The 108,114-nt window shown below is 63.7% G+C and carries 123 protein-coding genes and 1 tRNA gene (2 of these 124 cut by a window edge); 66 read left to right on the forward strand and 58 right to left on the reverse strand.

Going from position 1 to position 108,114, the window contains the following annotated elements:
- Positions 1-357 carry the 5' portion of a 30S ribosomal protein S4 gene (gene rpsD, locus DSM104635_RS12250; protein WP_158766473.1) on the reverse strand. It extends 261 nt beyond the left edge of the window, so 357 of the gene's 618 nt are visible here — the first part of the coding sequence; it begins with the start codon at positions 355-357; its stop codon lies off the left edge, out of view.
- A gap of 154 nt (positions 358-511) precedes the next feature.
- Entirely contained in the window at positions 512-1,354 is an 843-nt protein-coding gene (locus DSM104635_RS12255) for a Cif family virulence factor (RefSeq protein ID WP_158766474.1), read from the reverse strand.
- Positions 1,355-1,489: 135 nt separating this feature from the next.
- On the opposite strand from DSM104635_RS12255, the gene DSM104635_RS12260 reads away from it, so the two are divergent.
- Together DSM104635_RS12260 and DSM104635_RS12265 are read left to right on the forward strand one after the other, a co-directional pair.
- The gene (locus DSM104635_RS12260) at positions 1,490-1,963 is read left to right on the forward strand and encodes a hypothetical protein (RefSeq protein ID WP_158766475.1); all 474 of its coding nucleotides are present in this window, start codon (positions 1,490-1,492) and stop codon (positions 1,961-1,963) included.
- Between the two features lie 13 nt (positions 1,964-1,976).
- Positions 1,977-2,459, forward strand: a complete 483-nt coding sequence (locus DSM104635_RS12265; protein WP_158766476.1) for a hypothetical protein — start codon at positions 1,977-1,979, stop codon at positions 2,457-2,459.
- Here the strand turns inward: DSM104635_RS12265 and bfr are convergent.
- Genes bfr through DSM104635_RS12280 form a run of 3 tightly spaced genes read right to left on the reverse strand, consistent with a single transcriptional unit; the run spans position 2,456 to position 3,655 of the window.
- Positions 2,456-2,944 (reverse strand): bacterioferritin, encoded by a 489-nt coding sequence (gene bfr, locus DSM104635_RS12270; RefSeq protein WP_158766477.1) that lies wholly within the window; start codon positions 2,942-2,944, stop codon positions 2,456-2,458. The genes DSM104635_RS12265 and bfr overlap by 4 nt on opposite strands.
- A gap of 6 nt (positions 2,945-2,950) precedes the next feature.
- Positions 2,951-3,238 (reverse strand): (2Fe-2S)-binding protein, encoded by a 288-nt coding sequence (locus DSM104635_RS12275; RefSeq protein ID WP_323368310.1) that lies wholly within the window; start codon positions 3,236-3,238, stop codon positions 2,951-2,953.
- A 30-nt stretch (positions 3,239-3,268) separates the two neighbouring features.
- Positions 3,269-3,655, reverse strand: a complete 387-nt coding sequence (locus DSM104635_RS12280) for an SRPBCC family protein (RefSeq protein WP_158766479.1) — start codon at positions 3,653-3,655, stop codon at positions 3,269-3,271.
- Positions 3,656-3,782: 127 nt separating this feature from the next.
- Here DSM104635_RS12280 and rimO point away from each other — a divergent pair, with 127 nt between their 5' ends.
- The gene (rimO, locus tag DSM104635_RS12285) at positions 3,783-5,105 is read left to right on the forward strand and encodes a 30S ribosomal protein S12 methylthiotransferase RimO (RefSeq protein WP_158766480.1); all 1,323 of its coding nucleotides are present in this window, start codon (positions 3,783-3,785) and stop codon (positions 5,103-5,105) included.
- A 170-nt stretch (positions 5,106-5,275) separates the two neighbouring features.
- Positions 5,276-6,265 carry an alpha/beta hydrolase gene (locus DSM104635_RS12290; RefSeq protein WP_158766481.1) on the forward strand — a complete coding sequence of 330 codons (990 nt, stop codon included), beginning with the start codon at positions 5,276-5,278 and terminating at the stop codon, positions 6,263-6,265.
- Here the strand turns inward: DSM104635_RS12290 and DSM104635_RS12295 are convergent.
- Both DSM104635_RS12295 and DSM104635_RS12300 read right to left on the reverse strand, forming a co-directional pair.
- On the reverse strand, positions 6,262-7,236 hold the full coding sequence (locus DSM104635_RS12295; RefSeq protein ID WP_158766482.1) for a sensor histidine kinase: 975 nt from the start codon (positions 7,234-7,236) through the stop codon (positions 6,262-6,264). The two genes, DSM104635_RS12290 and DSM104635_RS12295, sit on opposite strands and share 4 nt — an antisense overlap.
- 69 nt (positions 7,237-7,305) lie before the next feature.
- Positions 7,306-7,671 carry a VOC family protein gene (locus tag DSM104635_RS12300; RefSeq protein ID WP_158766483.1) on the reverse strand — a complete coding sequence of 122 codons (366 nt, stop codon included), beginning with the start codon at positions 7,669-7,671 and terminating at the stop codon, positions 7,306-7,308.
- 71 nt (positions 7,672-7,742) lie between these two features.
- Here DSM104635_RS12300 and DSM104635_RS12305 point away from each other — a divergent pair, with 71 nt between their 5' ends.
- Entirely contained in the window at positions 7,743-8,048 is a 306-nt protein-coding gene (locus DSM104635_RS12305; protein WP_158766484.1) for a helix-turn-helix domain-containing protein, read from the forward strand.
- On the opposite strand, the gene DSM104635_RS12310 is transcribed toward DSM104635_RS12305, so the two are convergent.
- Complete coding sequence (locus DSM104635_RS12310; RefSeq protein WP_158766485.1) at positions 8,045-8,587, reverse strand: DUF6882 domain-containing protein; 543 nt, start codon at positions 8,585-8,587, stop codon at positions 8,045-8,047. The genes DSM104635_RS12305 and DSM104635_RS12310 overlap by 4 nt on opposite strands.
- A 46-nt stretch (positions 8,588-8,633) precedes the next feature.
- Complete coding sequence (locus DSM104635_RS12315; protein WP_228445675.1) at positions 8,634-9,419, reverse strand: RNA methyltransferase; 786 nt, start codon at positions 9,417-9,419, stop codon at positions 8,634-8,636.
- A 138-nt stretch (positions 9,420-9,557) separates the two neighbouring features.
- On the opposite strand from DSM104635_RS12315, the gene DSM104635_RS12320 reads away from it, so the two are divergent.
- Genes DSM104635_RS12320 through DSM104635_RS12330 form a run of 3 tightly spaced genes read left to right on the forward strand, consistent with a single transcriptional unit; the run spans position 9,558 to position 11,622 of the window.
- Positions 9,558-10,775 carry an NADP-dependent isocitrate dehydrogenase gene (locus DSM104635_RS12320; RefSeq protein ID WP_158766486.1) on the forward strand — a complete coding sequence of 406 codons (1,218 nt, stop codon included), beginning with the start codon at positions 9,558-9,560 and terminating at the stop codon, positions 10,773-10,775.
- Positions 10,772-11,185 (forward strand): hypothetical protein, encoded by a 414-nt coding sequence (locus DSM104635_RS12325; protein ID WP_158766487.1) that lies wholly within the window; start codon positions 10,772-10,774, stop codon positions 11,183-11,185. Before DSM104635_RS12320 ends, DSM104635_RS12325 begins: the two co-directional genes overlap by 4 nt.
- Positions 11,182-11,622, forward strand: a complete 441-nt coding sequence (locus tag DSM104635_RS12330; protein WP_158766488.1) for a GNAT family N-acetyltransferase — start codon at positions 11,182-11,184, stop codon at positions 11,620-11,622. The genes DSM104635_RS12325 and DSM104635_RS12330 overlap by 4 nt, the downstream gene beginning before the upstream one ends.
- 151 nt (positions 11,623-11,773) lie before the next feature.
- Here the strand turns inward: DSM104635_RS12330 and DSM104635_RS12335 are convergent, their stop codons facing one another.
- From DSM104635_RS12335 to recA, 5 genes are all read right to left on the reverse strand, one after another.
- The gene (locus DSM104635_RS12335; protein ID WP_158766489.1) at positions 11,774-12,655 is read right to left on the reverse strand and encodes a crotonase/enoyl-CoA hydratase family protein; all 882 of its coding nucleotides are present in this window, start codon (positions 12,653-12,655) and stop codon (positions 11,774-11,776) included.
- Between the two features lie 34 nt (positions 12,656-12,689).
- Positions 12,690-13,031, reverse strand: coding sequence for a hypothetical protein (locus DSM104635_RS12340; protein WP_158766490.1), 342 nt, complete (start codon positions 13,029-13,031; stop codon positions 12,690-12,692).
- A gap of 81 nt (positions 13,032-13,112) precedes the next feature.
- The gene (locus DSM104635_RS12345; protein ID WP_158766491.1) at positions 13,113-13,616 is read right to left on the reverse strand and encodes a GNAT family N-acetyltransferase; all 504 of its coding nucleotides are present in this window, start codon (positions 13,614-13,616) and stop codon (positions 13,113-13,115) included.
- Between the two features lie 2 nt (positions 13,617-13,618).
- Positions 13,619-16,291 (reverse strand): alanine--tRNA ligase, encoded by a 2,673-nt coding sequence (gene alaS, locus DSM104635_RS12350; protein WP_158766492.1) that lies wholly within the window; start codon positions 16,289-16,291, stop codon positions 13,619-13,621.
- A 208-nt stretch (positions 16,292-16,499) separates the two neighbouring features.
- Positions 16,500-17,579 (reverse strand): recombinase RecA, encoded by a 1,080-nt coding sequence (recA, locus tag DSM104635_RS12355; RefSeq protein WP_158766493.1) that lies wholly within the window; start codon positions 17,577-17,579, stop codon positions 16,500-16,502.
- A gap of 251 nt (positions 17,580-17,830) precedes the next feature.
- On the opposite strand from recA, the gene DSM104635_RS12360 reads away from it, so the two are divergent.
- A complete protein-coding gene (locus DSM104635_RS12360; protein ID WP_158766494.1) occupies positions 17,831-18,064 on the forward strand; it encodes a hypothetical protein in 234 nt (77 codons plus the stop codon).
- An 11-nt stretch (positions 18,065-18,075) separates the two neighbouring features.
- Entirely contained in the window at positions 18,076-18,363 is a 288-nt protein-coding gene (locus DSM104635_RS12365) for a hypothetical protein (RefSeq protein ID WP_158766495.1), read from the forward strand.
- Here DSM104635_RS12365 and DSM104635_RS12370 read toward each other — a convergent pair.
- Positions 18,360-19,226, reverse strand: coding sequence for a pirin family protein (locus tag DSM104635_RS12370; RefSeq protein ID WP_158766496.1), 867 nt, complete (start codon positions 19,224-19,226; stop codon positions 18,360-18,362). The genes DSM104635_RS12365 and DSM104635_RS12370 overlap by 4 nt on opposite strands.
- A 116-nt stretch (positions 19,227-19,342) precedes the next feature.
- Between DSM104635_RS12370 and DSM104635_RS12375 the strand changes: the two genes are divergently transcribed.
- The 3 genes from DSM104635_RS12375 to DSM104635_RS12385 all read left to right on the forward strand — a co-directional run bounded on the left by DSM104635_RS12375 (position 19,343) and on the right by DSM104635_RS12385 (position 21,280).
- Positions 19,343-20,212 carry an aldo/keto reductase gene (locus tag DSM104635_RS12375; RefSeq protein ID WP_158766497.1) on the forward strand — a complete coding sequence of 290 codons (870 nt, stop codon included), beginning with the start codon at positions 19,343-19,345 and terminating at the stop codon, positions 20,210-20,212.
- Positions 20,213-20,279: 67 nt separating this feature from the next.
- Entirely contained in the window at positions 20,280-20,873 is a 594-nt protein-coding gene (locus DSM104635_RS12380; RefSeq protein ID WP_158766498.1) for a hypothetical protein, read from the forward strand.
- Between the two features lie 41 nt (positions 20,874-20,914).
- Positions 20,915-21,280: an endonuclease domain-containing protein gene (locus tag DSM104635_RS12385; RefSeq protein ID WP_228445676.1), complete on the forward strand. Its 366-nt coding sequence runs from the start codon at positions 20,915-20,917 to the stop codon at positions 21,278-21,280.
- Positions 21,281-21,430: 150 nt separating this feature from the next.
- Here DSM104635_RS12385 and DSM104635_RS12390 read toward each other — a convergent pair whose 3' ends face one another.
- From DSM104635_RS12390 to DSM104635_RS12415, 6 genes are all read right to left on the reverse strand, one after another.
- Positions 21,431-23,962: a hybrid sensor histidine kinase/response regulator gene (locus tag DSM104635_RS12390; protein WP_158766499.1), complete on the reverse strand. Its 2,532-nt coding sequence runs from the start codon at positions 23,960-23,962 to the stop codon at positions 21,431-21,433.
- A gap of 94 nt (positions 23,963-24,056) precedes the next feature.
- Positions 24,057-25,139: a flagellar biosynthesis protein FlhB gene (gene flhB, locus DSM104635_RS12395; RefSeq protein WP_158766500.1), complete on the reverse strand. Its 1,083-nt coding sequence runs from the start codon at positions 25,137-25,139 to the stop codon at positions 24,057-24,059.
- A 3-nt stretch (positions 25,140-25,142) separates the two neighbouring features.
- Positions 25,143-25,898: a flagellar biosynthetic protein FliR gene (gene fliR, locus DSM104635_RS12400; protein ID WP_158766501.1), complete on the reverse strand. Its 756-nt coding sequence runs from the start codon at positions 25,896-25,898 to the stop codon at positions 25,143-25,145.
- A complete protein-coding gene (gene fliQ / locus DSM104635_RS12405) occupies positions 25,898-26,161 on the reverse strand; it encodes a flagellar biosynthesis protein FliQ (protein WP_158766502.1) in 264 nt (87 codons plus the stop codon). The genes fliR and fliQ overlap by 1 nt, the downstream gene beginning before the upstream one ends.
- 403 nt (positions 26,162-26,564) lie before the next feature.
- Positions 26,565-27,332, reverse strand: coding sequence for a flagellar type III secretion system pore protein FliP (gene fliP, locus DSM104635_RS12410; protein ID WP_158766503.1), 768 nt, complete (start codon positions 27,330-27,332; stop codon positions 26,565-26,567).
- Positions 27,329-27,616 (reverse strand): FliO/MopB family protein, encoded by a 288-nt coding sequence (locus DSM104635_RS12415; RefSeq protein ID WP_158766504.1) that lies wholly within the window; start codon positions 27,614-27,616, stop codon positions 27,329-27,331. Before DSM104635_RS12415 ends, fliP begins: the two co-directional genes overlap by 4 nt.
- A gap of 140 nt (positions 27,617-27,756) precedes the next feature.
- Between DSM104635_RS12415 and flgB the strand changes: the two genes are divergently transcribed.
- The 6 genes from flgB (at position 27,757) to DSM104635_RS12445 (ending at position 30,246) form a co-directional block, all read left to right on the forward strand.
- Positions 27,757-28,173: a flagellar basal body rod protein FlgB gene (flgB, locus tag DSM104635_RS12420; protein ID WP_228445677.1), complete on the forward strand. Its 417-nt coding sequence runs from the start codon at positions 27,757-27,759 to the stop codon at positions 28,171-28,173.
- A 5-nt stretch (positions 28,174-28,178) separates the two neighbouring features.
- Positions 28,179-28,589, forward strand: a complete 411-nt coding sequence (gene flgC / locus DSM104635_RS12425) for a flagellar basal body rod protein FlgC (protein WP_158766505.1) — start codon at positions 28,179-28,181, stop codon at positions 28,587-28,589.
- A 4-nt stretch (positions 28,590-28,593) separates the two neighbouring features.
- Positions 28,594-28,896, forward strand: a complete 303-nt coding sequence (fliE, locus tag DSM104635_RS12430) for a flagellar hook-basal body complex protein FliE (protein ID WP_158766506.1) — start codon at positions 28,594-28,596, stop codon at positions 28,894-28,896.
- A 75-nt stretch (positions 28,897-28,971) separates the two neighbouring features.
- Positions 28,972-29,169, forward strand: a complete 198-nt coding sequence (locus tag DSM104635_RS12435; RefSeq protein WP_158766507.1) for a hypothetical protein — start codon at positions 28,972-28,974, stop codon at positions 29,167-29,169.
- Positions 29,170-29,234: 65 nt separating this feature from the next.
- Positions 29,235-29,684, forward strand: a complete 450-nt coding sequence (locus DSM104635_RS20180; RefSeq protein WP_158766508.1) for a DUF1328 domain-containing protein — start codon at positions 29,235-29,237, stop codon at positions 29,682-29,684.
- Between the two features lie 100 nt (positions 29,685-29,784).
- Complete coding sequence (locus tag DSM104635_RS12445) at positions 29,785-30,246, forward strand: DUF2383 domain-containing protein (protein WP_158766509.1); 462 nt, start codon at positions 29,785-29,787, stop codon at positions 30,244-30,246.
- A gap of 64 nt (positions 30,247-30,310) precedes the next feature.
- Here DSM104635_RS12445 and DSM104635_RS12450 read toward each other — a convergent pair whose 3' ends face one another.
- Entirely contained in the window at positions 30,311-30,805 is a 495-nt protein-coding gene (locus DSM104635_RS12450) for a hypothetical protein (RefSeq protein WP_158766510.1), read from the reverse strand.
- A gap of 369 nt (positions 30,806-31,174) precedes the next feature.
- Between DSM104635_RS12450 and DSM104635_RS12455 the strand changes: the two genes are divergently transcribed.
- Both DSM104635_RS12455 and DSM104635_RS12460 read left to right on the forward strand, forming a co-directional pair.
- A complete protein-coding gene (locus tag DSM104635_RS12455; RefSeq protein WP_158766511.1) occupies positions 31,175-32,014 on the forward strand; it encodes a DNA-methyltransferase in 840 nt (279 codons plus the stop codon).
- Positions 32,014-32,370, forward strand: coding sequence for a hypothetical protein (locus tag DSM104635_RS12460; protein WP_158766512.1), 357 nt, complete (start codon positions 32,014-32,016; stop codon positions 32,368-32,370). The genes DSM104635_RS12455 and DSM104635_RS12460 overlap by 1 nt, the downstream gene beginning before the upstream one ends.
- Positions 32,371-32,741: 371 nt before the next feature.
- Here DSM104635_RS12460 and DSM104635_RS12465 read toward each other — a convergent pair whose 3' ends face one another.
- The 6 genes from DSM104635_RS12465 to DSM104635_RS12490 all read right to left on the reverse strand — a co-directional run bounded on the left by DSM104635_RS12465 (position 32,742) and on the right by DSM104635_RS12490 (position 38,247).
- Positions 32,742-33,437 (reverse strand): oxygen-binding di-iron domain-containing protein, encoded by a 696-nt coding sequence (locus DSM104635_RS12465; protein ID WP_158766513.1) that lies wholly within the window; start codon positions 33,435-33,437, stop codon positions 32,742-32,744.
- Entirely contained in the window at positions 33,437-33,715 is a 279-nt protein-coding gene (locus DSM104635_RS12470) for a hypothetical protein (protein ID WP_158766514.1), read from the reverse strand. Before DSM104635_RS12470 ends, DSM104635_RS12465 begins: the two co-directional genes overlap by 1 nt.
- 229 nt (positions 33,716-33,944) lie before the next feature.
- Positions 33,945-34,130 (reverse strand): hypothetical protein, encoded by a 186-nt coding sequence (locus DSM104635_RS12475; RefSeq protein ID WP_158766515.1) that lies wholly within the window; start codon positions 34,128-34,130, stop codon positions 33,945-33,947.
- 78 nt (positions 34,131-34,208) lie between these two features.
- Entirely contained in the window at positions 34,209-36,125 is a 1,917-nt protein-coding gene (gene dxs / locus DSM104635_RS12480; RefSeq protein WP_158766516.1) for a 1-deoxy-D-xylulose-5-phosphate synthase, read from the reverse strand.
- Between the two features lie 148 nt (positions 36,126-36,273).
- Entirely contained in the window at positions 36,274-37,338 is a 1,065-nt protein-coding gene (locus DSM104635_RS12485; RefSeq protein ID WP_158766517.1) for a DUF2855 family protein, read from the reverse strand.
- A 21-nt stretch (positions 37,339-37,359) separates the two neighbouring features.
- Complete coding sequence (locus DSM104635_RS12490) at positions 37,360-38,247, reverse strand: polyprenyl synthetase family protein (RefSeq protein WP_158766518.1); 888 nt, start codon at positions 38,245-38,247, stop codon at positions 37,360-37,362.
- Between the two features lie 203 nt (positions 38,248-38,450).
- Between DSM104635_RS12490 and DSM104635_RS12495 the strand changes: the two genes are divergently transcribed.
- Positions 38,451-39,581, forward strand: coding sequence for a toll/interleukin-1 receptor domain-containing protein (locus tag DSM104635_RS12495; RefSeq protein ID WP_158766519.1), 1,131 nt, complete (start codon positions 38,451-38,453; stop codon positions 39,579-39,581).
- Positions 39,582-39,633: 52 nt separating this feature from the next.
- Here DSM104635_RS12495 and mgtE read toward each other — a convergent pair whose 3' ends face one another.
- Entirely contained in the window at positions 39,634-41,022 is a 1,389-nt protein-coding gene (gene mgtE, locus DSM104635_RS12500) for a magnesium transporter (protein WP_158766520.1), read from the reverse strand.
- A 128-nt stretch (positions 41,023-41,150) separates the two neighbouring features.
- Here mgtE and DSM104635_RS12505 point away from each other — a divergent pair, with 128 nt between their 5' ends.
- From DSM104635_RS12505 to DSM104635_RS12525, 5 genes are all read left to right on the forward strand, one after another.
- The gene (locus DSM104635_RS12505; RefSeq protein ID WP_158766521.1) at positions 41,151-41,420 is read left to right on the forward strand and encodes a metal-sensitive transcriptional regulator; all 270 of its coding nucleotides are present in this window, start codon (positions 41,151-41,153) and stop codon (positions 41,418-41,420) included.
- A complete protein-coding gene (locus DSM104635_RS12510) occupies positions 41,417-42,775 on the forward strand; it encodes a hypothetical protein (protein WP_158766522.1) in 1,359 nt (452 codons plus the stop codon). Before DSM104635_RS12505 ends, DSM104635_RS12510 begins: the two co-directional genes overlap by 4 nt.
- 88 nt (positions 42,776-42,863) lie before the next feature.
- Entirely contained in the window at positions 42,864-43,265 is a 402-nt protein-coding gene (locus tag DSM104635_RS12515; RefSeq protein ID WP_158766523.1) for a DoxX family protein, read from the forward strand.
- 70 nt (positions 43,266-43,335) lie between these two features.
- Positions 43,336-43,420 (forward strand) — tRNA-Leu (locus DSM104635_RS12520).
- 107 nt (positions 43,421-43,527) lie between these two features.
- Entirely contained in the window at positions 43,528-43,770 is a 243-nt protein-coding gene (locus DSM104635_RS12525; RefSeq protein ID WP_158766524.1) for a GIY-YIG nuclease family protein, read from the forward strand.
- Positions 43,771-43,867: 97 nt separating this feature from the next.
- Here DSM104635_RS12525 and DSM104635_RS12530 read toward each other — a convergent pair whose 3' ends face one another.
- Together DSM104635_RS12530 and DSM104635_RS12535 are read right to left on the reverse strand one after the other, a co-directional pair.
- Positions 43,868-44,347, reverse strand: a complete 480-nt coding sequence (locus DSM104635_RS12530) for a peptidase S1 (protein WP_158766525.1) — start codon at positions 44,345-44,347, stop codon at positions 43,868-43,870.
- Positions 44,348-44,466: 119 nt separating this feature from the next.
- Positions 44,467-44,721 carry a FliM/FliN family flagellar motor switch protein gene (locus tag DSM104635_RS12535; protein WP_158766526.1) on the reverse strand — a complete coding sequence of 85 codons (255 nt, stop codon included), beginning with the start codon at positions 44,719-44,721 and terminating at the stop codon, positions 44,467-44,469.
- 53 nt (positions 44,722-44,774) lie between these two features.
- Between DSM104635_RS12535 and lipB the strand changes: the two genes are divergently transcribed.
- The 5 genes from lipB (at position 44,775) to DSM104635_RS12560 (ending at position 48,064) form a co-directional block, all read left to right on the forward strand.
- Positions 44,775-45,458, forward strand: coding sequence for a lipoyl(octanoyl) transferase LipB (lipB, locus tag DSM104635_RS12540; RefSeq protein ID WP_158766527.1), 684 nt, complete (start codon positions 44,775-44,777; stop codon positions 45,456-45,458).
- 65 nt (positions 45,459-45,523) lie between these two features.
- The gene (locus tag DSM104635_RS12545) at positions 45,524-45,682 is read left to right on the forward strand and encodes a hypothetical protein (RefSeq protein WP_158766528.1); all 159 of its coding nucleotides are present in this window, start codon (positions 45,524-45,526) and stop codon (positions 45,680-45,682) included.
- Between the two features lie 256 nt (positions 45,683-45,938).
- A complete protein-coding gene (locus DSM104635_RS12550) occupies positions 45,939-46,331 on the forward strand; it encodes a DUF6249 domain-containing protein (RefSeq protein ID WP_158766529.1) in 393 nt (130 codons plus the stop codon).
- Positions 46,332-46,449: 118 nt separating this feature from the next.
- Positions 46,450-47,610 carry a pectin acetylesterase-family hydrolase gene (locus DSM104635_RS12555; RefSeq protein ID WP_158766530.1) on the forward strand — a complete coding sequence of 387 codons (1,161 nt, stop codon included), beginning with the start codon at positions 46,450-46,452 and terminating at the stop codon, positions 47,608-47,610.
- Position 47,611: 1 nt separating this feature from the next.
- Positions 47,612-48,064: a YaiI/YqxD family protein gene (locus DSM104635_RS12560; protein ID WP_158766531.1), complete on the forward strand. Its 453-nt coding sequence runs from the start codon at positions 47,612-47,614 to the stop codon at positions 48,062-48,064.
- A 43-nt stretch (positions 48,065-48,107) separates the two neighbouring features.
- Here DSM104635_RS12560 and DSM104635_RS12565 read toward each other — a convergent pair whose 3' ends face one another.
- Both DSM104635_RS12565 and arr read right to left on the reverse strand, forming a co-directional pair.
- Entirely contained in the window at positions 48,108-48,530 is a 423-nt protein-coding gene (locus DSM104635_RS12565) for a hypothetical protein (protein WP_158766532.1), read from the reverse strand.
- A gap of 90 nt (positions 48,531-48,620) precedes the next feature.
- Positions 48,621-49,031: an NAD(+)--rifampin ADP-ribosyltransferase gene (gene arr / locus DSM104635_RS12570; RefSeq protein WP_158766533.1), complete on the reverse strand. Its 411-nt coding sequence runs from the start codon at positions 49,029-49,031 to the stop codon at positions 48,621-48,623.
- Between the two features lie 217 nt (positions 49,032-49,248).
- Between arr and DSM104635_RS12575 the strand changes: the two genes are divergently transcribed.
- Complete coding sequence (locus tag DSM104635_RS12575) at positions 49,249-51,093, forward strand: MBL fold metallo-hydrolase (RefSeq protein WP_158766534.1); 1,845 nt, start codon at positions 49,249-49,251, stop codon at positions 51,091-51,093.
- 67 nt (positions 51,094-51,160) lie between these two features.
- On the opposite strand, the gene DSM104635_RS12580 is transcribed toward DSM104635_RS12575, so the two are convergent.
- Positions 51,161-53,164: an acetyl-CoA carboxylase biotin carboxylase subunit gene (locus DSM104635_RS12580; protein WP_158766535.1), complete on the reverse strand. Its 2,004-nt coding sequence runs from the start codon at positions 53,162-53,164 to the stop codon at positions 51,161-51,163.
- A gap of 40 nt (positions 53,165-53,204) precedes the next feature.
- On the opposite strand from DSM104635_RS12580, the gene DSM104635_RS12585 reads away from it, so the two are divergent.
- Positions 53,205-54,224, forward strand: a complete 1,020-nt coding sequence (locus DSM104635_RS12585; protein ID WP_158766536.1) for a glycoside hydrolase family 5 protein — start codon at positions 53,205-53,207, stop codon at positions 54,222-54,224.
- Here the strand turns inward: DSM104635_RS12585 and DSM104635_RS12590 are convergent.
- Positions 54,221-54,718 carry a hypothetical protein gene (locus DSM104635_RS12590; protein ID WP_158766537.1) on the reverse strand — a complete coding sequence of 166 codons (498 nt, stop codon included), beginning with the start codon at positions 54,716-54,718 and terminating at the stop codon, positions 54,221-54,223. The genes DSM104635_RS12585 and DSM104635_RS12590 overlap by 4 nt on opposite strands.
- Positions 54,715-55,587 carry a ParA family protein gene (locus tag DSM104635_RS12595; RefSeq protein WP_158766538.1) on the reverse strand — a complete coding sequence of 291 codons (873 nt, stop codon included), beginning with the start codon at positions 55,585-55,587 and terminating at the stop codon, positions 54,715-54,717. Before DSM104635_RS12595 ends, DSM104635_RS12590 begins: the two co-directional genes overlap by 4 nt.
- Positions 55,588-55,789: 202 nt before the next feature.
- On the opposite strand from DSM104635_RS12595, the gene DSM104635_RS12600 reads away from it, so the two are divergent.
- Positions 55,790-56,377 (forward strand): hypothetical protein, encoded by a 588-nt coding sequence (locus DSM104635_RS12600; protein WP_158766539.1) that lies wholly within the window; start codon positions 55,790-55,792, stop codon positions 56,375-56,377.
- Between the two features lie 163 nt (positions 56,378-56,540).
- Here DSM104635_RS12600 and gor read toward each other — a convergent pair whose 3' ends face one another.
- Positions 56,541-57,926, reverse strand: a complete 1,386-nt coding sequence (gene gor, locus DSM104635_RS12605) for a glutathione-disulfide reductase (RefSeq protein WP_158766540.1) — start codon at positions 57,924-57,926, stop codon at positions 56,541-56,543.
- A gap of 49 nt (positions 57,927-57,975) precedes the next feature.
- Positions 57,976-60,207 (reverse strand): phosphoribosylformylglycinamidine synthase subunit PurL, encoded by a 2,232-nt coding sequence (gene purL, locus DSM104635_RS12610; RefSeq protein WP_158766541.1) that lies wholly within the window; start codon positions 60,205-60,207, stop codon positions 57,976-57,978.
- Positions 60,208-60,326: 119 nt separating this feature from the next.
- Here purL and DSM104635_RS12615 point away from each other — a divergent pair, with 119 nt between their 5' ends.
- From DSM104635_RS12615 to DSM104635_RS12640, 6 genes are all read left to right on the forward strand, one after another.
- On the forward strand, positions 60,327-60,533 hold the full coding sequence (locus DSM104635_RS12615; RefSeq protein ID WP_267129026.1) for a DUF433 domain-containing protein: 207 nt from the start codon (positions 60,327-60,329) through the stop codon (positions 60,531-60,533).
- A gap of 3 nt (positions 60,534-60,536) precedes the next feature.
- Positions 60,537-60,869, forward strand: a complete 333-nt coding sequence (locus DSM104635_RS12620; RefSeq protein WP_158766543.1) for a DUF5615 family PIN-like protein — start codon at positions 60,537-60,539, stop codon at positions 60,867-60,869.
- 85 nt (positions 60,870-60,954) lie between these two features.
- Positions 60,955-61,410, forward strand: coding sequence for a MaoC family dehydratase (locus tag DSM104635_RS12625; protein ID WP_228445678.1), 456 nt, complete (start codon positions 60,955-60,957; stop codon positions 61,408-61,410).
- Positions 61,410-62,261: a protein phosphatase 2C domain-containing protein gene (locus DSM104635_RS12630; RefSeq protein ID WP_158766544.1), complete on the forward strand. Its 852-nt coding sequence runs from the start codon at positions 61,410-61,412 to the stop codon at positions 62,259-62,261. Before DSM104635_RS12625 ends, DSM104635_RS12630 begins: the two co-directional genes overlap by 1 nt.
- Before the next feature lie 39 nt (positions 62,262-62,300).
- Positions 62,301-64,490 carry a prolyl oligopeptidase family serine peptidase gene (locus DSM104635_RS12635; protein WP_158766545.1) on the forward strand — a complete coding sequence of 730 codons (2,190 nt, stop codon included), beginning with the start codon at positions 62,301-62,303 and terminating at the stop codon, positions 64,488-64,490.
- 16 nt (positions 64,491-64,506) lie between these two features.
- A complete protein-coding gene (locus DSM104635_RS12640) occupies positions 64,507-64,680 on the forward strand; it encodes a hypothetical protein (protein ID WP_158766546.1) in 174 nt (57 codons plus the stop codon).
- Here DSM104635_RS12640 and DSM104635_RS12645 read toward each other — a convergent pair.
- The 3 genes from DSM104635_RS12645 to DSM104635_RS12655 are packed head-to-tail and all read right to left on the reverse strand — an operon-like array spanning position 64,677 to position 68,160.
- Positions 64,677-66,305 carry a peptide ABC transporter substrate-binding protein gene (locus DSM104635_RS12645; RefSeq protein ID WP_158766547.1) on the reverse strand — a complete coding sequence of 543 codons (1,629 nt, stop codon included), beginning with the start codon at positions 66,303-66,305 and terminating at the stop codon, positions 64,677-64,679. The two genes, DSM104635_RS12640 and DSM104635_RS12645, sit on opposite strands and share 4 nt — an antisense overlap.
- Entirely contained in the window at positions 66,305-67,216 is a 912-nt protein-coding gene (locus DSM104635_RS12650; protein ID WP_158766548.1) for an ABC transporter permease, read from the reverse strand. Before DSM104635_RS12650 ends, DSM104635_RS12645 begins: the two co-directional genes overlap by 1 nt.
- A complete protein-coding gene (locus tag DSM104635_RS12655; protein WP_158766549.1) occupies positions 67,213-68,160 on the reverse strand; it encodes an ABC transporter permease in 948 nt (315 codons plus the stop codon). The genes DSM104635_RS12650 and DSM104635_RS12655 overlap by 4 nt, the downstream gene beginning before the upstream one ends.
- Before the next feature lie 81 nt (positions 68,161-68,241).
- Here DSM104635_RS12655 and DSM104635_RS12660 point away from each other — a divergent pair, with 81 nt between their 5' ends.
- Positions 68,242-68,676: a protein tyrosine phosphatase family protein gene (locus DSM104635_RS12660; RefSeq protein ID WP_158766550.1), complete on the forward strand. Its 435-nt coding sequence runs from the start codon at positions 68,242-68,244 to the stop codon at positions 68,674-68,676.
- Here DSM104635_RS12660 and DSM104635_RS20025 read toward each other — a convergent pair.
- Positions 68,673-68,795 carry a hypothetical protein gene (locus DSM104635_RS20025; RefSeq protein WP_267129027.1) on the reverse strand — a complete coding sequence of 41 codons (123 nt, stop codon included), beginning with the start codon at positions 68,793-68,795 and terminating at the stop codon, positions 68,673-68,675. The genes DSM104635_RS12660 and DSM104635_RS20025 overlap by 4 nt on opposite strands.
- A gap of 37 nt (positions 68,796-68,832) precedes the next feature.
- Here DSM104635_RS20025 and DSM104635_RS12665 point away from each other — a divergent pair, with 37 nt between their 5' ends.
- Both DSM104635_RS12665 and DSM104635_RS12670 read left to right on the forward strand, forming a co-directional pair.
- Positions 68,833-69,792 (forward strand): hypothetical protein, encoded by a 960-nt coding sequence (locus DSM104635_RS12665; protein WP_228445679.1) that lies wholly within the window; start codon positions 68,833-68,835, stop codon positions 69,790-69,792.
- A 9-nt stretch (positions 69,793-69,801) separates the two neighbouring features.
- On the forward strand, positions 69,802-70,713 hold the full coding sequence (locus tag DSM104635_RS12670) for an MBL fold metallo-hydrolase (protein WP_158766551.1): 912 nt from the start codon (positions 69,802-69,804) through the stop codon (positions 70,711-70,713).
- On the opposite strand, the gene DSM104635_RS12675 is transcribed toward DSM104635_RS12670, so the two are convergent.
- The 3 genes from DSM104635_RS12675 to pdxH form a co-directional block, all read right to left on the reverse strand.
- Positions 70,710-70,940 (reverse strand): hypothetical protein, encoded by a 231-nt coding sequence (locus DSM104635_RS12675; RefSeq protein ID WP_158766552.1) that lies wholly within the window; start codon positions 70,938-70,940, stop codon positions 70,710-70,712. The genes DSM104635_RS12670 and DSM104635_RS12675 overlap by 4 nt on opposite strands.
- Before the next feature lie 844 nt (positions 70,941-71,784).
- Positions 71,785-73,440, reverse strand: a complete 1,656-nt coding sequence (locus DSM104635_RS12680; protein ID WP_158766553.1) for a long-chain-fatty-acid--CoA ligase — start codon at positions 73,438-73,440, stop codon at positions 71,785-71,787.
- A 111-nt stretch (positions 73,441-73,551) separates the two neighbouring features.
- Positions 73,552-74,217, reverse strand: a complete 666-nt coding sequence (gene pdxH / locus DSM104635_RS12685) for a pyridoxamine 5'-phosphate oxidase (protein WP_158766554.1) — start codon at positions 74,215-74,217, stop codon at positions 73,552-73,554.
- 50 nt (positions 74,218-74,267) lie between these two features.
- Here pdxH and aroC point away from each other — a divergent pair, with 50 nt between their 5' ends.
- The 6 genes from aroC (at position 74,268) to DSM104635_RS12715 (ending at position 80,550) form a co-directional block, all read left to right on the forward strand.
- A complete protein-coding gene (gene aroC, locus DSM104635_RS12690) occupies positions 74,268-75,362 on the forward strand; it encodes a chorismate synthase (protein WP_158766555.1) in 1,095 nt (364 codons plus the stop codon).
- 22 nt (positions 75,363-75,384) lie between these two features.
- Complete coding sequence (locus DSM104635_RS12695; protein WP_158766556.1) at positions 75,385-76,011, forward strand: hypothetical protein; 627 nt, start codon at positions 75,385-75,387, stop codon at positions 76,009-76,011.
- A 21-nt stretch (positions 76,012-76,032) separates the two neighbouring features.
- Positions 76,033-77,640, forward strand: a complete 1,608-nt coding sequence (locus DSM104635_RS12700; protein ID WP_228445680.1) for an amidase — start codon at positions 76,033-76,035, stop codon at positions 77,638-77,640.
- Positions 77,641-77,693: 53 nt separating this feature from the next.
- Positions 77,694-79,280, forward strand: coding sequence for an AbgT family transporter (locus DSM104635_RS12705; RefSeq protein ID WP_158766557.1), 1,587 nt, complete (start codon positions 77,694-77,696; stop codon positions 79,278-79,280).
- Positions 79,281-79,370: 90 nt separating this feature from the next.
- Positions 79,371-79,958, forward strand: coding sequence for a hypothetical protein (locus DSM104635_RS12710; protein ID WP_158766558.1), 588 nt, complete (start codon positions 79,371-79,373; stop codon positions 79,956-79,958).
- Positions 79,959-80,046: 88 nt separating this feature from the next.
- Positions 80,047-80,550 carry a hypothetical protein gene (locus tag DSM104635_RS12715; RefSeq protein WP_158766559.1) on the forward strand — a complete coding sequence of 168 codons (504 nt, stop codon included), beginning with the start codon at positions 80,047-80,049 and terminating at the stop codon, positions 80,548-80,550.
- On the opposite strand, the gene DSM104635_RS12720 is transcribed toward DSM104635_RS12715, so the two are convergent.
- The gene (locus DSM104635_RS12720) at positions 80,516-81,574 is read right to left on the reverse strand and encodes a class I SAM-dependent methyltransferase (RefSeq protein ID WP_158766560.1); all 1,059 of its coding nucleotides are present in this window, start codon (positions 81,572-81,574) and stop codon (positions 80,516-80,518) included. The two genes, DSM104635_RS12715 and DSM104635_RS12720, sit on opposite strands and share 35 nt — an antisense overlap.
- Before the next feature lie 561 nt (positions 81,575-82,135).
- On the opposite strand from DSM104635_RS12720, the gene DSM104635_RS12725 reads away from it, so the two are divergent.
- The 3 genes from DSM104635_RS12725 to DSM104635_RS12735 all read left to right on the forward strand — a co-directional run bounded on the left by DSM104635_RS12725 (position 82,136) and on the right by DSM104635_RS12735 (position 84,034).
- On the forward strand, positions 82,136-82,555 hold the full coding sequence (locus tag DSM104635_RS12725; protein WP_158766561.1) for a hypothetical protein: 420 nt from the start codon (positions 82,136-82,138) through the stop codon (positions 82,553-82,555).
- A gap of 105 nt (positions 82,556-82,660) precedes the next feature.
- A complete protein-coding gene (locus DSM104635_RS12730) occupies positions 82,661-83,452 on the forward strand; it encodes an enoyl-CoA hydratase/isomerase family protein (RefSeq protein ID WP_228445681.1) in 792 nt (263 codons plus the stop codon).
- A 204-nt stretch (positions 83,453-83,656) separates the two neighbouring features.
- Positions 83,657-84,034 carry a hypothetical protein gene (locus tag DSM104635_RS12735; RefSeq protein WP_158766562.1) on the forward strand — a complete coding sequence of 126 codons (378 nt, stop codon included), beginning with the start codon at positions 83,657-83,659 and terminating at the stop codon, positions 84,032-84,034.
- Between the two features lie 23 nt (positions 84,035-84,057).
- Here DSM104635_RS12735 and DSM104635_RS12740 read toward each other — a convergent pair whose 3' ends face one another.
- Entirely contained in the window at positions 84,058-84,618 is a 561-nt protein-coding gene (locus tag DSM104635_RS12740) for a YcgN family cysteine cluster protein (protein ID WP_158766563.1), read from the reverse strand.
- Complete coding sequence (locus DSM104635_RS12745) at positions 84,615-85,937, reverse strand: class I SAM-dependent RNA methyltransferase (RefSeq protein ID WP_228445682.1); 1,323 nt, start codon at positions 85,935-85,937, stop codon at positions 84,615-84,617. Before DSM104635_RS12745 ends, DSM104635_RS12740 begins: the two co-directional genes overlap by 4 nt.
- A gap of 53 nt (positions 85,938-85,990) precedes the next feature.
- Between DSM104635_RS12745 and DSM104635_RS12750 the strand changes: the two genes are divergently transcribed.
- Positions 85,991-86,542, forward strand: a complete 552-nt coding sequence (locus DSM104635_RS12750; protein WP_158766564.1) for a glycine zipper 2TM domain-containing protein — start codon at positions 85,991-85,993, stop codon at positions 86,540-86,542.
- A 68-nt stretch (positions 86,543-86,610) separates the two neighbouring features.
- Here DSM104635_RS12750 and DSM104635_RS12755 read toward each other — a convergent pair whose 3' ends face one another.
- Positions 86,611-87,336, reverse strand: a complete 726-nt coding sequence (locus tag DSM104635_RS12755) for a TlyA family RNA methyltransferase (RefSeq protein ID WP_158766565.1) — start codon at positions 87,334-87,336, stop codon at positions 86,611-86,613.
- A 124-nt stretch (positions 87,337-87,460) separates the two neighbouring features.
- Here DSM104635_RS12755 and DSM104635_RS12760 point away from each other — a divergent pair, with 124 nt between their 5' ends.
- The 3 genes from DSM104635_RS12760 to DSM104635_RS12770 are packed head-to-tail and all read left to right on the forward strand — an operon-like array spanning position 87,461 to position 89,643.
- Entirely contained in the window at positions 87,461-88,954 is a 1,494-nt protein-coding gene (locus tag DSM104635_RS12760) for an amidase (RefSeq protein ID WP_158766566.1), read from the forward strand.
- Between the two features lie 46 nt (positions 88,955-89,000).
- Positions 89,001-89,426, forward strand: a complete 426-nt coding sequence (locus DSM104635_RS12765) for a TIGR02301 family protein (protein ID WP_158766567.1) — start codon at positions 89,001-89,003, stop codon at positions 89,424-89,426.
- A complete protein-coding gene (locus DSM104635_RS12770; protein ID WP_158766568.1) occupies positions 89,413-89,643 on the forward strand; it encodes a hypothetical protein in 231 nt (76 codons plus the stop codon). The genes DSM104635_RS12765 and DSM104635_RS12770 overlap by 14 nt, the downstream gene beginning before the upstream one ends.
- Here the strand turns inward: DSM104635_RS12770 and DSM104635_RS12775 are convergent.
- The gene (locus DSM104635_RS12775; protein WP_158766569.1) at positions 89,640-90,101 is read right to left on the reverse strand and encodes a hypothetical protein; all 462 of its coding nucleotides are present in this window, start codon (positions 90,099-90,101) and stop codon (positions 89,640-89,642) included. The genes DSM104635_RS12770 and DSM104635_RS12775 overlap by 4 nt on opposite strands.
- Positions 90,102-90,175: 74 nt before the next feature.
- Here DSM104635_RS12775 and DSM104635_RS12780 point away from each other — a divergent pair, with 74 nt between their 5' ends.
- The gene (locus DSM104635_RS12780; protein WP_158766570.1) at positions 90,176-90,694 is read left to right on the forward strand and encodes a macro domain-containing protein; all 519 of its coding nucleotides are present in this window, start codon (positions 90,176-90,178) and stop codon (positions 90,692-90,694) included.
- Between the two features lie 16 nt (positions 90,695-90,710).
- On the opposite strand, the gene pyrC is transcribed toward DSM104635_RS12780, so the two are convergent.
- Complete coding sequence (gene pyrC / locus DSM104635_RS12785; protein WP_158766571.1) at positions 90,711-91,757, reverse strand: dihydroorotase; 1,047 nt, start codon at positions 91,755-91,757, stop codon at positions 90,711-90,713.
- Positions 91,754-92,683: a glycosyltransferase family 9 protein gene (locus DSM104635_RS12790; RefSeq protein ID WP_158766572.1), complete on the reverse strand. Its 930-nt coding sequence runs from the start codon at positions 92,681-92,683 to the stop codon at positions 91,754-91,756. The genes pyrC and DSM104635_RS12790 overlap by 4 nt, the downstream gene beginning before the upstream one ends.
- Before the next feature lie 95 nt (positions 92,684-92,778).
- Here DSM104635_RS12790 and ygfZ point away from each other — a divergent pair, with 95 nt between their 5' ends.
- Complete coding sequence (gene ygfZ / locus DSM104635_RS12795; RefSeq protein ID WP_158766573.1) at positions 92,779-93,600, forward strand: CAF17-like 4Fe-4S cluster assembly/insertion protein YgfZ; 822 nt, start codon at positions 92,779-92,781, stop codon at positions 93,598-93,600.
- 96 nt (positions 93,601-93,696) lie between these two features.
- The gene (locus DSM104635_RS12800) at positions 93,697-94,812 is read left to right on the forward strand and encodes a beta-ketoacyl-ACP synthase III (RefSeq protein WP_158766574.1); all 1,116 of its coding nucleotides are present in this window, start codon (positions 93,697-93,699) and stop codon (positions 94,810-94,812) included.
- Here the strand turns inward: DSM104635_RS12800 and DSM104635_RS12805 are convergent.
- Positions 94,809-97,007, reverse strand: a complete 2,199-nt coding sequence (locus tag DSM104635_RS12805; RefSeq protein WP_158766575.1) for an amylo-alpha-1,6-glucosidase — start codon at positions 97,005-97,007, stop codon at positions 94,809-94,811. The two genes, DSM104635_RS12800 and DSM104635_RS12805, sit on opposite strands and share 4 nt — an antisense overlap.
- Before the next feature lie 15 nt (positions 97,008-97,022).
- Complete coding sequence (locus tag DSM104635_RS12810) at positions 97,023-98,111, reverse strand: glycosyltransferase family 4 protein (protein WP_158766576.1); 1,089 nt, start codon at positions 98,109-98,111, stop codon at positions 97,023-97,025.
- Positions 98,112-98,302: 191 nt separating this feature from the next.
- On the opposite strand from DSM104635_RS12810, the gene DSM104635_RS12815 reads away from it, so the two are divergent.
- The gene (locus tag DSM104635_RS12815; RefSeq protein WP_158766577.1) at positions 98,303-100,996 is read left to right on the forward strand and encodes a M10 family metallopeptidase C-terminal domain-containing protein; all 2,694 of its coding nucleotides are present in this window, start codon (positions 98,303-98,305) and stop codon (positions 100,994-100,996) included.
- A 75-nt stretch (positions 100,997-101,071) separates the two neighbouring features.
- On the opposite strand, the gene DSM104635_RS12820 is transcribed toward DSM104635_RS12815, so the two are convergent.
- From DSM104635_RS12820 to DSM104635_RS12830, 4 genes are all read right to left on the reverse strand, one after another.
- Complete coding sequence (locus DSM104635_RS12820) at positions 101,072-102,916, reverse strand: M2 family metallopeptidase (RefSeq protein WP_158766578.1); 1,845 nt, start codon at positions 102,914-102,916, stop codon at positions 101,072-101,074.
- Between the two features lie 51 nt (positions 102,917-102,967).
- The gene (locus DSM104635_RS12825; RefSeq protein ID WP_158766579.1) at positions 102,968-103,444 is read right to left on the reverse strand and encodes a GNAT family N-acetyltransferase; all 477 of its coding nucleotides are present in this window, start codon (positions 103,442-103,444) and stop codon (positions 102,968-102,970) included.
- 78 nt (positions 103,445-103,522) lie between these two features.
- Entirely contained in the window at positions 103,523-103,648 is a 126-nt protein-coding gene (locus tag DSM104635_RS20030) for a hypothetical protein (RefSeq protein ID WP_267129028.1), read from the reverse strand.
- A gap of 40 nt (positions 103,649-103,688) precedes the next feature.
- Positions 103,689-104,897, reverse strand: coding sequence for an acyltransferase family protein (locus DSM104635_RS12830; RefSeq protein WP_158766580.1), 1,209 nt, complete (start codon positions 104,895-104,897; stop codon positions 103,689-103,691).
- 104 nt (positions 104,898-105,001) lie between these two features.
- On the opposite strand from DSM104635_RS12830, the gene DSM104635_RS12835 reads away from it, so the two are divergent.
- The 5 genes from DSM104635_RS12835 to DSM104635_RS12855 form a co-directional block, all read left to right on the forward strand.
- A complete protein-coding gene (locus DSM104635_RS12835) occupies positions 105,002-105,853 on the forward strand; it encodes a LytTR family DNA-binding domain-containing protein (RefSeq protein ID WP_158766581.1) in 852 nt (283 codons plus the stop codon).
- 76 nt (positions 105,854-105,929) lie between these two features.
- Entirely contained in the window at positions 105,930-106,277 is a 348-nt protein-coding gene (locus DSM104635_RS12840; RefSeq protein WP_158766582.1) for a hypothetical protein, read from the forward strand.
- Positions 106,278-106,368: 91 nt separating this feature from the next.
- Positions 106,369-107,388 (forward strand): SRPBCC family protein, encoded by a 1,020-nt coding sequence (locus tag DSM104635_RS12845; RefSeq protein ID WP_158766583.1) that lies wholly within the window; start codon positions 106,369-106,371, stop codon positions 107,386-107,388.
- 70 nt (positions 107,389-107,458) lie between these two features.
- Positions 107,459-108,076, forward strand: a complete 618-nt coding sequence (locus DSM104635_RS12850) for a YfbR-like 5'-deoxynucleotidase (RefSeq protein WP_158766584.1) — start codon at positions 107,459-107,461, stop codon at positions 108,074-108,076.
- 12 nt (positions 108,077-108,088) lie between these two features.
- Positions 108,089-108,114, forward strand: the 5' portion of a protein-coding gene (locus tag DSM104635_RS12855) for a tyrosine phosphatase family protein (RefSeq protein ID WP_187448151.1). 502 nt of this gene lie beyond the right edge of the window; 26 of the gene's 528 nt are visible here — the first part of the coding sequence; it begins with the start codon at positions 108,089-108,091; its stop codon lies beyond the right edge, outside the window.

Below are 108,114 nucleotides of genomic sequence, written 5' to 3' on the forward strand. Positions count from 1 at the left end.
GCCGTGGTTCACGAACTGACGCGCCGAGAAAACCGTCGGCACGAACTTGCAGCGATAGACCACCGCATCGAGGCGGCTCTCGAGCAGGCCGATGAGGTTTTCAGCCGTGTTGCCCTTCCGGCGCGCGGCTTCTTCGTAGGTCTTGCGGAACTGCTTTTCGGTGATGTTGCCGTAGTACATGCGCAGCTTCTGCTTCGCGACCAATTGCAGGCCGAAGTCAGAGGTCTTGCCTTTGCGGCGCTGGCCGTGTTGGCCCGGGCCGTATTGGCGCTTGTTCACTGGAGATTTCGGACGGCCCCAGAGGTTTTGGCCGAAACGGCGGTCCGATTTGTATTTGGCTTGAATACGCTTCGTCATGCGCTTGAGGCGCCTTCTTCTTCTGACGGGGACCGGCGACCTCACAAACGAGATCGCGACTGCCCTGGCGGTTGCCCGTCACCCAGTATGGACCCACCGCCGAAACGAGGTTCGGCGCGGGAAGCGGGGCTTCTAGAGGGGGCTTAGCCCGAGGTCAACCGCCGCGCCGGGGCACGATCTCGTCAAACACGATCCGCCAGCCTTCCGGCCGCCATTGCCAGATCCGGGCATAATAGCGAAGCCGCTCAACGCCTTCATTGCTGTCCCGAACCTCGCCCAACGAGAACACCATGTCTCCGCCGGAGGCCGCCTCACGGCGCAATGAGGTAAAGGTCGCCCCTCCCTCCGCCGCCATCAGCCGAAACGCAGCCTGGCCACCGACCGCTGCAGGCTCGTATGGCCGGTTCACCCGCGCGTCGTCGGCAAGCAAGCCGGCGAGCGACACTGACCGGGCGTTGGCCTCTTCAAGCGCGGCAATCGCCGCGATCGCCGTCTCTTCCCCTGACGCGCCGCCCGTTGCGACGACGATACTTGGGATTGCAGCGTCGGGTTCAACCGCTGGCCCCGGATCGCGCACGTCCGTCCCCGCGTCGAATATCCACTTCCAGTCGCCATCCGATTGGCGCCGCCAAACCGTGAAGTAGTGGCCGATGATCCCATCGCGCCCGCGCATCTGGAACGGACCAGTCGTGAAACCGAAGTCGCCGGACCGCGAAATCCCTGCATAAGCCGGTCGCCAATCCAACGCCGTGCTGCCGTCGCCCTCGATCTCGGCCAACTGCGCCTGCGCGTTTACGGGATCGGGGCTGAGCATGATGGCGTCCGCCGCCGCGTAGGTCCGAAACGCGGCCACCCACCCGCGCCGCGCCGCGTCCGCCGCAAACGCGCGCTCGGCCGCGATGACGGGTGCTGGCGACGCTTCGAGGCGATCCTCGCTGACAGGCGCGCTCGCGCACGCGCCCAAAGCCAAAACCAACGCCAACAGAAGATATTTCATGACCCGAACGAGCGCTCGCACCGTCGCGCAGTCAACACACGCTGCGACGGCCAGCGTTTCCGGTGCGACCCGCGGCATCGTGCTTAACCTTTCCTAAAGGTGGCCCGCGCAAACGCTGATACCGGGAGCAAAATTGTGACTGTCGTTCTTCGCCACAATGCGGCGCTTGAACTTAACCTGGTCGAGTACGGCGGCGTGATCACGCTGGCCGAGCTGACCGCGCTTGCCCAATTCGCCGCCGCCAATCCCGAACACATGGTCCGCGATGGCCTCGCCGTGGTCATGCCCGGCGCCCATTTTTCGGACGTCGATAAACTCGCACTCGACGCGCTCTTCGTGCATTACCGCAAACTCTACGCGCCGATCGAATTCCAGATCCTGCGCCGCTCGGCTTGGGTCTGCTTGAGCGAAGCCGCTAAGCCGCAAGTGCGCCACTGGCTCTCCGGCGACATCCGCGAAGGCATGTCGAGCGCCGTGCGCCAGTTCGACACCCTTGCCGAAGCCGGCGAATGGCTGGTGTTGAGCCCCGAAGAAATCGCCCTCGCCGAACGCCGCGAAGGCTTCGTCGAGATCATGCGCTTCGAGCAACCCGCCGCTCTCGTGCGCTGAGAAGGATTGCGTCGTGCCGATCGTGCTGCGCCACAATGAGAGCCTCGAACTCAGCCGCACTGAATATTTCGGCGCGATGACCGCGCAGGACTTGCACGACCACGCCGCATTCAACGCCGCCAGTCCAATTTGGCTCGGCTTCGATTGCATCAGCGTCATTCACGCCGGCATTGACGTTTCGGAGATTTCCCTCGGCAAGCTCGACGGCGTGTTCAACGCTCACCGCCAGCTATTCGAACCGCTGGGTCTCATGTTTGTGCGCCGATCGGGCTGGGTGTGCGAGAGCCCCGCCGGCCAGCGCTTTCTCAGCCACTGGCTCGCCAAGCGCAACGTGGACCGCAGCCCCTGGGCTGACGTGCGCCAGTTCGACTCGTTCGAGGCCGCAAGCGAGTGGCTTCTGCTCGACGCCACTGGCTCGGCAGCACTCAAGTCAGGCGAAGGCTTCCGCGAAGTGGCGCGCTTCGAAACGGCGTCGGCACAAGGCCTGGCGCGCTAAGCGTCCGGCGCGCTGTCCAGATCGTATTGGCTTTGCAGATAATTCTGCAGCCCCATCTGATCGAGGTTCATCAGCTGCGTCTCGAGGAAGTCGATGTGCTCTTCGGTGTCGTCGAGCAGCTCCGTCAGCATGTCGCGTGAGACGTAGTCCTTCTTCTCCTCGCAGAGCGTGATGCCTTCCTTGATCCCCGCGTGCCCCGTGCGCTCAGCATTCAAGTCGGCCTGCAGCCGCTCGGGCACCGCTTCGCCGATCTGCAGCTTGTTCAGGGTCTGCAGGTTCGGCAGGCCTTCAAGCAACAAGATGCGGTTCACGATCTTGTCGGCGTGCTTCATCTCTTCAATGGATTCGTCGTACGTCTTCTTGCCCAGCTTGCCGTAGCCATCGCTTTGGTACATGCGCGCATGCAGGAAATACTGGTTTATCGACGTCAGCTCATTGGTCAGAATTTTGTTGAGCTGCTTGATGACGTCCGGGTCGCCCTTCATCGCGCGTTACTCCGCTGCGACGAGGCTCCGATTGGCGCAAGCCATTCCGCCGCCAGCAATGCCATCGGCGATCTCAGGCAGGCAGCGACCGCAGCAAGGTTCACACCCGTGATGGGCAAGAACCGCCTCCGGACCCTGCGCGCCGGCAGCGATGGCCTCATCGACCTCGTTGCGAGTCACACCGTTACAATTGCAGACGTACATCCCGCACTTCTCTGTAAGCAAAGGCTTTTTCGGCGACTGATAGTCACCCGCAAAGAAACTTAGCGTGTCGAGAACGCTCCTGCAAGTCATTCGCAGCAGACGGCAGGCCGATACTCCCAGCTACAACGCCGCCGCCATCGCTTTCGCGCCGGCTTCCATCGAAGCGTCCTGCATCCCGGCCATCTCGTCCGGCAGGAAATCCACAGTCCAGACGAACCGGCTCCCCGTCCCGTCCTCAAACACCTGGGCCGCCGCCGAATAGTGCGTGAACCGCGGGTGATCGAGGATGGCGTAAACCAAGCGACGCTGAGCATCGTCGCTAGAAACCGGCCATTCCCGGATTTCCATCCCGTTCGCGAACGTCACCATCCGCGCGCCGGAGGGCTCCATTTTCGTCGCCGTGACAAAGCCCGGCGCCAACTCATGCACCGCATCGAACCGCTTCAGCTTCGCCCAAACCTCATCGGCCAAGCGCGCGCTCCGGAAGTCTTTTCTGACAGTCGCCATGGCTTGTCTCCTTGGCCCCCATACTCGCCAGAAACGGACTGCGACGCTGGCCGTTTCCGGACGCCTTCATTTTTCAGCGCCGCCGCTTGGGATAACTCCGCACCTGCGCTAGAAGCCCCGCCTCCACATGACAAAAGCCCCAACCATCGGCGTGGTCAGCCTCGGCTGCCCTAAAGCCCTCGTGGACAGCGAGCGCATCATCACGCGCCTGCGCTCCGAGGGCTATCAGCTGAGCGCCAGCTACGAAGGCGCCGACCTCGTGGTCGTCAACACGTGCGGCTTCCTCGATAGCGCCAAAGCCGAAAGCCTCGACGCCATCGGCGAAGCCATCGCCGAGAACGGCAAAGTCATCGTCACCGGCTGCTTAGGCAAAGAAGAGAGCCTGATCCGCGCAGCACACCCGAAAGTGCTGGAGATCACCGGCCCGCACCAATACGAAGCCGTCGTCGGCGCCGTGCACACGCATCTACCGCAGCTGCACGATCCCAAAATCGATCTCGTGCCAGAAGGCGGCTACCGCCTCACGCCGCGCCACTACGCCTATTTGAAAATTTCCGAAGGCTGCAACAACCGCTGCACTTTCTGCATCATCCCCAGCATTCGCGGCGATCTCGTCTCGCGCCCCGCCAACGCCGTGCTGCGCGAAGCCGAACAACTGGTGAAAGCCGGCGTCAAGGAATTGCTCGTCATCAGCCAAGACACGTCGGCCTACGGCGTCGATGTCAAATACGCCGAGAGCAAATGGAAGGACCGCATGGTCCGCGCCAAGTTCTACGATCTCTGTAAGGAGCTCGGCGACCTCGGCGCCTGGGTGCGTCTCCACTACGTCTACCCCTATCCGCACGTCGACGAAGTCGTCGGGCTCATGGCCGAAGGCAAAATCCTTCCCTACCTCGACATCCCGTTCCAGCACGCTTCCCCGAGCGTGCTCAAAGCCATGCGCCGCCCCGCGAACCAGGACAAAGTGCTCGATCGCATCAAGAAGTGGCGCGACATCTGCCCAGACCTCACCATCCGCTCGAGCTTTATCGTCGGCTTCCCCGGTGAGACCGAAGACGATTTCGAAACACTGCTCGACTTCATCGAAGAAGCCGAGATCGATCGCGCCGGTGTGTTCAAATACGAAAACGTCGAAGGCGCGCCCTCACGCGACCTCCCCGGCCACGTCGATCAAGACGATGTCGACGAGCGCTACGATCGCTTCATGGAAGTGCAAACCACGCTCGCCCACCAGCGCCTCCAATCCATGATCGGCAAGACCGTCGACGCCATCTGCGACGGCTGGGACGAAGATGCCGAAGCCTATTCCTTCCGCACCAAAGCCGACGCGCCGGAGATCGACGGCGTCACTTACGTCGATAGCGAGGAAGAAATCGCCGAAGGCACGATCACGCAGCTCGAAATCCTCGGCGGCGAAGGCCACGAAATGGTCGGCGCGTTGAAAGATTAGCGTCCCCTCTCCCGGTTAGGGAGAGGGTGTCAGTGAGCAAAGCGAACGACGGGTGAGGTTTACCGGCGCGTCCGAAGGAGGCGCGGCCTCTCCTGGTAAGATCAGCAAACCTCATCCGTCCGCTTCGCGGACACCTTCTCCTTAACCAGGAGAAGGGACATAATCCGCTCATGGCCGTTGATCGCCGCTCCATCCTCACACTTCCGGCCGCACTCGCCGCCTGCGCCACGCCAGCAATAGCGCCGCAAAGTGAAACCACACTCCTCATCGACCTTGACCGCCAACCCGACGAAGACATCCCGCTATGGCCCGGCACACCGCCCGGCGGCGAAGGGGTCACGCTTAGAGAACGCATCGTCGAGCGCACCAACCCCTTCGGCCTCGTCGATCGCGCCGCACACGAGGTCACGCGCCCCATCATCCAGCGCTTCAACGCACAGAACCCAGACGGCTCCGCGCTGCTCATCATTCCCGGCGGCGGCTATTCGTGGGTGGTCATCGAGAAGGAAGGCTACGAAGGCGCGCGCTGGTTCTCACGGCGCGGCATCACAACGTACGTGCTGCGCCATCGCTTGCCGCACCAAGGCTGGGCAGCCGGCGCCGACACGCCGCTGCAGGACGCGCAGCGCGCCGTGCGCGTTATCCGCGCCCGCGCCGCGCAAGACGGCATCAATCCGGCGCGCCTCACCGTCATGGGCTTCTCCGCTGGCGGCCACGTCGCCGGCAGCGTCGCTACACGCTTCAACGCGCGTGTGTACGAGCCAATCGATGCCGACGACGAACTCTCCGCCAGGCCCGATCTCTCCGCGCTAATGTATCCCGTCATCACGATGCGCGCTCCGCATGCGCACCCGGGCTCGCGCCGCAACCTGCTGGGTGAAAATCCAACAGACGCGCGAGTGGCTGCCTATTCGCTCGAGGCCGCCCCGCCCGCCGACACGCCGCCAACATTCATCATGCACGCCGCGGACGATCCGGCCGTGCCGGTCGAAAACACGCTGAACTACAGCGCCGCGCTTCGCGCCGCCCGCGTGCCCACGGAAATGCACATCTTCGAGCGCGGCGGACATGGCTTTGGCTTGCGCGGACTCGATCAAAACTCAGCGCGTACCTGGCCCGAGCTGTTCTTGAATTGGCGCCGGATGCGCGAAGGCGCTTAGGCTGCGAACGTCACCACGTTCGCACCGGCATTGCTGCGTTTCATCGTCAGCGTAAATGTGGAGCCCTTGCCTGGTTCGCTCGCAACGCCCACCGAGCCGCCCATCGCGTCCACGAGTTGCTTGGTGATCGCCAAGCCCAATCCCGTGCCGCCGTACTCACGCGTCACCGATGAATCCGCCTGTACGAAAGGCTGAAACAGGCGCTCGACAGTTTCGTCCGGCATGCCAATGCCGCTATCGGTCACCACAAACGCAAACCCATCATTCCCGCTCGCGCTCATCGCGATGCTGATGCGCCCGTTCTTCGTAAACTTCGCGGCGTTGCTTGTGAGGTTCAGCATACACTGACGCAGCCTCATCACATCGAGATAGGCCGAGCCGATGTCCGGATCGCACTGCGCCTCGAAGCTGTTGCCATTCGCCGCGGCCGCCGCACGCGCCGTTTCCGCGACTTCGTTGAACACCGCCTGCAACGCCGTCGGCGCTGGTTTCAACTCAGTCTTGCCCGTCTCAAGCCGAGCGTGATCCAGGATCTCGCTGATCAGCCCCAGCAGATGATGCGCCGAGCGCTGAATGCGCTGCGAATCCTCCGCCGCGACATCCAGCTTGGCGCCGCGCGTCTCCTCCTCGACCATCTCAGCGTAACCGATGATGGCATTGAGCGGGGTGCGCAGCTCATGGCTCATGTTAGCGAGAAACTGCGTCTTCGCGGCGTTGGCGCCATCCGCTGCTTGCCGCGCCACGCGCTCTTCGGCGAGCGCCGACTGCGCCTTTTGCACCTTGGCGTTCTGCAGCAAGAGATAGGTGATGGCCGCCGGCGTCACGGCCAGAGCAATCGCGATCGTTACCAGAGGCGTATAAGGCGTGTGGCCTGGCGCGATGACCACGTTGATCAAATAGTCGAGCGCGACGACCACAAAGAGAATGGCGCCCGATAGTATCGCAACACGAACGATCTGATCTCTAGACATGCGCACCACACGAAGAATCGCTGTGGTCGCAGTTTACAGGCGTGAACGGTAAAGAAATTCCGACGCCGCCTACCGGCTCGACAGCACGAACGTGTTACCGTCCGGATCGCGAAACTTGGCGAACGCGCCCCAGGGCTGCTTTTCCGGTGCGGACTCAAACGAAACGCCGCGCTCTTTCATCTGCTTGTAGGTGTAGTCGACATCGTCGCACGCAAACGATCCGTTGAAGAACGACCCAATGCGCTCCTCGTGCCCATCCGGCGTGAACAGCACGATCCGCGTGTCCGCGCCCGGAATGCCCAGCTCGATCCAGCGCTTCCCCGGTCCCATCGGTTGATCGGTCAACACGCGGAAACCAACTTGCTCGGTCCAGAACAACACCGCCGTGTCCTGATCGCGCGTCGGGATAGAAGCGAACTTGAGATGCGTAATCATGGGCGAACCTCCACCATCCGCGCTACGCTCAGCTCTTGCTCAAGTCGATGGCGTCAGTCATTGCTATAGCAATGAAAGCGACAACCCAGATCGACGCCTACGTCTTCAGCACATTGATGGCCGATCTCGTGTCGCACGATCGCCGCCCTTCGGCCTTCCTCACCTACGTCGCGATCTGGTCCGCAGGTGACGGCAAGCGCGTCGCGTTGAGCTACGCCGATCTGGCTGAGCGCACCGGTCTCTCCAAACGCGCCGCGCAAGACGCGGTCGCGCACCTGATGCGCCGCGAGCTGCTCGAATGCGTAAAAGCCGGCCCGACCGAAACGCCGCGCTATCGCCCGCTCACGCCCTGGCAGCGCTGGAAACGCAAAGCCTAAGCGCTCACCTTGCGCACGTTCGGCTTACCCAATGTCATAAAGATCACCGGGCCCTCCGTGGGCGCGCGATAAACGCCGTGCGAGCCGTTCACCTTCATCGCCAACGCCGTCAGCCGCCACGCTTCCTGCTCGTCCATCTTGAGTGACTTCACCGTCAACTCTTCCAACCCGTGCTTATCGCCGAACCAGCGCGTGCGTTCGGCGTCGTTGCGCAGCCGCTGCACCACCATCGGATGATCCCAGGCCCAGCGGAAAATGCTGGTGCGCGGATTCCAGGCGCCGATAATCTGCACCGGCGCCGTCACCACCGCGCCGTCCTTGCGCTCGAACTGAATGATCCCTGCGTTCTGATCGACGAGCCACGGCGCGGTTTCGAGCTTCAGCTTTTTCGATAACCAACGCTGCCGGTTCAGCAGATCGACCCAGCTCTCGGCCACGAAGCGATCAACGTCGACCTCTTCCCCGCCCCAAGGCACCAGCGCTTGAGACGGCGCGGCCTGTGCGGTCGTCTTCGGTTTGCGGCGCGCCGTTTTCTGCATTCGTTCTGTGGATAACCAAAATCCCTCGGCCCGGGATAGTCATTTCCTACAGGTCATCTTTCTTGCGCCCGCCGCGCCCGATGGTGAGCGCCTTGATCACGCCGCGCAGCGTCTGCGCTTCCTGCACCGTCAGCCGCGCCCGCAGGAAGATCGAACGCAGGTTTCGCTTCATCAGCGCCGCCTTGTCGTCGGGGTGGAAAAAGCGCCCATGTTCAAGCTCTTGCTCAAGATGACCGAACAGCTTTTCCAACTCCTCCTGCGTCGCCGGCTCACTCTCGGAATCCCGAAACCAAGACGGCAAATCCTCCACCTGCCGCGCCTCGGCGTAAGCAAAAGCAAACACCGCCACCGCATTCGCCAAGTTGAGCGACGCAAACCCAGGATTGACCGGCAACGTCATGATCGCATCCGCCCGCGCGATTTCTTCCGTCTCCATTCCAGCGGCCTCTGGCCCAAACATAACCACCGGCTTCTCGCCCAGCGCCAACGCCGCGCGAATGTTCAGCGCCGCCTCGCGCGGGCCCCACACCGGCTTCTCCAACCCACGCGGTCGCGCCGATGCGGCGATCACCAAAGTTGCATCCGCCAATGCCTCGTCGAGCGACCACTCGACCCGCGCGCCCTTCAGCACCTTGTCGGCGCCGACCGCCACCACCTCAGCTTTCGGATTGGGCCAGCGATCACGCGGCGCGACGAGGCGGAGCGAAATCAGGCCAAAATTCAACAAAACGCGTGCAACCGCGCCGATGTTTTCGCCCATCTGGGGACGCACCAGCAGGATTGCTGGCCATTCCTCCTCGATCGGCGGCGGCATGTTTCGAGCGCGAGTCATCGGTCGGAGTTGTATCGGGACATGGCCAAAAGCGCCATTTCCCATGCCCGCCACTAAGACCAGCCGTCGCAGTTTGCGCGGCCTTCGCTAGCTGCTACCACGCGCCCAACTTCCCGAACGCGAAAGGCGAGCAGAACGATGGCCAAGATCAAGGTGGACAATCCAGTCGTCGACATGGACGGCGACGAGATGACCCGGATCATCTGGGCGGCGATCAAAGAACGCCTGATCCACCCCTACCTCGATCTCGACATCAAGTATTTCGATCTCGGCGTCGAAAGCCGCGACGCCACCAACGACCAGATCACCATCGAAGCCGCCAACGCGACCAAACAATACGGCGTCGCCGTAAAGTGCGCGACCATCACGCCCGACGAAGCGCGTGTGAAAGAGTTTGGCCTGAAGGAAATGTGGAAGTCGCCGAACGGCACCATCCGCAACATCCTCGGCGGCGTCATCTTCCGCGAACCGATCATCATGAAGAACGTGCCGCGCCTCGTCCCCGGCTGGACCAAGCCCATCGTGGTCGGCCGCCACGCCTTCGGCGATCAGTACCGCGCCACCGATTTCCGCTTCCCCGGCAAGGGCACGTTGACGATCAAGTTCGTCGGCGACGACGGCCAGGTGATCGAGAAGGAAGTGTTCAAGGCGCCAGGCTCTGGCGTCACCATGGCGATGTACAACCTCGATGACTCGATCCGCGACTTCGCGCGCGCGTCATTCAATTACGGGCTGCTGAAGAACTACCCGGTCTATCTCTCGACCAAGAACACCATCCTCAAAGCCTATGACGGCCGCTTCAAGGACATCTTCGAAGAGATCTTCAACGCCGAATTCAAAGCCGAGTTCGACAAGCGCAAGCTCACCTACGAGCATCGTCTGATCGACGACATGGTCGCCTCCGCCCTGAAGTGGAGCGGCGGCTATGTCTGGGCCTGCAAGAACTACGACGGCGACGTGCAGTCAGACACCGTCGCGCAAGGCTTCGGCTCACTCGGCCTGATGACCTCCGTGCTGATCACGCCGGACGGCAAGACGATGGAAGCGGAAGCCGCGCACGGCACCGTCACCCGCCACTATCGCCAGCACCAAAAAGGCGAGCCGACCAGCACCAACTCGGTCGCCTCGATCTTCGCTTGGACGCGCGGCCTCGCCCATCGCGGCAAGCTCGACAACAACCAGCAGCTCATCGACTACGCGCTGCTGCTCGAGAAAATCACCATCGACACCGTCGAGTCCGGCCAGATGACCAAGGACCTCGCGCTCCTCGTCGGCGACAAGCAATCCTGGCTCACCACCGAAGGCTTCCTCGACGCCGTCGCCGACAATCTCGACAAAGCGATGGGCGCGGCGTGAGCGAAAACCGCCGCTCCTCCCTGACAGGGTCTTGGAGCGGCGCCTACCGCTACCCGGATGACGCATTTCCCGAGACTGTGTTCAACGCGCAGATCGAGGAGCAAAATGGCGCATTCTTCGGCGCTATCGATGAACCTAACGTCGCCGACCCTTGGCTCAATCTCTCTGTGCTGAAGGCCGAGATCGAAGGCACGCGCAGCGGCCTTCAGATCGTTTTCACCAAGTTCTATAGCGCCGAGGCTGATCTTGGGTTCGCCATCCGGTACGAGGGAACAGCCAACGAGGCACTCACGCGCATCGAAGGCATCTGGATCAATCCCGAATGGTCGGGACCCTTCTTTATGACCAGGGACGACGACAGCGAAGCTGTCGCGGCCGAAGAAGAAGCAACAATCGAGGTTCGTCGATGATCATTCGTGACGTCACCGCCGAAGATCGCGCCGGTTGGGATGTACTCTGGCAAGGCTATCTCGCGTTCTACGAATCCGAGCTGCCCAAGAACGTCAGCGACATCACGTTCGGCCGTTTCCTCGATCCGTCCGAACCGATGTTCTGCCTCGTCGCGGAAGACGAGGAAACGCATGAACTGATCGGCCTGGTGAACTGCGTGCTCCATCGCGGCACCTGGGCGATCCAGAACTTTTGCTACCTCGAAGACCTGTTCACCTCGGCCGCAGCACGCAAACGCGGCGTCGGCCGCGCGCTGATCGAAGCCGTCTACAAGCGCGCCGATAAACTCGGCTGCAGCCGAGTCTACTGGCTCACGCACGAGACCAACTACGCCGGCCGCAGCCTCTACGATCAAGTCGCAAAGAACCTCGGCTTCATCCAGTATCGGCGTCCTTAGACGAGCGCGCGTCTTCAAACGCGCTTCAACGCCAAACATTACAATCCGACACATGCGCAGCGGCGCTATGATGCTGCGCATGAACCGCTCTCATCCGCAATCGCAAGCACTCTGGCCGCAAGGCTGGGACACCAGGTCGCTGCGCGCTGCTCTATTCCCGGAACGGCGGCGTCGGCCGCCACGGATACGGTTGAGGCATGTCGGTCGAAACGCGATCCGGATAAACCGGCGTGCGCTTCTCCAAAAACGACGTCACGCCTTCCTTCGCATCGCCCGCCTGCCCGCGCGCCACCATGAGCCGGCTTTCCAACCGGTGCGCTTCCATCGGATGGCCAGCATCAAGCATGTCCAACATCATCCGCCGCGCCAACGCCACTGACACCGGCGCAGTGTTGTCCGCAATCTCCCGCGCCAGCGCGTGCGCCGCCGGCAACAGCTCATCCGGCGCATGCAGCGACCGCACTAGCCCGCGCTCTTTCGCTTCTTCGCTCGTGAACACCCGCCCCGTCATCGTCCACTCAAGCGCAGTCGAAACGCCAACAAGCCGCGGCAGAAAATACGAAGACAACGTCTCCGGCACGATCCCGCGCCGCGTGAACACAAACCCCATCTTCGCGCCCGGCACAGCCAAACGGATATCCATCGGCAACGTCATCGTCGCACCAACGCCAACCGCCGCGCCATTGATCGCCGCGATGACCGGCTTCAGGCTTTCATAGATGCGGATGCCGACTTGCCCCCCGCCGTCGCGCGCGCGATCAGGATCGAACTTGCCGCCGCCGCGCGCTTCCAAGCGCTTCTCGTAGTCAAACGTCGCCCCGCCCGAGCCGAGGTCCGCGCCCGCGCAGAACGCTCGCCCAGCGCCGGTCACGATCACCACGCGCACGTCGTCATTCGCGTCGGTCTCATCGAACGCCGCGATCATGTCGCGCACCATCTGGTCGGTGAACGCGTTCATCCGGTCAGGCCGGTTCAATGTCAGCGTCGCAACGCCGTCGGCGATTTCCAGTTTGACGGTTTCGTAGTCGGCCATCGGTTCGGCTCCGCAATGAACGAACACGCTAGCGCTAGAGCCGCAGCAACTCCACCTCTGCCGCTTGGTAAGGGTCGAGCTTGTAGAGCAGCTGACGATGGATCGCGACCATCGAGCCCGCACCCCAATCCTCGATCAGTTCGGCATCGTCACGATCGCGCGCCTGCCAGTGCGAACCGTCTTCGCAGATCACGACCTTGCCGCGCGCCAGCACGCAATCGATCGTCGCCACGGAGCCCGATTGCGCGCCCGCGCCTAATCCGACTCGGAACACAGAGAGAATCGCGTCACGTTGCGCATGCGAGAGACGGCCCCAATCGAGCCGCTCGAAAAGCTCTGGTCCGAGATAAGCGGCCAGTGCATCGTTTTGCGTCATATCGGCCGTCCCCACTACCGAATCGAGTCGTCCAAAAACGATTGATTTGGTTTCCGAGACGTTACCGACGCGAACTGATCTCTAAAGCGCCAGCCGCCAGATGAAATCGCGATCGGCGGTGGCGCCGACCATGAAGTCCCACTCGCTGTAATCCGCGAAGCCGACGCGGCGATAAAAACGCTGCGCGCGTTCGTTGTTTTCCCAAACGCTGAGATAAAGCGCCGGCGCTCCCTTGGCGCGCGCCCAAGCGATGGTCTCGTCCATCAGCTTCACCGCAACGCCGGCGCCTTTGGCGCGTTCGTGAATGTAGAGCCGATGCAATTCGAGCGCGCGCGGATCGTCGACCGGCATGTCAAGCGCGCCCATCGCGCAATAGCCGGCGAGCCCCGCGTCGTCGAACGCGAGCACGTACCGGAGGCCGTCCGCCATTTCGCGGCGCTGAATGTCGGCGCCGAACTTGGCGGTGAGAAACGCGTTGAGATCTTCAGGCGGATAGAGATGGCCAAACGTCGCCGTCCACGTCTCGCGCGCGAAGTCAGCAATCGCCTCCGCATCAACCGCCGTCGCGTCGCGATACGTAAACATACTCACGCCGCCAGCGCGCCTTGCAAAGCCGCGCGGATCGCGTCGAGCGCTTTGCCCGCTTCCGCGCCATTCGGCCCGCCGCCCTGCGCCATGTCGGGCCGCCCACCACCGCCTTGCCCGCCGACGGCAGCAACGCCAGCCTTCACGAGATCGACCGCGCTCACCTTCGCTTTCAGATCGTCGGTGACGCCGACAGCCAGCGCCGCCTTGCCATCTTCGACGCCGATATAAGCGATGACGCCCGAGCCGATCGACTTCTTGCCCTCATCGACCAGCCCGCGAAGATCTTTCGCCGCGACGCCATCGAGCACGCGCGCCAGCACGGAGACGCCGCCGACGGTCTCCGGCCCGGCCGGCGCCGATTGGCCCCCGCCGCCCGCAAGCGCCAGTTTCTTTTTTGCTTCGCTCAGCTCACGCTCAAGCTTGCGGCGTTCGTCAGCGAGTTGCGACACACGCTCCGTGACTTCCGACAACGGCGCCTTGATGTTCGCCGCGATGGCTTTCGCCAACGCCGCTTGCGCCTTCAGATGCGCCAACGCCGCCGCACCCGTCGCCGCTTCAATGCGGCGAATGCCGGCAGCAACGCCGCCTTCACTCAAAATCGAAAACACTGCGATGTCGCCCGTGCGTTTCACATGCGTGCCCCCGCAAAGCTCCACGGAATAGGGCTTGCCGGCGCCATCGAGCGCATCGCCGAAGCGCAGCACGCGAACGGTGTCGCCATACTTTTCGCCGAACAGCGCCAGCGCGCCTTCCTCGATGGCCTTCGCCGGCGCCATTTCCTTGATCACGCCTTCCGCATTTTGACGGATCACCGCGTTCACTTCGTCTTCAACGCGCGCGATTTGGTCCGCGGTCAGCGCCTGACCGTGGCTGAAGTCAAACCGGAAATAGTCGGCCTCAACCAGCGAACCCTTTTGCGACACGTGCGGTCCCAACACGTTGCGGAGCGCCGCGTGCACCAAGTGCGTCGCTGAGTGATTGGCGCGGATCTGCTGACGGCGCGTGTGATCGATCTCAAGCTTTGCCTTATCACCAACTTTGATCGCGCCCTTGGTCAGCCGCCCCACATGCGCATGCACGGCGCCCGCCTGCTTCAGCGTGTCCTCAACGACGAACTCCGCGCCGTTCGCAAACGTGATCATGCCGCGATCACCCGCTTGGCCGCCGCTTTCGGCGTAGAACGGGGTGCGATCGAACACGAGCGCCGCGGCGGCGCCTTCGCGCAGCTCATGCTGCTCGGCGCCGCCGGCGACGATCGCCGTCACCTTGCCCTCGCCCGCCTCAGCGCCGTAGCCGAGAAATTCGTTGCCGGTCGTGCGCTCCAGGATCGAATGCCAGATCGCCGGATTGTCGGCGCCATCAGCGCCCTTCCAGCTCGCGGCGCCCTGATCCTTTTGGCCTTGCATCGCCGCGTCGTATTCGGCGACATCCACTTCGAGCCCGCGTCCGCGCAGAATGTCCTGCGTCAGATCGAGCGGAAAACCGAACGTGTCATAGAGCTTGAACGCCGTGCGCCCCGAAAGCTTCTGGCCCTTCTGCAAGCCGCCGAGTTCATCCTCAAGCAGCCGCAGACCGTTGGCCAGCGTGCGGCGGAAGCGTTCTTCTTCTTCGCGCAGCTGCGCTTCGATCACGGGCTGCGCGCGCTTCAGCTCCGGGTACGCGTTGCCCATCTCCGCGATCAGCGTCGGCGCCAGGCGATACATCAGCGGCTCTTTCGCGCCGAGGATATGCGCATGCCGCATCGCGCGGCGCATGATCCGGCGCAGCACGTAGCCGCTTCCTTCGTTCGACGGCGACACGCCGTCCGCGATCAGGAAGCACGATGAGCGCAGGTGATCGGCGATGACGTTGAAGCTGGGCGCTTGCTCGCCTTGCGCCTTGGTTTTGGTCAAATCTTCGGACGCCGCGATGATGGTGCGGAACAGGTCCGTCTCGAACACGGACTCAACGCCCTGCATCACGCAAGCGATGCGCTCGAGACCCATGCCGGTATCGATCGACGGTTTCGGCAGTTTCTCGCGCGGGCGTCCGTCCAAGAATTGCTCATACTGCATGAACACGAGATTCCAGAACTCGAGGAAGCGATCGCCGTCCTGCTCCGGCGAACCGGGCGGGCCGCCCCAGATGTGGTCGCCGCGGTCGATGAAGATTTCCGAACACGGCCCGCACGGTCCAGTGTCGCCCATCGACCAGAAATTGTCCGCCGTCGCGATGCGGATGATCTTGTCTTCGGAGAGACCCGCGATTTTTTTCCAGAGCGCCGCCGCCTCGTCGTCATCGTGATAGACAGTGACCAGCAGCTTGTCCTTCGGCAGCCCGAAATCCTTCGTGATCAGAGTCCACGCGGCGTCGATCGCGCCTTCCTTGAAGTAGTCGCCGAACGAGAAATTGCCGAGCATCTCGAAGAACGTGAGGTGGCGCGCGGTGTAACCGACATTGTCGAGATCGTTGTGCTTGCCGCCGGCGCGGACGCACTTCTGCGACGTCGCCGCGCGCGGGTACGGCGGCTTGGCGGCGCCGGTGAAGTAGTTCTTGAACTGCACCATGCCGGCGTTGACGAAGAGTAGCGTCGGGTCGTCTTGCGGTACAAGCGAAGACGAGCCCGGCAGCTCATGGCCGCGCGAACCAAAAAAATCCAAGAATTGCCGACGGATGTCGTTGACGCTCTGCATGTCTTCCAAGCCAAATCAGTGTTCCGGCTTGGTATAGGTAGTGCGGTGCACAACGCCAAGCGCCGCACCGCCGCAACAGCAAAAGGGCCGCCCAGAGGACGGCCCTTTCCGCAGACCTTCAGGTAATTCGCCGGCCGGCCCAGAAACATGGCCAGGGCATGGGGTCGGGTCGGCTACACGCCTCCGAACCAGCCGGCGAAACTTGTTCCTATTCGCCTTCAGCGGCGTCCTTGGCCTCTTCGTCGTTCGGCGGCGAGTACATCGCGTCCGCCACCACCGCCGATTTGCCGCGGATCTTATCTTCGATCTCGATTGCCACGGCCTTGTTCTCCTTCAAGAACCGGCGCGCGGCCTCCTTGCCTTGGCCGATCTTCTGCGAACCGTAGGCGTACCAAGCGCCGGACTTATCGATCACGCCGGCCTTCACGCCGAGCTCAACCAATTCGCCGGTCTTGGAGATGCCTTCGCCGTAGATGATGTCGAACTGCACCTGCTTGAACGGCGGCGCCACCTTGTTCTTCACCACTTTGACGCGGGTTTCCGAACCGATGACTTCGTCGCGCTCCTTGATCTGGCCGGTGCGACGGATGTCCAGACGCACCGAGGCGTAGAACTTCAGCGCGTTGCCGCCCGTGGTCGTCTCCGGGTTGCCGTACATCACGCCGATCTTCATGCGGATCTGGTTGATGAAGATCACCAGCGTGTTCGACTTCGAGATCGAGGCCGTCAGCTTGCGCAACGCCTGGCTCATCAACCGCGCTTGCAGGCCCGGCAGGCTATCGCCCATCTCGCCTTCGATTTCCGCGCGTGGCGTCAACGCCGCCACAGAGTCGATCACCAGCACATCGACCGCGCCCGAGCGCACCAATGTGTCGGTGATCTCCAGCGCTTGTTCGCCAGTGTCCGGCTGCGAGACCAGCAGATCGTCGAGATCGACGCCAAGCTTGCGGGCATAGATCGGATCGAGCGCGTGTTCGGCGTCCACGAACGCGCACACGCCGCCGCTCTTTTGCGCTTCCGCGATCACGTGCAGCGCGAGTGTCGTCTTGCCCGAACTTTCCGGGCCATAAATTTCAACGATGCGGCCCTTGGGCAGGCCACCAATGCCGAGCGCAATGTCGAGCGACAGCGAACCGGTCGAGATTGCTTCGATCTCCACCACCGGCTTCTCGCCCAAGCGCATCACCGAGCCTTTGCCGAAGGCTTGGTCGATCTGCTTCAGAGCGGCTGAGAGGGCCTTCTGCTTGTCCGTTTCCACCGCTTCCTCAACGAGCTTCAGCTTGGCCATCTTATCCGCCTCCCACTTGGCCCTGAGTCCAGCTCTAAAGGCCATCGGCCAGCCCATGCGCCCGCCGAGGAATCATTTGTACCGCGTTTGTTCTCAGAACACAAGCGGAACATCTCGGGATTTGGAACGCCGATAAGCCAAACGCAACGACGGCTAAATACTGTGGCTCGCGTCGGCGAACAGCCCAAGCCCTATTCCCACGCCGCTGTTCCCGCGCTTTAGTCAGAGCCGGGGAAACGGAGACTGCCCACATGGCATCGTCGCTCGCGCCACTGCCGCCGACAGGCCGCCATCCGGCGACGCTCGAGGGCGTGAGTTCGTTTCGCGTGAAGACGGCTGCAATCTCGCGCCCAGCCGGCCCGTTACAGAAGCCCGACCCGAACATGATCCTCGTCACCGCGCCCGACGGCGGCGTCATCGTCTATCCGCCGAGCGAGAAACTCGTGATCCTCGCGGCGAAGCGTTTGCGCAAAACTGGGCGCTGACGCGAACGTCGTTGTCTCGACTTCCGACATACGTCTCGCTTCCGATCATCGCCACGACTTTGGCGAGCTTCTATTTCGGCCTTGTATCGCAACCGCTCTGGCTTGTGGTTCCAGCGGTTTTGGCGCTTGGCGTCGGCCTCGTGTTTTACTTGGAAGAGCGACGCGAGGGCGCAACGCCCGTGCGGTCACTAGCGGTCGCGTCGCTGGCCTCCTTTGTTATGAGCCTTTGGACGCTCGTGCTGAGCGCCATCATTTACGGCTTTGGTGCTGCCCTCGATGGGCTAAGCGCCGCGCCCTAAGCGAACGCAGCGATGTCGCCGAACTTGCCGGCGTTGAAATCCACGATGGCCTGACGGATCTCGCCTTCCGTGTTCATCACGAACGGCCCGTACTGCACCACCGGCTCGTTGATCGGCTCGCCGCTCAGCACCAACAGCTTCGCATCGCTCTCCGCTTCAATAGCGATCGCGCCGCCATCGCGCGCGAACAGCACGAATTGCGACGCGCCGGCGCTTTCGCCGCTGTGCAGCTTCACCGAGCCGCTCTGCACCAACAGCGCCAGCGTATGGCCTTCCGGCAGCGCGAACTCCGTCTTCGCGCCCGCCTTCAAGCGCACGTCCCAAATGTTGATCGGCGTGAACGTCTTCGCCGGCCCGCGCGCGCCAGCGTACTCGCCCGCAATCACGCGCACGCGTCCGCCGTCGATCGCGACAGACGGAATCGCGCCGTCCAGCAGCGTCTGATAGCCAGGCGGCGACATCTTATCCTTCGCCGGCAGGTTCACCCAAAGCTGGACCATCTCCATGGCGCCGCCCTTCTCGGTGAATGCCTTGGAGTGAAACTCCTCGTGCAGAATGCCGGACGCCGCCGTCATCCATTGCACGTCGCCTGGGCCGATATGGCCGCCATTGCCGGTGCTATCGCGGTGATCGACTTCGCCTTCATAGACGATGGTCACCGTCTCGAAGCCGCGATGCGGATGCACGCCCACGCCCCGCTTTTGCGTCGCCGGCTCAAACTGGTAGGGCTGCGCATAGTCGAGCAGAATGAACGGGCTCACCGCGTCGCCATGCGTCTGCGGCGAAAACATCGAGCGCACCGGAAAGCCGTCGCCCACCCAATGCGGGCGCGGGGCATCATGCAAAGCGAGCAGTTTTCTCATTGCCCAGAAAATGGGCCGCGACGCGCGCGCAGGCAATAAGGCACACGCTTGATCCCGTCACGCCACGGCCCCACTTGGAGCCAGCGCATATTCCCGCGCCCTCCCAAGGACGACCCATGGCACAGCTCGACTCCTCCCTCGCCGCGCGTTCCGGCACCTTCAAAATCGGCGGCCAAATCGAAGTGAACCGCTTGGGCTTCGGCGCCATGCGCGTCACGGGCCGCGGCATCTGGGGCCAACCCGAGAACAAAGCCGAAGCCATCGCCACTTTGAAGCGCCTGCCCGAACTCGGCATCAACTTCATCGACACCGCGGAATCGTACGGCCCGCACGTTTCCGAAGAGCTTATCCGCGAAGCGCTACATCCCTATGACGCCCTGCTCATCGCCACCAAAGGCGGCCTGACGCGCGGCGGGCCTGACGATTGGGGCCAGGATGGCCGTCCCGAAAAACTCATCGCCGACGCCAAAGGCAGTTTGAAGCGTCTCGGCGTCGAGCAGCACAAGCTCTGGCAACTCCACCGCATCGACACCAAAGTCCCAGCGAACGAACAATTCGACGCCGTGAAGTCTCTGCTCTATCAAGGCATCATCGCGCACGCGGGCTTGAGCGAAGTCAGCGTCGCCGACATCAAGGCGGCGCAAAAAGTCTTCCCCGTCGCGACGGTGCAGAACCTCTACAATCTCGCCAGCCGCCAAAGCGAAGACGTGCTCGCCTACTGCGAAGCGCAAAACATCGGCTTCATCCCCTGGTACCCGCTCAACGCCGGCGAACTGGCGCGCGAAGGCTCGATCCTCGACAAGATCGCAAAAGCCAAAGGCGCGGCGCCCAGCCAAATCGCGCTCGCCTGGGTGCTGAAGCGGAGTCCGGTGATGCTGCCCATCCCGGGCACCGGCAAGGTCAAGCACTTGGAAGAAAACACCCAAGCAGCCGCCATCGAACTCACCGCGGAAGAGTTCGACGCGCTTGATAAAGCGGGGCGCTGACGCAGAACATGGGAACACCTCAGCTTCGCCCGCATTTCGCTCAGGCCTGCGCGCACTAGGAGTTGCCATGAGACTGTTAGCCACCACCGCCCTCGCTTTGATCCTCGCTGCGTGCAACCCAGCGCCGCCGCCCGCTGAATCCACCGATGCGCCAGTTGCCACCGAGGCGCCGGTCGATACCAACGCCATCACCGCGAACGGCTGGGGGCCGCTCCATGTCGGCATGACGCGCGCTGAAGTGACCGCCGCCGTTGGCGCCGGCAATCCCAACGCCGTCGGCGGCGCCGATCCGGCGTCGTGCGATCTCTTCCATCCCGCGCGTGCGCCTGAAGGCATGCTGGTGATGATCCAGCAGGACGTGCTCACCTCCATCATCCTGCGCAACAACACCGAACTCAAAACCGATCGCGGCTTCGGCGTTGGCGACACAAGCGCTGCGATCAAAGCCGCGTACGGCGCCAGCGCTGCATCCGAGCCGCATAAGTACGTCGATGGCGCGGAATACATCACGATCTGGACCGTCGGCGCCCCCGCCAACGCCACCACCTTCGTGCAAGACCCCGCCGCCCGCGGCGTCCGCTACGAGACGGACGCGCAAGGCGTGGTGACCGCAGTGCACGCGGGTGGGCCGAGCATTCAGAATGTTGAGGGGTGTTTGTAGGCGCTCTAGTCACACGGCTTCACCAAGCGCACATTCGCCCGGTGAAGCGGCTAGCAAAAACCGAAGAGACGCTCGGGCGCGCCCGAAAACTGCGCCGTGAGATGAGCGATGAAGAGCGCATCCTTTGGATGCTGCTGCGAGACCGTCGCTTCGCCGGCTTCAAGTTTCGACGTCAAGTCCCGCTGGGCGACTACGTAGCGGACTTCGCTTGCTTCGAGCGAAAGCTAATCGTCGAACTCGATGGCTCCCAGCACGCGGCGCCTGAGCAAGCGGCGTTTGATGCGAAGCGCACTGAAACGCTTCACGCCGCGGGCTTTCGTGTCTTGCGCATTTGGACGAGCGAACTCTTCGGCGAACGCGAACGAACGATGGAAACGATCCTCAACGCACTCCACGGCAGGGCGTGAACGGTCTTCTCCCCTTGTGGGAGAAGACAGACCGGAGCGAAGCGGAGGTCAGATGAGGGGAGCCGGCGCCAGCGCTTCCAACTCAAGCGCCCTTACCCTCACCTGCGTTTGCTCTCGCAAACGCTGTCCTCTCCCACAAGGGGAGAGGACCTAAGCCGCCGTCGCGAGGATTTCCTTCACGCGGCCGACGAGCTGCTCCATCGTCACCGGCTTGCTCATGTAGTGCACCGGGTATTGCTCCAGCATGTGGCTGAAGCTTTCCGGCGCGTAGCCTGACAAGAACAGCACCTTGGCGTTGCCGATGTATGCGGGGTCCGCTTCCTGCAGCATCTCGGGGCCGGTCATGATCGGCATCGAGACGTCGGAGATGATGATGTCGTACGCGCCCGGATTGCGCGACATCACTTCAAGCGCCTCTTCGCCGTTCTCGGCTTCCTCGACCTCGTAGCCGCACTCCTTGAGATTGCGCGCGATCGAGCGCCGCACCGCGGTCTGATCTTCCACGAACAGAATCTTGCCGCGGCCCGCCACATCCTTCGTCGCCGGCTTCAGCAGCGCGCGTTCTTTTGCGGAGATTTCGTCGAGCTCTTCCTGTGTCGGGATGTATTCCGGCAGGAAGATGCGGAACGTGGTGCCGACGCCCAGCTTCGACGTGAAGAAGATGTAGCCGCCGGATTGCTTGATGATGCCGTAGCTGGTGGCGAGACCAAGCCCGGTGCCTTTGCCGGCCTCCTTGGTCGAGTGATACGGGCGGAAGATCTTCGCCGCATGCTCGGGCTTGATGCCGCCGCCGGTGTCTTCCACTTCGATCAAAGTGTACTTACCGTCCTCGATCGGATTGTGCCCCAGCCCACGCGCCGCTTCCGCCGTGATCACCGAGGTGCGCACCGTGAGCTTGCCGTCGCGCGGCATCGGCGACCCGGCCGGCGTCATCGCATCGCGCGCATTGGTGGCGAGATTGATCAGCACGCGCTCAAGCTGCGTCTTGTCCACCTTCACGAACGGCAGATCGCGTCCGTGGCGAATTTCGTACGGGATCGACGCGCCCATGATGCGGCGGATCAGTTCCTGCTTCGAGCCGATGAAGTCGCCCACATCGAACACTTCGCGCGCGAACGTTTGCTGACGCGCATAGGCGCGCAGCATTTCTGAGAGCTCCTTCGCGGTCACAGCGTGGTCGGAAATCTCGCGCAGCATCGGATAGTCCGCATCGCCCACCGGGTGGCGGCGCAGCAGCGTCGAGCACGTCTGCATCACGACCGTCAGCAGGTTGTTGAAGTCGTGCGCGACGCCCGCGGCCAGTTCGCCGATTTCACGCATCTTCTCAGACTGCGCCAACCGCGTCTCAAGTTCGCGCTGCTGCGAGACGTTCAGCACATACGCAATGCCGCGCCCTTCAGGCGAGCGCGCGAAATGGACGTGCACCGCTGTCGGCGGCGTGGTGGCGAGCGTGATCTCGATCGGATCGTTCATCGCCTGGCGCAGACGATGCGCCAACGCACTCGGCCCTTCCGACGCGTCGAACAAATCCGCGAACGGCGCGCTCGGCGTCGCGCGGCCTTGCGTCATTTCCATCAGCGCCGCGTTGGAATCCAGCACCGCAGCCGACGCTGGATCAATGCCATCGAGCACAGCCATCCCGAACGGCGCATTGGCGAACACGCCGCCATCGGCGTTGGTCATGTCCGTGCGCACCACCGCCGGCGTTTCCGGCGCTTCCGCGTCGGAGAAGAACACCAAAGTCCGCGCCGCACCGTCAACGTCATCCGCCGGCCAGAACGACAGCACTGACGCTTGCGTCTCGTGGCCATCAATCCCCTTCAGCGTGATCCGCGAGCGCGACGGCCCGAACCCACGCCGGTCACGCCGCACCAAGCGCGACGCATCTTCCTTCACGAAGTCCTTGACCCGCAGCAGCGAAGGATCGTCGCCTAGGCCAAGCACCGCGCGCAGCGAGCGGTTCATATAAACAATCGTGCCATCCGCGCGCGCCGCGAAGAAGCCAACCGGTGAATCATCCAAGAAGAGTTGACGCCCCTCTTCAGCCTGTCCGCTCTGCTCGCTCGCCGCGCCCATTTCGCGCAAACGCCACAGCACGTAACCGCCCGGCATCGGACCAACGCACGCTTCGTAGCGCGCGTGTCTGCCGCTGAGCGCGCCGGTCGCCGGCAATTCCTCGCGCCGCGCCTGCCCGAGCTGTGCCGCCTTCGACAGCCGGAACATCGGCGCCGACAGCATTGGGTCCGCGCCGAACAAGCGGCTCAGCATCGGCGGTCGATCGCTATCGCCCAGCACGCCCGTGGCGTGCGCGATTTCGAGATAGGCCTGGTTGCCGACTAGAGGAGACAAGCTCGCGTCGGTGATCAGCGCCGCCTCATCCAGCGCTTCGATCAACGCGAACTCACGATTGCCGCTATGCAGCGCCGACGCCGCGATCGCGCCGCGCTCCGGAAACGCGCCGTGCTTGCGCCCAGCGCCGCGCGACATCCAAAAGAACAGCACCATGCCCGCGGCCGCCAGCAGCACCAGCAACACCGCGCCGGCTTGCCCAACGCTCGGCCCCGCCGTGATCGCAATACCCGCCGCGGCGACGCCAACTGTCACCGAGATCCAGAACAGGATCTGCAGCGGATCGAGCCGCCCGCCGCTGCGCGGTGGTGGGAGTTCTGCGTGATCTGTCATTGGCGCGCCTGTTAGCGGCGCACTTGACCCCGATTCGGGGCGCCGATCACGTTGCGACACAGAGGGAAATCCATCCGCCATCGGGCAGCTCCACTCACAAACCAGTGCGCCGGCGGCCGCGCCGCCGGGCCAAACGCATGACGAAGCCAATGACCTTCGCCACCGCCTCGTAATGTTCCTTCGGAATCGGCCGATCGATCTCTGCCGTTGCGAAAAGTGCACGCGCCAACGGGGGATCTTCCACCAGCGGAATGTTGTGCTCCTCGGCGACTTCCCGAATTCGTGCCGCCACCGCATCGACGCCCATCGCCAGACAGATCGGCGCGGGCGTCTCGCCAGGCTCGTATTTGAGCGCAATGGCGTAGTGAGTCGGGTTGGTGATCACGACGCTAGCCTGCGGCACGTTCTGCAGCATGCGCTGGCGTGAGCGCTGAATGCGGATGGCGCGGAGTTTCGCTTTCACCATCGGATCGCCGTCTTGCTGGCGTAGCTCTTCCTTGATTTCGCGCCGGCTCATCTTCTGGCGCTGCATGTAGCTTTGCCGTGTGAACACATAGTCCACCGCCGCCAGCAACGCCGCAGCACTCGCCATCGCGATCAGCATGTCGACGACGCGATCCTTGATGAACGGCAACAGCGCCGGCGGATCGAGCAGCGAGATGTTCTGCAGCTCTTCCTTGTGCGGCCACAGCACCGACACCAGAACCGCACCCACGAGCACGAGCTTGGCCAGCGATTTCAGAAACGTGGCGAACGCAGCCTTGCCGAACACGCGCTTGAAGCCCTCGAATGGATTGAGCTTCTCGAGCTTCGGCGTGAGCTTTTCGCCGGTGAACGTCGGCGGCGCCTGGATGTAGCGCGCTGCAACGCTCGCGCCCGCCAGCGCCAAAGCTGTCAGGCCGAAGATCGCCATCAGCTTCAGCACGATGCTGAACATCACCGCTTTCAGCGAGCCGGGATCGGACGAAAACTGATCCGGCATGGCGATGAAGCCGATGAAGCCGTGCGCCATCTGGCTCACGATCGGCCCGGACATGAACGCCACGATCGCCGTCACCGCGATCAGCGACAGCGCGGTGCCGACCTCCGGCGTGTAGATGATGTCGCCCTTCTCGCGCGCTTGTTCGAGCTTTCGCGGTGTCGGCTCTTCTGTTTTTTCATCATCATCAGCGGCCATGGCTTATCCTAACCACGTCGCGTAGCGCTCAAGGCTATCGAGCCAGATCAGCATGCCCGTCGATAAGCCCAGCGCGATGACAACCAAACCGCCCATGATTTGCAGAGGCAAAACCACGAAGAACACTTGGATTTGCGGGATTAACCGCGACAGCACGCCCATGCCGACACGAAAGATCAGCCCAGCCGCGATCACCGGCATCGCGATCTGAAAGCCGACCCGGAATGAGGTCGAGACAGCATCCAACGCAAGCTGCGCCGCATCGCCAACCGGGGGCGTCGCACCCGGTGCGATGACGTCGTAGGAGCCAACGACGCCGAGCAAGAACATATGGTCGAGCCCGGTCGCGAAAATCAGCGCGACGCCCATGATGCTTAAGAACACAGCGAGCAACTGGCCCGATTGCGAGGCCGTCGGGTCGGCCGTTTGCGCAAACGCGATGCCGACTTCTAGGCCCATGATCTGACCCGCCGTCGCGGTCGCCGAAATCAGCATCCGCGCCGCCCCGCCGAGCATGATGCCAATCAGCACCTCAGCGCCGATTTGAAACGCCATCCCCCACGCCGTCTCCGCCGGCGGCGGGACCCGGCCCGCCAGCGCCGGTGCAACGCAGATCGCCATTGCCAGGGCGAACGCCAAACGGATGCGCGCTGGCACAGCCGTTTCGCCGAAGCCCGGCAACAGCATCACCATTGCGCCGATGCGTCCGAACAGCAGCGCCGTCGCCCAGATCTCGACGCCGTAGAGCGTGAGGTTCATCAGAACGCCGCTATGCGTTCGAAGATGCCGGTCATGAAGTTGCCGAGCAGCCCGCCCATGATCGGCAGGAAGAGCAGGATGGCGAAGAAGATCGAGAGGATCTTCGGCACGAACACGAGCGTCTGTTCCTGGATCTGAGTCAGGGTCTGCAGCAGCGAAACCACAAGACCGACGATCAGCCCCACGATCATCGGACCCGCGGCGACCAGCACCGTCACCCAGATTGCATCCCGCCCCAGATCGAGAACTTCCGCACCGTTCATGGCCGCTCCAGCCCGGCAAATTCTGCCGATCAGACAGCCCAAGGACGCCGTTCGTGGTTAACGCCGAGTTTCGATGACCGGTTGGCACGCCTTACGCTTCGGCAAGAGGCGAGTGTGCTCTCGGGACACACGAAAACGTGGTGTCGCCGCAACACTTTGATTCAGTTTCAGTGAAGGGCATCCAATTTACCGAATCCACCTCATCTTGGAGTCAGGCGTGCATGAAACGAATGGTCGTCTCGAACGTAGAACACGCCAAGGAAACCAAGAACCGCCCAGGGGGGCACCTACTATGTTGAACTCGATCGCGGCTTTCTTCCGCGGCCTGTTTGGCCGCAAGGATGACAACTACAAGGCTCTGCTGATCGCCGACCTCGGCATCGAGCGCTAAGGCCGGCCAGTCTTACCCGCCCGGCGGAGCGCCGGCGGCGAACGATTCAATGAGGCTGCCCGCGACCAGTCGCCAGCCGTCCACCAGCACGAAGAAGATCAGCTTAAACGGCAAGCTCACCGTCACCGGGGGCATCATCATCATGCCCATCGCCATCAGCAGCGACGCCACCACCAGGTCGATGATGACGAACGGCACGAACAGCATGAAGCCGATCTCGAACGCCCGCCTCAACTCAGACACCATGAATGCCGGCGCCAGGATCCGCAGCGGCGTGTCCTCGGCGCTGGCCGGAGGTGTTTCCAGCCGCGCCATGTCGATGAAGAGCGCCAGATCCTGCTCGCGGGTCTGGCTCACCATGAAGGTCTTCAACGGCGCCACGATGCGCGGAAACGCTTCATCCAGCGGTATTTCCTCGGCCATCACCGGCCGGATGCCCGCTTCGTAGGATTGCTGCCAGACCGGCTGCATCACGAACGCGGTCAAGAACAGCGACAGCGAGACGATCACCACGTTCGGCGGCGCCTGCTGCAGGCCGATCGCGGTTCGGAGCAGCGACAGCACCACGACGATCCGAACAAAGCTCGTCGTCATGATGATGATCGAAGGCGCCAGCGACAGCACCGTGATCAGCGCCGTCAGCTGAAGGACCCGCGCCGTGAGACCATCGCCGGTGCCCAGATTGATCGAGAGCGCCGGCGCGGCGTCCTGGGCGAAGGCATCGCCGCCGGCGAACACAATCAACGCCGCGAACAGCGAGAATAGAATGGCGCGCTTCACGGTTGCGGCTCCGGCTTGGGTTCTTCTTGTTTGGCCGCCTGCTCGCCCACCACGATATCACCGCCGGGACCGAGGAGGATTAGATGCTCGCGCTCGTCGCAGCGCACGATCACCATGCGGCGGCGTGGATCGAGCATCAGGCTTTCGGTGATGCGCATGCGCTTGGGCGCCTGCCCATTGGCTTGCAGCATGCCGAGCCGGCGCGCGCCGTAAGCCACGCCCAGCAGCAACCCCAACGTAGCGATGAGCGCGAACACAGCGCGCGCCCAGTCAAACAATTCCACAACACCTCTCCATTCTGGAGCTGGCGTCCTGGCTCGGCTGGTTTGGTAAACGAGGTGTTAATTTCCGAGGCCGAAATTAAGTCTCGCTTAACCATGATCGGTTCGACTAGGCAAAGTTTGCAGCCCTGAGTCGGAGTCTCGTGGACCTCGCCAACACACCTTTCTTCGGCATGCTTCGACAGCGGCTCGATCAATTGAGCCAGCGTCAGCAACTCATTGCCGAGAACATCGCCAACGCGTCCACGCCCGGCTACCGGCCGCGCGATGTGGATACGGCGGCGTTCGAACGGATGCTCTCCTCCTCGTCCAGCGGTGGTGGCGGCATCACGTTGGCGCGAACCAATGCTGGGCACATGGGCTCGGGTGGTGCTGCCAATGGCGGTGTTGCGGTTGTCACGCGGGATGACTCTGAAACCACGATCGACGGCAACGCGGTGGTGCTCGAAGAGCAAATGGCGCGGGCGGCGGAGACGCGGATGCAGTTCGAGACGGGCATCGCGCTTTACCAGAAGGGCTTGGAGCTGATGCGGATGGCTGCGCGGGCGCCGGGGAGATAAGGTAGATGACCGATATCAACGCCGCCATCGCCGCCGCCGCATCCGGTATGCGTGCGCAGACTGTGCGGATGCGGATTGCGGCGGAAAACGTGGCCAACGCCAATTCGACCGGCACCGATCCGAACCAAGATCCTTTCCGGCGGCGGATTCCGTTGTTGGAATCGACCACGCTTGCATCGGGCGCGACCGGCGTTCGGGTGCGGGGCGCGAATTTCGACATGAGCGAGTTTCGTGAGGAGTATAATCCCGGCCATCCCGCCGCGAACGAAGCCGGGTATGTGCAATTGCCGAATATCGACACGCTCGTCGAGATGATGGACCTCCGCGAAGCGACGCGTGCGTACGAAGCCAACCTCAACATGATCGAAGCCGCGCGGACGATGACCAATCGCGCGCTTGACCTTCTGCGGAGATAAATAGATGGCCGTTGATCCAGTCTCGGCAGCACGGGCTTATCAGCAAGTTGCACGCGGGGCCGCTTCGGGCGGCATCGAGGGCGGCGACAGCATGGATTTTGGCGGCCTGGTGCAGGAAGCCATCCGCGCTGCTGGCCAAAGTTCGCAAGCGGCGGAAACGCAGGCGATGAACGTGGCGGCGGGCCGCGGCGATATCGTTGATGTTGTCACCGCGATTGCTGCGGCGGAAACGCAGTTGCAGACGGTGATCGCGGTGCGCGATCAGGTGATCAGCGCGTACCAAGAAATTCTGCGGATGCCGATCTAGCGTTCGTTTCGCTAGCGGATAGATACCGAACCCGATCCTTTTCCGAACGTTCATGCATCTCCACATGAGGGATGCATGGCCAAGCGCACATTCCGCAAACGCATGCCGCGACGCGGCGAAACGGGTCTTCTGATGATGATCCGCACGGTTGGTCTTGTGACGATTGCGTCGATGTTCCTCGCCGTGACGACTGCGTGGAGTGCGTACGATCTCTCCGCGCAGCGCATTGGCGCTTCGATCGACAGCGCGATTTCCAAACTGAATCTCTCCTGAGCACGGAACTTTAGTCCGGAACCGCACGTTCCCGGTTCATCATGTTCGTTCAATAGGAGAGTTCCATGCTCGGCTGGGCAATCGGCTTTTTCATCGCCGCACTTGTTGCGGCCGTGTTTGGTTTTGGCGGCATCGCTTCGGCGTTTACCGGCATCGCCATCATTCTGTTCTGGGTGTTCCTCGCGCTCTTTGTGCTTTCGCTGGTGTTCGGGTCGTTCGGCGGCGCGCATGCAGCTGGCGCTGGTGGCAGCGGGCGCACGGCGGCCACTGTTGCGCTGGTCGCGGGTGTGGCCCTCCTGGTGTACGCGTGGGTCGACAATAACATGTCGGCTGAGCGCGTTGGCGCCTCGATCGACCGCACCGCGGTGCAAGTCGCGGAAGGCACGTCTGACGCGCTTTCGGACGGTGCCGATCGCGCCGAGAATCTCGTCGAAGACGCGAGTGACGAAGTTCGCAACGACGCATCTGATGGCTTGAACGAAGCCTCTGACAACGTCGATCCCGACAACAACTGAGTTTTTCCCTCGATTGACCTTCACGGCCCGGGCCTCGCCCGGGCCGTTTTATTTGGAACGGTGCCCTCGGGGCCGCGTTGGCTTTGAAAGGATCATTACAATGGCCACGCGGTACGCGGATATTCCCGTGCTGAATCACATCGCTACGATCTTGACGGATGCGCGCCGGCTCTATCATCGCGCGGCGCGCCTGGCGGACGACGATCGCGACGTGGTGAACCGGATCGAGCTGACACTTGGCGAACGCTCCATGTTGCTGACCGAAATCCAAGAGCGCATGCGCACCCTGGGCGAACCGCCTAAGCCTAATGGTTCGATGCTGGGCGCGGCGCACATGGCGTTTCTGGATGTGCGCTCGGTGTTCGAGCGCGATGTGAAGTCGGCGCTGGTGGAAGTGTCGCGCGGCGAAAAATATCTGAGCGACGAACTCCGCAAGGCGATGCGGCGCGAGGATGTGAGTGCTGACACGCGGGCGTTTCTGGGTGTTGTGCTTGATCGCATCGTTTCCGGCGAGATGCGGTTTGCGGGCAAGCGCGAAGAGGTTGAGCACCGCGCGCTCTAGGCGTGCGGAGGCGCCGCCGCGTTGGCGGCGTGCGGTGCGGGTCGATGGCGGACATAACGTAGGTTCAGGACGTATCGGGAGAGAGCGCGGCTTCGGCGTGGGCAATGGTGCGCGCGATGCCGCGCGGTTCAGGGCGCGCGTGGTGTGGCCGCCGGCGCGTTAGGCCGCGCGGCAAGCGCTTCACCAAGCGCGCAACCAGAGCGTCAACATTCTGCGACAGTGCGGCGATGCGCTGGTTCAGGTCTTTCGAGCGCAGCGCGCGGCGGATGGCCGAGCCGCTGATGGCGCGCCGCCGCTGCGTTTCGGTCTTCCGGCGCGGTGAGTGCTTTGGCGTGCTGTTGAGGCGTACACGCGGCGCGGCGCGGAGGAGGACGATGTTGGTCAGCAGCCGCTCGATGCGGTCGAGCCATTTGTGCGCAATGGCCGTCGCCTGCGCCGAGAACGGTGCGAAGGTGCGCGCCTCTCTGAGAAACGCCGCGAACCAGGTGAGCCACAGCAGCATCCACCGGTGATACCGGTTGAGGCGATGCTTGGAGATGGGCGGGGCGTTGAAACGCATGCGCGCGAGTATGAGCGCGGTGGGAAGTCGGTCGGATTGATTTTCGCGGGATACAGGAGCGGCACGGGTTTTGGGGCGCGGAATGTTGGATAGAGGGGTGGTCTATCCGCGGTTTTGGTGGGACGCGTGAGGATCGGATATCGCGCTCAATTCACGCCTCGGCAATGTTTGGCTTTGGTGCACCAGCTCCTCCCTGGTTGGGGTGGGGGGTAGATTTTGCGGGGCACGCCGGGAATTTGGGCGTTGGGTGCGGGATAGATTTCCTTGATGCAGTAATGTGAACTGCTTTAAGGCCCCGGCAGGATTGACCCCTGGGATCTAGTTAAGAGAACTAGCACCAGTTCAAAGGCGACTCGGGCGGAAACAGCGATGGCAACGCAAAAACTCACGCCGGTGTACCGCACGCGCCTCGGCAAGCTGTACGAGGCTGATTGTTTGTCGGTGTTGCCGCGCATCAAGAGCGATAGCGTCGATGCGGTCTTCGCGGACCCTCCCTTTAACCTGAAAAAGCACTACGGGCGTAAGGTAAGCGACGATCTAGCGTCAGAAGAGTACCTGCGATGGTGCGAAGCTTGGTTGGGACATTGCGTGCGCGTACTCAAACCAGGGGGTTCGCTCTTTTTGTACAATCTGCCGAAGTGGAACATCCCATTAGGAGCCTTTCTAAGTTCGCGAGGGCTCGACTTCCGACATTGGATAGCGGTCGAGCAAAAAAGCAGTCTACCCATCAAGGGGCGCCTATACCCCGCGCACTACTCGTTGCTCTACTACACGAAAGGCAAACCTTCTCGATTCCAGAATATTAGAACGCCCATCGAGCAGTGCAGGCACTGCAAAGGCGAGATCAAAGATTACGGCGGCCACCGAGGAGCAATGAACCCCAAGGGCGTCAACCTGAAAGACGTTTGGACAGATATTCCTCCGGTTCGGCATCGCAAGTTCAAGTCGGAGAAACGAGCAGCGAACGCGCTGAGCACAAAGATTCTGGAGCGGGTTATCGAGCTAAGCACGCTCCCCGGTGATCTTGTGCTGGATCCCTTCGGCGGTAGCGGCACCACTTTCGCAGTTTGCGAAGAGCGTCATCGGCATTGGATCGGTATCGAAGTAGAAAGCACCGCAGCGATCGTCGATCGCTTGAATGGCGCCGTCGCTGCTCATCGAAATGACGATTACGTGGAGCGCCGCGCAGCGAAAGCCTCGGGCAGCTAATGCCGCAGATCACCCAGCGTCTTAGTTTTAACGGATTTGATCAGAAGGTCATCCGGCTCAAGCTCGAACCAATCATGGCCGAAATCGAAGCCACCTTATCTGGCTTTCCTCTTTTGATCGAAGAGACAAGACACGCAAACGGCACGCAAGGTATCCGACAAGCGATTGACCATGAGTTTTCGCGTCATTCGGGCTGGAAAAACATCGCCGTCGGCGGAGTTGACTGGACAAAAACCAATGCAGACGGCCGGGCAGTTGGCGTCGAAGTGCAAGTCTCTGGCCGAAGCGACTTGCTCGCCGTGGACGTCATGCATCTCTCGGAACAGTTGACGGATGGTTCGGTCGAGTGTGCGTGATTATAGTGCCAGACGATGACCTTTCGCGATTCCTGACGGACCGAACCCCCAACTTCTCAACTGCGGTCAAGCACGTGAAGCGGTGGGCGAACAATCACCCCATCAGGATCATCGCATTCCGGCACGACGGCATCGGTCCCGCGCTTCCAAAGATCAAAACTAACTTGGGCAAAAACTAGCGCACCGGGCTGTACTGCCAGGCTGCTCGCCGCGACCGTGTCTCGTCGGTGCCCCTCACCCCATCTTGGTGGCGCTCTTCTTGATCATCTGGATGCGGATCGGCGGATCCTGATCGGCGATCTTGATGTCCGCAAGGTTCTTGCGGAAATCGTCCTCGATCTTGGCGCGTCACAATCGTTGCTGCGCAAAGCCTAGCCCACCCGCGCCGCCAACGCGCGCAGCAGCGCTCCCCCATCACCGCGCCACGCACTCCCGTGCATGCAGGCGAGCGTCACCGGTGCGAGTGTGGCTAGGCGTTCGAGTTGGGCGGCGGTGTCGGGGGCGTGGGCGAAATAGTCTAAGGGGCCGCGGAAGGCCTCAGAGGGGCCGAGGATGTCGGTCTCGACGATGGGTGCGTGCGCGCTGCCGCCTTGGGTGAAGAGATCGCCGCAGAACAGCGTCTTGGCGGTCTCGTCGAAGATGAGGCCGCAATCCCAGCCGTGCGGCAGATGCGGGGTGTCGATCCAGCGCAGGCGCGCGCCGCCGATGTCGAGCACTTCGCCGTTGGCGAGGGCGCGCGGCGGCTTGTCGGCGAGATCGGTGATCGAGACCAGCGCGCCGATGGCGCCGCAGAGCGGCTGCGCGTTGGGCGCCACGGCAAGGAAGGGGTTGAGCGCGCCCATCTCGTCGGCCTCGAGGTGGGAGAAGCCGATCCAGCGCAGCGTGGCGGGATCGAGCACGCGGGCGATTGCCGTGCGCGTCGCTGCGAACAGCGCGCGCGGGCCGGTGTGCCAGAGCAAGGGCTTCTCGGCGGCGATCAGGTATTGGTTGAAGCTGAAGCCCGGCACGTCAGAGGCGATGCGATAGACGCGCGGCGCGATCTCGTCGATGCGGGCGGCTTCGGTCATCAGCCGCCCATGCGCTTCTGCGCTTCTTCGATCACTTCTTTTGAGCCGACGACGGCGAAGTTCAGCGAGCCGACCTTCGTGCCTTCGACCTTGCCTTCCATTTGCACTTTGGGCGGGCGGCCGGTTTTTGCGTCTTTGAGGCCGGCGAGCTTGCGGCGGAGGTCGTCTTCGATCGCGGCGAGCTGAGGCCGCAGCGCCGCGGGCGCGGTGCCGGCTGTCATCCGCACGCCGTCGATCTTAAAATCGACGCTCAGTTGATCGTAGTCGTAATCGTCCACCGCATGCTCCCCTTCGGACCGCGCGCTTACTTCTTCGCGCTCTTCTTGTCGTCCTTGTCCTTCTTCGGCTTACGCTTTTCCTTGTTGGACTTCATCTGACCTTTGGCCATGGGAGATTCTCCTTCGCTTTGGCGAAGGAGATTAGGCAACAGGCAGTGGGCGATAGGCAACAGGAATTTCTGACGCGGCTCATCGCCAGCCTCCTGCTGCCTACCGCACCGACCCGGTTCTAGTCGTTGCAGTCGCTATCGAGCAGGCCTTCATCGTTGGGGCCGTTGCACTCGTTGTTGTCGTCGGAGAAGTAATCGACGGCTGCTGCGCCGACGGCGGCGCCGGCGGCAAGAGCGCAGCCGCTGGCCAGTGGGGCGGTGAGGCCGAGGAGGATAAAGAGCGCGGCGCGCGTGCGGGTGTTCATGGTGGAGGACTCCTTCAATAGGGTCCAAACACGCGCGTACCGTACATGTTCCCGGAGCGACTACGCCCGCGCTTCCGCCTACGCTGAAGCTCCGGCGGACAAGTCGTTCGCCCCGCGGCCAAGCGCCAGCAGTGCGGCGTTGGCGATGGCGTCGGCGTCGAGGCCGGCTTCGGCGTACATGGCTTCCGGCTTGTCGTGATCCTGGAAAATGTCGGGCAGCGTCAATGTGCGGATTTTGCAGCCGCGGTCGAGGATGCCGTCGCGCGCCATGAAGTGCAGCACGAAGGCGCCGAAGCCGCCCTCAGCGCCCTCCTCGATCGTCAACAGCACTTCGTGCTCGCGGGCGAGACGGCGGATCAGATCTTCGTCGAGGGGCTTGGCAAAGCGCGCGTCGGCGAGCGTCGTGGAAAGGCCCATGGCGGCGAGCTTGTCGGCGGCTTTGTTGGCCTCCGACATGCGGGCGCCGAAATTGAGCAGCGCGACGGACGTGCCTTCGCGCACGATGCGGCCTTTGCCGATTTCGAGCGGGATATGCGCATCGGCTAGCATCGCGCCTTCGGCTTCGCCGCGCGGGTAGCGGAACGCGCTGGGGCGATCGTCGATGGCGGCGGCGGTGGCGACCATGCGGCTCAGTTCGTTGCCGTCAGCGGCGGCCATGACGATGAAGCCGGGGAGTTGGCCGAGATAGCCGATGTCGAACGAGCCGGCGTGCGTGGGGCCGTCCGCGCCAACAAGACCGGCGCGGTCCATGGCGAAGCGCACCGGCAGCTTTTGAATGGCGACGTCGTGGACGACTTGGTCGTAGCCCCGCTGCAGGAACGTCGAGTAGATCGCGGCGAAGGGCTTCATGCCGTCGGCAGCGAGACCAGCGGCGAAGGTGACGGCGTGCTGCTCGGCGATGCCGACATCGTAGGTGCGGTCGGGAAATCTGGCGCCGAAGCTGTCGAGCCCGGTGCCTGAGGGCATGGCGGCGGTGATGGCGACGATTTTCTCGTCCTTCTCCGCTTCGTGGATCAGGGCGTTGGCGAACACCTTGGTGTATTGCGGCGGGCCGCCGCTGCCCTTGGATTGCTCGCCGGTGATGACGTTGAACTTGGTGACGCCGTGGTACTTATCGGCGGCGTTCTCGGCCGGCGCGTAGCCCTTGCCCTTCTTGGTGACGGCGTGGATCAGCACCGGGCGATCGGTGAATTCCTTGGCGTTCTTCAGGATGCGACGGAGCAAGTCGACGTCGTGGCCGTCGAAAGGCCCGAGATAGTGGAAGCCCAGCTCTTCGAAGAAGGTGCCGCCTGTCACCATGGTGCGGGCGTACTCTTCGGCTTTCTTGGCCACGTCGTGGATCGGCGCCGGCAGCGCTTCGGCGATGGACTTCGCGGTCTTGCGGATCTGGCGATACGTTTTCGAGGACGCGAGGCGACCGAGATAGGAACTCATACCGCCGACCGGAGGTGCGATCGACATATCGTTGTCGTTGAGGATGACGATGAGACGCTTCGTCGTTTCAGCCGCGTTGTTCATGGCCTCGTAGGCCATGCCGGCGGACATCGAGCCGTCGCCGATCACGGCAATGACGTTGGTGTCGTCACCACGCTTGTCGCGCGCGACCGCAAATCCAAGAGCGGCGCTGATCGAGGTGGCCGCGTGGGCGGCGCCGAACGGGTCGTACTCGCTCTCGGCGCGCTTGGTGAAACCGGAGAGCCCGCCGCCGGTGCGGAGCGTGCGGATGCGGTCGCGGCGGCCGGTGAGGATTTTGTGCGGATAGGCCTGGTGGCCGACATCCCAGATGACGATGTCGCGCGGGGTGTCGAACACGTAGTGCAGCGCGACGGTGAGTTCGACGACGCCGAGGCCTGCGCCGAGGTGCCCGCCGGTTTGGCTGACGGCGGCGATCATCTCGGTGCGCAGTTCGTCGGCGACCTGGCGGAGCTGATTGGGCTCGAGCTTCCGGAGATCGGCCGGCAGCTGGATCGTATCGAGCAGCGGGGTCTGGGACATGGGCCCTCAAGCAACCAGAAGATACCCGACGCTAGCCGGGTTTGGTTGCCAAAGCGACGCCAGGAGGGTGTCCAGAACATGGATTCTCTGCCGTTTTTCGTGCGGCTAGGAGGCGCAGTCCCCAGCAGGCGCCACATTGGGACAGTGCTTAGAAGCTGGCGACGATGCCCTCGTTTGGCGCGACCTTGCCTTCGGTGAGACGCGCCCAGGCGGCGAGAATGGCGTCGGGGCCGGTGGCGTGCTGCGGCGTCACGTATTGGCGCGAGGCGGCGTAGAAGGCGCGGAGGTCGGCGAGCATGGCGGCGCCGAGTTGTGGTTCGGCTTGCAGGCGGCCGGTGGCGTAGGTGGGCACGAAGAAGAATTCTGGCTTGGGGCCGACGAGACCGCCGGCGGGCGGCTGCGCTGCGCGATCAGCCCAATCGGTGACGCCGATGATGATGCTGCGCTTGAGCTTGTCGCCGAGCGTTGCGTGGACTGTGGCGGTGAGATCGGTGCGGCCTAGGAAATCGACGTAAGTGGCATCGCCGTTTGCGGCGAGAGACGCCGCGTTTGCGTAGAGCACGACGCGATCGTAGAGGCCGGTGTCGCGGACGTAGGCTTCGTTGCCTGGCGATGTGAGCGCGATCAGTTCGACGCTGCCGCCCGCGCGCAATTGGTGCGCGGTTGCGAGCGCGGTCTTGGATGATGCGCTGGAGAGCACGACCACTGGCGTCGCGGTTTGGCGGATGCAGTCCGCGGCCCACCAGCCAGTGCCGTAGAGCGGGCGGAACAGCGTCTGCTCCGGCTCGAACGCGGAATCGTAGGCGGGATCAGCGGCTGTGTTGAGGTACTGGTTGTAGATTGGCGCTTTTTCCGCGCGATGTGGTGCGGCGTCGGAGAAGCCGCGTGGGCCGGCTTTGGCGGGCGTGACGTCGAGCGTCTCGGCGAGCGGGTAATAGCCGTAATAGCGCGCCCCGACTTCGACGCCGGGCGCCTCTGATTCAATGACGGTGGCGAAACCCCACACCGGCACTTTGCCGAAGCCTTCGGACGCCGGGAAGAAATCCCAATAGCCCAACATGCCCGTGCCCATTGCGGCGTAGGTGACGTTGTTGGCGGTGAGCGCGAAGAGATCGAGCTTCAGGCGCGCGGCGCCCTCGCCGACCCGCGCCTGCTTGACCATGGCGATGCGGGTGTCGCGGATGTCCTGCTTGGCGATGTGTACTTCACGCATGGCAGGCTCCTTGGTCAGCGCTCAGTAGCGCCGCTCGACGACGAAATCGACGGCTTCGCGAAGCACGCTCGCGCGAGGGCCGAACATGGCGACGTGTTGTTTGGCTTGCTTGGCCAGCATGCCGATGCGTTCGCGCGTCGCTTCGGCGCCGAGCACGGTGACGAAGTTGACCTTGCCGCGGCCTTTGTCCTTGCCGACGGCCTTGCCGGTGTCGCGGATCACGCCTTCGGCATCCAAGAGATCGTCGACCATCTGGAATGCAAGGCCGATGTCGTGGGCGTAGCGGCTGAGCGCGGTTTTCTCGGCTTCCGAGGCGATGGCGATGAGCGCGCCCGCGTCGACGGAGAAGTTGATCAGCGCGCCGGTCTTTTGCCGGTTCATGCGCGTCACGCCGATCAAGTCGGAGCCGGTATCGGCGCCAGCCATATCCGCGGCTTGGCCGGCGACCATGCCTTGGGCTCCAGCGGCCCGAGCCAACGCCGCGATCAGCTTACAGCGCATTTGCGGATCGGAGTGCGATGCGGGATCGGCCAGCACTTCGAACGCGAATGTCAGCAACGCATCGCCTGCGAGCAATGCGGTGGCTTCGTCGTATTGGCGATGCAAAGTGGGACGCCCGCGACGCAGATCGTCATCGTCCATGCAGGGCAGATCGTCGTGTATGAGCGAATATGTGTGCACGCATTCGACGGCCACGGCGGCGCGCAGCAGGGCCGCTTCGTCGGCGTCGAACATGCGTCCGACCTCGAGCGTGAAGAACGGGCGCAGTCGTTTCCCGCCATCGAGCGCGGCGTAGCGGATGGCGTTGATGAGGCGGCTCTCGGACCCCTGCTCGCGCGGCAGCAACGCGTCGAGGGCGACGTTGATGCGGTCAGCAGCTTCCTTGAGACGGGCGGCGAATTGGGACATGGGCGCCTGCCGTAGCAGAGCGCCCGTCAGGTGCAAGCGGCTCCAACCACTGCCCCGGACGGGCGAATGGCCGCGCGCATCTTCCAAGCGCGACCCATCCAGGGCATCATGTCGCCCAGGTTGGGGCTATCATCCCGCACTGGCATCGCCCCAGCTGCGGGGTTTTGGCGCTTGTATTTGATAACAGTGGGGAAAAGTTTTCTATGCCATCCGTCGTGATCATCCACGCCGGCGAGGACACGCTCCCAGCGCGCGCGCTGGCGGAGAAGCTGCGCGCCGCCAACCTGACGCCGATCCTGGAGCAGTCCAACAGCGATGCCTTACGCAACGCGGTTAAAACAGCCCCGGTCACAATCGCTTTATGGTCGCCCCGCTCGATCGAACAGCCCTTCCTCGCCGACGAAGTTTCGTTTGCGCGCGGCAAAAGCAAGGTGCTGCACGCGACGATGCAGAACGCGGCGACACCTGAACCGTTTCGCAGTGACAAAACCGTGAACCTGACCGGCTGGCGCGGCGAAGATGATTTTCCGGCTTGGCGCGAGTTGGCGAAACTCGTGACAGAGAAAGCCGGCGTGAAGCCGCTGCCGCCGCCGGCGCCGCGTCCGCCATCTGGATTTTTTCAGCCAGGCATGGTGCGCGCGCCTGCTGGCGCGACGGCGGCGCCCGCTCCAGGGCGCGGACGTGCAGCGCCCCAGCCGGCGCCTCAGCAAGCGCGCAGCGCGCCTCGTCCGGCGCCGGCGCCGCAACGCACGCAAGCGCCGCCCCGGCCAACGCCTGCACCTGCCGAAAGCGGTGGCGGCGGCGGTCGCGGCATGATGATCGCGGTCATCACGTTCGTCGTCGTCGCGCTCGCGGGCGGCGGCGGATACTATTTCTGGACCCAGTCGCAGAGCTCGGCGACCACAACCGCGTGGGATGGCGTCGCGCAGAATGACGCCGATGCGTTGCGTGCTTTCCTGGCCGGCGATCCGGGCGAGCATCGCGCCGAAGCGCAAGCAGCGCTGGCGGCACTTGAAGAGCGTAGCTACGAGGCCGCCAGCGATTCCGACACGATCGAGGCGTTCGAAGCGTTCCTCAACGATTTTCCCGAGAGCGAACACGCTATCGCCGCGCGCGGCCGTATCGCCGAGCTGCAATCGATGCCACCGGAAACGCCGACCGAAGGCGAAATCGATCCGAACGCGCTGCCGCCGACCGAGGTGACGCCGATCGATCCCGATCTGGTGCCGCCAGGATCGACCACGGGCGCAGCACCCGCCGATCCGGGTGCGGGGCCAGCGCCGATCACGCCGCCGCCAGCGCCGACGCCCGATCCGGCCGCGCCGACGAACTGAGGCGAACGACATCGAAGCGAAAGAGCGCGGAGCGATCCGCGCTTTTTTGTTTTCAGTGCAGCAGGATTATCGTCGCCAAGCCGAGGAAGGCGAGGAAGCCGACGCAATCGGTGACGAAGGTGACGAACACGGACGATGACACGGCCGGGTCAGCGCCGAAGCGGCGGAGTGTCAGCGGCACGAGAATGCCGGCAAGTCCAGCACAGGCGAAGTTGATCAGCACGGCAAGCGCGATCGTCATCGCCAGCAGCGCGTCTTTGAACCAAAACCCAACGACCGCCGCCAAAACCAGGGCGAAGATGAAGCCGTTGGACACCGCCGTCATCGCTTCGCGCACGACGTAGCGCGGCGCACTCGATTCCGTGAGGTCGCGCGAAGCGATGGCGCGCACCGCGACGGCCAGAGTCTGTGTGCCTGCGTTGCCACCCATCGAAGCAACGATCGGCATCAGAATCGCCAGCGTGACCAGTTGATTGATCGAGCCTTGAAATTGGCTGATCACCGCCGAGGCGGTGATCGCGGTGCCGAGATTGACCGCCAACCACGGCGCCCGGGCGCGCACGGATTTGAACACGCTGTCGGTTTGCGCGGCCTCGCTGACGCCGGCGAGCTTGAGCAAGTCTTCCTCGCCCTCCTCGCTGATGACGTCGATAATGTCATCGACCGTCATGGTGCCGGTCAGGCGTCCCGCTTCATCGACGACGGGCGCGGAAGCCAAGTGGTACTTCTGGAACGTGTGGGCGACCTCTTCCTGATCCATTTCTCGGCGGATCAGCGCTTTGATCGGCGCCATGATGTCGGCGACGAGCGTATCGCGCGCTTCGCGCATCAGCTTCGAGACGTGCACGGCGCCAACCGGGCGGATCATCGGATCGACGACGTAGATCTCGAAGAACACGTCCGGCAGTTCAGCGGCCTCCACCCGCATGCGGTCGATGACGTCGCCTACCGTCGCGCCCTCGGGAGCGGCGACGTATTCGCGCTGCATGAGACGGCCGGCCGTCTCTTCGTCGAACGAGAGCGCTTCTTCGACCGCTAAGCGCGTGTCCTCGTCGGCGGCGGCGAGGACACGACCGAGATCCTTCTCGTCGATATCGGCGGCGACGGCGGCGGCGTCGTCAGTGTCGAGTTCGCCGAGCGCTCGGCCGACATAGTCGGGTGGGAGCTGGGGCAGGATTTCTTCGCGGCGTTCCCAGGAGAGTTCAGCCAGGAACTCGGTGGGCAAATGCCGGCCGATCATCTTGGCGATGGTGCGCGCGGTCTCCAGCGGCACGTGCTCAATCACGTCGGCGATGTCGGCCGGGTCGAGATCGCTGAGCTGGCGCCGGAGCGCTGGCCAATCGTGATCGCCGGCGGCGGCGATGACGCTGACGATGAAGTGCGCATCTTCGGAGGGCGCGGCGTGCGCCTTTTCCGCCGCCGTGTCGGTCTCGGTGTTCATCGGCGGGCCGCTTCGCTGGAGAGACAGAATGGGTTCGTGCCCCTCCAAACGCCGCGTCGCGGCAAAGGTCAACCCATTCGTCGCTTTGCGCTTGCCTAATACCCCTATGGGGTATCATCCTGAGACGCATGAGGGACAGATCGCATCTCGTCAACCGCCTGCGCCGCATTGAAGGCCAGGTCCGTGGACTCTCCGGCATGATTGAAGACGGCCGCTACTGCATCGATGTGCTGACGCAGCTTCGCGCGGCGCGCGCCGCGCTGAACCGCGTCGAGACCATCATGCTCAAGGAACATCTCAACCACTGCATCGAGAGCGCCATCGTGAGCGGCGACGCCGGCCAACAGCGGAAGAAAGCAACCGAGCTGATCGAATTGCTGACAAGGAGCGAACGATGAATGGGTGGATAGTGGCGCCGGCTTTCAGTCTGGCGGTCTTCGCTGTGCCCGCCGCGGCGCAGGATCACGGCGGTCATGAAGCGCCGGTGCAGCAAGTCGAACCCGCGCCGCGGCCCGCTCCGCACGATCATGGGCAAATGCAACAGGCGCCGGAGCCCGCGTCCGCCGATGATGATCACGCCGCGATGATGGCATCGATGACCGGCGCGCTCGGGCCCTATGCAATGGGCCGTGAAGCGTCAGGCACGGCATGGCAGCCCGATGTCACTGAACACGGCGGCCTCCACGAGCACCGAGGGCCGTGGATGTTCATGGGGCACGTGATGCTCAATGGCGTGTACGACTGGCAGGATGGGCCGCGCGGCGACGAAAAAGCGTTCATCAGCGGCATGGTGATGGGTTCGGCGCGGCGCGATATCGGCGCCGACGGCACGCTGAACTTGCGCGCGATGGTCTCTCCCGAGCCGTTCATGGGCGCGAACGGTTACCCATTGCTGTTCGCTGCCGGTGAGACGGCGAACGGCTCAGACACGCTGATCGATCGCCAGCATCCGCATGATTTGATCATGGAGCTTTCCGCCTCCTACGCGCATCGCTTGGGCGATCAGACGTCGGTGTTCGTGTATGGCGGCCTGCCCGGCGAACCGGCGTTCGGACCGCCCGCGTTCATGCACAGGCTTTCGGCGATGGATTCACCGGAGGCGCCGATCACACACCATTGGTTCGACTCCACGCACATCACGTTCGGCGTGCTGACGGCTGGCGTCGTGCACGGCGATTGGAAGCTCGAGGCATCGCAATTCCGTGGGCGCGAGCCGGACGAGGATCGCTACGACATCGAGACGGGCGAACTCGACTCCACCGCGTTGCGGCTCTCGTGGAATCCGACTGAGAATTTAGCGCTGCAGACGTCGTGGGCCGACGTTACGTCACCGGAAGCGCTAGAGCCCGATGAGGACGAAGAACGCTGGTCGGTGAGCGGGATCTACACGCGCCCGATCGGAGAGCACGGCTGGTGGTCGGCGACGATGGCGTTCTCGAACAAGGAACGCAGCGATGGCGTTTCGCTTGATGCATGGCTCGCTGAAGCGGCATGGCATCCGAACGACCGCTGGACGCTGTTCGCCCGCGGCGAAACCATCGAGACCGACGAACTCGAGCCGCCGGGCCACGGACCAATCCGCGACGTTGCGCGCTTGAGCGCGGGCGCGATCCGGGACTGGCGGATCAATGAGACCGTGGTGTTTGGCGTCGGCGCATTGGTTCAGACGCATCTGGCGCCGGACGAACTTGAACCCTCCTATGGCGGCGATCCAGAAGGCGCGATGGGATTTGTGCGGCTGAAAATCGGTTGATGATCCGCGCCTTGCGGCATTTTTCGCGAGGACTGTCGGTGCGCGCCATGGACGTTCGTCCTTTGGGCAACCGACAAGGAGAGATCAGATGAAAGCCAGCGTTTCAGTTTGGATCGGCCGCGTGCTGAGCGGGCTGTTTGTGCTCTTCATGTTGGGCGCATCAGCAGCGCCAAAGCTGTTGGGCATGCCGATTGCGGATGAGATCATGGCGGACCTCGGCTGGCCGCCGGGCTATGTGCTGCCGATCGGCATTCTCGAGCTGACGCTGACGCTGCTCTACATCTACCGGCCAACGAGCGTGTTGGCGGCCGTGCTGTTCATGGGGCTCTTCGGTGGCGCGATGGCGACGAACGTGCGCGCTGAGCAGCCGCTGTTCAGCCACCAGCTGTTCAGCATCTATCTCGGGCTGATCATGTGGGGCGGGTTGTGGCTGCGGGACGAGAAGCTGCGGGCGCTGTTCCCGTGGCGACGGACGGCATCCGACGCCTAGAGGGCGGGCAAAACCGCCGTTCCGGACCTTGTTCGTTCAGAATTGGTCTGCTAACCCCCCGCCCTCTGATGCGCTCGTGGCGGAATTGGTAGACGCACTGCCTTGAGGTGGCAGCGAGTAACATCGTGGAGGTTCGAGTCCTCTCGAGCGCACCAGCCTTCGCGCTTCGCGCTACGGCTGGCAGGCCTGGTGCACATGCTGAAAGCGCGAAGGCTGCCCTCCGAAGCTTTAGCGAAGGAGGGCCAAGGCCCTATGATGGGTCATGTTCTATGTCTACATGCTGGCCAGTGAAAAATTCCCCACGCAGCGTTATACGGGTTTCACGACCGACATGCGATCGAGACTCAAGGCGCACAACAAAGGCGATTCTCCGCACACGTCGAAGTATCGACCTTGGCGCTTGGTCGGGTATCTCGCGTTCGAAAATCAGCAGAAGGCCATTGCGTTTGAGCGATACCTAAAGTCGGGTTCGGGCAAGGCCTTCGCCAACAAGCGACTTTGGTAGTTGGCCGCAGGAACATCCGGCCAAGAGCGCACCATCGCACAAATGACAAGAGCCGGAGCTTCGCTCCGGCCCTTTCAGTTTCAGCTGTGAGGCCGAGTTATTGGCTGGTGAGCTCCGAGATGTGGAGCTGGGCCGGCGCCAACGAAGCGTTGCCGTAGGTGCCGATCCAGATGTCATACTGGCCGCCCTGCGGGCTGTTGAAGCGGACCATCGGGTTCATGCCGTTGACGCCTTCGTCATCCGAGCAATACCAGGTGCCGTCCGGTGCGTTCACGACGAGGGTCGTGTCGGTGCTCGAATTGGCCGAGATGATCAGCGGGTACGAACCCGCGCTATACTGCAGGCGAACGTCCGGCGCGTTGGCGATGAAGCCACGGCAGGACGAACTCAGCGTCGAAGCGTTGATGCTGCCGCCCGACTGTACGTTGACGACGTACGGGTCTGGCGTGAAGCCGGCGCTGAGAGTCGCCGTGCCGTAGGTTGGGTTCAGGCTGAAGTCTTGCGCAGTGGCGACGCCGGCGAAGGCGACAGCCGAAAGCGCCGCACCGGCTGCGATGATGCGTGCGATAGGCGACATGTAATTTCCCCGTGGTGGAGCGCGTCAGGCTCTAACGCGCAGATGACAGCTTGGCGTCCCGCGCCTGAGCCGAACATGAACCGGGAGATAAGATTCCGTCTACCCCCAACTTGGGGGTTTTAGGCGGCGTTGAATTCGTGGACGTCCGCCGCCTCAGTGACGGTAATGCACAACCGATCACCCTGGATGGTGATCTCGCCCCGGGCCACGGGATGCCCGTTGGCGAGAATCCAGAGCTGGTCGGACTCCTTGGTGTCGAGCGGGATGACCGCGCCCCGGCCCATACGCAGGAGCTGTTGCATCGGCATCTGGCAGCGCCCGAGGACGACGGCCAGCTCGATGTCGACGTGGTGGACTTGGCTTCTTTCAGACACGCGACGACCCCATGTGATTCTGCTCTAGTCGAACCTGAAAGGGTTGCGGGCGCGTGAACGAAACGGCGGAGCGGATTGGCTGGGCGGTTTCGCCGGGTCTCGTGGAGTACGAGGCGGCGGTCGCGGCGATGGAGGCGCGCGCGGCTGCGATCGCGACGGACGAAGCCGGCGAACTCGTTTGGCTGCTGGAACATCCCCCGCTCTACACCGCCGGCGTCAGCGCCAAGCAGAGCGATCTGCTCGATCCGGATCGCTTTCCGGTGTTTCAAACTGGGCGTGGCGGGCAGTTCACGTATCACGGTCCGGGACAGCGCGTGGCGTATGTGATGCTCGACCTGCGAAAGAGAGGCCGCGACGTGACGCGGTTCGTTGCCGATTTGGAACGCTGGATTATCGGCGCGCTGGATGCGTTCAACGTCAAAGGCGAAGTGCGTGACGGCCGCGTTGGCGTTTGGGTTGAGCGCAAGGGGCCAGGCTGGGCGCGCGAGGACAAGATCGCGGCGATTGGCGTGCGTTTGCGCAAGTGGGTGAGCTTTCACGGCATTGCGTTCAACGTCGAACCGGAGCTGGAACATTTCTCCGGCATCACGCCATGCGGCATCAGCGGACCGCAATTCGGCGTCACGAGTCTTGTTGACCTTGGCTTGCCGGTAACCATGAGCGATGCGGACGCTGCTTTGCGCTCATCATTCCACAGCGTGTTTGGCGCCACAGCAGACGCGGCGCCTCCGACTTAGAACATCAGTTGTAATTGCATCCGCGCGCGACGCGGCACACATCTCGCATTCAAGAGGTGATGATCATGCACGCGCCAGCCGACAGAACCGCAAAGCGCATCAGCCTCGAAGATTGGCTCGCGCGCTACGACGCTATTGACCTCTTGCCGCTGCTCTCGAAGCGCCAGGAAAAGCTCCCAGCGCGCATGGCGATTCCCGCCGACCGCATCGTGGTGCGCACCTAGCGGTTCAGGCGCAGGGGCGTTCGGCCGGTACACCAAACTTTCGGCTCACGACCAATCCGCTCCCAACGCGCGCTGCTTGCGCCGACCTCACGCCGTTTGGCCCTGGACGCCCGGTGCGCGAACCTCGCCGAAAGCCCTCGCTTTTCACCGCTTCGTGGGCGCCAATACATAATCGCCAAACGCGCGCATCCAAACCGGGGACCGCCCGCATCTGTGTCAGCAATGGGGCAATAAGCCCCCTGTCATGGAGCGTACGATGGACACCGAGATCTTTGTCCCCTTTATCTTTTTTGCCTTCCTCGCGGCGGTGATCCTGGTGCCGACGCTGGCTAAGGAGCGCACCAAGCGTTCCGCCCACGACCTGATTTCCCAAGCCCTGGCGCGCGGCCAGCAACTCGAGCCGGAACTGGTTTCGCAACTTACCCAGAACATGCTCGACGAAGGCAACCGCGCGCGGAAGACCCTTGGCAATGGCGTGATCCTGCTGGCGCTGGCCGCCGGTTTCGTCGGCGCAGGCTATGTGGCCAGCGGCTTCGACGAGGACGCCATGCACGGCTTTGCCATCCCGGCTGTGATCGTTGGCACCGTGGGCCTCGCGTTCCTGCTGCTCGCCATCGTCGATTACACGACCAAGCGCCGCGAAGCCTAAGCGCTTCACAAAATCGAGACCTGAGGAGGCTGCGGGCGACCGTGGCCTCCTTTGCCATGCAATCGACACTGGAAACGCGTCTGATCGGCCTCGTTCGTTGGGGTTCGAGGACGCTTTCATGAGAGCATTGGTTTGGGTTGCGGCGCTGGCGCTTGCGGCTTGCGGCATCACCGGCGTGGCCACACCAACGGTGCGTCGTGTGGCGGACCCGTTGCCGGTTGCGGCGAGCGAGTGGGTTCAGCTCACGCCCGAACCCGCGCGCATCGGCAACCGCATCTTCACGGCCACGTGCTCGGATGCGCCAGGCACGGACCCTGCGTTCAAATTCTGGGCGCGGCGCGGCGTCAGCAACAATGTCGTCGTGTTCTTCGACGGCGGCGGCGCGTGCTGGGATGATGTCACCTGCTCGCTGCCGCGTGTTGCGGCCGATGCGCGCGACGATGACGGTTTCTACAAAGGCGAGCTGATCCCGACTGACAATCCCAATACGATGCAGGGGATTTTCGATCTCGACAATCCGCGCAACCCGGTGCGCGATTGGAGCTTCGTGTTCGTGCCGTATTGCACCGGCGACGTGCACTCGGGCTCGAGCACCGCGCACTACACCAATCCCGACACCAACGCGCCCTACACGATCGAACACCGCGGCGCCGACAACTTCCGCGTCGTGTTGGAATGGATGCGCGCGAACTTCAATGCGCCGGATGAGATCCTGGTGACGGGGTCGAGCGCCGGCGCGTACGGCGCCGCGACCCATTACGGACGCATCCGGGATGTGTTTCCGGGCGGGCGCGCGGTGATGCTGGGCGACGCGGGTCAAGGCGTGACGACGCCGGATTTCCTCGAACTGCGAAACAGCAATTGGCAATATGACCTTCCCGCCAACGTGTTCGGCCCTGACGCACAATTGACCAGCGACGACGACATCGTCGCAATGTTGGCGGCGCACTACCCGAACGATCGCTTCGCGCAATACACCACCGCGCACGACATCACGCAGTCGGGCTTCTATGCACTGATGGGCGCGACCAATGCCTGCCAGGCGTGGACCGCAAAAATGGCGACCGACCTGACGGCGCGCCAGCAGCGCGCGGCAAACTTCCGGTCGTATCTCGCCAACGGCCAATCGCACACGATTCTGCGCACGCCACTGTTCTACGCCGAGCAAAGCGGCGGCGCGCCGTTTGCGGAATGGGTGAGTGCGCTACTGACGGAAGCGCAGCCGGAGAACCGCGCGTGCGCGAACTGCTTGGCGGAACGCGTGCGCTGCCGGTTTTGACGTGAGCGCCGCACCCACCATTTTCGTCGATGCCGATGCCTGTCCGGTGAAGGAAGAAATCTACCGCGTCGCGCGGCGGACGGGGTGTCCGGTGCAGGTGGTGACCAACAGCTTCATGCGCGTGCCGCCGGATGTGACGTTGACCGTGGTCGATGCGGGCCCCGACATCGCCGACAATTGGATCGCCGAGCGTGTGCAGCCGGGCGACATTGTTGTCACCAACGACATCCCGCTCGCCAGCCGCACGCTGAAAGCTGGTGGTGCGGCGTTGGGCGCGACGGGTAAGGCGTTCACCGAAAGCTCAATCGGCGCGGCGTTGGCGCAGCGCGAACTGATGGAGCATCTGCGCTCGTTCGGCGAAGGCGGTGGCGGGCCAAAGCCGTTTTCAGCCGCGGATCGGTCGCGGTTCTTGTCGGCGCTGGACGCTGCAGTGATGAAAGCGAAGCGGCGCTAGGCTTGCTATTCGCCGGGAGCGGACACTCGGTCTTGTTCAGAGACTACTCCGTCCGACCACCTCTCGCGTAACGTTCACCCATAGATTCTTGGGTCGCTTCGAATACTTCCGTGCCATCCGCAAGGGTGCTCATCTCTCCAATGATGAACCCCCGATCACCAGGCCCGATGTCGCCGGTGCAGCTGGTCATGGTCAGGTGAACGACAACGCTTTGCCCTTGAAATTCGCCTCGCAGCACGCGACGCACCCGCGCTCTATCAAGGCGCGGCTGATGATACGCTAACGGCTGCACCGTTTCCAGAAACACCACGTCAAGCACGATCGCTGTCTCCGACAGCTCGGGCGGAATGTCATAGTAGATAATGGAGCTGTTGTTTGCCGGCAGCCGACACGCCAGCGCGGCCGACGGAGCAAATAGTATCACCGCGACGAGGGCGACCGTGAAGCCGAACGCTAGTTGTTTCACCGGCGAAGTCTCTCCGCGATTGGCAAAGCGCACAAGTCTGTTGATTAATCTTTACTTATGTCCGCTTCGGGCCAGGAACGGACCTCTCGCTCATTCATCGATCGCCTCGATGCCTTGGCGCTTGAGTTCCTCGAGATGTATTTTCATCGCCGCCAGCGCCTCGGCGCTGTGCCCCTGCCATTCCGCGACCTCGCCGGTGACTCGAAGCGGGTCGCGCGTGCGGTAGGATTTGGTCGGATTGCCGGGGAATTTCTTGTCGGTGAGATTGGGATCGTCTTCGATCGGTCCGGTCGGCTCGACGATGTAGATGCGCTCCCGACCCTCGCCGGCCGCCAACTCAGCGCCCCAGATCGCGGCTTCGAGCGTGGCGCTCAGATAGACGAAGTTCGCTTTCCTCCGGCTGCCGTAGTTGGACACGTAACCCGGCGCGATGAGATCGCCGGAGCGAAGGTCGGCGCGCGTGCCGTGGTAGAGGACTTGTGAGTTTGTAGAATCTGTCATTGCGCTCGCCGCCTCCAATGAATTGCGGCGATGTCAGCCAAAATCAGTCCGCTGGCAATTCTTGAAGACAATTGGTTTGTCCCCATTTCTGTAGGGGCGAGGCGATTTTTGTGGCCGCTTGATGCTGCGGGGCAGCGCCGAACCTAAGCTGTGCCCACGCGCGCCAGCGTGGTAGGCCTGCACCACGCCTCGCCAACTCCACAAGGAAGGCCGCGCAATGCAGGTGCGATTCTGGGGCACGCGCGGTTCGATCGCGACGCCAGGCCCGACCACAATCCGCTACGGCGGCAACACCTCATGCGTCGAGGTGCGCACGGATTCCGGCGCGATCATCTTGATCGATTGCGGAACGGGCGCGCACGCGCTCGGCCAAGCGCTGCAAGAGCAAGGCAAGGGCCGCACGGGCCACATCCTGATCTCGCACACGCACTGGGATCACATTCAGGGCTTGCCGTTCTTCGCGCCGCTCTTCGTTGCCGGCAATGAGTGGCACGTTTATGGGCCGCGTGGGCTGAACCAATCGCTTCGCGAAGTGCTGGCCGGGCAGATGGAGTACGCCTACTTCCCGGTGGCGCTGAATGCGTTCGCGGCGACTGTGCACTATCATGAAGTGGTCGAAGGCGGGTTCTCGATCGGCGGGGCGCGCATCACGACGCAATATTTGAATCACCCTGCCCTCACGGTCGGCTACCGGATCGAGACGGATGGCGCGACTTTGGTCTATGCGTCCGATCATGAGCCGCACAGCCACAGCGCCGGCGAAGGCCACACCGAGCCGCCCGAAGCTGGCGACGCGGCGCACGTTGAGTTCATCCGCGACGCCGATCTGCTGATACACGACGCGCAATACACGGCGGCCGAATATCCGGCCAAGATCGGCTGGGGCCATAGCACGATCGAGTACGTCATCGATATGGCTGCCGCCGCCAATGTGCGGCAGGTGGCGCTTTATCATCATGATCCTGGGCGCGGTGATGACGCTGTCGATCAGCTCATCAAGACGGCGCGGACGCGTGCGGACGATGCCGGCTCTCCGCTGCTCGTCACCGGCGCCGCCGAGGGCAGCGTCTATGAGTTGCGTGCGTTGGAAGCCAAGGAAAAGTTCGTCCCGTATCTGCCGTCGAGCTTGGTGTCGCCGACCACCACTGTCGACAACGAATTGGTGTTGATCACGGGCGTCGGCGCAGATGAGCTCGCGGTGCTGGCGGAGGCGGCCGAGGCTGACGGCATACCAAATGTGTCGGCGTTGCAGATCGAAGATTTGAAGGCAGCGACGCGAAGCGCTATTCCCTCGCTCATCTTTGTTGGCGACGCGATTCCGGGCGTTGATCCGATCGCGCTCTGTCAGGAGTTGCGCGCACTGCAGGGCGAAGCGGCGCGCGAGATACCGATCATTGTTGTCACCGATCAGGCCGGCGTCGATGCGGAGCGCGGCGCAGCCGCTGGCGTCACCGACTGGCTGACGCGGCCCTACAGCGTGCAGTACGCGCGCTCGCGCATGCGCGCGTGGCTGATGCGCTCGATGTTGCGCTGGCGGAAGGCGATCCTGCCGCAAGACGAAGAAGCGCGTCTGGAAGCGGTGCATCGGCTCGGTTTGCTCGACACCGCCGCCGAAGAGCGTTTTGACCGGCACACCCGCATCGCCGCCGCGGCGCTCGACGCGCCGATTGCGCTGGTGACGTTGGTCGATCGCGACCGGCAATGGTTCAAGTCGCATCTGGGCTTCGACTTCAGCGAGACGCCGCGCGATATCGGATTTTGCTCGCACGCCATCCTCGAAGACGCGCCGCTCGTGGTGCCCGACGCGCTGCAGGACGATCGCTTCGCGGAGAACCCCGCCGTGGTGGGCGACCCGCGCGTGCGGTTCTATGCCGGCATCCCGCTGCGCGGCGATGATGGCAGCCGTGTCGGCGCGTTGTGCATCGTTGATCACAAGCCGCGCAATCTGAGCGCGGCTCAGATCGAGATGCTGCAGGACATAGCGCGGCTGGTGGAAGAAGAGCTGAAGCACCGGCCTGATGCGCCGGTGGCGTCGATCGCGCGGGTTTCCATAACGACGTAGCGGCCGGTCGCCCTCGGGCCACCTTCTCGCGCAACAGCGGGAGAAGGGACAACTTCAACGCTGGAGGCTAAGCCAGCTCAAGCATCACCTCGTCCGCCGCAACGGATGCGCCGGCGGCGACGTGGACTTTGCTGACCACACCGTCGCGTTCGGCGCGGATGATGTTTTGCATCTTCATGGCTTCGACGACGGCGACACCCTCGCCGGTTTTCACTTCTTGGCCGGCTTTGGCGTCGATCGAGATGACGAGGCCGGGCATCGGCGAGACGATCAGCTTCGAAGTGTCGGCTTTTTGTTTTTCCGGGATCTTCTTGAACAACTCGGCGCCGCGCGGGGTGGCGACGAGTGCGAGCGCGGTGACGCCGCGATGGCGCAATGTGTAGCCACCAGGGGCGGTTTTGATTTTCACCGAGAACGGCTGGCCGTCGAACTTGCCTTCGATGATGCGCGCGCCGGGGCGCGTCACAGTGTCGATGCGGTGCTTCTTGCCGTCGATGGTGACGTCGGCGCCGGTTTCGTCGAGATCGACGTTAGTGAGGTGGTGGACTTTGTCGAGAATGACGGTCCAGGCGCGCTGCCAATCGCCCTTAAGCCCGCCATTGAGCTGACCGCTGACTTCTGTGGCGCGGCGCGCGGTGAAGGAGCGCGCGAGAGCGGCGGCGGCGATCAGGAGCTTGTGTTGCTTCGGCGTGGGCGCGACGCCTTCGAAGCCATTCGGAAAATGGTCCTTGATGTAGCCGGTGGTGAAATCGCCTTTGCGGAAATCCTTTTCCTCCATCACCGCGCCGAGGAACGGGATGTTGTCGGCGATGCCGTCGATGAGGAAATTGTCGAGGGCGGCGGCCTGGGCGTCGATGGCGGCGATGCGCGTTGGCGCGTGGGTGATGAGCTTGGCGATCATCGGATCGTAGAACATCGAAATTTCGTCGCCCTCGCGGACGCCGGTTTCGTTGCGCAGCATGACGTCGCCGGTTTTGCCTTCGGCGGGCGCTTGGTAGGCGCGGAGGCGGCCGATGCTGGGGAGAAAGTTGCGGTACGGGTCTTCGGCGTAGATGCGGCTCTCGATGGCCCAGCCCTTGATCTTCAGATCCTTCTGCTTGAACGCCAGCTTCTCGCCGGCGGCGACGCGGATCATTTGCTCGACCAGGTCGAGGCCGGTGATCATCTCGCTGACTGGGTGCTCGACTTGGAGACGCGTGTTCATCTCGAGGAAGAAGAAGCTCTTGTCGGCGCCGCTGGCGACGAACTCGACCGTGCCGGCGCTGTCGTAGTTCACGGCTCGTGAGAGCGCGCAGGCCTGCTCGCCCATGGCCATGCGCGTCTTTTCATCGAGCAACGGCGACGGCGCTTCCTCGATGACTTTCTGGTTGCGGCGCTGGATCGAGCATTCGCGCTCGAACAGGTGCACGACGTTGCCGTGCTTGTCGCCCATCACTTGGATTTCGATGTGGCGCGGCGCGGTAACGAATTTCTCGATGAAAATGCGGTCGTCGCCGAACGCGCCCTTGGCTTCGGCGCGCACGGCGGGGAAGCCCTCTTCCACATCTTTCTTGTTGAACGCGACGCGGATGCCTTTGCCGCCACCGCCGGCGCTGGCCTTGATCATGACCGGGTAGCCGATCTCTTCCGAGATCTGCACGGCGTGCTCGACGCCTTCGATTTCGCCGATGAAGCCCGGCACGCAAGAGACGCCCGCTTCTTGCGCGGCCTTCTTGGACTCGATCTTGTCGCCCATAGCGCGGATGGCGTGGGGGTTGGGGCCGATGAAGGTGATCTTCTCGGCCAGCAGTCGGTCGGCGAACTCGGCTTTCTCGGAGAGGAAGCCGAAGCCGGGGTGGATGGCTTGCGCGCCGGTCTTGCGCGCGGCGTCGACGATCTTGTCAATGACGAGATAGCTTTGCGCAGCGGGCGGCGGTCCGATGAAGACGGCTTCGTCGGCCATATCGACAGCAAGGCTGTCGGCGTCGGCTTCGGAATAGACGATGGCGGTCTTGATGCCGAGCCGGCGCGCGGTGCGGATGATGCGGACGGCGACTTCGCCGCGGTTGGCGATGAGGATTTTGTCGAACATTGGGGCGGTGTTAGCGGGGGAATGGCGTAAGCTGCAACCGATGAATCGCCGCGAGACCCTTCTTGGCGCCGCAGCAGCGCTGGCCGCGTGCGGGCCGGCGGGCGGTCAAGGGCCGGCGCCGCCCTTCCCGATGCGGCGCGGCGTGAACCTTGGCAACGCGCTCGAAGCGCCGAACGAGGGCGAGTGGGGCTATCGGATCGAGGACGCGCACTTGCGCGCGATCGCCGATGCTGGGTTCGATGGCGTGCGGCTGCCGGTGCGATGGGACGCTCGTCCAGGTGGCGGGACTCTCATTCAGCGCGATCTGATCAACCGCGTGTCGGAAGTTGCCGGTAAGGCGGCGAGTCTCGGCTTGTTTGTGCAGATCGACATGCACCACTACGACGCATTCAATGATGCAGGACCGGACTCGGAGTTTCGGCAACGCTTCCTCGATATCTGGCGGATCATCGCGGAGTCGTATCGCTATGCGTCTGAGCGCGTCTTCTTCGAGCCCCTCAACGAGCCGAACGGCGCGCATTGGTCGGCGCAAGCGTTACGGGAGTTGCAGGCAGAGGTCGTGGGCGTCATTCGCGAGAGCAATCCGGAACGGCTGATCGTACTGGGGCCCGGCAATTGGCAGAACATCGACGCACTGCGCGATTGGCGCCCGCCCGAGGGAGAGAACATCGCGGTGAGCGTGCACTATTACGAGCCGCACGCGTTCACGCATCAGGGCGCGGAATGGTTGGGCGATGATGCGCCGACGTTTGATCGCGCGTGGGGCAATGGAGACGATCTTTCTCAATTGCGCCGACACATCGGCGCGGCGGCAAGTTGGGCGCGCCAGCACGGCTACGCCATGCAATTGGGAGAGTTTGGCGTGAATCGCGCTGTGGCGTTGGGTCAGCGCGCGCTTTGGACCCGTGCGGTGCGCGACGCGTGCGAAGCAGAAGGCATGGGCTGGTGTGTTTGGGATTTTGCTGGCGCGTTTCCGATTTGGGATCGCGAGCGCGGAGAATGGATCGAACAGATGCGCTCCGTCCTTCTCGACGAGCAAAGCTGGATCCACGAAAGTTAGTAGTCGAACATCTTCTCGTCGCGCTCGGCGCGGCGTTTGGCTTGGTCGACGATGTGGGCGGCGAGTTCGTCGCGCGTTAGCGTTGAGGTGACGCCGCTGGGGTCGAGATTGTGTTCGGTGACGAGAGCACGGAGCGCGGTGAGCTTTTGGCCTTGGAGTGCGGCGCTGAGGGCGGCTTCGCCTTCGCGCTTGTAGAGGCCGGCGGGATTGATGTCGGGCGCGGGTTCGCCCTTCTTGGTTTTCGCGGGTGCGGTGATTGGTTTTGGCGCTGGTGTTTCAGCTGGCGCAACGCGCCCCTCCGCTTCGCTGCGCTCAGCACCTCCCCCGCTTGCGGGGGAGTATGAAGCGACATCTTCCACGACGCCGTCCGGCACGTCGCGGCGGCTGTCGTGGAGTTGCAGCACCGCGTCTAGCCGATTGGCGAAATCGGGGTTGCGCTTCGCTTCGCGGCGAATTTCGTCAAACAAGCGGTCGAGCGTCTTGTTGAGACTCATATGCTAGGGCCGAGCTCCACCTTGCTCTGGAATTCTTCGCCGAGCTTTTTGATGACGCCCGCCATCGCGCCGTACTTCTGTTCGAACGTGCGCGGGGTTTCCGACCATTCGGCGGCCTTCGCGATATCGACGTGCTGGGGAATGCGCACGTCGAACATGGCCTCGCCGAGATTGTCTTTCAGCAGCTGCGCTTCGGAGCGGTGCAGCGAGAACGTGTCGTCGTACTTGGTGGCGAGCACCATGAGCTGCGACGGGCCACCCCGGCGCTCGTTGATCAAACGCAGCGCGCGCTTGCGGAAGGTGATGAGGCCGAGCCGCGACACATAATCCGGGATCGTCGGCACCAGGATGGCGTCGGCGGCGATCAGGGCCGCTTCCGCGAACAGCGAAATGCCGGGCGGGCAATCGATCAGGATGTAGTCGTACTCGTTGACCACGTTCTTGATGCCGTTGGCGAAGCGCTCGCAAATCCATTTCTGAATCTGGTCGATCTGAAACCCGCGTTTGACGAAGCTTTCGATCATGTCGCGTTCGACGATGCGGAATTCCGGCGCCGAAGCGCAGAGCGCAACGTCGGCCTTGCCTTTCAGATCGCTGACGTTTTTCTCGATCAGCGATTTGAAGGGCTTGGCCTTCTGCTGAACGATGTAGCTCTCAAAGAAGAAGTCGAGCGTGCGCTCGGCTTCGCGCATCTTGTTCCACTTCTCCGGGCCGGCGATCATGATCGAACAATTGGTTTGCGGATCGAGGTCGATCACCAGGACGCGGCGGCGCTGGTGCAACGCCAACGATTCGGCGAGCGAAACGGTCGTCGTCGATTTACCGACGCCGCCCTTCATGTTGATCACCGAAACTAAACGCGCGGGCATTCGGCCCCCTCCGTCAAAACGGACCCGGACGGTCGGCCCGGAGGGTTAGTTTCTGGTAAATTTGGGTCAAGCGGCGCGGACAGCCTCTCCACTGCAATACGAACAGGAAACTCAGTCGGGATTCAGCGCAGCGGCGCCAATCTGTGTCGCGAGGGAAGTTGAGACACACCGCTGCAAGGCGCGTCTCGGGAGCACTTCTGCTATGAAAAACAAGCTGTTCGCGGCCGCGCTTGCCGCTTTGACACTGGCGTCCGCTGGCGTCGCCTCGGCCCAGGACTACCGCCGCGGCGACCGCGGAGACTATCGCGGCGATTATCGCCACCGCGCCGAGATTACCATTCGCAAAGATGGCCGCACGTTCGATTTCGACCGCGGCGACCGCATGTTCTATCGCCTGCTCGACCGGCCGTTTCATTTCCGGCCCGGCATGACCTACGCCTACACCGACCGTTGCAACCGCCAAGGGTGCGTCGCGTTCGTGTTCGATGGCCGCTCCCGCCGGCCGGTGGACCGCATCTTCGCGCCGCACTTGCAGATGCGCGGCTGGGCCGTCCGCGAAACGCGCGGCTTCGACGGCCGCTACAATCGCTTCGGCCGCTACGACCGCGACGATCGCCGCTGGAATAACGACGACGAGCGCAATTATCGCGACGGACGCGATGGGCGCGGCGGCGACCGCGATTGGAATGACGACGATCGCGATGGGCGTGATGGTCGCGGCGATCGGGACAACGATCGCGATGGACGGCGCGATGGCTCGGGCCTGCGCGGCGGGCCGTCGGGCAGCTAAGAGCTGAGACTCGGGAGCGCGAGCGAGGCGTTTGCGAAAGCAAGCGCCTCGTTTGCTTGTGCGTGGCGTCGCCCTTCGACAGGCTCAGGGTGACGCCAATTCTGGCATACGGGCCAACCGCCAGCGTCAGCCTGAGCTTGTCGAAGGCGGCGTCGCTACACGCTTAAGCCGGCGCTTCGTTGTCGTGCGCGACGGGCTCGCCCATGAGGACGAGTTCTTCGGCGCCAGTCGGGTGCACGGCGCAGGTGGCGTCCCACTGTGCTTTGGTAAGGCCAGCTTTCACCGCGATGGCGGCGAGTTGGATTTGCTCCGGTGAGTCCACGCCGGCGATGTGAACGCCGAGCACGCGATCACTCTCGGCATCCACCACCATCTTCATCAGCACGCGCTGCTCGTTGTTGGCGAGGATGTGCTTCATCGGGCGGAACACGCTGCGGAAGATTTGTAGCTTGTGCCCCTTCTCGCGCGCTTGCTCTTCGGTGAGGCCAACAGATCCCACGGGCGGACGTGAGAACACGGCGCTGGCGACATCGGCGTGATCGAACGCCGTTGGGCGCGCCATGAATTCGGTTTCGATGAAGGCCATGGCTTCGCGGATGGCGACTGGCGTGAGGTTGACGCGATCAGTCACATCGCCGACGGCCCAGATCGATGGCACGCTGGTGCGGGAATATTCATCAACGGCGACGGCGCCGCGCGCAGTGAGGCGCACGCCGGCGGCTTCTAGGCCCATGTTTGCGGTGTTCGGCTCACGGCCGACCGCCCACATCACTTGATCAGTTTCGATCTTCATCGAATTCGAGAGGCTCACCAGCTTGCGGTCGCCGGTGAGCGCGGTGATTTCATCGATGGTGGAGCCGCAGATGATCTTGACGCCGGTGCGTTCGAGATCGGCTTGGACGTGGGCGCGGATGTCGTGGTCGAAGCCGCGCAGGATACGCTCGCCGCGATAAACGATGGTGGTGTCGACGCCGAGGCCGGAGAATACGGTCGCGAACTCCACCGCGATGTAGCCGCCGCCGGCGATGACGATCTTGGACGGCAGCTCTTTCAGCGTGAACGCGTCCGTGGACGTGATGCCGAGCTCTTGGCCGCGGGTTTTGGTCGGCCGGAAGGTGTGGCCGCCGGTGGCGATCAGGATGCGCTCGGCGGTGAAATCGCGGCCGCTGCGGGAGAGGCGCACGGTGTGCGGATCGACGACGATGGCGCGGTCGTCGTGCATGGCGACGCCGGCGGCTTCGAGGTTCTTGGTGTAGAGGCCGGAGAGCCGGTTGACTTCGTTCTGCACGGTGTCGCGAAGCGTCGGCCAATCGAAGCGCGCCCAGTCGACGGTCCAGCCGAAACCCTTGGCGTCGCGGAAGTTTTGCGAAAATTCGCTGGCGTAAACGAACAGCTTCTTCGGCACGCAGCCGCGCAACACGCAGGTGCCGCCGATCTGCACTTGCTCGGCAATGCCGACGCGCGCGCCAGACTTGGAGGCAAGCCGCGCCGCCCGCACGCCGCCGGAGCCCGCGCCGATGACGAAGAGATCGTAGTCGTATTGGGGCATTGGCACTCCGTGGCGCCCGCCTCCCCGCGAAGCGGGGAGGATAAAGAAATTAGTGCGCCACCTTCATATAGGCGGGGAGCCAGCTTTCGTGAGCTTTGCGCAGGTCTTCGAGTGAGACGCGCTCGCGGTTGCCGGTGGCGCCGAGATAGCTGATCTCGCGCCCGCCCGCTTCGCCGACGAGGAGGTAGCTCACGCCCGCCGCGCGGGCGCGTTGATCGAGCGTGTCGGCTTTGTTGGCCGGGATGGCGATGAGGTAGCGGGCTTGGTCTTCCGCGTAGAGGAAGGCCGCGTCGCTGAGATCGCCCTGGTAGCCGAGTGAAACGCCGACGTCTGAGCCGAGCGCCATTTCGGCGGCGGCGATGCCGAGGCCGCCGTCGCTGAGATCGTGCGCGGCGCGGATTGTGCCGTCTGAGATCAGCGCGCGGACAAAGTCGCCGTTCTTCTTTTCCAGCGCGAGATCGACTTTAGGCGCCGCGCCGCCGAGTTTGTAGAGATCGCGCGCGTAGATCGATTGGCCGAGATGGCCTTCTGTTTCGCCGATCAGCACCAGCACATCGCCCGGTTTCAGTGCATCGGCGGTGGCGCGGCGTTCCATGTTGTCGATAATGCCGACGCCGCCGATGGCGGGCGTGGGCAGAATGGCTTGGCCGTTGGTCTCGTTGTAGAGCGAGACATTGCCGCTGATCACCGGAAACTCCAGCGCGCGGCAGGCTTCGGCGAGGCCTTCGATCGCGTAGACGATCTGACCCATGACTTCGGGGCGTTGCGGATTGCCGAAGTTGAGATTGTCGGTGACCGCGAGGGGGCGCGCGCCGGTGACGCTGAGATTGCGCCAGGCTTCGGCGACGGCTTGCTTGCCGCCTTCATAGGCGTCGGCTTCGACGTAGCGCGGGGTCACGTCGCACGTCATCGCGAGCGCGCGTTGTGAACCGTAAAGGCGGACGATTGCGGCGTCGCCGCCGCTATCGGCCAGCGTGTCGCCCATGACGTGGCGATCGTACTGCTCCCAGATCCAGCGCTTCGAGGCTTGGTCCGGTTGCGAGAGCAAAGTGGTGAGCGATTTGGCGAAGCCGGGATATTCGTCGTTCAGGCGCTTGGTTTCGCCTTCGGTCAGCGGGATGGCTTTCAGCGGCTGCACGTACGGGCGCTCGTACTTCGGCGCTTCGTCAGCGAGCGGGCCCAGCGGGATGTCGCAGACGATCTGGCCGTGCCAGCGGAGTGTGAGGTTTCCGGTGTCGGTGGTTTGGCCGATGACGGCGGCGTCGAGGCCCCACTTTTCGAAAATCGCTTTCGCCTCGGCTTCGCGGCCGGGCTTCAGCGTCATCAGCATGCGCTCTTGGCTTTCGCTGAGCATGAACTCGTAGGGCGTCATGCCCTCTTCGCGCGCGGGCACCGCGTCGAGATCGAGCAGGATGCCGGCCTCGCCTTTCGACGCCATTTCGACGGACGATGAGGTGAGACCCGCAGCGCCCATGTCTTGGATGCCGATGATGGCGTCTGTGGCCATCAGTTCGAGGCAGGCTTCGATCAAGAGCTTTTCGAGGAAGGGATCGCCGACTTGGACGGTCGGGCGTTGCGCGTCGGAATCATCGTCGAACTCCGCGCTTGCCATGGTGGCGCCGTGGATGCCGTCGCGGCCCGTCTTGGCGCCGACATAGACGACGGGATTGTTCGCGCCTTTGGCTGCGCTGGTGAAGATTTTGGTTTTGTCGGCGATGCCGAGGCAGAACACGTTGACCAGGATGTTGCCATTGTAGCGGGCGTCAAAATTGGTCTCGCCGCCGACCGTCGGTACGCCAACGCAATTGCCGTAAAAACTGATGCCGCTGACGACGCCGTCGACCAGTTTGCGCGTCTTCGGGTGATCCGGTTCGCCAAAGCGCAGCGCGTTCATGATCGCCACTGGCCGCGCGCCCATGGTGAACACGTCGCGCAGGATGCCGCCGACGCCGGTCGCGGCGCCTTGGAACGGCTCGATGAAGCTCGGGTGGTTGTGGCTTTCCATCTTGAAGATGGCGGCGAGGCCCTCGCCGATATCGATGGCGCCGGCGTTCTCGCCCGGCCCGTAGATCACGTGCGGCGCCGTGGTCGGAAATTTCGCGAGGTGGACACGGGTGGATTTGTACGAGCAGTGCTCGCTCCACATCACCGAGAAGATGCCCAGTTCGGTGACGTTCGGCGTGCGGCCAAGCTTTTCCAGGACGAGATCGTACTCATCTCGGGAGAGGCCGAATTCTTCGGCGAGCGCGAGGGTGCCTGGCGCGAGCGGGTCTAGGGACATGGGCGCGAGATAGCGTGTGTCGCGGGGCCTGGGAAGTGCTGGGAAAACCCGTTTCGGCATAGGTGCGCGGCGTTGCAGGCGGGGCGAAAACACGCCATCTTGTCGCAATGGCGTTGGTTGTGAGCGATCCGGACATTTTGGGTGGTGAACCCGTCTTTGCCGGCACTCGCGTGCCGATCAAAAACCTCACCGATTACCTCGAGGGCGGCGATACGCTCGACACCTTCCTAGATCACTTCCCGAGTGTTCGCCGCGAACAAGCTGTCGCATTCCTCGAAGCAGCACGTGAGCACCTTGCGGCAGTGGCCGCAACTGCAGCGGAGTAGCCTGTGCGCGTCATCCTCGACGAGTGCCTACCAAGGGTTCTCGGGGACGACTTGACCGGTCACGACGTGCAGACAGTGCAACAAGCAGGATTCGACGGCCTCAAGAATGGTGAGTTGCTGAAACGGATCGCCGCCGCTCAGTTCGACGCCTTTGTCACAGTTGACAAGAACCTTCCAACCGAACAACGCGCCGCCAGTCTCTCCTTCGGGATCGTCGTATTGCGCGCCAAGTCGAACAGGATTCAAGACCTCCGGCCGCTCGCCAACAAGATTGTAGATGCCCTCACAACCTTGAAGCCCGGGCGTGTCGCGATTGTCGCCAAAGGCCGGCGCTAGCGCCCGTCTGGCGCCCGGTACGTGGCGGCAACTCGACAACGCGAGCCCCTGGCCTTACCTCCAAATCGAGCCCGAGGGAGCAGCCATGGCTATGCGCGAAATTCCGCTGTCGGAGATCCAGAGCCTGGTGGGCCAGGAGATCGGCGTCTCGGACTGGCTTGAGATCACCCAGGACCGGGTCAACCGTTTCGCCGACGCGACGGGTGACCACCAGTGGATCCACGTCGATATCGAGCGCGCAACCAAGGAGTTGGGCGGGCCGATCGCGCACGGCTACCTCGTGCTGTCGCTGATCCCGTTTTTGGCCAAGAACATCATTTCGTATTCCGGTGTTTCGCGCGGCATCAATTACGGCTCCAACAAGGTGCGCTTCACCAACGCGGTGCCGGTCGGTAAGCGCGTGCGCATGCGGACGACCATTCTGTCGTGTGAGATGCGCACCGGCGCCTATCAGGTGACCAACCAGTTTACGATCGAAATCGAAGGCGAAGAGCGGCCGGCGTGTGTCGCTGAAGTCGTGTCGCTGATGTATCCTGGCTGATGCTGACGCTGATCGAGGCGATCTCGCTCGCGGGCGATCGCAACAAACAGAATGACGATGTTGCGGGGGCCTTCGGCTCGTTCGCTTGGGTGATCGATGGCGCGACGGACTTGGTGTCGCCTCCAATTTCACCATGGGCTTCCGACGCCGCGTGGATTGCGTATCAACTTCACGACGAGTTCAACCGCAATGCGCCTCATACTGAAGTTTCCGCGCATCGGATTCGCTCACTGATCTGGCAAGCATCTGTGCAGGCCAAGATGGCGTTCGACAAGTTTGGTGGCGCTGACGAGCGCTGGAAAAGCCCCACCGCGTCCGTTCTGGCCGTGGGCGAAACCGGCGACGGTTTGATTGGCCTAGACCTCGGCGACTGCCGTTGCTTTGCATCGGACTCGGACGGGGGCGCCCACAGCGCAGGCTCGCGCGACAGTGGGACCGACGATGAGCGGGAGCGCGCGCGCGAAGCGTCGAAGCGAGCAGGTTCAGCGGCTTTGCTGCGCGATCCTGACACGATGACTATGCTGCGCAGTGTGCGGGCTCAACACAATTTGTCCGGCGGACATTACTGGGTGTTTGGGCTGCAGTCGGAATGCGCGGATCATGCGCGGGTGTGGACGTTGCCGCTGAAGCGTCCGGCGCATGTGCTGCTCTGCACCGATGGTTTTTCCGCGCTGGTGGACCGCTACAAGGTCTATGACGCGGGCGGACTGGTGAAAGCCGCGCTCGACAAAGGGTTGCAGGAGCTTGGCCGCGAATTGCGGGCAATCGAGACCGCAGACGCGGGCGGCGCCAAGCATCCGCGCTTCAAATCCAGCGATGACGCAACGGCCCTGCTGCTACGGCTCACTTGAGCGATTGACCGCGCCGCCGCCTTCGCCAAGAAAGCCGCCATGAATCGCAGACAAATGCTCCAGGCCAGCGCTGCTGTGCCCACCCTCGCCCTCCTTCCCGCTTGCGCCTCAACGGATGCACCCATGACCGAACCTGTCGCGCCGCTTACGCCCCCTGTCGCGCGCATCGAGCCGAAGACGATCGAGCAACTCGGGCGCACGCGCGTCGACAATTATGCGTGGCTGAAAGACGAGAACTGGCAAGCGGTGATGCGTGATCCCACGCTGCTGCAGCCGGAGATTCGCTCCTATCTCGATGCGGAGAACGCCTATCGCGAGCAAGTGATGGCACCGACAGCGGCGCTGCAGGAGCGACTCTATCAAGAGATGCGCGGGCGCACCAAGGAAGACGATAGCTCGGTGCCGGCGCCGGATGGGCCGTGGGAATATTATCGGCGCTTCGAGACCGGCGCTCAGCATCCGAAGTACGCGCGCCGCCCGCGCGGCAGCGAAGGCCCGGAGCAAGTGTTGCTCGACGTCGATGCGCAGGCGCAGGGCAAGACGTTCTACAAAGTCATCTCAGCGCAGCACTCGCCCGATCACACGATGCTGGCGTACGCGGTCGATGAGCAAGGCTCGGAAATCTACACGGTCTACGTGAAGGATCTGGCCAGCGGCGCGACGCTTCCGGCTTCAATCGCAAACTGCACCGGCGATTTCGCTTGGGCGCCGGATTCTTCTTTGATCTTCTGGACTTTCCGCGATGACAACGGCCGGCCTGCGAAAATCTATCGCCGTCTTGCCCGCGGCGGTGAAGATACGCTGGTTTACGACGAGCCGGATGACGGCTTCTTCCTTGGCGTCGGCCCGACCGAGAGCCGCGAGTTTATGCTCATTACGGCGGGCAATGGCAGCCAGTCGGAATACTACACCATCCCCGCGAGCAATTTGACGGCGGCGCCAACGCTGTTCAGCGCGCGCGAGGAAGATCTGCTTTACACGCCGACGCACTGGAATGGCCGCTGGTACGTGCTGACCAACGCCGACAACGCGGTGGACTTCAAAGTGATGACGGCCGAGCCCGGCCGCACGGCGCGTGCGAACTGGCGCGAATTCCTGCCGCATCAGGAAGGCCGCTACATTCTGGGTCTGGGCGCGGCGAAGGATTATCTCGTCCGTGTGGAGCGGTCGAACGCGCTGCCGCAGATCGTGATCCATCATCGCGGCGGCGATGAACACGCCATCGCGCTGACCGAGCAAGCGTACAACCTCGAAATGGCCGGCGGCTATGAGTTCGACACCACGAACCTGCGCTACGTCTATGAATCGCCGACCACGCCGATGCAGTGGTTTGACTATGACATGGCGGCGCGCACGCAGGTGTTGCGCAAGACGCAGGAAATCCCGTCGAGGCATAATCCCGCCGACTATCTCACCGGGCGTTTCTTTGCGACGTCGAGCGATGGCAAGCGCATCCCGATCACCGTGCTGTTCAAGCGCGGCACGCCGCTCAACGGAACCGCGCCGCTGCTGCTCTACGGCTATGGCTCGTACGGCATCTCGATGGACGCGGATTTCTCGATCCGCCGCTTTAGCCTCGTCGACCGCGGCTGGATCTACGCCATCGCGCACGTGCGCGGCGGGTCGGAGATGGGCTTCGGCTGGTTTCAGGATGGGCGCCGGTTCAAGAAGAAGAACACGTTCAGCGATTTCATCACCGTCGCAGAAGAGCTGATCGGTGCTGGCTACGGCCGCGCCGGCAACATCGTGGCGCAAGGCGGTTCGGCTGGCGGATTGCTGATGGGCGCGATCGCGAACATGCGGCCGGACTTGTGGGCCGGCGTGATCGGGCAAGTGCCGTTCATCGATGTGCTGAACACGATGAGCGATACCTCGCTGCCACTGACGCCGCCGGAATGGCCTGAATGGGGCAATCCGCTGGAGGATGCGGAGGCGTACGACTATATCGCGTCCTACTGCCCCTACACGAACATCAACGCCAAAGCGTATCCGGCGATGCTCTCAACCGGCGGCCTCACCGATCCGCGCGTGACATATTGGGAGCCGGCGAAGTGGGCGGCGAAGTTGCGTCCGCACACCACGAGCGGGCGGCCTGTGCTGTTGAAGATCAATATGGGCGCGGGACACGCTGGTTCGGCGGGACGCTTTGAATTCCTGCGCGAAGTCGCGCACGACTACGCGTTCGCGATCAAAGCGGTTGGCAGCGAAGAAGCTGGCGGGCCGTTCTAGTCTGGAAGCGCATTCCATGCCGAAACCAACATTAGGACATGCGATTCTGCTGTTGTTTGCGATTGTTGGTTTCGGCAGCCTGGGAATTGCTGGCGTCGTGCCCCCGTGGCTCTACTGGATTCCAATGGGGCTCTTCCTCTGCCTGGTTGCATACGCCGCTTACAAACAACACGGCGGCCAAGACGATTAGGTTCGAATCCCGAACCAGCGCGCGCGGTGGATGTCTTCGAGGTTATCCTCGTAGCCAGTGATGTCCGGGTGCACGAGGTTGGTGGAGTTCATGAACACGCTGGTGCAGATCGGCGCGTCGTCCAGCACCATTTGCTCGGCTTGCATCATGATTTGCGCGCGGCGCAGGGCGTTCGGCTCAAAATCCGATGCGTGCACGAGTTGATCGTATTCGGGGTTTGAGTAGCCCGGATAATTCTGCGGACCTGTGCGCGTTTCCAAGAGATAGAGATATTGTTTGGCGTCGTTGTAATCGGCGACCCAGCCGCCGTCGCCGGCATCGTAATTCTTCGAGCGCAGATTGGCGTAGTGCACTTGAGCCTCGACGCCGCGGAGCTCCACCGTGACCCACGGCGCAATCTCGCGCCAATCGGCTTGGACGACCACGGCGACGCGTGGGTTGTCGCTGGTGTTGCGGTGCGAGAATGCGAAGCGGAGCGGATTGTTGGGGCCGTAACCCGCTTCGCGCAGCAGGGCGACGGCATCCGCGCGACGGCGCGCGAGCGGGACGTTGGCCCACGAATAGCGCGCGTTTGAGATGTAGTTCGCGATCGCCGGCGGCACGAACGAATACGCGGGTTGCTCGCCGGTGCGATAGATCTGTTCGCACAGGAATTCGCGGTTCAGCGACATGGTGAGCGCGCGACGCACGCGCGCATCGTTGAACGGCGCCTTGGTCATGTTGAACGAGAAATAATTGGTCAGCAGGTAAGGTGCTACGCGCACGAAGCCGGGCAGCGCGCGGCGCAGCTCTTCCACCTGGTTTGATGGAAACCGGTTCGACCACCCCGCCTCACCGCTCATCACCTTGCGCGCCGCGGCGTTCACATCGGTGGCGGGATAGAAGTAGAGGTGCTCGAGCACGACATTGTCGTTGTCCCAGAACACCGCGTTGCGTTCGAGGTGGACGACGTAGTTCGACCACCAGCGCACCAGCTTGTACGGGCCGTTGACGACACAATTGGCTGGATCGATCCAGTCCGCGCCGAGCCGTTCAACCACGTGCTTCGGCACCGGGAACGCGGTGTAGTGCTTCAGCAATTGCGGCAGGTATGGCGCCGGATGCTCTAGCTGAATCTCGAGTGTCAGATCGTCGAGCGCTCGGACACCGAGATTGGTGTACGACATGTCGCCCTTGTTGATCGCTTCTGCGTTCTTGATTGGGTAGAGGATCGCCGCGTATTCGGAGAGCGTTTCCGGATTGAGGATGCGCTTCAGGGCGAACTCAAAATCGTGTGCGTCACACGCTTCACCGTCCGACCAGGTCGCGCGGCGCAGATGGAAAGTCCAGGTACGGCCGTCTTCGCTGACATCCCAGCTTTCGGCCATGCCGGGGACCGGCTCACCGGCGGCGTTCTCGGTGGTGAGGCCGATGAACATGTTGCCGATGATGTTGTTTTCCCAGATGCCGTTGGCTTTGTGGGGATCGAGCGACAATGGCTCGCCCTGATTGGCGCAATCGAGCGTGCGCTTTCCCTTGTCGAACCCGATCACGGAAGCATTGGCGCAAGCGCCAAGCGAGGCCGCGGCGGTCAAGCCGCCGGCTCCGGCCAATAAACGTCTGCGATTGGTCCAGAAGGCGGACATTAGCGCTCCTTCGGATCGAGTGCGTCGCGCAAGCCGTCGCCCAGGAAATTGAGCGCGAGCAGCGTGACCAGCATCAATAACGCCGGCGAGATCAGCATCCACGGCGCGACGATCATCTGGCGGGCGCCGTAGGAGATGAGGCTGCCAAGCGACGCCAGCGGCTCCTGCACGCCAAGGCCGATAAACGACAGGAAGCTCTCGGCCAGGATGATAACGGGGATGTTGAGCGTCGCGAACACGATCACCGGGCCTAGCACATTCGGCACGATGTGGCGGAACACGATCTGCAACGGCTTCGCGCCCGACGCGCGCGCGGCTTCCACGAACTCGCGGCTCCGCAGCGCAATGGTCTGTCCGCGCACGATGCGGGCCATGGTCAGCCATTCCACGGCGCCGATGGCGCAGAACACGAGGATGAGCTTCAGGCCTGGATCCGGTACATTGACGACTGTCATCAGCACGATGACGAAGAATACGAACGGAATGGCGTAGAGCACGTCGACGATGCGCATCATCAGATCGTCAAGCCAGCCGCCGATGAACCCGGCGATTGCGCCCCAGGCGACGCCGATGGTGAGCGCCACCACTGTCGCGCAGGCTCCGACGAGCAGCGAAATGCCAAGCCCGCCAATCAAGCGCGCAACCATGTCGCGCCCTTCAGTGTCGGTGCCGAGGACGTGCATGTGATCCCAGGTCGGCGGAACGCCGACGCGATCGCGGAAGATCACATCCGCGTCGTGAACCCAAAGCAGCGGTCCGAACACTGCGATCAGAACCAGGATGGTGACGACGTAGAGGCTCGTCACCGCCGCCGGGTTGCGCATGAGACGCCGCCAAGCGTCCTCTCCGAGCGAGCGGCCCTTGATCGTGGCCGGCGCCGGCGCGGTGTCTTCGATGAAAATGTCGCTCATGCCGTGCGCGCCCGCGGATCAAGGACACGATACATGAGGTCCGAGCAGAGGTTCAGGACAATGATGAGCACCGAATAGACCAACACCACGCCCATCACGACCGTGTAGTCGCGCCCCAGAGCAGCGATAACGAATTGCTTGCCGATGCCCGGCAGGGCGTAGACGGTTTCAACCACGAATGAGCCGGACATCACCGCGGCCAAAGCCGGTCCCGCGTAGGAGACGATCGGCAAAAGCGCGATCGGCAGCGCGTGGCGCCACACGATCTGCGCTTCGGGCAATCCCTTGGCGCGCGCGGTGCGGATGGCATTGGAGCGCATGGTCTCGATCATGCTGGCGCGCATCAGCCGCGAGACGATAGCCGTCAGCGGCAGCGCCAAGGTCAGGATCGGCAGCAACAAATAGCGGATGCCGAACTCGTCGCGGTAGAGCCCCTGCGTGGGCAAGATGCGCCACTCGACGCCGAACAAGAGCTGTAGAAGCGGCCCGACCACAAGGGGCGGCAAACACACCCCCAAAATGGCGATCGCCATGACGGCGTAGTCTTGCGCCTTGTTCTGTCGGAGCGCCGCCAGGATGCCGAGAGAGCCGCCAACGATGAGCGCGACCGCCATAGCGCCGAGGCCGAGCAGTAGGCTCGTCGGCGCGCCCTCGGCCAGAATGTCGGCGACGTCCTTGTCCTTGTAAGTCATGGACGGCCCAAGATCGCCGCGCAGCAAGCCGCCGCCTTCTTCGGCCCCCACCAGATAACGGATCAATTGCTGCTCGATCGGCAGGTCGAGGCCGAACTTGGCTTCCAGGCGCTGCTCGATCTCACGTGGGACTTGCCGCTCCTTCGTGAACGGCCCGCCCGGCGCGAGGTGCATCAGCACAAACGCGGCGGCGACGATGCAGAGTAGCGTAGGTATCGCGACGATAAGGCGCCGAACGACTTGTGCGAGCATCCCTACGTCCTAATTGCGCCGAAGCGGCGAAAAGCGGGCGAACCTTGCGTCCCCGGTAAGCCGTGTCAACGTGGCGAAGGCATGACTGAGTACATCCGCGTCACACCCGAATTCGCCGTCGCTGGCCAGCTGGAGCCCACTGATATCGCGCGTGCTAGTTCTGAGGGCTTTGCCGCCGTCATCGTCAATCGGCCTGACGGCGAAGACCCGGGCCAACCGCGCGAAGCCGAAATGAAGGCGGCCGCCGAGGCGGCCGGGATGCGGTTCGTGAGCCTCCCCTATACCGGGCGCACCCCCCCCGGCGTCGTCGCTGAGACGGCCGCCCTGCTGGATGAGACGAAAGGCCCTGTCCTGGCCTATTGCCGGACCGGCAAGCGGTCGATTATGGCGTGGGCCCTGGCGCAGGCCCTGTCCGGGGCGCGGCGTCCTGATGAAATAATCGCCTTGGCCGCCAGGGCGGGCTACGATCTACAAGGGGCGCGGGGGGCGCTCGACACGCTGGCGCCCAAGTCCTAGCCGACAGGCGTCATCAGGACCCAAACCGTCTTCAGCAAGACGATCAAGGACAAGGCGACCAGCACCGTGCGAACGCGATCCAACGCGAACATACCGATATTGAACGCAGCGGCGGCCATGGCCTGCTCGTCTGCAAACGCCGGGCCGTTTTAACCGATGACGGACGCAACCCCACGGGTGTTCCAGACCTCGGGCAAGGTCTGGCTCAAGGATTTCGAGTTCGGGCTGACCGGCCTGACCGTGCGCAAGACCGGCGCGCGCGTCCCTTATTCACCATCAGTGCTGAAGCAGGTCTCGGCCTGGTTCGCGTATTTCTTCGCGGCCCAACGCATCGAGGCGCTGACGCCGAACTTCACCATTAGCTTCACGCCCGAACGCGCGCGGCCTTGGTATTTAATCTGGGCCGTCTCACGCGCCGCGGGCGCGAAATACACGAAGGATGCGTCCGCCGCTGACGTCGTGATGCACTTCGAAGACGCCACCTATAGCCCCAACGATGCGCCCGCGCGGATAAAGAGCGGCGCGCACTTGGTGAATTTCCGCTGCAACGACGTTTCAAAAACTAACGTCTCGCGCGCCAGCGCCGTCGCTTTCGGTCGAACGCTTGCGGTTGATCCCCGCACGCATGTCGGCCCCGCGGTCGAGAAGTCTGAGATTAACGCGGCGCATGATGGCCGCATCGTGCAGTGCCCGACGCAGGCCATTCCCGGCCGCGTTTACCAGCGCGTGATCGACAATCGCATGGCCGCGCATCCGGACCTGGTGGAAGATCTCCGCACCTGCACGGTTGGCGGCAAGGCCGTGTGTGTGTTCATCAAGCGCCGGCAAGTAACCAAGCGCTTCCTCAACACGAATACCGAAGTGCTGCTCCGGCAGCCCGAGGAGGTGTTCAGCCCCGCGGAACTCGAACAGATCAGCGCGTTCACGCGCGAGATCGGCTTGGATTGGGGCGGCGTGGACGTGTTGCGCGATAAGGCGGATGGCGCACTGACCATTGTTGACGCCAACAAGACCGACATGGGCCCGCCCATCGGCTTGAACCTGCCCGACAAAGTGGTGGCGACGCGGATGCTGGCAAAGGCCTTCCGCGCCTTCGTCCGCGGCGAGAACGCCTGAGGCGCTGCCATGGCTTCCAAAATCCCGTTCGTGCACGAGATGGACTTTGTCTACGAGGAGGCCCAGCAGGTCAGCCCGCTGATCCGCCGGCTCGTGGCCAACAATCCCGGCCCGTTCACGTTCAAGGGCACCGGCGTCTACATCGTCGGCAAGGGCGAGGTCGCGATCATCGATCCCGGCCCCGATGACGATGCACACATCGAAGCGCTGCTGCGCGCCGTCGAAGGCGAGCGCGTTACGCACATCCTCGTCACGCACCGCCACATGGATCACAGCCCGGCGGCGCATCCGCTGGCGGCGCGCACGGGCGCCAAAGTCTATTCCAGCACTATTCCGCCGAAGCCGAGCGAATGCGATGAGCTCCGCTTGGAAGCATCGGATGACCGCAGTTTCCAGCCGGACATCAACGTGCAAGACGGCGATCGCTTCAGCGGCCCAGGCTGGACCATCGAAGCGGTGTTCACGCCCGGCCACACCACCAATCACATGGCCTACGCGCTGATCGAAGAGAACGCGCTCTTCCCCGGCGACCACATCATGGGCTGGTCCACCACCGTCATCGGGCCGCCCGACGGTGACATGACCGACTATTTCAACAGCCTCGAAAAAGTGCGCGACCGCGACTTCACCACGCTGTGGCCGACGCATGGCCCGCCGGTGCGCGATGTGCGCCCGTTCGTGCAGGCCTTCATCGATCACCGCCTCGATCGCGAAGCGCAAATCCTGGCGCAACTGCAAGCCGGCCAGCGCCGCATCAAGGATATGGTCAGCGTGATCTACGCCGACGTGGACAAGCGGCTGCATCCGGCCGCGTGCCACTCGGTGCTTGCGCACATGATCCGGCTGGTGGAGTTGGGCCGCGTCGGCTGCGAGGGGCCGCCGTGCGTCGAGAACGAGTATTGGCTGAAGCGCGCGGCTTAGTGGACCGACTGCACCGGGCCGTCGAAGGTCTCGAGCGCGATGATGCGGCCGTTGTCAGCCAGGTCACGGATTTGGAAGCCGCCCGCGCCGAATTTGGAGCGCGGCCGCGCGCTCCAGGCGTGCGCTTGCATCGACACCAGCAACAGATTTCTCTCGCCCAACGAGCGCGTGTGGCAGACCGAGTTCTGCTCGGTGGTTTCCACTAGATATTCGATCCGAAAGCGCATCCCACTCCCCAGTGTGAGGCGCAAATATCCAACCTTTCCAACGCGCGCGGTATCAGGCGCACGGGCTAGCCAAACGGCCTACGCCTCCGTGAAAAAATTGCAGCGGACGCGCGGAACGAATTGCCTGTCGACGTGTTCTCTCCCTGCTGAAGCAGAACGGTAGCAATACTGGGACGCGAAAGCAGAAAGCGGCGCCGGGTCAAACCGGCGCCGTTTTTTCCTGTCCGGGCACCCGGCGCACAAACGAAAACGGCCCCGATTGCTCGGGGCCGTTTCTTTGTGGGCGTCGACCTAGTCCGGAAGGGTGTGGCCGTGGGTTAGTGCCTTGCGTTTCGGTTCGCGAGGAAAACGCGGAACCTAGAGCGCGGTTCCATCAAGCGCATCCGCCGACCGGCTCCACCGGAAACCCTTCTGGTTGCTGGGGCCACATCTCGACGGGACGCTCATGGGATCGGCCGGCATCCCAAACGTTCTCAGCGACGAGATAGAGTTTGTGGTCTGACTCAAGTTGAACCACTGCGGCCGCGTTGGATGATGTCACCGTTGGAGGCAATGCATATCGCAAGGTGCAACGACCGATTTTCAACTCAACGCGTACCTCGAGGTCACTGGAGCGATACAGAATCTCCTGCCCTGATCGATCCCTTATCCGGACGCCACCGAAAAACGACCTGCCAACCGGGCCGTAGTAATCCCGGTCCGCCTCAACGCGCAGAACTTCAACGACACCGCCGCTGTTGTTGATGAGGTAAACGCACGGAAACTTGCTGCACGCGGACAGCACCAAGGTGGCGGCGAAGAGCGCACAAACGAACCGCATTGGCGATCGCACTTGCGTCGCCACCTACTCCGCCGCCTGCGTGTTCGGCAGCCGATAGTCTTTGAACAACTCGCGCAGCGCCAGCTTGTTGATCTTGCCGGTGGCGCCGAGCGGGATTTTCTCCACCAGCACCACGTCATCCGGCGTCCACCATTTGGCGATCTTGCCTTCGAGATATTTGAGCAGCTGTTCTTTGGTCGGCTGCGCGCCGGGCTTCGGCTCGATGACCAGCAGCGGGCGCTCATCCCACTTTGGGTGATAGACGCCGATCACCGCTGCGTTGGCGACGCCCTCCGCGCCGATCGCGATGTTCTCGATGTCGATCGAGCTGATCCACTCGCCGCCGGATTTGATGACATCCTTGGCGCGGTCGGTGATCTGCATGATGCCAAGCTCGTCGAGCGTGGCGACATCGCCAGTATCGAAGAACCCGCACGGTTGCAGGCACTCGCCCTTCTCATTCAAGGCGCCGGCGTTCTTGAAGTACGAGCGCGCCACAGCGGGGCCACGCACCATCAAGCGCCCGAACGCCTTGCCGTCGTGCGGCTTTTCTACGCCTTCGTCGTCGGTGATCTTCAGCTCCACGCCGAACGGCGCACGGCCTTGCTTCAACTTAGCCTTGATGCGGCCTTCGTGATCGAGCTTGGCGTGTTCGGGATGGAGTTTGCCGAAGGTGCCGATCGGGCTCATCTCGGTCATGCCCCAGGCATGGATCACTTCGACGCCGTAATCCTCCTCGTAAGCGCGCAACACCGCTTCCGGAATCGCTGAGCCGCCCACCGCGACGCGCTTCAAGGTCGAGAGCTTCAAATTGTTCTCGCGCATGAAGTTCAGCAGCATGATCTGCACCGTCGGCACGGCGCAGGAGAACGTCACGCCTTCGGTCTCCATCATCTCGTAGATGCTGGCGCCGTCGAGCTTCGGCCCCGGCATCACCAGCTTCGCCCCGCACATCGGCGCCACAAACGCGATGGCCCAGGCGTTGGCGTGAAACATCGGCGCGATCGGCAGCACGGTATCCGCGGCGCCGCAGCCGAAACCATCGGTCTGGTTGGCCATCATGGCGTGCAGGATGTTGGAGCGGTGCGAGTAGAGCACGCCCTTCGGGTCGCCCGTTGTGCCCGACGTGTAGCAGAGCCCACAGGCGGTCTGTTCGTCGAACCCGCCCCACTGCGCCTGCGTGGACAGTCCAGCGATGAAGTCTTCGTAGCTGGTGGCGTTCGGCAACGCCGTCTTCGGCATGTCGCTGCGATCGGAGAGGATGACGTAGCCTTCGACGCTCTTCAGCAGCGGCGCGATCTTTTCGACGATGGGCAGGAACGTCGCGTCGAAGAACAGCACCTTGTCTTCGGCGTGGTTGATGATCCAGGCGATCTGCTCGGGGAACAAGCGTGGATTTACGGTGTGAAGCACCGCGCCCATGTTCATCGCGCCGTACCAGACCTCCATGTGACGGTCGGTGGTCCAGGCCAACGTCGCGACGCGGTCGCCCAGTTTGACGCCCCGCGCTCTGAGGGTGTTGGTGACCCGCTTGGCGTTGGCCCAGACCGTAGCATAGTCGCTGCGCGTGATCGGGCCAGCGACGCTACGGGTCACCACCTCGCGGCGCGGGAAGTTGGCCTTGGCGTGGTCGATCACCTTCTCGACCGTCAGCGGCCAGTCCTGCATCAGCCCAAGCATCGTCGCGTCTCCCGTTTATGTTTGTTGGCGCCAATAAAGCGCGGTTGCGCCGCCGCCGCAAATGTCCTGTCAGGCGGCGCGAACTTGAACGGCGCCCTCCGGCTACGTCAGCTACGGGTAAAGGCGGCTTCTGGACCACGGCCCCACCGGCGTCTCGCGCTTGAACACGAGCCGGTCGTGCAGACGGAACGGTCGATTGCGCCAGAACTCGAACGAGAGCGGCGTCAGCCGATACCCACGCCAATGCGGCGGCCGAGGAACCTCGCCGACGCCGTATTTTAGCGCGTACTCGGCAATGCGCTTTTCCAACGCCAACCGATCCTCCAGCGGCCGCGATTGCGTGCTGGCCCACGCCCCTAACCGCGCGCCACGGTCGCGCGTCTTGAAGTAGGCGTCCGCCTCAGCGTCCAACACGAAGCTCACGACACACCGCGCGCGCACTTGGCGGCCGAGACTTTTCCAATGGAAGCAAATGGCGGCTTGGCTGTTATAGGCCAGCTGCGTTCCTTTGGCGCTTTCCGTGTTGGAGTAGAACACGAACGCGCCGTCCTCGAACGCCTTCATCAGCACCATGCGCACATCGGGCAGGCCCGATGCGTCCGCCGTCGCCAGCGCCATGGCGTTGGGATCGTTCGGCTCTTTCTCGCGCGCCTCTTTGAACCAGCGTTCGAACAGCGCGAACGGCTCGCCCTCGGCGAACAGCGTGGCGTCATCCGGCGGCGGCGTGGCCGTCGGATCGTAATGGGGCGAAGGCGGGATCAGGTCGTCACCGGACAAGGAATCGTGCTCCCCTTCTTTGTCCAATCGATATAAGCCCTTCCACGCTCATGTCCCACAACACGTTCGGCCACCTTTTCCGCGTCACCACCTGGGGCGAAAGCCATGGGCCGGCGTTGGGCTGCGTGGTTGACGGCTGCCCGCCGGGTCTGCCGCTGACGGCGGCGGACATTCAGTTCTGGCTCAATCGCCGCAAACCAGGGCAAAGCCGCTTCGTCACGCAGCGGCGCGAACCGGATGAAGTGAAAATCCTCTCTGGCGTGTTCGAGGACGATCGCACCGAAGGCCTCGTGACCACCGGTGCGCCGATCTCGCTGGTGATCGACAACGTCGACGAGCGCAGCAAGGATTACGACGCGATCCGCGATCTCTATCGGCCCGGTCACGCCGACTACACCTACGACGCCAAATACGGCCTGCGCGACTATCGCGGCGGCGGGCGTTCGTCGGCGCGCGAAACCGCCGCGCGTGTCGCCGCCGGCGCGGTGGCTCGACGGGTGCTCGGCGACGGCGTGCAAATCCGCGCGGCGCTGGTGCAGATCGGCAAGATCGCAATCGACCGCGCCAAGTGGGATTGGAACGAAGTCGAGAACAACCCGTTCTGGTCGCCTGACGCCGATGCGGCGAAGCAGTGGGAGACACTGCTCGATGAGACGCGCGGCGCCGGCAATTCGGTGGGCGCGATCGTTGAAGTTGAAGCGACAGGCATACCTGCCGGCTGGGGCGCACCGGTTTACGCCAAGCTCGACGCGGAGATCGCGGGCGCGTTGATGGGCATCAACGCAGTGAAGGGTGTCGAGATCGGCGCGGGATTCGCTGCGGCCGCGCTCACCGGCGTCGAGAACGCCGACGAAATGCGCGCCGGCAATGACGGCAAACCGGTGTTTCTCTCCAACGCCGCCGGCGGCGTGCTTGGCGGCATCTCTACTGGACAGCCAATCGTGGCGCGCGTGGCGATCAAGCCCACCTCGTCCATCCTCACACCGCGCCGCACCATCGACCGCAGCGGCCAGAACGCCGAGGTCAGCACCAAGGGCCGCCACGATCCGTGCGTCGGCATTCGCGGCGCGCCAGTCGTCGAAGCGATGTTGGCGTGCGTGTTGGCCGATGCGATGCTGCGCCATCGCGGGCAAACGGGGCGCTGAGCGCACCGGGCGGTGGGGTGCAGTGTTGCGCAGTCTTGGACGATCTCTGATCGCGCTGGCGCTGCTTGCGCTCGGCGCCTGCGCAACGCCTCAAGGCAGCAGCGGCATTCTTACGTCTGCGAACGTGAGCGTTTCGAACGGCCGCACCTACGTGCTCGAGACGTACTTTGCAGCCGCGGACCACGCAGCTTTGCGGCAGACGCGGCCGAATGGCGAAGTGCAAATCTCCGGCATATTAGGGACGCTCGCCTCGACCAGCGCCGCCCCGGACGAGGTCGGCGGCCAGATGTTGCGTACAATTGTGCTTGGCCATCAATTTCGCGCGCTGCTGCTGAACTTCGACGCTATTCATAACAACCTCCGCGCTGGCGAGATCGAGGATGCGGGGGAGCGCCGCGCAACCCGCGATGGCGATTGGCCTTATGGCGGGGTCTCGCACCTCGTGCTTGGCGCGGCGCCTGATCGCCCAACGGCCTTCGTTTTCAAATATACGGGCGCGCCCGAGATTCGCGTCGCGTTCTCCGATTGGCGCGAGGCCGGCGGTGAGACACTACCCTTTCACATCGTGATCGACGACGGCTCGAATAGGTACGACTACTCGTTTACGGTGATTGCGACAGACGCCGCGGCGCCCGATTGGGCAAACTAGGCGGCGAGGCAGGCGGAGGGAATGATGCGGGTATTCATTGCGGCGGCGGCGGCGTTGATGCTGGTCGCGTGCGGGCAGCGTACGCCGGCCTATGAGGTCGAAGAAAAATCCATCGCGCAGCTGCAAGCGGATCTGGCCTCCGGCGTGGTGACGAGCGAGCAGCTGGTGCAGGCTTATCTCAACCGCATCGCCGAGATCGACGACGCCGGACACACTCTCAACAGCGTGCTTTCGCTCAACCAGCAGGCGCTCGAACAAGCGCGTGCATTGGACGCCGAGCGCGCGGCTGGTCAAGTGCGCGGGCCGCTGCATGGGATTCCGATCCTGCTGAAGGACAATATCGAAACCGTCGAGAACGCCACCACGGCGGGCTCGCTGGCGTTGGCGCAGAATATGACGGGGCGCGATGCACCGTTGGTGGCGCGCTTGCGCGAAGCCGGCGCGATCATTCTCGGCAAAACCAATCTCTCCGAGTGGGCCAACATTCGCTCCAGCGCATCGACCAGCGGTTGGAGCGCGGTCGGCGGTCTCACGCGCAATCCTTACGCGCTTGACCGCAACGCCTGCGGATCAAGTTCGGGGTCCGGCAGCGCGGCAGCTGCGAGCTTGGCCGCGATCACCATCGGCACCGAGACGGATGGATCGATCGTCTGCCCCTCTTCGGCCGCTGGCCTTGTCGGCATCAAGCCGACGGTTGGCCTGGTTTCGCGCACGCATGTGGTGCCGATCAGCCACTCCCAGGACACCGCAGGCCCGATGGGCCGAAGTGTTTCCGACGTTGCGGCGGTGCTGACTGCCATCGCAGGCACGGATGCAGCTGACGCCGCCACGGCCGAGGCCGATGCGCGCCGCGCCGATTATTCCGCAGCCCTTGATGTCAACGCACTGCAGGGCCGACGCATCGGCGTGCTCCGTTTCATGGCGGGCTTCCATACTGGCGTGGATGAGCGCTTTGAAGCTGCACTGGAGCAAATGCGCGCGGCGGGCGCCGAAATCGTCGAAATCGAAGCCGCGCCCGCGGGCATGGATGCGCTCGGCGCCGACGAACTCACCATCCTGCTCGCGGAACTGAAGACCGATCTCGACGCCTATCTCGCCACCACGCCGACGCAGGTGACAACGCGCACGCTCGAACAAGTCATAGCGTTCAATACGGCCACCCCAGCCGAGTTGGCGCTGTTCGGCCAGGACTTGTTCGAGCAGGCGCAGGCCACGCAGGGCGTCAACGATCCGCGCTACATCGCGGCCCAAGGCCGCGCCGCACGCACGGCGCGCCAGATGCTGGACGGGTTGATGCAGAACAATCGCGTCGATGCGCTGGTCGCGCCGACGCAAGGCGCAGCGTGGGTGACAGATATCGTCAACGGCGATCACTTCGTCGGCGGCGGCGCCAGTTCGTTGCCGGCGGTGTCCGGCTATCCGCACGTCACCGTGCCGATGGGGATGGTCAACGGCTTGCCGGTGGGGCTTTCGTTCCTTGGCGAAGCGTGGTCGGAAGCGAAGCTCTTGTCGTTCGCCTATGCCTACGAACAACGCGCCAACGCGCGCGTCGCGCCGACCTATGTGCGCAGCGTGGAAGACTTGGAACCGCTTGCCGGCGCGCTCCGGCAGCAAGCGCCGTCGCGCTGAGGCTTGCCTCTCCCGCCGATTGCGGTCATTCGGATCGGCGGGAGAGATGACGCATGGCGGAAACGCAAAAGGGCATCCTTGGTTGGGTCGAGCGCTCGGGCAACAAATTGCCCGATCCGGTTTTCATCTTCTTCTATCTCATCGGCCTGCTGATCCTGGTTAGCGTATTCACGTCGCTCGCCGGCTATTCGGCGTTGCACCCGACGCAAGTTGATGAGAGCGGCGCGCCCGTCGTCATCACCGCCGCCAGTCTGCTCTCGCCGGACAACATTCGCCGCCTCTGGGTCGACATGCCGGCGACGTTCACGCACTTCCATCCGCTCGGCTACGTGCTGCTGGTGATGCTGGGCGCCGGCGTCGCCGAACGCTCCGGTCTGTTCGCCAGCGCCATGCGCCAGGCCGTGCGCAATGCGCCGAAGTTTTTGCTCACGCCTGTCGTGGTTGTCGTCGCCATGCTTGGCCACCTCGCGGCGGACGCGGGCTACGTTGTGCTGATCCCGCTTGCGGGCGTGCTCTACGCTGCTGCTGGCCGCCACCCGATAGCCGGCATTGCAGCTGGGTTCGCGGGTGTCTCCGGCGGCTTCGGCGCCAACTTTGTGCCGGGCCAACTTGATGCGCTGTTGTTCGGCATCACCGAGACCGCAGCGGAGACCATCGATCCAAGCTGGGACGCCAACATCGCGGGCAATTGGTACTTTATCGTCGGCATGGCGCTGCTCTTTCTGCCGCTGATCTGGTGGCTGACCGACGCCGTGATTGAGCCGCGTTTGAAGCGCTTCTCGCCGCCTGACGACGCACCGATGGCCAACATCGGCGACAGCAACGCGCCGCTCGCGCCGGAGCAGCGCAAAGGCCTCGGCCGTGCGGGACTCGCCGCCGTGATCGTGTGCGCGCTGTGGGGCGCGTTCCTGTTCATGCCGGGTACGCCGCTGATCGACGAGGAAGCGGCGACGCCGCAAGGGCGGCTCACGCCGTTCTATCAATCGCTGGTCGCGTTCTTCTTCATTCTGTTTTTCGTCTGCGGCTGGGCCTACGGCGCGGCGGCTGGCACGGTGAAGAACCATCGCGAAGCCGTGAAGCTGATGGCCGCGGCCATGGGCGACATGTCGTACTACCTCGTGCTCGCGTTTGCGGCGTCGCACTTCGTGGCGATGTTCGAGTGGTCGAACTTGGGCCTCATTGTCGCGGTGCAGGGTTCCGACGCGATCGAGGCGTCGAACCTTTCCTTGCCGGTGCTGCTGGTGCTGATCGTGGTGTTCTCCGCGATCGTGAACCTGTTCGTCGGCTCGGCCAGCGCCAAGTGGGCGCTGATGTCGCCGGTGCTGGTGCCGATGATGATGTTGCTGGGCGTCAGCCCTGAGATGACCACGGCCGCCTACCGTGTCGGCGACAGCACCACCAACATCATCACGCCGCTGATGACCTACTTCCCGCTGGTGCTGACGTTCTGCCAACGCTGGCGCGCCGACTTCGGGCTGGGCTCGCTCACCGCCATGATGATCCCGTTCTCGATGTGGCTGACCATCGCGGGCATCGCGCTGACGTTTGCGTGGGTATTCCTCGACCTGCCGCTCGGGCCGGGCGCTGTTGTGGATTACCAACTGCCCGCGCAAACGACAGCGCCGGCGCCCGTACAATAAATTTTCGTGGCGCGCGGCTGATCCCCTGGCCTCATTCGCCCTTGGGGCGTAAGGTTCGTTTCGATCTCGCGCGCGCCGGGAGGACGCGACATGCTCGAACGCTCCGCAACACTTCAGTCCCGCATCCAGCAGCTACGGCCCTATGCGGCCGCCGCGAAGGCGCACGCTGCGCGCGGCTGGGCGTGGACGAAGCGATGGAGCGCTTGGGCGTGGGCAACCGCCAAGGTGCTGGCGCGACGGGCCTTTATTCTCTTCAAGCGCGCGCTGGTCGCCACGCTCGGCGTGATCGAACGCACCCTGCTCAGCGAACGTGGCCGCGAGCGCGTGCACGCGACGGCTGTTTTCACGCTCATCTTTGCGTTCGGGGTCACCAGCGTTGATTACCTGCTGACCGGCGGGCCGGAGCTCAGCCAAGGCGCGCGAGCCGCACCTTACACCGCCCAGGCCAGCTTGATCTCGGCGCGTTCGCCGCGGCCGGCCGCCGACCTGGCGTTCGCCGCGCCAGTGCAAACAACGGTCGACGAAGGCGTGATCGAAGACGCGACGGTGACGCCGCTCTCCGCGCGTGCTCCTGCTCAGGCTTCGGAACTGGCGGACGCGGCGGAACCGCCGAAGCCTGAAGTTGAGCGGACCGAAGCGCCGGCGTCCGAGCGCACCAAGGTGAAGGACGAGGCGTAGCCGCTCCGTTCCAATGCGGGGTTCCCTTCTGCTGCGAACGTTTGGAACAGCAGAGCCATGCGCGCCGTTTTCCCGCGTGGAGCTGAGCATGTTGGACGACCGCCCTATCCTCAAAGATCGCCTGATGGCGTTTGGAACTTTCAGCGGCATCGCCGTTGCGGCGGTGGCGGGCTTTGAAATGGTGATCGGCGGTGGGATGGATTTTCTGATGCCGGGTCAAGAAATCCGCGCTGTGGCGCCGTCGTCGTACGTGCGCGTCGTCGATACGCCGTGGGCGGATCAGACGCGGTTGGTTCCGTTGTCGTCGAACGAATACATGTTCGCCGGCGAAGCGCCGGTCGCCGAAGAGCGCTTGGCCGGCGCCCGGGACGATGCCGACGCCCCGCGAGGCAGCTATCCCGAAGTGAGCGAAGACGATCTCTACGCCGACATCGACGCGCTCTATCAACGCCAAGGGGCGGATGCGCTCGCTGTCGAGGATATTGACGCAAATTCGGGCGCGGATGAGGAAGAGCCTTACGTGCTTTATGTCGACGAGAAGAAGGCTGAAGGTGCTGCTACCGGCGTCGGCGAAAGCGCATCACCTTGGTGAGGAAGGCGAGTTCGTTTTGCTCCAGGTCAAAGCCCGCTTCGCCGAACAGCGCAGCGAAATCTTCTTTTAGGTAGCTGCTGAAGTAGGGCTCGTGGAAGCCGACGGGGAAGTATTCCAGCATGCGGTCGAGGTCGGCGGAGTCGCCGGTCTGGATTGAATCCGCCAGCACGAAGACGCCACCGGGTTTGACGATGCGGGCGATCTCGCGCGCGGCGTCGCGGCGGATGCGTGGTGGCAGTTCGTGGAAGAGGTAGACGCAGGTGGCGGCATCGAAGCTGCCGTCTTCGAAGGGCGCCTGCTCCACGGCGCCGGTGACGATTTCCACTTGCGGCCAGTCTTCCAGGCGCTTGCGGGCTTCGTCGCAATAGGCGGGTGAGAGATCGAGGCCGGTTGCGGGGATGCGCGGGAATGCGGCGAGGACTTGCAGCAAGAAGCGGCCGTTGCCGCTGGCGAGATCGGCGAGCTTTACGCGGCGCTGGTCCGTGCCTTTGATGCCGCGCGCGAGTGAGCCCAGCGCAATGCGGCGCATCGCGTCGGCGGCGCCGCCGAACAGGATCTCGACTTGGGTGTCGTAGAGCTTGGCGCTGTCTTCCGAGAGCCAGCCGCCGGTTTGGTAGTGGAAGTTCTGCAGATAATAGTTCGGGTAGCGGCCGTCGCCTTTGGCGACTTCGCGCACTTCGGTGCCGTCGCGTTCTAAACGGCGCTGATCGACTTGCGGCAGATCGCGGAAGAAGTTCGCGGAGTTGCGGAGCGCCGAGATGGCGCGCTCGACGCGGATGTCTTGGGGCGCGGGATAGAGGCCGGCTTCGATGTTCTTTCGGTCTTGCGCGAAGAGATCGAGGAATGCCGTACGAATTTGCGTGCTGTCGCCTTCGGGCGCTTGCGGTTCGAACTTGGGATCGCCGGGGCGGTTGAAGGGGCCGGAGATGCGGCGCGCGAGCAGATACTGGCTCATGTACCAAGCCACGCGCGCGCCCTGGGCGGCGGCATAACGGGCGCGGCCGATATCGCGCATCAAGCTCATGGGATGGAATGTAGGGCAGACAGGCGTGCGCCTCTAGCGGCGCGAGCGTCGCAGCCGCCGGTTCCTGTGACTTTCGCTCACACGCAAGTGGGAGCCGGGGCGCGTGGTTCGCGCTGAGTAGTCTCTAGGGTTGCTGCATTGCTGCAGCCTGCGCGTTGCACGCGCCCCGTAACCGAATCGTTTTTCCCGGCCTGGGACGAGGAGTTGTGGAACGCTGACGATGGCCAGCTCGCCTCCGCACGGTGCGCTTCCGGGCCGACCCTTCACCGAAGGATTTGCCCTTGGGGCTTAGCTCCAATCCCAATTCGCCGGTGCTGTGGGCGGAGTGTCCGTCACTCCGGGCTTCGCGGTTTCACTCCCCGCAAACATTAAGTTGATCTCCGCGAAACATCGCTTCGATCGCTTCCCACCGACCGTGTCCACACATTCCAAAGTTTCGGACGTCTCAGAAATCTCCCGTGCGCGGACGGACGCACCGTAGGCATGGAGACAATCCGGTCGGATAGATTCTGGCATGAGGCCGGATTTTCATGGCGATCGCGGCGCAAGGTGTTGGATAGATTGCATCTCTATCCGCCTAATTTCTGCCCTTGGCCCTTTGCAGACAGCCGCTTGCTGGGCAAATTGATGCCGATGTATCGATCACCAATACCCACCGATCTTTTCACCTGGCTCGCCTGCGTTGACGTCAATGCTCTCAGTGATGAGGAGGCGCGAGCGTTAACAAGCGTGGATATCGAAGTTGACGCGCAGCTCGACGCTCTGGTGACAAACTGGATTCGGCCTTGGTTTATGCGGCACGACGAACAAAACCGAACAGAGCTCCGCGAAATACTAACGGCATCGGATAGCTGGCCGCCAGCCGATCTGCGCGCGATATTTGACGACGTCTGGCTTCCTGCTCAGCAAGGCATCAAAGACATCCCTCGATTTCTCGCGGCCTTGAAGAAGGCAGCGCGAGCGTCAGAAGCTAGCGAATGACCGCTCCCGGCGGATAGCGGGCAATGCGGCGGCGCGAGCCATTCAATGATGGCGGTCGGCCGCCGCCTTAGGCATGAACGATCCAAGCACAGGAGTGAGCCGACGGTGGAGCCCTACCTCAAGCTAGATCGCGATGGCGCGATCGCGACGGTCACCATCAATCGCGCCGAGCGGCGCAACGCCATCACCAACGACATGATGGAGGCGCTGGCCGCAATCGCCGGTGATTTCGCCAAGGATGAGCAAACCCGCGCCGTCATATTCCGCGGCGAAGGGACCGACTTCTCCGTCGGCGCTGACCTCAACCAGCCGCGGTTTCAAGGCCAAGCCGCCGCGTCATTGCTGATGCGGAGACGCCGCGCTGAACTGGGCGCGACGCTACTGCGCGCCATCCAAGAGATTCACCAGCCAACGATATGCGCCGTGCAAGGGGTAGCGACAGGCGCCGGCGCCTGCATCGCGTCGGCCTGCGACTTCCGCATTGGCACCGACGATGCCCGCGTCGGCTATGGCGAGGTCAAGCTCGGCATCAATCTGATGTGGAACGCCTTGCCGCTCTGCGTTCACCTGATCGGCCCCGCGCGGGCCAAGCAAATGATCATGACCGGTCAACTCTTCGACGCCGCCACGCTTGAGCGATGGGGTTTCTTCGATGCGCTGGCGCCGGCGTCCGAACTCTCAACGACCGCCCGCGCTTGGGCCGAGACTTACGCGGCGTTGCCGCCGCTCGCGGTTCAGATGATCAAGCGCAGCGTCAATCAGGTCTCAGGCGCGCTCGATCGCGCGGTCATGCACATGGACGCCGACCAATGGCTGCTCGCCAGCCAAAGCGATGACTTCCGCGAAGGCGTCTCTGCATTCTTCGAGCGCCGGAAGCCTGAGTTCAAAGGCAATTGAGAGACGCGCTTTCGATGGGACAGAGCGCCCTTCCATCCCCCTATTCCGTCATTCCGGACGCGCGGAGCGTGGTCCGGAATCCAGGGGCGACCAGCGCGTCGTTTGCCCCTGGGTTCCGGGCTCATCGCTGCGCGATGCCCCGGAATGACGAATGTCACCCGTTGGCCCAAAGCGGACGAACGCCCGTGCTAGAGGTCCCTCATCATGACTCGCGACCCCCGGCAGATCGAGCAGGCATTCAGGCGAGTGAGGTGGCAGGACTTCGTCCTTGACTTCAAGCGCTCCTGGTTTGTGTGGGCAGCGGTCGTCACGCTGGTGTTTGGCTTCGCCTACTACAGCATGATGCCCGTCCACGTCGCCGAGGTAGTCCATGGGACGGCGATAGGAGCCCATCAACCCCCATCCGAAGACAACAGCGCTCCACTGACAATCGCCGTTCGACTTGAAACAGATGCAACCGCGAACGTCCCGCTCCCGCGCGGCACGCTGTACAGAGCAGGCTCACAAGTTGAAGTCGCGATCATTCGCGGCGATTGGCCCCCACACCCCGTACGCTACAGGTTTGTGCGTTACGTCGAATGATTGTTCTCGGCGAAAAGCGGACGCTAGCGCCGCTCGCGTTTGCGTCTTGGCTTTGATGGCGGCCGTTCCATCGGATCAGGCCACTTGGTGATGCGCTTGATCAGGCCGGCCATTTTTAGGCGGCCCTCTGGCCGCGTTTTGTCGCGGACGGAGGCGTTCGACGTGTGCACGGTTTCGGGATCGCCCGAGATCAGCGGGTGCCACCAGTAGAGGTCCTTGCCTTCGGCGACGAGGCGATAGGCGCAGGTGCGCGGCAGCCAATCCAGTTTGGGCACGTTCTTCGGCGTGAGCTTCACGCAATCCGGCACGTATTGTTTGCGGTTGGCGTAATCGCTGCAGCCGCATGTTTTGGTGTCAAACAGTTTGCAGGAGACGTCGGTGAGATAGAGCACGTTGGTGTCGGTGTCTTCGATGGAGATGACGCAGCATTTGCTGCAGCGGTCGCACAGCGCTTCCCATTCGCGCTCGTTCATTTGCGTCAGCGTTTTGCGGCGCCAGTAGCCGGGTTCCAGCGGCGCTGCGTCGGCTGTCGCGTCGCGTTTGCGGCGGGAGTTTTGGTAATCGAGGAGCGTGGTTTTGGTCATCTTTCCAACGCCCCTACCACTTCGACGTGCGGACTCCAGCGGAATTGATCGACTGGGGTGACGCGGGTCAGCTGGAAGCCGTGTTCGATCATGACTTTGACGTCGCGGGCGAAGCTGCCGGCGTCGCAGGAGACGTAGGCCACCTTGCGCACCGGCGAGCGCGCGATCTGCTCGGCTTGCAGGCGGGCGCCGGAGCGTGGGGGATCGATGACGGCGGCGTCGAACTTTTTCATCTCCAGGCTGGAGAGCGGCGTGCGCAGCAAATCGCGGCGGAGGATCTGCACGTCGCGCAATGCGCTGCCGGCGCTGTCGGCGGCTTTCTTGAGCGCGGAGAGCATGTCGGCGTCGGACTCGGCGGCGACGACGTCGGTGAATTCGGCGGCGCGCAACGCAAAGGTGCCGATGCCGGAGAAGAGATCGATGACGCGCTCGGCGCCAGCGAGCGCCTCCATGGCGAGCCGCGAAAGCGTCTCCTCGCCTTGCGCCGTGGGTTGCAGGAAGGCGCCGGGCGGCGGGTGTACGACGGCGCGGCCCATGCGCAGCGCGGGCTTGGCGCGCTCGACGACGACTTCGCCGTCCATGGAGAGACGCGCGAGGTTCAGGTCGTTGGCGGCATTGCTCAAGGCTTCGAGCGCGGCGCGGTGCAAAGCTTGCGGGCGCCCCGCGCCCTTGATCGCGACATCGACGCCCGCGTCGGTCGCCAAGCATTGCAGCGTGATCTCGCCGCGTTGCGGCAGTATGAGCTCAGCGAGGGGGCCAAGCTTCAGTGCGAGAGCTTCCAACGCAGGCACGAGCACGGGACATTGCGTGATCGGCGTCAGCCGCGCGCCGCCGCGTTCGATGAAACCGATGCGGGCTTGGCCTTTGAAGCGCGCGGCGTGGAAGGCGGCGCGGCGGCGGCCTTCGCCCCAGGCGGGGATGGTTGCATCGACGACGGCGCCGCCGAGGCCGCGCCGTTCGAGCGCTTCGACCACCTGCTCGCGCTTCCAGGCGAGGTACGGCCCGTCCTTCCAGTGCTGCAGCTGGCAGCCGCCGCAGCGGCCGAAATGGCGGCAGGCGGCGGCTTGGCGGTCGGCGCTCGGTTCCAGCACCTCGACCACGTCGGCGCGGCCGCCTGTGACCAAGGCGCGCACCTTTTCGCCCGGCAGCGCGAACGGCGCATAGATTGGGCCTTCGGCGCCCGCGGTAACCGCGTCGCCCCGGCCACCGATGGCCGAAATCTCCAGGATTCGCTCCTCAGGGGCGGCCGGTGGGGCCGATCTCCCCTGTCGGGCGGCCTGGAAGGGCCTGGCCCGTGCGAGGCGGTTCATACGCTTCATGTGCCGTTCAGATGGGGTCTGCCAAATCTCCTGCCGACAGACAGGAGCATGTCATGCGAGGTCAAGCTTTGTTCGCCGCTTCCGCGTTCGCCATGATGGCGTTCGCCCAGCCGGCGTCAGCCCAACAATACCGCACCTATCACGACGAGCACGTCTCGACGCAACAATGTCAGCAGTCGCGCCAGAACCGCACGGCCGGTGGCGCCGTGATCGGCGGCATCTTGGGCGCGGTGCTTGGGCACAACGTCGCTGGCGGCCATGGCTCGCGCGATGAAGGCACGGCGCTTGGCGCTGTTGTCGGCGCGGTGGCGGGCGGCGCGATTGGGCGCAACTCGGCGCAATGCGACCGCCAAGTGCGCGGTTCGTATGACCCGTATTACGGCCAGAACCAGTATCCGGACCAAGGCTATTACGGCAACGAAGACTATCGCGACGATCGCTATCGTGACGACCGTTATCGCGACACGCAATATCGCGGCGGCGACGACTACTATCGCGGCGAGTGCCGTCCTGGCGAAGTGATCACCGAAGATCGCTGGGGCCGTGAAGTGCGCGAGCAAGTCACGCTGTGCCGCGGCTCGGACGGCCGCTGGCGCCCGGAATAAGTTTTTTACCCTCGTACGTACGCAGTGACTTCAGCCCCAGTGGAAACACCGGGGCTTTTTCTTTGCGCTTAGCGGCGCGCGTGGAGCAGCAGTTCAAGATTGCCGTCGCCGCCGCGGATGGGGGAATCGATCACGGCGACGGTTCGGAAGTTTTCGACGCCGTCGAGCGCTGCGATGGTGGCCTGCGCGGCGGCGCGGGCGACGTCTTCGGTGAGGACGCCGGCGCGGCCGGCGTTGGGGCCGGCTTCGAATTGCGGTTTGATCAGCGCGATGAGATCGGCGTTGGGCGCTGCGAGCGCGAGTGGTGTCGCCAGTACTTTGGCGGCGCCGATGAAGCTGGCGTCGCAGACGATGAGCGTTGGCGGTTCGGTGATCTGCGCCGGCGTGAGGGTGCGGGCGTCGGTGCGTTCTAGGTTGATGATGCGCGGGTCGTCGCGGAGTGAGACGTGGAGCTGGGCGCTGCCGACGTCGACGGCGTAGACGCGGGCCGCGCCGCGCGTGAGCAGGACTTGCGTGAAGCCGCCGGTGGAGGCGCCGACATCGAGGCAGATGCGGGCCGCGGGATCGACGCCGAAGGCGTCTAGCGCCGCTGCCAACTTCACGCCGCCGCGTGACACCCATGGGTGTGGTGGCGTGACAGCCAGCGCGGCGGTTTCCTCGATCAGGTCGGACGGTTTTTGCACAAGCGCGCCGTCCGCCAGAACACCGCCCGCTTCGATCGCGGCGCGCGCTTTGGCGCGGCTCTCGACGAGGCCGCGTGACACGAGCAGCAGATCGGCGCGGATGCGTGCCATGGCTCGTCTTGCCCGAAGCTAGATGCGAGGCAAAGCCGCCTTCACGCGGCGTCAGCGCCTTGCTTGCGGGGCGTGGTCGGGCAAATCTCCGGCAAACCGCGGGACGGCGGATGGGGGAAACGCGATGACGATTTCACGACGCGAGTTGGTGGCAAGCGCTGCAGCCTTGAGCAGCCTCACCGTGGCCTGCGCCAGCCCGGCGGCGGACACCGCCGCGCCATCCGACGCGCTGGGCGATTCTGACGCCACCGCGATCGCCGCGCGTATCCGCAACCGCGAGATCACGGCGACGGAAGCGTTGGAGGCCGCGATCGCGCGCGCGGAGCGCGTGAACCCGCAGCTGAACTTTATCGCGTCGCCGATGTATGATGCTGCGCGCGAGCGTGCGCAAACGGCGTTGAGCGGGCCGTTCGCGGGCGTGCCGACTTTGATCAAGGATCTGCTGCCGGTCACCGGCTGGCCGACCAAGTACGGAAGCCGCGCGTTCGAGCGCTTCGTGCCGACCGAGCAATCCCCCTATGCTGACGCGCTGTTCGCGTCTGGCCTGGTGCCGTTCGGCAAATCGACGACGCCGGAGTTCGGCCTCACCGCGACGACTGAATCGCTGTTGCAAGGCGCGACGCGCAATCCTTGGGATGTCACCCGCTCCAGCGGCGGGTCATCCGGCGGCGCGGCCGTCGCGGTTGCGGCGCGCGTTGTGCCGGTGGCGCATGCGAGTGATGGCGGCGGGTCGATCCGCATTCCCGCGTCGTGCAACGGCCTGTTTGGCTTGAAGCCGTCGCGCGGTCGCACGTTTGTGTCTGGCACGCCCGATCCCGGCATTCAAATTTCGGTCAACGGCTGCGTCAGCCGTAGCGTCCGCGATAGCGCCGCATGGCTGGCCGCGACGGAGCAAACCGGCGCGGGTGCGGCGCTGCCGGCGACGGGTGTTGTTAGCGGGCCGAACCGTCAGCGCTTGCGCATCATCGTCGACATCCCGAATGCGCTCGGCAACGAGCCCGACCTGGAAGTCCGCGCCGCCGTAGAATCTGCCGCCGAACTTTGCCGCTCGCTCGGCCATGAAGTCCGCGAGCAGCGCGCGGCGTTCAACGGGCGCCAGTTCAGCGAAGACTTCATTCTGATCTGGGCCAACGGTTCGCTCGAAGTGGTTGAGCTGGTTCGCGGCATGGCGCCGGCGGGGACACCGCTTGAGGCGCTGCTTGAGCCGCTGACGCTGGAACTTGCCGCGCATGCTCGCGCTCAGGGCCCGGCCGCTGTTGTAGCGGCGGTTGCGCGGCTGCGGCAGGTCGAGGTCCAGTATGCGGCCATGTTCAGCAACGCCGACATTTACTTGACGCCGGTCTTGGCCAAGCCGCCGATCGCGCTGGGCCAGATTGACGGCTCGAAGGGCATGGCCGTGTTCGCCACGCTATCGGACTATGTGGGCTACACCCCGCTCCAGAACGTGGCCGGTGCGCCGGCCATGAGCGTGCCGTTGGCGTGGTCGGCCGGCGGGCTGCCGATCGGCAGCCACTTCTCGGCGCCCGCCGGTCAGGAGCGGCGCCTGCTTGAATTGGCGTACGAATTGGAACAAGCACAGCCATGGGCCTCGCGGAGGCCCACCGTGAACGCAGGCTGAACCCGTGCTCCACACTCCCGCCCTGTTTCCAGGCTACCGGCGGCACATGAAAATCCGCACCGCTTTCTGCGTGCTGGCGCTGGTTTTTAGCGTCGCCGCCGCGCCCGCTTTTGCGCAGCAACAACAGCAACCGCGCGCTCAGCAAGAAGGCCCGGTGCGCGGCGAGGAATGGTATCGCGCTCAGCTGGTCGAACTTTCCGAAGTGCTGGGCGGCTCGCACTATCTGCGCATCTTATGCGACGGACGCGGCGATCAGCGTTGGCGCGATTATATGCGCGGCGTGATCGAGCGCGAACCGCAACACAATGCGGCTTTGGTCGAGGGGTTCAACCGCGGCTACCGCAACGAGGAAGCGCGCTTCCCGGTGTGCGACTCCAACACGCGCCAGATGGAAGCTGAACTGCGCGCGCGCGGGCTTCGGGTGGCGCAGGGCTTGAGCGCCCGGCACGCGTCGCCCCGTGCCGAACACTGACGATCCCGACAAGAAGGGCCGCGCGCTTCAGCTCGTGCTGGACGCGTGGGAGAAGGCGTTAGCCGAAGGCGCGGAGCCGGAGGTTATCGCGTCTGTCGCGATCTATGCAGCGCTTGCGGATATGGTGGATCGCTACGGCGAGGAAGCGGTGGCTGAGTTTTGTGCATCGCTGCCGGAGCGGGCGCGCAAGGGTGAGTTCACGCTGAAGCAGGACTAGCTTCGGCGCTTCTTCCAAATCTCTTCGAGCCACCCAAGCGGCGGTTGACCTGGCTCACTTACGCCGGCGCGCGCGATGTAGAGATGCCGCGCGATCTCGGCTTGGCGTTCGATGTTGTAGTGCTTCAGCGTCGCGGCGGGATTGGGTTTGTAGGCGTAGGCGCCCTTGCCCAATGCGCCGAGTTTGGCGCCGGCGAGGACGACGCCGTGCGCGGCCTGCCAGACGTGCATCAGCTCGTGCACGAACCAGCCCTGCTCATCGACGCTCGACTGCGCGAAATCGCGCGCGGCGGTCCATTTCGAAAACACGATGGTGCGGCCGAGCGGCACCATCGCGCCGAAGCCAAGCTTCGGACCCTGCAGCACACGGATTTTCGGCCAGTCGATTTCGTCTTGAAACACGGTGCGGCCGAGCGCGATTTCGCCGGCCGTGAGGGCGCGGCGTTCGCCCGGTTTCATCAAGTCCGCCCGCATGTGCATCGCCCGCCAGTATAGCGGGACATTTTTCGCCGGCGCCCCTAAAAGCTTCGCTCATGAATGCACCGTTCGAAGTTCTGGTGGGACGGATTGAGACGCTGGTTGTTGACGCCGTCGTCAACGCCGCGAACCGCCGGCTGTTGCCGGGTTCCGGCGTCGATGGCTCATTGCGCGAAGCGGCCGGGCCGGAGCTCACCAAGCATACTGCGCGCATGCCTGCTTTGAGCGATGGCGAGGCGGTGATCACGCCGGCGTTCAAAGCGCCCGCGCGGTTCATCATCCATGTCGCGGCGCCGGTGTGGACCGAGCCTGGGCCGGAGGGCGAGAAGGTGAAGGGGCTGGCGGGCTGCTACACGTCGGCGATCAAGATGGCAGCTTCGCGCGCGTTCAAGTCGATCGCGTTTCCGTGCTTGGGCACCGGGAATTTTGGTTGGCCGCGCGGGTTTGCGTGCGCAATTGCAATTGCGGCGTGTGAGGAAGCGGCGGCGAGCGCGCCGACGCTGGAGCGCGTTGTGTTTTGCTGTTTCACCGAAGACGACGCCGCGCTTTATCGCACGGGTCTAAGTGACGCTTAGACGCGCGACGCGGCGGTCAAGCCGCCGTCGCGCCAGCAAGGCGCCAGCCGAGTGTGGCGTCGGCGTGGAACGGCACGATCTCCGTTTCGCCGGCGCTGATGCGTGCGGGTACGGATTGAGCCGCGCGTTCCAGCGCTATCTGGTCTTCGTTCAAAGGAAGCCCGTAAAAGCGCGGACCGTTCTCGGATGCGAAAGCCTCAAAACGGTCCATCGCGTTTTCTTCGTCGAAGACCTTCGCGTAACTTTCGAGCGCATGCGGCGCGCTGAAAACGCCTGCGCAACCGCAAGCCGTTTCCTTGGCGCTGACCGCATGCGGCGCTGAATCGGTGCCAAGGAAGAACTTGGCGGACCCTGACGTCGCGGCTTTGCGCAGCGCCAAACGGTGATGTTCGCGCTTGGCGACAGGAAGACAATAATAGTGCGGACGTATGCCGCCCTCGAACATGGCGTTGCGATTGTAGTCGAGATGATGCGCCGTAATCGTCGCCGCGAGCGTGGTGGGTCCTTCCGCGACGAACGTCGCCGCCTCTTCGGTTGTGATGTGCTCAAGCACGATCTTCAGCGCGGGAAAATCGCTAACAAGCTTTGACAAGACGCGATCTATGAACACGGCTTCGCGGTCAAAAATATCGACGTTTTTGTCCGTCACCTCACCATGCAGCAGCAATGGCATGCCGATGCGCTGCATCGCCTCCAAGGCGCCGCGAATATTTTTGATGTCGGTCACGCCATGGCTGGAATTGGTTGTCGCGTGCGCGGGATAAAGCTTGCACGCGGTAAAGACGCCAGCGGCGAAACCGCGCTCGATCTCGCCAGCGTCGCTATCGTCAGTCAGGTAGCACGTCATCAACGGGGTGAAGGAAAGCCCCGGCGCAAGCGCCGCCAAGATGCGCGATCGATAGGCTTCGGCCGCCGCAACCGTGGTGATCGGCGGAGCAAGGTTAGGCATGACAATGGCGCGCGCAAATTGCCGCGCGGTGAAATTGACCACGGCCTCGAGCATTGAGCCGTCTCTGAGATGGACGTGCCAGTCGTCGGGCCGGCGCATCACGAACGTACTCATCTCAAGCCTCCGGCATGCAGCAGATCAGTTGCGGCAGCTTCCACCGCGTCGATGCTGACATCCTCCATTGCAGCGCCCGCGTCCAGCGTTGGGAGCGCTGCAATCTCTTCCAAGCTCCTGCCCCGCAAGGTTCGCGCACGTGGGCCGTACGGCGCGCGGACGCGTTCGTCGGTGGGGCCGAACAAAGTCAGCGTCGGCGCACCCATGGCGGCGGCGATGTGGGTCAGCGCGTTGTCGTTGCCGATGCAGAGCGTGGCGCGTTCCATCAAGGCGGCGGCGGCGAGCAGGTCGAGCGCTTCGCCGCGCGCGGTGATGCCGTCGGCGTCAAGGCTAGAGACGATGGCGCGTACGGTTTCGGCGTCGCGCGCGCCGGCGCCGAGGACGACGACTTGTGCGCTTGAGATTGGGCCACCCGCTAAGCGCCGCGCGACGGCGGCGAAGCGTTCGCGTGGCCAGCGTTTGTCAGCGGTGACACCGCCGGGTGCGATCACCAACACAGGCGCAGTGTCGTTCGCGAGACGGGCGGCATCGGTGCGGGCTTGGTCGTCGAGCGTGATGACCGGCGTGAGCGCCTTTGGCGCGCCCGCGGCTTCCGTCCATTCTTCGACACGGTGGCGCAGCACTTTGGCGTCGTCCAGACGGATGCGTCGGCGCGCCGGCATGATGCGGCCAGGCCAACCGCCCCGCGCGTCGATCACGGCGTCGTAGCGCACGCCGCGCAGCAGAGCGAAGAACACGAAGCGTCCCGCGCGCTTCCATGGTGTGAACACGCGCAAACCTGGCACCGCGCGAAACAATGGCCGCGCTTCATCGGCCACGCAGAGCGAAACCAGATCGCGCTCGTCGCTCAGCGCATGCGCCAACGCGCCCGAAGCGAGCACGGTCTCGCCGAGGTCGGCGGGGGCGAGGAAAAGGACGGTGGCCATTTCTGTCTTGCGGTTAGGACCGAGACCGGTAAATGCCAAGTCAACACAAGCAGCCAGGGTTGCGGGAAGCTGCGGAGAAGGCCAAGTGAGGCGCAATGACCGGCCCCACCCGCCTCGATCGCGCGCTGATCCGCATTTCCGGACCGGACGCGCGGAATTTTCTGAATAATCTGCTGACTCAGAGTTTGGACCATTTGGTTTGGCCAGGCTTGCGCTATGGCGCGCTGCTGACGCCGCAAGGCAAAGTGATTGCCGACATGATGATCTGGGCTGCTGGCGATGACGCGGTTGTGCTCGATGCTGACCCGAGCCGTGGCGCCGATCTGTTGCGGCGGCTTACGATGTATAAGTTGCGGTCTCAGGTCGAGATCGCGGACGTTTCGGATAAGCACAACGTGCTGGTGGCTGACGACGTGTTCGGCGAAGCGCAGCTTGATCCGCGTTTGCCGGCGCTGGGCTGGCGTGCACTCTCCGCCATTCGGTCGCCAGATGGCGCGGCAGCGTATGAATCGAAACGCATCGCACTCGGCGTCCCCGATCTGGCGCGCGACGCTGGGCTTGATGAAGTGTTTGCCGGCGAGGCACTGCTCGACGAGTTGAACGGCATCGATTTCCAGAAGGGCTGTTTCGTCGGGCAGGAGAATGTCAGCCGCATGAAGCGGCGCGCGACGACGCGGAAGAAGTTCTGTCCGGTCGTGTTTGAGGGCGAGGCGTTGGCACCGACGACGCCAGTCCTCGCCGGTCAAGCCCAGATTGGTACGATTCGTACGGGCGCGTCGAGGCGCGCCATTGCGCTGCTGCGGCTCGACCGGGCGCTGGAGGCGGCACAAACGGGCAAAATATTGACTGCTGGAGGCCGCGTCATTCGCCTTGATCCGCCCGCTTGGCTGATCTTGCCGCAACGCGATCCGGCCTGACGCAGCGCCTGCGGCGCGCGCCCGATTGACGCTTTCCAGACCGGGCGCTAAGGCGCCGTCCGCGCACGAGAAAACGCACTTGAACGGGGACCAGCTTTGACCGTCGTCATCTCCGCAACCGGCTTGTGGACGCCTGAAGCGTCGATCAGCAACGCCGAATTGGTCGCCAGCTACAACGCTTACGTTGAGCGGTACAACGCGGAGCATTCCGCTGAAATCCGCGATGGGCTGCGCGCGGCGCTGCAACCGTCGAGCGTCGAGTTCATCGAGAAAGCCTCCGGCATCAAGCATCGCTTTGTGCTGGATAAGGAAGGCTCGCTCGATGTGAACCGTATGGTTCCGCGCATTCCGGAGCGGCCGAACGAGCAGATTTCGCTGATGGCGGAAGTGTCGGTGAAGGCGGCCAAGCGGGCGCTGGAGCGCGCTGGCCGAAATGTCGCGGACGTCGGCGCGGTGATTTGTTCGTGCTCGTCACTGCAACGCCCCTATCCGGCGCTGGCGATCGAAGTCCAGGACGCGCTGGGCGCCGGGGGCTTCGGTTATGACATGAACGTCGCGTGCTCATCGGCGACGTTCGCGATTCAGAACGCGATCGACATTGTGCGGGCTGGGCATGCGCGTTCGGTGCTGGTCGTGAATCCGGAACTCACCACTGGCCACCTCAACTTCCGCGATCGCGACAGCCACTTCATCTTTGGCGACGCGGCGGTAGCGATCCTCGTTGAGCACGCTGACATCGCCCCGCCTGGCGCGTGGAGCGTTCTTGGCACCAAACTGAAGACCATCTTCTCGAACAACATTCGCAACAATTTCGGTTTCTTGAACCGCGCCGACGAAGCTCATCGCGACGATCCGGATAAGCTGATCACTCAGCAAGGGCGCAAGGTGTTCAAGGAAGTGGTGCCGCTGGTGAGCGAGATGATCCTTGAGCACATGGCGCAGTTGAATCTGAGACCCAGCGACATGCGCCGGCTTTGGCTGCACCAGGCCAATTCCAACATGAACCGGCTGATCGCCGAACGGGTGTTGGGACACGAAGCGTCGCAGGATGAAGCGCCGACTGTGCTCGATGTTTACGGCAACACCGCTGGCGCCGGCTCGATCATCGCGTTCCACAATCACAGCGATGATCTGAAAGCCGGCGACAAGGGGCTGATCTGCTCGTTCGGCGCTGGCTATAGTGCGGGTTCCATCTTCGTGCAGAAGGTCTAAAGCGACGTCACCACGCGGCAATCGCCGTCGCGCGCCGCGACATGCACCAACACATCATGATCGGCGCGCTGTAGTGAGAGATCGAGCGTGTTCTTGCCCATACGGAGGCGACGCAGCGTCACGCCATCGACGAAGTCCGGCAGGATCGGGCGATGTAAGCGGATGACGTTCTCGCGTGGCTCAAACTTCAGGCCGAGGCAGATCTGCATCATGTAGAGCATCGACCCTGTGGCCCATGCCTGCGGCGAGCACGCGACAGGATAGAACACCGGACCCGTGCCACGGCGGCGCGGGAAGCCGCAGAAGAGTTCAGGCAAGCGGCGCAGATCCATGTGCGTCGACGCGGCGAACAATGCTTCGAACACGCGCGCGGCTTCGTGACGGAAGCCGTAGCGCGCGAAGCCGGCGGCGACGAGCGTGGTGTCGTGCGGCCAGACTGAGCCATTGTGGTAGCTCATCGGATTGTAGCGCGCTTCGGTGGTGGCGATGGTGCGGATGCCGAAGCCGGAGAACGACGCGCCGGACATCAAGGACGTCGCCACCGATGCCGCCCGCTCCGGCAACGCCAGTCCCGTGAACAGCACATGCCCTGCATTCGAGCTACGCACGCGGCACGGCCGCTTCTCGCCGTCCAGCGCCAGCACGTATGTGCCCAACTCTTCATCGAAAAATTGCGCATCGAACCTACGTCGAAGCGCATCGGCGCGCGCGTCGAGTTGCGCGGCGCGCTCCATGAAGCCTAAGCGTGCGGCGATCGTCGCAGCGGCGCGCCAGGCGCCGTAGGCATAGGCCTGCACTTCCACCAACGCGATCGAGCCGCGTGCGAGGGCGCCGTCGGCGTGGAAGATGGAATCGTGACTATCTTTCCAGCCTTGGTTGGCGAGCCCGGTTTCGGAGCGGCGACCGTATTCGATCCAGCCGTCGCCGTCGCGATCGCCGTACTTGTCCATCCACAACAGCGCCGCTTCGATGTTGGGCCAGAGCGCGCGCACATGCTCGGCTTCGTCGGTGCGTTCGAGGTAAGCGCCGGCGAGGATGACGAAGAGCGGCGTGGAATCGATGCTGCCGTAATAGCGGCGGAACGGCACCTCGCCGAGTTCGGCCATTTCGCTGCGGCGGAGTTCGTGGAGGATCTTGCCGGGCTCTGCATCGGAGAAATCGTCGAAGTCCTCGGCTTGGTTTGCGGCGAGGTGGCGCAGCACGCCGAGGGCGATGTGCGGATCGAGCCACAGCGTTTGCAGCGCGGCGATCAAGCCATCGCGGCCGAATACGGTGCTGAACCAGGGAATGCCGGCGTAGGGATACGGTCCCTCAGGCGTTTCCGTGATCAGCATGTAGAGATCGGAGACGCTGCGGCGCATGGCTTCGTTCAGCGTGTCGTTTGAGGTCGCGATCGACGCTGCCGCCGAAGACGAGACGCGGAGCGCGCGGCGGGCGTTGCGCATGGCGACAAAGAATGAGCGCCGCACCGGTTGCTCTTGCGCCGGCGCGCGGCAACCGGCCTGCATGAAGAGAATGCGCGTTTCGCCAGCGGCGAGATCGAGAAGGAAGTCCGCGCGCTCAGCTGTCAGCGCGGTCGGCGCGGGATCGAAGCGCAGATGCGTTTCGCGTCTTGTGGCGTCGAGGCCGATATAGGCGAAGGTGACGGCGTCGGCGCCAACAACGGGCGGCAGGTCCTTGCCACGATGCGGGCGGGTGTCGCCGCGGACTTCGAACACGTCGGCGAAATCGGCGCCATAGGCGAACGACAGCGTGAGGCGGCGCGGGCAGTCGTCAAAATTGCGGATCACGACGCGCTCGTACGCCGTCGCGTCCCATAGGATGCGGACGCGGCGTATGTGGATGTGGTCGTGGCGGAGGATTGGGCCGCCGTTCTCGCCCTCGAAATCTGGGTTGGTGAGGTCGCAAATCAGTGCCGCGTTGTCGTCGCGCAGGCCCGAGCTCAGCAGCAACGGGCGGACGCCGTTGAGCGCGAGATGAAGCTTCGAGAGGTGGCGGGTGTCGCGAAAGTAGAGCCCGTCCGGGCTGCCGGGCGCGCTGATGATGTCGCCGTTGGCGTCGTACACGGCAAAGCAATCGCCGTGTTTCAGCGTGCGCGGGCGCCGCTCCTGCAGCGATGTCGCCGCGCCAATCTGGAATTGCGCGCCGTCTTCACGCGCAGGCAGCGCGGCAGGTTCTATGGCAGCGGCGGTCACGCCGGGCTCCGCGGCTTAGCTCGCTTGCATGAATGGCGGGCCTGAACGACCGCCCGCGAGTGCTGCAACGCCGCGGAGTGCGGGCCGGCGGCTGTAGAGATCCACATAATCGCGCGCCATCCGCTCAACGGTAAAACGTTCTTCAAATCTGGCGCGGACGCCGCGACGGTCCAGGGCAAAGGCGCGTTCAACGGCCGCAACAGCATCGTCGATACTATCCACGATGAAGCCACTGACGCCGTCATCGATCACCTCGGGCACGGAGCCGCAGTTCCATCCGATCACCGGCGTACCACAAGCCATGGCCTCAATCATGACGAGGCCGAACGGTTCGCACCAATCGATCGGAAACAAAAGCGCGCGCGCTTCGCCAAGGAATTTTGCCTTCTCGCGCTCGCCGATCTCTCCGACATATTCGACGTTCGGGTGAGCGCGGATCATGGGCTCGATGACTTCGTCCCAATATTCCTGATCCGCGTTATCCACCTTCGCCGCGATTTTCAGCGGCAGGCCCAAGCGCGCGGCGATCTCGATCGCGCGGTCGGGGCGCTTCTCTGGAGAAATGCGGCCGAGGAAGGCGAGATAGCCGTGCTCGCCGCTCGGGTTGAACGGCAGCAGATCGCGTGGCAGGCCGTGATAAATCGTGCCTAGCCAATTCACCGGCGGCATCGGCCGGCGTTGGGCGTTGGAGATCGACACCAGCGGCAAGCGCGGGAATTGGCGATAGAACGCGCGTAAATCCGGCAGATCCAAGCGGCCATGGAGCGTGGTCAGCGTTTTGTGGGCATAAGTGCGCACGACCGGCGCGTGGAAGAGATCGATGTGGAAATGTAGCAGGTCGAACTCGTGGGCGCGCCGCGAGACCTGCTCCAGCATCACCATGAGATGGGGAAAGTGATCCTTCACGTCGGGATTGAGCCGCAGCGCCTGCTCTGAACACGGCACCAGCTCGGCCGCTGTGATGGAGTCGCCGCTCGCGAACAGCGTCACGTCGTGGCCCTGCTCGACCAATTCTTCCGTGAGATACGAAACCACGCGTTCGGTGCCGCCATAGAGTGCAGGCGGGCAGCGCTCCGCCAGTGGCGCGATCTGCGCGATTTTCATGAAGACACCGCCTTTTGGTCAACCGGAGAGAAAAGCGGCGAGGCCCGCTCAAGTTCCAGCGGCTAAACAGCCTGCGTTCGCGGGCGCCATATGGTACCGGCGAAAAAAAGTTAATGACGTAGGGAAGATTACCGCACGGCCATCCGTTCGGCAGCCCAGAGGACGCGTGTGTCGCGTCTGGAGGGCATATCATGTATTTCAACCATCGCGCCCAGCTTCTACTTGGCGCCGATCTCGACCTGATCTCGCGCAAATTGCACCCGTTGGATGACGCCTGGGGCACGGTGGATCCGCTGCGCTCGCTTGGCGTAGGGGAAACCACCCGCACGCCCGCGCCGTTTGGCGCCGGACATCGCGTTAGCCAGCGCAAGCTGCTGGACGCGTTCCAGGTCGATGGCGTCGGCGACGACAAGGATATTCCCGCCGGGCCGCTGTTGCTGCTGACGCTCGACCAGCAGCCGGGTGACACCAGCACGCAGGCAGAACTCACGGTTGACGGCCCGCACGTCGTCTCGACGATCGACGCGATCGGAGACTTCGACTTCTTCAGCGTCGAACTGGAGGCCGGCCAATACTACAATATCGGCCAGTTTCTCGTTGTGGGCGGTCCGAGCGGCGTACCGCTCAGCGATGCCTACATCGAACTTTACAATGCCGACGGCGAGCTGATCGTGACGGCGGACGGCGGCGGCGCGAACACGCCGTCTGGGCTCGACGCGCTGCTCACCTATCAGGCCACGTACACAGGCACTTACTTCATCAACGCGCGTGCATTCGATCAGGACGGCACGAACGGTACCGGCGGAGATGCCGTCGGCGACTACGAAGTGTTCGTGCAGAAGATCGACTATGTGGCCGATCCTTACGCCTACAAGCCGTTCTACTCGCCCGACAGCCCGCTGCACTCGATCGACTGGGGCACGCAGCTCGACCACACCAGCCGCAATCCGGATGGAAACAACGGCACGCGCGACAACGGCGTGCCGAACACCGGCACTTACGTCGATCCTGCCACCGGCATCGTTGGCAAGAACGTCATCACCTATTACTTCGCCAAGACCGGCGAACTCTTCATCGACGAAGACCCGACCACGCCGGGCTCCACCGACACGATGATCGCCAAGGGCTTCGAGCAATGGGAGAAGGACGCGTTCCGCCTGGCGCTCGACCAATACGAAAAGGTCGCCGACATTATCTATCTTGAGGTCGATAACCGGGCTGAGGCTGACTTCAATTTCGTCACCTATCCCGGCACGCCGGGCGTCGGCGCCAGTCTGCTTGGCCGCATGAGCCCGCCGGATGAAGAAAACGAGGGCCAGGCCGAGTTCAACGCCGGCGATGTGCGCTGGACGCAGGAGGGCTTGCAGCAAGGCGGCTTCTACTTCCCGACACTGCTGCACGAGTTCGGCCACGGCCACGGCATGGCGCACCCGCACGACAATGGCGGCCACTCAAGCATCATGCGCGGCGCTGGCGGCGGCACGGCTGGCATCGGTGGCGGCCTCGGCGACTTTGGCTTGAGCCAGCAAGTCTTCACCATCATGTCCTACAATGACGGTTGGCAAACTTCGCCCTACGGCCAATCGCGCTCGGGCGGCATCACCGGCACGGAAGTTGATCACTTCGGCTGGGTTGGCACGCTCGCGGCGCTCGACATCGCGGTGATCCAGGACAAATACGGCGTCAACGAAGAATGGGCGGCTGGCAACGACGTCTACACACTGAAGGACGTCAACGCCGCCGGCACGTTTTACGCCACCATCTGGGACGGCGGCGGCACCGACGAGATCCGCTATGACGGCGCCAAGAACGCCAGCATCGATCTTCGCGCGGCGACGCTGCAATACGAAGAAGGCGGCGGCGGCTGGGTCTCCTACGCCTATGGAATCTATGGCGGCTACACCATCGCCAACGGCGTCACCATCGAGAACGCAACTGGCGGCGCAGGCGCCGATACGTTGGTCGGCAACGACGCCGCCAACGTGCTCAGCGGCAATGACGGCGACGATGTGTTCCTCGGCAACGCGGGCGCGGACACGCTGAACGGCGGCGCGGGCGCCGACACGTTCTTCGGCGGCGCCGGGGCCGATCGGTTCAATGGCGGCGACGGCGTCGATACGGTTTCGTACGCCGAGGCGGCGTCGGGCGTCACCGCTTACATCTCCGGCAAGGCCGGCGTCGGCGGCGAGGCCCAGGGCGATGTCGCCTCGGGCGTCGAGGTGCTCGTGGGTTCGGCGCACGCCGACAAACTCTATGGCGACGCCGTGACGAACGATCTGCGCGGCGGCGACGGCGCCGACACGGTGGACGGTGCGGCCGGAAACGACCGCGTCGATGGCGGCAATGGCGATGATTTCGTGCTTGGCGGCGCGGGTGATGATTTCGTCATTGGCGGCTCTGGCGCGGACCGCGTCAACGGCGGCGCAGGCAACGACATCGCGGACTATTCCGGTTCGGAGTCCGGCGTCGTGATCAACCTGCAGTCTGGCGCAACGTCCGGCGGCCATGCCCAAGGCGACATGCTGATCGGGATCGAGGGCCTGAGCGGTTCCGCCTTCGGCGACACGCTCTACGGCAACAGCACGGCAAACACGCTGAATGGCGGCGGCGGCGCCGACATTCTCTCAGGCGGCGCGGCGAACGACCGGTTCGTGTTCCAAGCCGGCCAAGCCAACGGCGACATCGCACTCGACTTTGCCGGCGCAGGTGAGGCGCTGGGCGATGCGATCACGTTCGAGGGCTACGGCTCGGCGGCCGACGGCGCGCACGTCACGCGCATCGACCTGACGCACTGGCAGGTCACGTCCGCCGACGGTCTGATCAACGACATCATCACGCTGGCGAACGGCGCGACGATCGATCAGAGCGATTACATGTTCAGCTAGGATCGGGACACACCCGATCTTGGGGCGAACCGGCGCCGGGAATTCGTGCTGCGATCCCGGCGCCGGAAGCTCAACTCACCAACCGCAGGTCCGGCCGCGGTTTTGCTCCTGCATGTATGTCATCAGCGGCGCGAAATAGCGGCTCATGGCGCCGCCATCCATTTGGCGCGTGCCGGTGAAGGCTTCCAGTGCATCCGGCCACGGACGCGAGGCGCCCATTTCCATCATGCGGTTGAAACGCTCGCCGACTTCGCGGTTGCCGTACACCGTGCAGCGATGCAGTGGGCCTTCCCAACCGGCTTGCTGGCAGGCCGCTTCGTAGAATTGAAACTGCAGCACGAAAGAGAGGAAGTAGCGCAGGTACGGGACGTTGTTGGCGATGTGATACTTGGCGCCCGGATCGAACATGGTTTCGTCGCGCGCGTTCGGCGGACGGATGCCTTGATAGCGTTCGCGTAACTCCCACCAGGCCGCGTTGTAGCGATCCGGGGTGATGCGGCCGTCGAACACTTGCCAGCGCCACTGATCGACGGTGAGCGCGAACGGCAGGAACGAGATTTTCTCAAGCGCCCGCTCCATGAGCAAGCTGTTGTCGGCGGACGCCGGCGGGATTTGGTTTTCACGCAGCAGGTTAATATCGACCAGATACTGCGGCGTGATGTTTAGCGCGATGAAATCGCCGATGGCTTCGTGGAAGCCGTCATTGGCGCCGTTGCGATAGAGGAACGGCTGCTGATTGTAGGCGCGCTGGTAGAAATTGTGGCCGAGTTCGTGGTGGATGGTCTGGAAGTGCTCGGCGTTGATCTGGATGCATTGCTTCACGCGGAGATCTTCGACGTTGTCGATGTCCCAGGCTGAGGCGTGGCAGACAACATCTCGATCGCGCGGGCGCGTCAGCAGCGAGCGTTCCCAGAACGTGTCCGGCAACTCCGCCATGCCGAGCGAGGTGTAGAACCGCTCGGCCGTTTCCGTCATCGACACCGGCGTGTAGCGCGCGCGGGTTAGCAGCTGCGTGGTATCGTAGGTCGCGCGTCCGCCTTGCGGGCGCACGAGGGGCATCAACGTGGACCAATCCTGCGCCCACATATTGCCGAGAAGGTCGGCGCGGATCGGTTGATCCAGCGGCACAACTGTATCGCCGTAGGTCTGGTTGAGTCGTGCCCGGGTGTAGCAATGCAGCTGTTCGTAGAACGGCTGCAGCTGGCCCCATAGGCGCTCGACCTCGCGCTCCATGTCGGCAGCCGGCATGTCGTAGTTCGAGAGCCACATCTGGCCGACGTCTTCGAAGCCCAGATCACGTGCGCCTTCGTTGGCGATCTCGACCATGCGCGCATAGTCCTGGCGCATGGGCGCCGCAACGGCGTGCCACTCGGTCCACATCTCTTCGAGCCGCGCTGGGTTGCGCTCTGTGCCCATCAGGGTTTCGAGTTCGTCGAGTGTGACTTGGCGGCCTTGGTAATCGATGCGGCCAGTCGAATAGGTCGAAGCCAGGCGCGTGGTGATTTCCGAGAGCTGGCTTGCAGCGCCTTCGCGCTGCGGCGCGGGCAGCGTCAGGGCCAGGCGAAGCAGATCGATCTTGCGGCGGGTATCCGCGGGCATTTCGGTGTCGGCGAAGCGCGCCGCGCCGCTGGCCAGACGCACGCGCGCTTCGGTGCCCTCCGCGTCGGTGCGCTGGAGCAGCCATTCGGTGTCGTAATTGATATTGGTATTATAAACCCACGCGACGCGGCCCTCGTACTCCGAGCGCCGCAGCAATTCCGCCTCGGCCGCTTCGACATATTGTTGCGCCGCTTCGGCGGTGGCGGGGCCGTCGCTTGGCGCGCTTCCTGTCGCGCCTGGCGTTGTCGTTGTGGCGCACGCCGCGAACGCGGCAATGGCGATCCAGGATGCTGCCATCCTCAGAAGCGGTTTCGCGAGCATTGTCTCTCCCTTTACTGCCAGCGCGCGCTCTGACGGCGCGCGTTCCCCCGGTCACAAACCTTCCGCAGCGAGCCACTCGATGCCGTCCGCCGACATCATGAACACGGCCGCCTGGCGCGGACGCGCGCCGACAGCGGCGAAGAATTTCTGCGCCACCTCGTTTTCGACGCCCGTCGTGATGGCGAGTTCTCGCGCGCCAAGTTCACTCGCCCGGCGCGCCACGGCGGACATCATCTTGCGCGCCAGCCCGCCACGGCGGTGCGACGGCGCGACGTAGAGTTCGCACAGCACCACGGTGGGTGCGGCGCGGCGCATGTCGTAGCTCTTGGTGATGATGGCGTGCGCGATGATGGGCGCATTGTTCCGTTCTTGCGCCACCCAGGCTTCGAACAGCGCGGTCGAACCAAAAGCATGGGCCTTGATCCGATCAGCTTCCAAGCCCGAGACCGCGCCTTCCTCGGCGGCCGCGTCAGCCGCGAGTTTGGCGATAGCGTCGGCGTCGCGCGGGACCGCGCGGCGAATTTGCATCGGAGTATCCATGCGTTGGCGTCATGTAAGGCGCCTCAACCGACGCGAGGCAAGCGAAAGCCGACTGAAACCGGACGCTTAGTGGTCCGCCCAAGGGCCCATCGGCCCATCATCGTGCCAACCGCTGTCGCCGCGCGCGATGAAGGCGCCGACCAAAGTTAGGCCCACCACAATTCCGACCGCGACGAGGAACCAGAAGAACATCGCTCGCTCCAGCGGCGGACGTTTCTGTCCGCCAGAGGCATCATGTGGCCTCCCCAGCTACGATGTCGATGTTTTTAGCACGGATTTCTTTTTGCTTCGAGGGCAAGCCGATCCATACGCGCAGTACGGGAACCCGGCGCCCCAGATCGAAGAAAAGCCAGCAGCCAAGCGCAGTGATGCAGACGAGCAGCGCGCCTTCCAAAGCGATCGGCAGCCGCAACTCATCCAGATAGTGGCCGGCGACAACGATGATGGTCTGGTGGATCAGGTAGAACGGGAAGATCGCTTGCGTCAGCGTCTGGCGGATCGGGCCGTCGGCGTTGCGCAGATAGCGGTGCGCGTAACCAACGGTGGCGATGATCGCGGTCCATGCCAGCATCTCGCGCACACCGCGGACGAGGACGTACATCCAGTCCGGCGGCGTCGCCTCACCCGGATATTGCGCGTTGACGGCAATCAGCACCAGCCATGTCACGATCGCTGCGATCAGCGCTGGCAAACGCCACTTCAAGCAACGCGCGAAGAACGGCTCGTACTTCGCAATCGCGAAGCCGAACAGGAACGCCGCAAAGTATGCGGTGTGCGCGTAGGGATCGGCGCGGAAGTCGTGGGTTTCGCCGTAGATCGTGTAAAGTATCGCGCGGGTTGCGAACAGGAAGAGCCATGGCGTGATGAGCAGCCCCGGCCCCGCGATGAGCCATGCTACGCCTTTCGGCGCGCGCCGCAGCAGCGGCAGCAACAGCACCAATGCCAGCGTGTAGAGGATGAGGTAGGCGACGAACCACATATGGTTGTAGGTCGGCGTGGTGAGGCAGCCGTCTGGACCGCACCAATTGCCGGAACCAGTGGCGTAGCGGACCCAGAAATTGTCCACCGCCCCGGCGTACTGAGCGGCGACATCCGCCGGCAGCGCCTGCACCACTTCGACGATCTCGTAATAAGTCTGCGGCGGCACGATCACGAACATGGCCAAGAGCAGCGGCGGCCAGAGCCGGCCCATCCGCGCCCAGGTGAATTGCCCGACGCTCATCTTGTCGGCCATGAACCGGGTCGCCGCGCCAGAAACGAGGAAGAGCAGCGTGAGGCGCCAGGGGTTGGTGAGCAGCATCAACGGCTCGATCGCGTCGCTGGCCCGGCTCGACTTCACGTGCCAGTCCCAGGTCACGTAGAACATGCCGCAATGGTAGAGGATCAGCATCACGAAGGCGGCGATGCGGATCCAGTCCATGTCGTAACGGCGGTCGGTCATGCGTGCGTCTCTCCAGTTCGGCGACCGCTTCTTTCGCGCGCCGGCGCCGCCCGCTAGGCTGAAGCCGCGTCCGGCGGCTGGCTGGGACGAGTGGGGAGCCTCTGGTGACGAGCGGCGACGATGGCGGGACGAGCGGCGGGGCGGGCAAATCCCGCTGGCGACCGAGCCCGTGGCTTGCGGTGACGCTGGTTACCTTGGTCGTCGTCGCGGTGAACGCGACCTCCGACTATCTCGACATGAGCCGCGACGGCTCGGACTTCGACTGGTGGGAGCCGTTCGTCTGGGAGCTTTCGAGCGCAGTCGCCATCGTCGCCATGGCGCCCGCGATCGGATGGGCTGTGCAACGCTGGTCGTTCACGCGCGACAGCCTAGTCCGGCCGGCGCTGATCCATCTGGGGCTGACCATCCCGTTTTCGGCGATCCACATCGTCGGGATCTTCCTAATCCGGAACGCGATCTACGCGATTCTGGGCGGCCGCTATGGCTTCTTCGACGACGGCGTCGGGCTGGTGCTGGTTTACGAGTGGCGCAAGGACGTCTTGAGCTACGCGGCCATCGCGTCGTTTTATTGGATATTCCAGTACATCGAAGCACGGCGCGCGGCGGCGGCGGATGCCGCGCGGTCTACCGCCGGCGATCAGCGGATCGAAATTCGCGACGGCGGCGGCGCCGTTTTCCTCAACCCCCACGACATTCTCTTGGTTGAGGCCGCTGGCAACTACATCGAGTTTCACACCGCCGGTCGCGCACATCTTGTGCGCGGCACGTTGGCGTCGTGGGAAGCGCGCCTTGCCGCACGGGGATTTGTCCGTGTGCATCGCTCCCGGTTGGTGAACCGCACCGCCATCGGCGCGATCAAACCAACGCCAAGCGGCGATGTTGAAATCGTGCTTACAGATGGCCGCTTGATCGCCGGCAGCCGACGCTATCGCTCGGACCTTCAGCAAACCCCCTAACTTCTTGGCCACCTTTCAGTGCCTCTGCTTTACGCTGCGCCGCCGCGGGTGCAGCGTGCGCAGGTGGGAGAAGGTCATGGCGCGTCGGCGCTCGATCTTGGGTGATTTGTGGCTGCAGCTTTCGCTGCAGGCGGCTCTTGCTGTCACCGCCGCGCATGCGGCCGCAGCCGCAGAAAGCGTTTACGCCCAGCAAGTCTTCTTGAGCGCCCCAGCGGACGACGCCTTCGTCTATACTGGCGCGGCACTTGAGAGCGCCATCGCGCAGCCGCAGCAACCATCGTTTGAGGATTTCTCGCTCTCCTTCTACCTGCCGCCCGGGCCGCGCGATGCGAACGAGTACGTGATGCTGCCGGACCTCGACGCCGCGCTCCTTGGCGGTCCTGAGCGGACCTACGATTGGCACGCGGACGACTTCCTCCTCTGAACCATTTGCGCACGACTTGTCGCAGCGACAGCGTGGCTTGCAGACCAATTCAAGAGTCCAGCTAATCTCACGCCGTCACTGGGGGTGAGCCATGGCGTCGACTGAGCAACGTGAGCCAACTGCATCGCTAAACCCGCAGCGCAAGGCGATCGTCATTGCGATCGGGCTGGCGGCCGGCATCCTGTTCGTGCTCGGGCCTTACGGCATGCGCTGGCTGATGTCGGCAGCCAGCGGTAACGCGGCGCCGAGCTTCACGTCCGCATCGGGCTTCACCACCGGCTTGGTGCTGCTGTTTCCGCTGGTTCAGGGCTTGGCGATGGGGCTGGCGATCGGGCGGGGCAAGCACGATTTCGGCGAGACCGCCATCCTCATCGTCATCCTCACGGGGATCGAACTCGTGGCTGCGTTTGTCTTGCTGCGAGAAGGCGTTATCTGCCTGATTATTCTGTCGCCGCTGATCTTTGTGATGGTCGCGGCGGGCGCTTTTCTCGGCCGCGTCATCGTGCGCGCAACGCCGAAGCGCTCGCTGCAGGTGAGCCTCATTCCGCTCATCGCGCTCGCCGTGTTCGCCGAAGCGAGTGGGCCGAAGCCTGATTATTCGGGATCGGTGGCGGATTCCGTCACGATCAACGCACCGCCGGAATATGTGTGGCGCTACGTGGTGCAGTATCCGGAGAACGAGACACCGTCAGAATACTGGCTCTGGAACGTCGGTCTGCCGCGCCCGATCCAATCGGTGGCGGAAACGCCGGAAGTCGGCGGCACGCGACTCTGCCGCTTCAGCGACGGCATCGTGTTCGAGGAGCGCATCACCGAACTGGTCCCGAACCAAGTCATGACGTTCGACGTCACGCGTCAGCCCAACCATCCCGAGGTCATCGGCCACTTCCAGTTCGATCGCGGCCAAATCCGCCTCACGCCGAATGCCAACGGCACCACCACAATCACAGCGACAAGCTGGTATCGCCTCTTCGTGCGCCCGGCGCCCTATTTCGATTGGTGGACCGCCGACATCACCCGCAACATCCATTTCCGTGTGCTGAACCACATGAAGCGGCTCGCCGAACAGGATTACGCGCGTGACCAGGCCGCGGGCGCGGCGCCGCTCTAGCGTTTGTATCGGCTCGTAAACGGCGAATGCGCTTAGCGCGCCGAGCACGAGCCCCTACATTCCGAGTCATATGGCGACACCGCGCACCAAGATTGGCTCACGTCCCGAGGCGCCGCGCGCCTGGCAGCGCATGCTGTCGGGGCGGCGGCTCGATTTGCTCGATCCCTCGCCGCTCGACATCGAGATCGAGGACATCGCGCACGGCCTCTCCCGCGTCGCGCGCTGGAACGGGCAGACCGTTGGCGCGCACGCCTTCTCCGTCGCACAGCACTCGATGATCGTGGAGGAGATCTGCCGCAAGCTCGCGCCCGGTTGGGACAAGAAGCGCCGGCTGCTGGCGCTGCTGCACGATGCGCCGGAGTATGTGATCGGCGACATGATCAGTCCGTTCAAGGCGGCGCTGGGGCTGGACTACAAGGAGTTCGAGCTGAAGCTGGAATCCGCGATCCATCTCCGCTTCGGCCTGCCCGCGCACCCGCCCGCCGCGATCAAGGCCGTCATCAAGCGCGCCGACATTATCTGCGCGTATTTCGAAGCGGTGCAGCTGGCCGGCTTCTCCGAGGCCGAGGCCAAGCGCTTTTTCGGGGCCCCGCCTCGGGGGATGGCGCTCAAAATCAAGCCTGCGCCGGTCTCGGACGTGCAAGAAGCTTTCCTGAAGCGCTTCCGGTCGCTGATCGATCCGGCGTAAACTCCGGCCCACATGGACATCATCGTTTGCCCCCTGTC

It is taken from the genome of Terricaulis silvestris, assembly GCF_009792355.1.
Classification (GTDB): domain Bacteria; phylum Pseudomonadota; class Alphaproteobacteria; order Caulobacterales; family Aquidulcibacteraceae; genus Vitreimonas; species Vitreimonas silvestris.

Coding starts and splice junctions, on each gene's coding strand:
- DSM104635_RS12590 (WP_158766537.1), bottom strand. CDS start 54,718: ATGAGTCTCAACAAGACGCTCGACCGCTTGTTTGACGAAATTCGCCGC.
- gor (WP_158766540.1), bottom strand. CDS start 57,926: ATGCCCCAATACGACTACGATCTCTTCGTCATCGGCGCGGGCTCCGGC.
- fliE (WP_158766506.1), top strand. CDS start 28,594: ATGGCCGTTGATCCAGTCTCGGCAGCACGGGCTTATCAGCAAGTTGCA.
- DSM104635_RS12575 (WP_158766534.1), top strand. CDS start 49,249: ATGCAGGTGCGATTCTGGGGCACGCGCGGTTCGATCGCGACGCCAGGC.
- DSM104635_RS12680 (WP_158766553.1), bottom strand. CDS start 73,440: ATGCTTGGGCTGATGCAGGACTGGCCGCTGACGGTCGAGAAGGTGATC.
- mgtE (WP_158766520.1), bottom strand. CDS start 41,022: ATGAACACCGAGACCGACACGGCGGCGGAAAAGGCGCACGCCGCGCCC.
- DSM104635_RS12495 (WP_158766519.1), top strand. CDS start 38,451: ATGCCATCCGTCGTGATCATCCACGCCGGCGAGGACACGCTCCCAGCG.
- DSM104635_RS12380 (WP_158766498.1), top strand. CDS start 20,280: ATGAGACTGTTAGCCACCACCGCCCTCGCTTTGATCCTCGCTGCGTGC.
- DSM104635_RS12675 (WP_158766552.1), bottom strand. CDS start 70,940: ATGCGCTTTCGGATCGAATATCTAGTGGAAACCACCGAGCAGAACTCG.
- DSM104635_RS12740 (WP_158766563.1), bottom strand. CDS start 84,618: ATGACCAAAACCACGCTCCTCGATTACCAAAACTCCCGCCGCAAACGC.
- DSM104635_RS12370 (WP_158766496.1), bottom strand. CDS start 19,226: ATGAGAAAACTGCTCGCTTTGCATGATGCCCCGCGCCCGCATTGGGTG.
- DSM104635_RS12750 (WP_158766564.1), top strand. CDS start 85,991: ATGCGAGGTCAAGCTTTGTTCGCCGCTTCCGCGTTCGCCATGATGGCG.
- DSM104635_RS12510 (WP_158766522.1), top strand. CDS start 41,417: ATGAATGGGTGGATAGTGGCGCCGGCTTTCAGTCTGGCGGTCTTCGCT.
- DSM104635_RS12625 (WP_228445678.1), top strand. CDS start 60,955: ATGGCTATGCGCGAAATTCCGCTGTCGGAGATCCAGAGCCTGGTGGGC.
- DSM104635_RS12845 (WP_158766583.1), top strand. CDS start 106,369: ATGGCGTCGACTGAGCAACGTGAGCCAACTGCATCGCTAAACCCGCAG.
- DSM104635_RS12330 (WP_158766488.1), top strand. CDS start 11,182: ATGATCATTCGTGACGTCACCGCCGAAGATCGCGCCGGTTGGGATGTA.
- DSM104635_RS12345 (WP_158766491.1), bottom strand. CDS start 13,616: ATGTTTACGTATCGCGACGCGACGGCGGTTGATGCGGAGGCGATTGCT.
- DSM104635_RS12850 (WP_158766584.1), top strand. CDS start 107,459: ATGGCGACACCGCGCACCAAGATTGGCTCACGTCCCGAGGCGCCGCGC.
- flgC (WP_158766505.1), top strand. CDS start 28,179: ATGACCGATATCAACGCCGCCATCGCCGCCGCCGCATCCGGTATGCGT.
- DSM104635_RS12320 (WP_158766486.1), top strand. CDS start 9,558: ATGGCCAAGATCAAGGTGGACAATCCAGTCGTCGACATGGACGGCGAC.
- DSM104635_RS12700 (WP_228445680.1), top strand. CDS start 76,033: ATGATGCGGGTATTCATTGCGGCGGCGGCGGCGTTGATGCTGGTCGCG.
- DSM104635_RS12705 (WP_158766557.1), top strand. CDS start 77,694: ATGGCGGAAACGCAAAAGGGCATCCTTGGTTGGGTCGAGCGCTCGGGC.
- DSM104635_RS12525 (WP_158766524.1), top strand. CDS start 43,528: ATGTTCTATGTCTACATGCTGGCCAGTGAAAAATTCCCCACGCAGCGT.
- DSM104635_RS12305 (WP_158766484.1), top strand. CDS start 7,743: ATGAAAGCGACAACCCAGATCGACGCCTACGTCTTCAGCACATTGATG.
- DSM104635_RS12830 (WP_158766580.1), bottom strand. CDS start 104,897: ATGACCGACCGCCGTTACGACATGGACTGGATCCGCATCGCCGCCTTC.
- DSM104635_RS12445 (WP_158766509.1), top strand. CDS start 29,785: ATGGCCACGCGGTACGCGGATATTCCCGTGCTGAATCACATCGCTACG.
- fliR (WP_158766501.1), bottom strand. CDS start 25,898: ATGAACCTCACGCTCTACGGCGTCGAGATCTGGGCGACGGCGCTGCTG.
- DSM104635_RS12665 (WP_228445679.1), top strand. CDS start 68,833: ATGACGGACGCAACCCCACGGGTGTTCCAGACCTCGGGCAAGGTCTGG.
- DSM104635_RS12275 (WP_323368310.1), bottom strand. CDS start 3,238: ATGACTTGCAGGAGCGTTCTCGACACGCTAAGTTTCTTTGCGGGTGAC.
- rimO (WP_158766480.1), top strand. CDS start 3,783: ATGACAAAAGCCCCAACCATCGGCGTGGTCAGCCTCGGCTGCCCTAAA.
- DSM104635_RS12555 (WP_158766530.1), top strand. CDS start 46,450: ATGAGAGCATTGGTTTGGGTTGCGGCGCTGGCGCTTGCGGCTTGCGGC.
- DSM104635_RS12290 (WP_158766481.1), top strand. CDS start 5,276: ATGGCCGTTGATCGCCGCTCCATCCTCACACTTCCGGCCGCACTCGCC.
- DSM104635_RS12360 (WP_158766494.1), top strand. CDS start 17,831: ATGGCATCGTCGCTCGCGCCACTGCCGCCGACAGGCCGCCATCCGGCG.
- DSM104635_RS20030 (WP_267129028.1), bottom strand. CDS start 103,648: ATGTTCTTCTGGTTCCTCGTCGCGGTCGGAATTGTGGTGGGCCTAACT.
- DSM104635_RS20025 (WP_267129027.1), bottom strand. CDS start 68,795: ATGGCCGCCGCTGCGTTCAATATCGGTATGTTCGCGTTGGATCGCGTT.
- purL (WP_158766541.1), bottom strand. CDS start 60,207: ATGTCCCTAGACCCGCTCGCGCCAGGCACCCTCGCGCTCGCCGAAGAA.
- DSM104635_RS12660 (WP_158766550.1), top strand. CDS start 68,242: ATGACTGAGTACATCCGCGTCACACCCGAATTCGCCGTCGCTGGCCAG.
- DSM104635_RS12435 (WP_158766507.1), top strand. CDS start 28,972: ATGGCCAAGCGCACATTCCGCAAACGCATGCCGCGACGCGGCGAAACG.
- dxs (WP_158766516.1), bottom strand. CDS start 36,125: ATGTCCCAGACCCCGCTGCTCGATACGATCCAGCTGCCGGCCGATCTC.
- DSM104635_RS12475 (WP_158766515.1), bottom strand. CDS start 34,130: ATGAACACCCGCACGCGCGCCGCGCTCTTTATCCTCCTCGGCCTCACC.
- DSM104635_RS12645 (WP_158766547.1), bottom strand. CDS start 66,305: ATGTCCGCCTTCTGGACCAATCGCAGACGTTTATTGGCCGGAGCCGGC.
- DSM104635_RS12545 (WP_158766528.1), top strand. CDS start 45,524: ATGCACGCGCCAGCCGACAGAACCGCAAAGCGCATCAGCCTCGAAGAT.
- DSM104635_RS12255 (WP_158766474.1), bottom strand. CDS start 1,354: ATGAAATATCTTCTGTTGGCGTTGGTTTTGGCTTTGGGCGCGTGCGCG.
- ygfZ (WP_158766573.1), top strand. CDS start 92,779: ATGACCGGCCCCACCCGCCTCGATCGCGCGCTGATCCGCATTTCCGGA.
- DSM104635_RS12585 (WP_158766536.1), top strand. CDS start 53,205: ATGAATCGCCGCGAGACCCTTCTTGGCGCCGCAGCAGCGCTGGCCGCG.
- DSM104635_RS12840 (WP_158766582.1), top strand. CDS start 105,930: ATGGCGCGTCGGCGCTCGATCTTGGGTGATTTGTGGCTGCAGCTTTCG.
- DSM104635_RS12790 (WP_158766572.1), bottom strand. CDS start 92,683: ATGGCCACCGTCCTTTTCCTCGCCCCCGCCGACCTCGGCGAGACCGTG.
- DSM104635_RS12490 (WP_158766518.1), bottom strand. CDS start 38,247: ATGTCCCAATTCGCCGCCCGTCTCAAGGAAGCTGCTGACCGCATCAAC.
- bfr (WP_158766477.1), bottom strand. CDS start 2,944: ATGAAGGGCGACCCGGACGTCATCAAGCAGCTCAACAAAATTCTGACC.
- DSM104635_RS12465 (WP_158766513.1), bottom strand. CDS start 33,437: ATGACCGAAGCCGCCCGCATCGACGAGATCGCGCCGCGCGTCTATCGC.
- flhB (WP_158766500.1), bottom strand. CDS start 25,139: ATGGCCGCTGATGATGATGAAAAAACAGAAGAGCCGACACCGCGAAAG.
- DSM104635_RS12655 (WP_158766549.1), bottom strand. CDS start 68,160: ATGCTCGCACAAGTCGTTCGGCGCCTTATCGTCGCGATACCTACGCTA.
- DSM104635_RS12505 (WP_158766521.1), top strand. CDS start 41,151: ATGAGGGACAGATCGCATCTCGTCAACCGCCTGCGCCGCATTGAAGGC.
- aroC (WP_158766555.1), top strand. CDS start 74,268: ATGTCCCACAACACGTTCGGCCACCTTTTCCGCGTCACCACCTGGGGC.
- DSM104635_RS12650 (WP_158766548.1), bottom strand. CDS start 67,216: ATGAGCGACATTTTCATCGAAGACACCGCGCCGGCGCCGGCCACGATC.
- DSM104635_RS12335 (WP_158766489.1), bottom strand. CDS start 12,655: ATGGCCGACTACGAAACCGTCAAACTGGAAATCGCCGACGGCGTTGCG.
- DSM104635_RS12635 (WP_158766545.1), top strand. CDS start 62,301: ATGAATCGCAGACAAATGCTCCAGGCCAGCGCTGCTGTGCCCACCCTC.
- DSM104635_RS12760 (WP_158766566.1), top strand. CDS start 87,461: ATGACGATTTCACGACGCGAGTTGGTGGCAAGCGCTGCAGCCTTGAGC.
- DSM104635_RS12780 (WP_158766570.1), top strand. CDS start 90,176: ATGAATGCACCGTTCGAAGTTCTGGTGGGACGGATTGAGACGCTGGTT.
- DSM104635_RS12580 (WP_158766535.1), bottom strand. CDS start 53,164: ATGTTCGACAAAATCCTCATCGCCAACCGCGGCGAAGTCGCCGTCCGC.
- DSM104635_RS12530 (WP_158766525.1), bottom strand. CDS start 44,347: ATGTCGCCTATCGCACGCATCATCGCAGCCGGTGCGGCGCTTTCGGCT.
- fliQ (WP_158766502.1), bottom strand. CDS start 26,161: ATGAACGGTGCGGAAGTTCTCGATCTGGGGCGGGATGCAATCTGGGTG.
- DSM104635_RS12595 (WP_158766538.1), bottom strand. CDS start 55,587: ATGCCCGCGCGTTTAGTTTCGGTGATCAACATGAAGGGCGGCGTCGGT.
- DSM104635_RS12735 (WP_158766562.1), top strand. CDS start 83,657: ATGACTCGCGACCCCCGGCAGATCGAGCAGGCATTCAGGCGAGTGAGG.
- DSM104635_RS12340 (WP_158766490.1), bottom strand. CDS start 13,031: ATGACGCAAAACGATGCACTGGCCGCTTATCTCGGACCAGAGCTTTTC.
- DSM104635_RS12765 (WP_158766567.1), top strand. CDS start 89,001: ATGAAAATCCGCACCGCTTTCTGCGTGCTGGCGCTGGTTTTTAGCGTC.
- arr (WP_158766533.1), bottom strand. CDS start 49,031: ATGACAGATTCTACAAACTCACAAGTCCTCTACCACGGCACGCGCGCC.
- DSM104635_RS12390 (WP_158766499.1), bottom strand. CDS start 23,962: ATGACAGATCACGCAGAACTCCCACCACCGCGCAGCGGCGGGCGGCTC.
- DSM104635_RS12715 (WP_158766559.1), top strand. CDS start 80,047: ATGTTGGACGACCGCCCTATCCTCAAAGATCGCCTGATGGCGTTTGGA.
- DSM104635_RS12810 (WP_158766576.1), bottom strand. CDS start 98,111: ATGAAAATCGCGCAGATCGCGCCACTGGCGGAGCGCTGCCCGCCTGCA.
- DSM104635_RS12640 (WP_158766546.1), top strand. CDS start 64,507: ATGCCGAAACCAACATTAGGACATGCGATTCTGCTGTTGTTTGCGATT.
- DSM104635_RS12630 (WP_158766544.1), top strand. CDS start 61,410: ATGCTGACGCTGATCGAGGCGATCTCGCTCGCGGGCGATCGCAACAAA.
- DSM104635_RS12755 (WP_158766565.1), bottom strand. CDS start 87,336: ATGGCACGCATCCGCGCCGATCTGCTGCTCGTGTCACGCGGCCTCGTC.
- DSM104635_RS12825 (WP_158766579.1), bottom strand. CDS start 103,444: ATGCAAATTCGCCGCGCGGTCCCGCGCGACGCCGACGCTATCGCCAAA.
- alaS (WP_158766492.1), bottom strand. CDS start 16,291: ATGCAGAGCGTCAACGACATCCGTCGGCAATTCTTGGATTTTTTTGGT.
- DSM104635_RS12600 (WP_158766539.1), top strand. CDS start 55,790: ATGAAAAACAAGCTGTTCGCGGCCGCGCTTGCCGCTTTGACACTGGCG.
- DSM104635_RS12280 (WP_158766479.1), bottom strand. CDS start 3,655: ATGGCGACTGTCAGAAAAGACTTCCGGAGCGCGCGCTTGGCCGATGAG.
- recA (WP_158766493.1), bottom strand. CDS start 17,579: ATGGCCAAGCTGAAGCTCGTTGAGGAAGCGGTGGAAACGGACAAGCAG.
- DSM104635_RS12375 (WP_158766497.1), top strand. CDS start 19,343: ATGGCACAGCTCGACTCCTCCCTCGCCGCGCGTTCCGGCACCTTCAAA.
- DSM104635_RS12550 (WP_158766529.1), top strand. CDS start 45,939: ATGGACACCGAGATCTTTGTCCCCTTTATCTTTTTTGCCTTCCTCGCG.
- DSM104635_RS12745 (WP_228445682.1), bottom strand. CDS start 85,937: ATGAAGCGTATGAACCGCCTCGCACGGGCCAGGCCCTTCCAGGCCGCC.
- DSM104635_RS12455 (WP_158766511.1), top strand. CDS start 31,175: ATGGCAACGCAAAAACTCACGCCGGTGTACCGCACGCGCCTCGGCAAG.
- DSM104635_RS12710 (WP_158766558.1), top strand. CDS start 79,371: ATGCTCGAACGCTCCGCAACACTTCAGTCCCGCATCCAGCAGCTACGG.
- DSM104635_RS12515 (WP_158766523.1), top strand. CDS start 42,864: ATGAAAGCCAGCGTTTCAGTTTGGATCGGCCGCGTGCTGAGCGGGCTG.
- DSM104635_RS12670 (WP_158766551.1), top strand. CDS start 69,802: ATGGCTTCCAAAATCCCGTTCGTGCACGAGATGGACTTTGTCTACGAG.
- pyrC (WP_158766571.1), bottom strand. CDS start 91,757: ATGAGTACGTTCGTGATGCGCCGGCCCGACGACTGGCACGTCCATCTC.
- DSM104635_RS12450 (WP_158766510.1), bottom strand. CDS start 30,805: ATGCGTTTCAACGCCCCGCCCATCTCCAAGCATCGCCTCAACCGGTAT.
- DSM104635_RS12815 (WP_158766577.1), top strand. CDS start 98,303: ATGTATTTCAACCATCGCGCCCAGCTTCTACTTGGCGCCGATCTCGAC.
- DSM104635_RS12820 (WP_158766578.1), bottom strand. CDS start 102,916: ATGCTCGCGAAACCGCTTCTGAGGATGGCAGCATCCTGGATCGCCATT.
- DSM104635_RS12460 (WP_158766512.1), top strand. CDS start 32,014: ATGCCGCAGATCACCCAGCGTCTTAGTTTTAACGGATTTGATCAGAAG.
- DSM104635_RS12775 (WP_158766569.1), bottom strand. CDS start 90,101: ATGAAACCGGGCGAACGCCGCGCCCTCACGGCCGGCGAAATCGCGCTC.
- DSM104635_RS12300 (WP_158766483.1), bottom strand. CDS start 7,671: ATGATTACGCATCTCAAGTTCGCTTCTATCCCGACGCGCGATCAGGAC.
- DSM104635_RS12720 (WP_158766560.1), bottom strand. CDS start 81,574: ATGAGCTTGATGCGCGATATCGGCCGCGCCCGTTATGCCGCCGCCCAG.
- DSM104635_RS12485 (WP_158766517.1), bottom strand. CDS start 37,338: ATGCGTGAAGTACACATCGCCAAGCAGGACATCCGCGACACCCGCATC.
- DSM104635_RS12295 (WP_158766482.1), bottom strand. CDS start 7,236: ATGTCTAGAGATCAGATCGTTCGTGTTGCGATACTATCGGGCGCCATT.
- DSM104635_RS20180 (WP_158766508.1), top strand. CDS start 29,235: ATGCTCGGCTGGGCAATCGGCTTTTTCATCGCCGCACTTGTTGCGGCC.
- DSM104635_RS12315 (WP_228445675.1), bottom strand. CDS start 9,419: ATGACTCGCGCTCGAAACATGCCGCCGCCGATCGAGGAGGAATGGCCA.
- DSM104635_RS12310 (WP_158766485.1), bottom strand. CDS start 8,587: ATGCAGAAAACGGCGCGCCGCAAACCGAAGACGACCGCACAGGCCGCG.